Below are 84491 nucleotides of genomic sequence, written 5' to 3'. Positions count from 1 at the left end.
AACCACCTCAACCCCGCGCGGGTTTTCCGCACCCAACCAACAACCCCCAGCCCGCGCGGGGTTGATCCAGGGGCCCAACAACCCCAACCCGTCCGGGTTTGTGCACCCGACCGGCGACCTCCGGCGCGCGCTTTCCTTTCGGCCTACCGCCCGGCGGCCCGCAGCGACCTGACCGATCCCGGCTCACCACACGCGAAGGCGCACGCCTTCCTGGACCCGACAGGGAACCCCTCACACAAAAGCCCCCGAACGAGTCGGGGGCTCTTGCCGGGGTGGGTCACTTCGAGAGGTCGAGCGCCCCTACCCGGATGCTTTTGCACAGGTCCGCCCATGTCGTCCGCTGAAGACGAAGCGATGGGCCGCCCGGGTCAGTGCTGTCCCGAACTCCGATGGACCTGGTGAGATCGGCCAGCTCGACACAGCTTCCGTTCTCGTTGCTGTGACTGCTCTTCCGCCACCTGGCGCGGGATAGTTCCGACTGCGGCACCCCGCACCTCCTTCTGCGTTACGTCAGTTGCTCTGCCGTCTCCACGAGTAGGGCACGCGACTCGTCCGGGTCGAGTGACTTCGCGATGAGATGGTTGAACATCAGTGTATAGCGTTCGACCTCGGCGTCGGTTTCCAGGTAGAGAGCGCTGGTCTTGCTCTCCAGGTAGACGACACCGGGGGTAGGGCTGTCCGGAAAGCTCAGCATCTCGAACGAACCGTCCATTGCCGTGTGCGCTCCGGCCCGGAACGGGAGCACTTGGACGTTGACGTTGGGCTCTTCGGCCATTTTTGCGACGTGCAGCAGTTGTTCGCGCATCACCACGGGTCCCCCGACGGCTCGCCGGATCACTGCTTCGTTCAGAACGATCCAGTAATCCGGCGGATTCTCGCCGGTCAGGCGTTGCTGGCGTTCGGCACGGAGTGCGATGGCCTGCTCGACGTGGTCCGGTGGCCCGACGACCGGAGCGGCCTGGATGAAGGCCCGGTGGTAGCCGGGCGTCTGGACAAGGCCGTGGAACAGCTCGGCCTCGTAGACCTGGATCTTGGTCGCGTCCGACTCCAGCCCCAGGTAGGTCTCGAACCACGGCGGTACGACGTCCTTGCTGAACGCCTCCCACCATCCCTTCTTCCGGGCTTCCCGGGTCAGCTTGAGCATGGCTTCGCGCTGTTCGGGCGGCACTTCGTAGATCTCTAGAAGGATCTTCAGGTCGGCCGGGCGAATGCGCCGTTCGCCGCGCTCCCATCGGCTGAGCGTGGACGGGCTCCAGTCGCCACCGGACAGCTCGATGACCTGGTCGATGGTCAGGCGGCGCTCAGCGCGCAACTTTCGCAGCGCGTAGCTCACGCGCCGTCCCCGGACGGTCGGGTTCGGACGAACAGGCATGTTTCCCACCTCTCTGGCAACTTTGCCAGCGGCAATATTGCCAGACGCCATTACCACGTGTCATGCTCGCCAACAGCATGTCATCCCATCACGGTCAGCTACGGCGGGATCGCGAATCTCGGGCGGGCAAACGACATCGGCGGTGATCTCTATGTCTCAGCAGCAGATTCCCGAACACCTTCGCCCGGCGCGGGCGCACCCGGTGGACGATCTGCGGGTGCGGTGGCGGCAGGGCGGGGACCTCTACTCGACGGGTCGGCGGCTGAGCGCGCTGATGCGGCTGATGGGCGATCTGCGGCTGGTGAGCGTGGGGTCGTCGCTGCACATCTCGGGGGCCGGGGAGGCGGTGTTGCTGGTACCGCGCCCGCCGGATAAGCCGCTGGCCGTGCTGTGCGGGGGCTGCGGAGACGGATGGGTTTTCCAGTGGGGCAGCGGGCGGACCGGGTGGGTGCAGGACTCCATGGCCGTGGCGGTCGAGATCCGGGCGGCGTTGTCGTGAGGGGCTGCGGGGGCGGCGACGTGGTGTCGGCGCGGATCGTCTACAGCACTCCGGACGGCCCGCCGGATGTGCGGGAGGCTCGGGCGTTCGTGCGTGACTGCGCCGTGGCCTGTCTGGGCGACGGATCGTCTCTGGTGGACGACGTGGCGCTGATGGCGTCCGAGGTGCTGACGAACGCGGTGCGCTACTCGGCGTCGGGACGGGCGCACGGCACGATCGGGGTGCTGGTGCGCGCCTCGGTCAAGCGGCTGCGGGTGGACGTGCGCGACGACGGTTTCGCCGCGACGGTTCCCACGGTCGGCGCGGGAGGCCTGGACGCGCAGGGCGGACGGGGCCTGCTGCTGGTGGCGGCGTTGGCGGACGACTGGGGTGTGCAGATCGGCCCTGGCTCGCAGCGCGCGGTGACGGTGTGGTTCGAGGTGGCGGCAACCTCCGGCTAGCGGACGACCGGGCGCTTCCCCTTGCGCTTGATCTTGATCTCTCGCATGTCGGTCACCGCGATCCGCAACACCTCGTGCGGGAAGCCGTACGACTCCAGCGCCGCCAGTGCCTTCAGCCCGGCGGTGTCCTCGTCGTCGTCAGGCTCGGCCGGGATCTGGACCCGGAAGCTGAAGACCGCCAGTGTGGCGTCGGCCGCGAACGCCCCGGCCTCGGTGAAGGCGATCTGGAAGGCGTCGGCGTCACCGCGCAGCGCGGCGCGCTGCGGGTCGGTGAGGTCGCCGAACTTGCCGCGGATCGTCACGCGGAAGGCGGGGGCGGGAGCAGGGGCGGGCGTGGTCATTCGAGCTCCTTGGGTGCGTAGGTGAGGACGCGTTCGCCTAGCAGGTCCTCGATCACGTCTAGCAAGGCGAGCACCGTCTCGGCGATCGAATTAGGCGCCTGCCCCGCCTGCGTGCGCGCTCCGATCTCGCTCAGCACGCGGGCGTGCAGCCAGCCGATCTGGCTCGCGACCAGGGCGGGCAGCGGGTCGTCGTCGGCCGCGCCCGTCTCCTCCCGCAGCAGCGCCGCCAAGGCGTCGTCCATCTGCCGGGCCAGGTCCTCAAGGCGGGCCGTGAGGGTGGGGGCGGCCCGCACCATCTCCAGGAAACGGCCGAAGTCCTCGGTCAGGCCCAGCGCGCGTTCGCGGCGGCGCAACTCCTCGCGCAGGCGGCGCAGCACGGCGGCGGCGGCCGGCTCCCCCGGCGCGCGCTCGCGCACGATCCCGGCCAGCCGATCCGCCGACGCCTCGTCCGGCGGCAGTACCAGGTCTTCTTTGGCCGCGAAGTAGTTGTACAGCGTGTTGACCGAGACCTCGGCCGCCGCCGCGATCTCGGCCATGGTGACCTGCTCGAAGCCGCGCGCCACGAACAGGGCGGTCGCCGTCTCCGCGATGTGCGCCCGCGTCCGGCGCTTCTTCAACTCCCGCAGTCCCTCGGCCATGCCCGTATCCTAACCGCATTCCAAAGTTGTAATGGATTGCAAGTTTGCAACGCGTTGTGGTTTCCTCTCGGCATGGCCGTCATCACCGTCCGGGGCCTGACCCGGACCTTCACCCTCAAGAGCGGTCCCGTGCACGCCGTGCGGGGCCTCGACCTGACCGTCGCCGACGGCGAGATCCTCGGCTTCCTCGGCCCGAACGGGGCCGGGAAGACCACCACTCTGCGCATGTTGACCACGCTGCTGCCGCCGTCCGGCGGCGAGGCCGAGGTCGCCGGGCACGACCTGCTCGCCGACCCGGCGGGCGTGCGCCGCCGCATCGGGTACGTCGCGCAATCCGGCGGCCTGGACCCGGCCTGCCCGGTCCGCGAGGAGTTGGTCACGCAGGGGCGGCTGCACCGGCTGTCCCCGGCCGACGCCCGGGAGCGCGCCGCCGAGCTGGCCGCCGACCTCGGCCTCACCGAGTTCCTGGACCGGCCGACCGGCGCGCTGTCGGGCGGCTGGCGGCGGCGTGTCGAGATCGCGCTCGGCCTCGTCAACCGGCCCGCCGTGCTGTTCCTGGACGAGCCCACCACCGGCCTGGACCCCGGCGGCCGCGCCGAGTTGTGGGACCTGGTGCGGCGGGTGCGCGCCGACCACGGCACCACCGTCTTCCTCACCACCCACTACCTGGACGAGGCCGAGACCCTGTCCGACCGGATCGTCGTCGTGGACGCCGGGGCGGTGGCCGCCGAGGGCACCCCCGCCGACCTGAAGGCCCGGTACGGCGGCCCCACCCTGCAGGACGCCTTCCTGGCGATCACCGGCCGCGCGCCCGTCGCGGTCTGACCGAGGAGTTCCCCTTGCCCACTCTGCTCACCGACACCGGCGTGGTCTTCGGCCGGTGCCTGCGCTCAACGTTGCGCTCCAAAACCAGCCTGCTGTTCGGGATGTTGCAACCGCTGCTGTTCCTGGGCCTGTTCGGGCCGCTGCTGACGCGGCTCGACCTGGGCTCGTCCGGGTCGTCCTGGCAGCTCTTCGTGCCGGGCGTGCTGGTCCAGCTCGCGCTGCTGGGCGGCTCGTACGTCGGGCTCGGCCTGCTGATGGAGCGCCACACCGGCGTCATCGACCGGATGCGCGCCACCCCCGTCCACCCGGCGGCGCTGCTGCTGGGCCGCACGCTGCGCGACGTGGTGCAGCTCGTCGTCCAGTCGGTGCTGCTGGTGCTGCTCGGCGTCGTGCTCGGATTGCGCGCCCCGGTCGCCGGGGTGCTGCTCGGGCTGGCCCTGGTGGCGGTGCTGGCGGCGGCGCTGTCGGCGCTGTCGTACGGGCTGGCGATGCAGGTGCGGACGACGCCGGAGTTCGCAGCGCTCGCCAACACCGCCGTCATGCCGCTGATGTTGTTGTCCGGGCTGCTGCTGCCGATGACGCTGGCCCCGGGCTGGCTGGACGGGGCCTCGCGCGTGGTGCCGTTCCGCTACACCGTGGACGCGGTGCGGCAGGTCTTCCTGGGCCACTACGCCACCGGGACGGTCGCGGTCGGCGCGGCGGTCACCGTCGCGCTCGCGGCGCTGTGCCTGTGGGCCTCGACGCGGCTTTTCCGCAGCTAGCCCCACTCTCACCTGGGGAAAAGAAATTCCTGTGCCAAAGTGTCGATCCGTACGCCCGTCGTTCGACGCGTAGGCAGAGGGGCCGGACCGACCGGCGCCCAGGCGAGAGGACCTCCCATGCGTTTCATGATGATGACCACCGGCGGCGCCGACACCCCGCTGACGCCGGTCGCGCAGGCCGAGATGGGCGCGTTCATCGAGGAGATGAGCAAGTCCGGCGTGCTGCTGGCCACCGGCGGCCTGGACCCGCGCGGCACGCACCTGCGCGCCGAGGGCGGCAAGGTCACCGTCACCGACGGCCCCTACAGCGAGGCCAAGGAGGTCGTGGTCGGGTTCGCGCTGATCGAGGTGCGGACCAAGGAGGAGGCGATCGAGGTGTCCCGGCGCTTCTGGAAGATCGTCGGCGACGGCGAGGGCGTCATCCAGCAGGTCTTCGGCCCCGAGGACATGCCCGGCCAGTGACGGGGGTTTGCGCCGCGCCCGCCTCCGGTGCTCTGATCTGCGGCATGACGAGTGCGCAGCCGGCCGACGCCGTCACCACCGCGGTCTCCACCGCGTGGCGGCTGGAGTCGGCCCGGATCATCGCGGGCGTGGCGCGGCTGGTCCGCGACGTCGGGCTGGCCGAGGAGCTGGCGCAGGACGCGCTGGTGGCGGCCCTGGAGCAATGGCCGGAGGCGGGCGTGCCGGACAACCCGGCCGCCTGGATCACCGCCGTCGCCAAGCGCCGCGCGGTGGACCGCATCCGGCGCGAGCAGAACTACGCCGGGAAGCTGGCCGAGATCGGCCACCGCATGGAGACCGCCGACGACACCGCCTTCGACGCCGTCCTGGACGACCGCATCGAGGACGACGTGTTGCGGCTGGTCTTCACCGCCTGCCACCCGGTGCTGCCCACCCCGGCGCGGGTCGCGCTGACGTTGCGGATGCTGGGCGGCCTCACCACCGACGAGATCGCGCGCGCGTTCCTGGTGCCCGAGGCGACGGTGGCGCAGCGCGTCGTGCGGGCCAAGAAGACCCTCGCCGACGCGAACGTCCCGTTCGAGGTGCCGCAGGGCGCCGATCGCGAGGCCCGGTTGTCGTCGGTGCTGGAGGTCGTCTACCTGATCTTCAACGAGGGGTACGCGGCCACCGCCGGCGACCAGTGGTTGCGCGTGGACCTGGCGCTGGAGGCGCTGCGGCTCGGCCGGTTGCTGGCGGGGCTCGCGCCGGGCGAGCCGGAGGTGCACGGCCTGGTGGCGCTGATGGAGATCCAGGCGTCCCGCTCGCGCGCCCGCGTCGGCCCGGACGGCGAGCCGATCCCGCTGCTGGAGCAGAACCGGGGCCGCTGGGACCGGCTGCTGATCGAGCGCGGCTTCGCGGCGCTGCTGCGCGCCCGCGAGCCGGGCCGCCCGCCCGGCCCCTACGTGCTCCAGGCCGCGATCGCCGCCTGCCACGCGCGGGCGGCGTCCGCCGAGGAGACCGACTGGGCACAGATCGTCGCGCTGTACGGCCTGCTGGCGCGGTGCGCGCCGTCCCCCGTCGTGGAGCTGAACCGCGCGGTCGCGGTCGGCATGGCCGAGGGCCCGGAGAAGGGCCTGGCGATCGTGGACGGGCTCGCCGGGGAGAAGGCCCTGAAGGACTACCACCTGCTGCCGGGCGTGCGCGGCGACCTGCTGGAACGGCTCGGCCGCCGGGACGAGGCGCGCGCCGAGTTCGAGCGCGCCGCGTCCCTCACCCGCAACACCGCCGAGCGGCGGGCGCTGCGCAAGAGGGCCGACAGGCTGGGGTGACGCGCCCGGAAACGTGGGTCGGGATGAGCACGGAGGCGCGCGGGGTTTTAGATTGCCGGTATGAGCTTGCGCGCGGTGACCACGATGACGCCCGCCAACTGGATCGAATCGGCGATCACGACGTTCGACTCCACGGTGACGTCGCTGGTGCCGCGCGGCTTCGACGCGTACGCGCGCGTCCTGCACCCGGCGTCCGCGCCCGACGACCGGCCGGTGCCCTGGGCGGAGATCGCGGCGTGGGCGGGCCGGGAGCTGACGCCCACCAGCCGGTTCCGTGAGGTGTCGCGGCCCGAGCCCGACACCGTGACCGGCCCCGCGCCCTGGGACGGCGACCCCTCCGGGGGCGAGCTGCCCCCGCGGACCCTGCGCGCCCTGCTGGACGTGCTGGCCGCGCACACCGCCACGACGGCGACGTGCTGGTTCTGCCTGTGGGACGGCTACGGCTGGATCGACGGCGCGGGCGTGGTGGTGTTCGCGTCGGCGAAGGCGGGGGCCCCGCCGGCGCTCCCGGCCCGGATGCCCGCCGCGTTCACCCCGGAGGTGCTGGACGGGCCGCGCGTCCGCCTGCCGCACCGCGACTACCTGCTGCTGACCGGGCCGCTGGCGGCGGCGGCCGACATCGGGCACCGGGTGTTCGGCTCGTTCTTCCCGCAGTCGCCGAACCTGTGGTGGCCCGGCGACCGGGCCTGGTGCACGGCGACCGAGATCGACCTCGACTCCACCTACGTGGGCGGCTCGTCCGCGCTGGTCGCGGCGCTGCTGGACGATCCGCGCCTGGAGGCGCTGCCCGTCGGCGCGGGCGACCCGATCGGCTGATCCGGACGGCGCACGGCCCGGGCGGGGGTGTGGGAGGAACCCGCCCGGGCCGTGTCCTTGAGGGAGGTCGGATCAGCAGTTGCCCTTGGCGGGCTTGCCCTCGAAGCGCTCGCCGAGGAAGTTGGTCACGTCACCGGCCGCGCCCCAGTCGGTCGACAGGTGCTCGGTCGGGTAGGTGTTCTTCCAGGTGGTGTTGATGCCGGCCTTGCAGTAGGCGGCGCGGGTGGCGTCCTCGGTCTCGTGCGGGATGATCTCCTCCAGCCAGCCGCGGTACTGGAAGACCGGGAAGCCGATCTTGTACTGGGCGGCGGAGGCCGGGGTGCCGATGTTCACGCCGAGCTTCTGCCGGTCCACGACCTCGCCCCACGTCACGCCGTTGGGGCCCTTGAGCGCGTAGATCTGCTCCAGGGTCAGCTTGTCCTTGGAGAAGTTCTCGACCCGCGCGCCGAGGAACACCGCGAGCGTGCCGTACAGGCAGTTGCTCCTGACGTCGGCCACGGCCTTCTTGCCCTGGTCGTTCATCAGCTCGTTGAACGGCATCTCGGGGTAGGCGGCGCTCAGGCCGACCAGCGCGTCGGCCAGGAACCCGGCGAACGCGCTGCCGTTCAGCGCCTTGGCGGTGATCTTCAGGTCGCCGGGCACGCCGCCGGCGGCCGCGCCGACCACGTTCAGCTCCGGCGCGTAGGAGGCGGCGAGCTGCGCGCCCCACAGGGAGGCCGCGCCGCCCTCGGAGTAGCCGGAGATGCCCACCTTGCCGTCGGCCTGGAGGGAGCCGCCCGGGACCTGCCGGGAGGTGCGCACGATGTCGAGCAGCGCGTGCCCGGCGTTGGCCCCGACCATGTAGGTGTGGACCTGGCCCTGGAGGTAGCCGACGCCGTCGGTGGCGGCGACCGCGTACCCGGCCTTGAGGAACAGCCCGACGTTGCCGCCCTCGTACATGTCCACGAACTGGCCCGCGAGCTGCTTGGAGAAGGCGCACTGCGGGCCGGAGCCGAGCGTGCCGGGGTTGAACGCGACGGTGGGCCGCGAGCCGCCCTTGGTCCAGGGCGCGGTGGGGATCGCGACGGTGCCGGTCACCACGTTCTTGGCGCCCTTGGCGTCGGTGGAGACGTAGCGGACCTTCCACGCCTTCATCGGGATGTCGCCGGGGACGTTGGACAGCTTGACCTCGCGGCAGCTCAGCAGCTCGCCCGGGTTCCCGGTGACGGCCGTGGGCGCGGCGTAGATGTCGCCGTCGCTGGCGGTGCACCCCTGGGGCGCCGCCGCCGACGCCTGCGGCACCGCGGCCACGGCGGGCGCGACGAGCGCGGCCCCGGCGGCCAGCGTGGAGAGCAGAGCACGAACTTTCATCGCCACTCCTGGGGTGGGGGAGAAAGTGAACGCTGACGACTTTCACCCACCTCAAGGGCGGACAGAATGCACTCCGCCCACACAAGCGCGGCCGCTTTTAGCAACTCGGTCACAAGCCGGGGACGACGCCCGTGGTGGGGCGGGGATCACCGCCGTCCCCGCCCCGCCGGCCGGATCGCCGCCCGTCTCAGCGCACTGTGCGGAAGAACGCCCGCACGTCCTCGGTCAGCAGGTCGGGCACCTCCATGGCCGCGAAGTGCCCGCCCCGGTCGAACTCGGTCCAGCGCGTGATGGTGTTGGCGTGCTCGGCGTACCGCCGGATCGCGACGTCGTCGGCGAACACCGCGACGCCCGTCGGCGTCGCCGCGCGCTCGTGCGGCCAGTCGCCGCCGTGCATGCTCTCCCAGTACAGGTGCGCCGAGGAGCCGATCGTGCCGGTGATCCAGTAGAGCATCACGTTGGTGAGCATCTGGTCGCGGTCGATCGCCTTCTCCGGCAGCTCGGCGGTCGGGAAGGTCCACTCCTTGAACTTCTCGGCGATCCAGGCGAGCTGGCCCACCGGGGAGTCGTTGAGGCCGTAGCCCAGCGTCTGCGGCCGGGTCGCCATGATCTGGAAGTAGCCGTTGCCGTCGTCCATGTAGTCGCGGAGCCGGGCCAGGCTGCCCCGCTCGAACTCGCTGAGCGACGCCGCCTCCTCCTCGCCCACCTCGCCGAACGGGATGAAGCCGACGCTCGCGGCGTTGACGTGCACGCCGACGACCTTCCCCTCGGCGACCCGGCCCATCTCGGGGGCCACGAACGCGCCGAAGTCGCCGCCCTGCACGCCGTACCGCCCGTAGCCGAGGCGGTCCATCAGCCCGGTGAACGCCCGCGCGACGCGCCCGGTCGTCCAGCCCGGCTCGGTCACCGGGCCCGAGAGGCCGAAGCCGGGCAGCGACGGGATGACGAGGTGGAAGGCGTCGGCCGGGTCCTCGGGGTCGGTCAGCGGGCCGATCATCTTGAGGAACTCGACGATCGACCCCGGCCAGCCGTGCGACAGCAGCAGGGGCAGCGCGTCCTCGTGCCGGGAGCGGACGTGCAGGAAGTGGACGTTCTGGCCGTCGATCTCGGTGACGAACTGCGGCAGTTCGTTGAGCGCGGCCTCGTGCGCGCGCCAGTCGTAGCCGGTGCGCCAGTACTCGGCCAGCTCCCGCAGGTAGTCGGCGGGGATGCCGCGCTCCCAGCCGGTGCCGGGGATCTGAGGGTTCCAGCGCGTCGCCGCGATCCGGCGGTGCAGATCGTCGAGGTCGGCCTGGGGGACGTGGAGGCGGAAGGGACGGATCTCGCTGGTCGTTCCGGTCATCGAGCACTCCTCGAAGTCGTTCCGACGTGTCTCCAGAATAGCAGAACGGAATGATTCGTTCCAGTGTTCTGGTTCAGGTAGCGGCGTGGACCGGCGGCACGCGGTGCGCCCAGGGCAGGGCCTCCTCCAGCCGGGCGGCCATGCGGAAGAGCAGGTCGTCCCGCCCGTACGGGGCGACGAACTGCACGCCCACCGGGAGGCCGTCCGCCGTCTGCCCGAGCGGGAGGCTCATCGCGGGCTGGCCCGTCGCGTTGAACAACATCGTGAACGGCCCGAACGTGAAGAGGCCCTCCAGCCACCCCGTCGCCGTCTGCTCGGAATCGTCGTAGCGGAACGTCCCATGCGGCTGGGGCGGCAGCGCGAGCGTCGGTGTGACCAGCAGGTCGTGGCCGGTGAAGAAGGCCCCGACGGCGCGTGACAGCTCGTTCTGCACGCCGAAGCCGACCACCAGGTCCAGGGCGCTGCGCCCCCGCACCTCCTCCACGACCGTCCGCGACACCGCCTCCATCCGGGACGGCGTCTCCGGCGGCCCGAACAGCAGGAACGGTGCGGCCACGTCCACCAGCTGCGTCCGGGCCGCCGCCACGATCGCCTCGCCCGAGACGTCCGGGCTCGCCTCGACCACGTGGTGCCCCATCTCCTCCAGCAGGCGCGCGACCCGCCCGACGACGGCCGCGACCTCCGCGTCCACCGGCACGCCCGACCAGGCGCGCGTGGTGACGGCGATCCGCAGAGCGCCCGGGTCGGCGGCCGGTTCGGACGCGTACGGGCGCAGCGGCGGCGGCGCGGTGTACTTGTCGCCGACGCCCGCGCCTTGCACGAGATCCAGCAGGAGCGCCGCGTCCCGGACGCTCCGGGTCAGCGCGAACTCGTAGACCATCCCGAACCCGTGCTCCCCCGCCCCTGGCCCGTACGGCACGCGCCCCCGGCTCGGCTTGAGCCCGACCAGCCCGCACGCCGACGCCGGGACGCGCAACGACCCGGCCCCATCCCCGCCGTGCGCGACCGGCACGGCCCCCGCCGCCACCAGCGTCGCCGCCCCACCGCTCGACCCGCCGGGCCCGCGCTCCAGGTCCCAGGGGTTGCGGGTGACGCCGTAGCGGGCGGACTCGGTGGCGAAGGAGATGCCCATCTCCGGCATCGTGGTGACGCCGAGGGTGGCGAGCCCGGCGGCGCGGAAGCGGCGCATCAGGTCGGTGTCGCCCGGCGCGACGACGCCCTCGATCGCGCGGCTGCCCGCGTGGAACGGCACCCCTTCGGCGACCGGCCCGCTGTCCTTGATGAGGAACGGCACCCCGCCGAGGGGCCCGTCGCCGTCATGCGCGAGCGGCTGCGGGAACGGCGGCCCGGTCAACCCGTTGAGCTGCGGGTTCACCTTCTCCAGCGCCCGCCGTGCGGCGTCCTGCGCCTCGGCGGCGGTCACCTCGCCCTTGACGATCAACCCGCGCAGGCCGGTAGCGTCGTGGTGCGCGTACTCGTGCGGTTCCATGTGCGCCCCCAGGGCGGGACCCGTGCCGAGCAGCGCCCGCCGCAGGCCGCCCTCTTCCGTCCACGGGTCGTCCGAAGCCGAGTGTCGGACGACCCCGCGCCCACGTCCACCGGATTTCGACCTGGAGACCTTGCATGAGCACCCGTTCCCACGTGGTGACCGGCGGCGGCCGGGGCATCGGCCGCGCGGTCGTCGAACGCCTCGCCCGGACCGGCCACGTCGTCGCCCTCGAACGGGACCCCGCCGCCCTGGAGTGGGCCGACGGCCACCCCGACGTGACCGCCGTGGTGGGCGACGCCACCGACGAGGCCGCCGCCGAGCACGCCGCCGACCTCGCCGAGCGGGTCGCGCCGCTGGCCGGATGGGTGAACAACGCGGCGGTGTTCCGGGACCTGTCGCTGCACACCTCCTCGGCGCAAGAGGTGCTGGCGCTGGTGGACGTGAACCTCGGCGCGCCACTCACCGGCTGTGCCACCGCCGTGCGCCGGTTCCTGGCGGCGGGCACGCCGGGCGCGATCGTGAACGTCACCTCCCACCAGGCGCAGCGGGCGGTGCCGGGCTGCACGCCGTACGTGACGGCCAAGGCCGCGATCGAGGGGCTGACGCGCGCGCTGGCCGTGGAGTACGGGCCGCGCGGCGTCCGGGTGAACGCCGTCGCGCCGGGCTCGGTCCGCACCGAGCGCTACGAGGACTTCCTGACGCGGCTGGGCCCGGTGGAGGCCGCCCGCGTCGAGGACGAGATGGGACGACTGCACCCCCTCGGCCGGGTCGCGCTGGCCGAGGAGGTCGCCGCCGCGGTCGTGCACCTGCTGTCGGACGACGCGTCGTTCATCAACGGCGCGACCGTGCCGGTGGACGGCGGCCGGTCCGTCCTGGCCCGTGACCCCGAGGCCCACGAGGGCTGACCCGCCGCCGGTGGCCACTTGCGGTCACCGTCGGTCACCTCGGCAGGCGCGCGGCGGGCCCGTATCAGGCGCGCGGCAGGTGTGCGGCGCGCTCGTGTCGGGCGCGCGGCAGGCGTGGCAGGTGCGGCAGGTGCGGCAGGTGCGCGGCGGGCCCGTGTCAGGCGCGCGTCAGGTACGCGTGCAGGCGGCGCGCTTCCGCCAGCATGTTCGCCGTCCCCTTCCGCCCCGCCAGCTCCGCCACCGCGGGTAACGCCCCGCGCGCCTCGCTCCACCGCGCCGTCCGCGCGCCGAGGGCGACGAGCCGGGCGAACGCCGCGACCGGCCGCTCCCCCGGCTCCGGCGTCAGGTCCGCCAGCATCGCCGCGACCGTCTCCCACACCTGGCCGTGCGCGCCACGGCGGGCGAGGCGTTCCAGGGCCGTCACCACGCGCGCCAGGCCGATCCCGCCGTCCCGCACGCGGCGGGCCAGCGCGTGCCCGAGCGCTCCGGCGGGCAGGTCGCCCCGCGCCGCCATGATCTCCAGCGCGTCCTGGCCGCGCTGGTCGCCGCCCAGCTCGGCGGCCGCGTACCAGGCCAGCGCCTCGTCCCACGCCCCGCGCCTGATCCCGCGCCTGGTCCCGCCCCGCTCCCCGCCTCCGGCCAGCAGGTCGCACAGCAGGACCGGATCGGTGCGGTCGGCGGGGCCGGGGTCGTCGGGGTGGGTGATCAGGTAGGCGGCGGCCACCTCCGGATGGGACGGCAGCGCGTACGGCCAGAGGTGCCGGTTGGGGCTCGGCCGCTCCGGCCGGGGCCGCTGCGGCGTGCGGAACACCTCGTCGATCAGGGTGAGGCCGGTCCGCCGGGCCCGCAGCGTGAAGCCGGGCCGCCCGCGCTTGGCGAACGACGCCTCGACGGCGACCTCCGGCGGATCGGCCAGCCACCGGGCGACGACCTGCGCCGCCGACAGGGACAGGGCCCTGGCCCGCCGGGCGGCCTGGACGTCGCCCTCGGCGGGCAGGCGCAGCAGCGCCTGTTGCAGGTCGGCGGGATAGGGCTCGACGCCCGCGTCCTGGTGCGCGGCCAGCCGTCCCATCAGGACGGTCGGGTCGAGCCGCCCGGTGGGCTCGGTCGGCGTGGCCAGCAGCACCGGCGGGACGAAGCCGGTGTCCAGCCCCCGTTGCAGCTCGGCGCACCGGTGCAGCCACAGCAGGTCGATCGGCGACGCCCGCCGCTCGCCGGGCATCCGGTCGAGGAACGTGCTGCCGGGCGGGACGTCGAAGGGCGAGACGGGCGGCCGGGCGGGCCCGATGTCGTGGCCAAGCAGCCGCCGGGACGCCGCGAGCAGCCACTCCCGCTCGGTCGGCCACACCGCCAGGTCGTCGGCCCACCAGCCCAGGCCGGTCCGGAACACCGGCTCCAGCACGGCCGCGAAACCGTCCCGGTCGTCGTGCGCCAGCCGCACGAAACCTGCCATGAGCTGCTCGGCCATCGACCACGACGGCTGCTCCAGCGTGATCAGGTGCGCGAACCCGGCGGCCGTGGCGATCGACGGGTAGAGCGGGACCGGCTCGGCGGCCACCACCCTGGGCAGGTCCGGCGCCGGCCGCTCCTCCTCGGCCACCTCGCCGCCGAACCGCTCCGCGAGCTGCGCGCCCAGCTCCGCCGGGAGCAGCGGGACGGCCTCCCGCAGCCCGCGCTCGGCCGCCGCCCCGACGTCCGGCGGCAGCTTGAGCGCGACCCGGACGGCCTGCCGCTGCACGACCGGCGAGGTGTGCCCGAACGCCCGCGCCAGGAGCACCGCGCACTCGGCGGCCCGTTCCGGGTGCCGCCTGACGGTCTGGTCCAGCCAGCTCAGCCCCGCCCTGACCAGGCCCGCTTCCCGCCGCGACAACGCCGCTTCCAGCGCCGCCACGACCTGCGCCGCCTCCAGGTCGCCGTGCCGCCGGAGCAGGTCGAGCGCGTGCGCGGCGACCTGGCCCGACGCCGAGGGGAGCATCCGCAGGTAGTCGTGCGCGTGCCGGGGCACGTCCGCGTCGGTCTCCAGCCGTTGGTGCAGCTTGAGGAAGAACCACGGCTCGGTCGCGGAACCGCCGCCCCGCAGCAGCCGCCGCACGCAGCCGTCGAGCAGCGCCGCCCGCTCGGCCGCGCCCTGCTCCACCATGTCGGACAACGCGTCCAGCCAGCCTTCCCGCAGGTAGAGCCAGTGGCCGGTGCCGCCCGCCTCGAACAGGCGCGGCAGCAGGTGCGGCAGCAGCGGGTCGTCGGCGCGCCAGGGCCCCTCCGCCGACCACGCGATGACCAGCGGATCGTGCGCGGGCGGCTCGACGCCCGTCCGCCGCAGCAGCGCCAGCGCCAGGTCCCCGTCGCGGTGGTCGGGGCCGCGCAGGTTGCGCGTGACGCGCCGCGCCAGGTCGGCGAGCCATTCGGCGGGCCGGTCCTCCCACAGGTCGAGCAGCCGCCCGGCGTCGCGGTGCCGCCTGCGGGGCGGGTTGAGGTCGCGGCGGTTGAGCCAGGACGCGACGGCCGCCGATCCCGCGATCGTCCCCGCGCCCGCCGCCCGGAACGGCTCGACGTGCCGCTCGAAGGCGTCCCAGCGCTCCCGCCGGGCGCGCACCGCGCGCAGGTGGCCGGGCAGCGCGCGGGCGACCTCGCGGCGGCCCGCCTCGTCGAGCACGCGCACGGCCTCGGCCACCGGATCCGCCGCGCCGGCGTCGACGAGTGCTCGGATCTTTCCCCACCCCATGGCCCGGCCTCCCGACGGACGTCCGCAACGACGAGATCATGGTCACACGAAGTACCGACGAACTTCAGAAAGAGCACGCAACCCCCGGGCCGCCATCGGGATAGAGGGAGCGTCAACACCTTCGACGCGGAGGTACGCCCCATGAAGGGACACACCGGCCCATGGCCCTGGCAAGAGCGGTGAGCCATCCCCTGGAGGAGCTGGACGACGCCCGCGTCGTCGCCGCCTCCCTGGACGACCCCGAGGCGTTCGGGGAGCTGTTCCGGCGGCACGCGCCCCGGCTGCACGCCTACCTCAGGCGGCGACTCGGCCCGAGCCTCGCCGACGACGTGGTGGCCGAGACGTTCTCGATCGCGTTCCGGCAGCGGGCGCGGTTCGACGGCCGGGCCGAGTTCGGCGCGTGGTTGTGGGGCATCGCCAGCAACACCGTCGCCAAGCACCACCGGAGCGAGACCCGCATGTACCGGGCGTTCGCCCGCACCGGCGTGGACCCCGCCGAGGACGGCGTCGCCGACCTGGCCAGCGGCCGGGCGACGGCGGCCGCGCTCGGGCCCCGCCTCGCCAAGGCGCTGGCGTCGCTCGGCGCGGTCGACCGCAACGTCCTGCTGCTGCTCGCGTGGGGCGAGTTGTCCCAGGCCGAGATCGCGGCGGCCCTCGACCTGCCCGTCGGCACCGTCAAGTCCAAGATCCACCGGGCCCGGACCAGGCTCCGCAAGGCCCTTCCCCAGGAGAAGCACGATGGATGAGCTGGACGCCCTGCGGCAGGTGCGCACGACCCTGGCCCAGGAGGAGCACCCCGACCACATCGCCCTGCGCACCGGCTGGCGCCCCGGCGACGACGCCGCCCCGCGCCGCGCTCCCGGCCGCGCCCCGAACCGTCGCCGGTTCGCCCTGGCAGGCGTCGCGGCCGCGACCGCCGTCGCGGCGGGCGCCGTGGCCGTGGTGGCGCTGCCCTCCGACGGGCGGGCCCCCGCCCCGAGCCGGTCCGACGCCGGGGCCGACCTGCGGATCCTCGACCGCGGCGACGTCCTGCTCGTCGCCGCCGACAACGCGCAGAAGGCCACCGCCCAGGGCAAGTACTGGCTCACCCAACGCGTCACCGGCAACGTTTTCGCGATCGGCAAGCGCCGGGCCGACCACTACAAGGTCGAGTCCCGGATGCGCTACCGGACCTGGGTCGGCGTGGACGGCTATAACGCCACCGCCCATGACGAGCTGCCCGGCCGCCCGGTGACAGCCCGGGACGAGGCCCGGTGGCGGGCGGCGGGCTCGCCCACGGCGCTGAACAACGTGCCTGACGGTCTGGGGAGGATCGTGCTGTTCATGCCGGGATCCACCTTCGGCAGGACGCCGCCGTGGGGCGGCCGCGACCGCGACTGGACCTTCCACGGCCTGTCGCTCAAGCAGGTCGGGGCGCTGCCGACCGATCCGAAGGCGTTGGAGAACGTCCTGCTGGGTCTCAAGGGCGACTGGCGCGCCGCCGCTCCCTCCGATGGCAGGGACGCGCCGATACGCGCCCTGCGCACCGCCGAACGTGTCCGGGCGCTGAGCGAGGCGGCGGGCGAGCTGCTGTCGTACGCTCCCGCCCCGCCGAAGGTGCGCGCGGCGGCGTTCCGGATGATGGCCGGACTGCCCGGCATCAAGGTCGAGGGCCGCGGCGCCGACCCGCTGGGCCGCCCCGGCTCGGTGATCACCCTGCCGGTCACCTCGACCGTCCCGCTGGGCTTCACCACCGCCAACCAGCAGCTCGGCACCTACCGTCGCCAGTGGATCGTCGATCCGTCGCGCGGCCTGCTGCTGGCGATCCGCAACGTGGTCGCCGTCCCGCCGCACGGTTCCCGGAAGATGCCCCGGGGCGACGACGGCAGGCCCCGGCGGGTGACGGTCGCCGACACGCCCGACCGGTTCCACAAGCCGGGCGAGGTGGCCTCGTACGAGGTGTTCGAGAAGACCGAATGGACGAACGCCAAGCCGTACTAGACCCTCCGTTCCGCCCGGCCGTCATGGACCGCCGGGCGGCCGTCAGGAGTCGGGGGTCAGGTACTCCAGCGGCAGCGGCTGCGCCGGGGCGTCCGCCGCCGGCGTCTCGGCGCCGCCGCACAGGCCCTGCTCGACGTGCGCGCGCAGCGCGTTGTCGATCGGGTGGGCGATCGGCCGCCCGGCCGCGTCCAGCCGCTGGTACTTGGTGAGGTTCCAGCCCACCGCGATCTGGCGGGTGCCGTCGGCGCTGGTCAGGGCGCGGGTGCCCGCGCCGAAGACCGCGCCGTCGTGGCCCCAGAACGTTCCACACGGCAGGTCCATGGAGACCAGGCCGAGGCCGTAGCGGACGCCCCGGCCGCCCGGCGCGGGGACGGTGCGGCGCATCTCGGCGAGGCTCGCGGGCGTCACCAGGCCGCCGGTGAACAGGGCGCGGTAGAAGCGCGTCACGTCGTCGGTGGTGGACACCAGCGCCCCGGCCGTCCACGCGTACGACATGTCGAAGGTGCTGTAGTCGCGCGGCGGCCGGGCGCGCCGGTGCAGCGACTCGTACATGCCCGAGTGCGGCCCCTTGATCTCGGGGCCGGTCGGGAAGGCGGTGGCGCGCAGCCCGGCGCGGCGGATGACGTTGCGGGTGATGTAGTCCTCGGCGCGCTCGCCCGAGACCTTCTCCAGCAGCAGCCCGGCGATCAGGTCGTTGGTGCCGGAGTAGGACGGGCCGCTGTCGGGCGGGGTGACCAGCGGCGAGTTGACGGCCTCGGACACCAGCGTGCGCACCGGTTGGCGGCGGAGGCGGCCCTCGTCCAGGCTGCGCGGGGACCGCTCGGCCAGCGACGGGAAGGCGGTGGTGAGGTGGTCGGCGACGCCGCTGGTGTGGTTGAGCAACATCCGCACGGTGATCTGGCGGCCGCGCTCGCCGTAGATCACGTTGGGCAGGTGGGCGGCGATCGGGTCGTCCAGCCGGAGCCTGCCCCGCTCGACCTGCTGCATCAGCGCCGTCGCGGTGAAGGTGGCGGTGACCGCGCCGACGCGGTGCAGCATGCCGGGCGTGACCGGGCGGCGGGTGCGGGGGTCGGCGACGCCGGACGCGCCGTCCCACTCCTGGTCGCCGACGCGGGCGGTCGAGTACAGCCCGTACATGCCCGCCGCCCGCGTGGCGTTCAGCGTCGCGCGCAGCCGGGCGGCGTCGAGGACGGGCACCCGCTGCGGGACGGCCTCGAACGCGGGCGCGGGCTCCGGGCCGGCCTCGGGGTTCTGCGCGGAGGCGGCGGACGGCGCGAGGGCGAGCGAGGCGAGCAGCGCCGCCGCCGTCGCGAGGCGTCTGAACCGGCCCGCGCCCATCCCGCAACTCTCCCGCCGTGTTGATCCCGTCCGACCGCGCCGGACCCGACCTTCATTGTCCACGCCGGACGCCGGACGCGGCAGTCGTTCGGGCCGCCGCGCCCTGGGACGTTGATCACGCCCGCGGACCGCCGGAAGATCGGTTTCAGGGCTCTGACCTGCGAAGACAAACCGGCCCGGCGATATCCGCCGGGCCGGCGGTCACACGATTGTGACCTTGTCGATCAGCCGCCGTCACCTGCGGCGGGCGCTCACACCAGCAGGTCGGCCAGCGCGCGGCGGCTGCCGGGGCGGCGCAGCTTGCTCATCCCCTTCGCCTCGATCTGGCGGATGCGCTCCCGGGTGACGCCGAAGGCGCGGCCCACCTCGTCCAGCGTCTTCGGCTCGCCGGTGCCCAGGCCGAACCGCAGCGCGATCACGTCGGCCTCGCGCTCGGTCAGCGCCTGGTCCATCACGCGGTCCAGCTCGCCGCGCAGCAGGCCGGAGGCGACGGCGTCGGCGGGGTCGGGGGCGTCGGTGTCCTCGATGAGGTCGCCGAACTCGCCGCCGTCCCCGCCGTCGCCGATGCGGACGTGCAGCGACACCGGCTCGCGCGACTGGCCCATCAGCCGCTCGACCTTCTGCGGCGTGAGGTCGAGCGCGGCGGCCAGCTCGGCGGTCTCCGGCTCGCGGCCGAGGTCGGCCACCAGCTGCCGCCGGACGCGGTTCATGCGGTTGACGACCTCGGCGACGTGCGCGGGCAGCCGGATCGTGCGGCCCTGGTCCGACAGCGCCCGGGTCAGCGCCTGCTTGATCCACCAGACGGCGTAGGTGGAGAACTTCAGGCCCCGGCGGTGCTCGAACTTCTCCACCGCGCGGATCAGCCCGAGGTTGCCCTCCTGCACCAGGTCGGTCAGCGGCAGGCCGCGCCCGGCGTACCGCTTGGCCTGGGAGACCACCAGCCGCAGGTTGGCGCGGACCATGTGGTCCTTGGCGGCCGCGCCGTCGGCGGCGATCTCGGCGAGGTCGGCCCGGTCCTCGGCGCTGAGGCCGGCGCGCGTGTCCAGGCGTTCCCGCGCGAACAGCCCGGCCTCGATGCGCACGGCCAGGTCCACTTCCTGCTCGGCCGTCAGCAGAGGTGTACGGCCGATCCGGGCGAGGTAGTCCTTCATGGGGTCGGCGGACGGAGCGGCGGTCGGGGCGGCGGGGGTCGCGGCGCGCAGGTTCAGGGTTCCTCCTCGGTGGTGACGCGACCTAAACTTATGACGGACCCATCGATATGTCAAGAGTATTTTTAGGTCAGTTCTATGGCACACTGTGGCCATGGGCGAGACGAAGATGGGCCTGCGGGAGCTCAAGAAGGCGCAGACCAGGGAGAACATCTCCCACCAGGCCACCCGGCTGTTCCTGGGGCGCGGTTTCGACCGGGTGACGATCGCCGAGGTCGCGGCGGCCGCCCAGGTCGCCAAGATGACGGTGACCAACTACTTCCCGCGCAAGGAGGACCTGGCCCTCGACCTGCACGAGGTGTTCACGGCCTCGCTCGCGGCGACCGTGCGCGGGCGCGCGCCGGGCGAGTCGGCGCTGGCGGCGCTGCGCCGGGCGTTCCTGGCGTCGGTGGCGGCGCACGACGCGGTGATCGGGTTCTCCGGCGAGCCGTTCGCGCGCATGATCGTCGAGAGCCCGGCGCTGGTGGCGCGGTTGCGCGAGTTCCACGAGGAGCGCGAGGACGCGCTGGCCGCCGTCCTCGCCGAGGAGACCGGGGCCGGGCCGGACGAGATGACGCCCCGGTTCGCGGCGGCCCAGCTCGGCGGCGCGCACCGGGTGTTGTTCAACGAGGCGCTGCGCCGCACGCTGGACGGCCAGAGCCACGAGGAGATCGCCGCCGCCCTCGCCGAGGACGGGGCGGCGGCGTTCGACCTGCTGGAACCCGCGCTGGGCGGCTACGCCGTCAGGGCGTGACCGCCCGGCGCGGCCGCATCGGTGCCCGGGACACGACGCCCGGCCCCGCACCGCGAGCGCGACCGAAGGTCTGCCGTGGCGGGCCGAAGCCGAAGGCGGGGCCCGATGCGGCAGATCGCGAAGCGATGCAGCGCTCGCATGCTTTCCGGTCGGTTTGCGAGCCCCGGGCGGGCAAGCCGGGCCGGAAGGCCGTCAGACACTGATCGTCAGCAGCAGGTCGCCGGCCTGCACCGGCGTCGCGGCGGGCACCGCGAGGCGCGTCACCGTCCCGGCGACCGGCGCGGTGATCGACGCCTCCATCTTCATCGCCTCGATCGTCGCGACCACGTCCCCGGCCGCCACCGTGTCGCCCTTGGCGACCCGCAGCGTCACCGAGCCGTCGAACGGCGCGGCGACGTGGCCCGGCTCGTTCGGGTCGGCGCGCTCCACCGGCGGCGCGTCCGACACCACCGACCGGTCGCGGACGCCGAGCGTGCGGAGCTGGCCGTTCACCGTGCAGATGACCTGCCGCACGCCCGCCTCGTCCACGTCGCCGACCGCCTCCAGCCCGGCCAGCACGCGCACGCCCGGCTCCAGGTCGAACGCGACCTCGTGGCCGGTGCGCAGCCCGTACAGGAACGGGCCGGTCGGCAGCACCGACAGGTCGCCGTAGGCGGCGCGGGTCTCGCGGTACTCCTTGGCCGGGCCCGGGAACAGCAGCCGGTCCAGCGTCTCGCGGGCGTCCGGCCCGGCCAGCGCCTTCTCCTCGTCGCCGGTCAGCTCGGCGCGCGGCGGCGTGTACTTGCGCGCCCCGAGCGCCCGGCCCCGGAACGGCTCGGGCCAGCCGCCGGGCGGGTCGCCCAGCTCGCCCGCGAGGAACCCGATCACGCTGTCGGGGATGTCGTAGCTTCCGGGGTCGGCGGCGAACGCCTCGGGGTCGGCCCCGGCCGCCACCAGGTGCAGCGCGAGGTCGCCGACGACCTTGCTGGACGGGGTGACCTTCACCAGGCGGCCCAGCATCCGGTCGGCCGCCGCGTACAGCCGCTCGATCTCCTCGAACCGGTCGCCCAGGCCGAGCGCGACCGCCTGCTGCCGCAGGTTGGAGAGCTGGCCGCCGGGGATCTCGTGGTCGTAGACGCGGCCGGTCGGCGCGGGCAGGCCCATCTCGAACGGCGCGTACAACCTCCGCACGGCCTCCCAGTACGGCTCCATCGCGGTGAGGGAGTCCAGGTCCAGGCCGGTGGCGCGGTCGGTGAAGTCGGTGTGCGCGACGATCGCCTGCAACGGCGGCTGGCTGGTGGTGCCCGACAGCGGCGCGGCCGCGCCGTCCACCGCGTCCACGCCCGCCTCGATCGCGGCGAGGTAGGTGGCGAGCTGGCCGCCCGCCGTGTCGTGGGTGTGCAGGTGGACGGGCAGGTCGAAGCGCTCGCGCAGCGCCGTCACCAGCGTGCGGGCGGCGGGCGCGCGCAGCAGGCCCGCCATGTCCTTGACGCACAGGACGTGCACGCCCGCCTCGACGAGCTGCTCGGCGAGGCGCAGGTAGTAGTCGAGCGTGTAGAGCTTCTCGGCGGGCGACGACAGGTCGCCGGTGTAGCAGAGCGTGCCCTCGACCACCGCGTGCGTCTGGAGGACGGCCTCGATCGCGGGCCGCATGCGCTCGACGTCGTTCAGCGCGTCGAACACCCGGAAGATGTCCACGCCGGTGCGCGCCGCCTCGGTGACGAACGCGCGCGCGACCGAGTCGGGGTAGGGCGTGTAGCCCACGGTGTTGCGGCCGCGCAGCAACATCTGGATGCACAGGTTGGGCGCGGCCTCGCGGATGGCGCCGAGCCGGTCCCACGGCGATTCCCCTAGGAAGCGCAGCGCGACGTCGTAGGTCGCGCCGCCCCACGCCTCCAGCGACAGGAGTTGCGGGGTGGTCCTGGCCAGGTGCGGCGCGGCCTTCAGCAGGTCGTACGTGCGCACGCGCGTAGCCAGCAACGACTGGTGGGCGTCGCGGAAGGTGGTGTCGGTGACGGCCAGGGCCTTCTGGGCGCGGAGCCGTTCGGCGAACGCCTTGGCCCCCAGCGCCAGCAGTTGGTCGCGCGAGCCCTCCGGGAACGGGCCCGACGCGTCCAGCTCGGGCAGCTTGGTCGCCGGGTCGAGGTCGGTGGGGGCGTCGCCGTGCGGCTTGTTGACCGTGACGTCGGCCAGGTAGCGGACCAGGCGGGTGGCCCGGTCGCCGCTGGAGCGCGCGGTGAGCAGTTCGGGGTGGTCGGCGATGTAGGAGGTGGTGACGCCGCCCGCGATGAAGTCGGGCTCGTCCAGCAGCGCTTGCAGGAACGGGATGTTGCTGGACACGCCCCGGATGCGGAACTCGGCGACCGCGCGCCGCGACCGCCGCACCGCTTCCTCGAACGTGCGGCCGCGGGTGGTCAGCTTCACCACCAGCGAGTCGAAGTGCGGGGTGACCACGGCCCCGGCGTGGGCGGTGCCGGTGTCGAGGCGGACGCCCGCGCCGCCCGGGGAGCGGTAGGCGGAGATCTTGCCGGTGTCGGGCCGGAAGCCGTTGGCGGGGTCCTCGGTGGTGATGCGGCACTGCACCGCGAAACCCGACACGGTGACGTTGTCCTGGGCGATGCCGAGGTCGGCGAGGGTCTCGCCACCGGCGATGCGGAGCTGGCTCTGCACCAGGTCGACGCCGGTGACCTCCTCGGTCACGGTGTGCTCGACCTGGATGCGCGGGTTCATCTCGATGAACACGTGGCGGCCCCGCTCGTCCACCAGGAACTCCACGGTCCCGGCGTTGACGTAGCCGATCTCGCGGGCGAACGCGACGGCGTCCGCGCACAGCCGGTCGACGACCGCGCGCTCCAGGCGCGGCGCGGGCGCGATCTCCACGACCTTCTGGTGGCGGCGCTGCACCGAGCAGTCGCGCTCGCGCAGGTGCACGGTGTAGCCGGTGGCGTCGGCGAGGACCTGCACCTCGATGTGGCGGGGCCGGTCCACCGCCTGCTCCAGGAACACCGTCGGGTCGCCGAAGGCGCTCTCGGCCTCGCGGCGCGCGGTCTCCACCGCCGCCTGCAACTCCTCACGGCGGTCCACGCGGCGCAGGCCGCGCCCGCCGCCACCCGCGGCGGCCTTCACGAACAGCGGGAAACCGATCTCGTCGGCGGCGGCCAGCTCCTCGCCCGGCTCGGGCGTCGCCGATCCCAGCACGGGCAGCCCGGCGCGGCGGGCCGCGGCGACCGCCTCGATCTTGTTCCCGGCCAGCCGGAGCACGGCGGCGGGCGGGCCGACGAAGGTCAGGCCGTTGCGCTCGCACGCCTCGGCCAGCTCCGGGCTCTCCGACAGGAACCCGTAGCCGGGGTAGACGGCGTCGGCGCCGACGCGCAGCGCGGTGGCCACGATGCCGTCCACGTCGAGGTAGGCGCGGACGGGGTGGCCGCGCTCGCCGATCTCGTAGGCCTCGTCGGCCTTCTGCCGGTGGAGGGAGAGGCGGTCCTCGTGCGCGTACACCGCCACGCTGGGGATGCCCAGCTCGTAGGCGGCGCGGAAGGCCCGGACGGCGATCTCGCCGCGGTTGGCGACGAGCAGCTTTCTGATCACGTTGTGACTCCCAGGAGACGGACGGAATCGTCAGGGGGCGGCAGGGCGTCACCGGCGACGGCCTCCCAGAGCTCAACGCTGAGCGCGCCCCAACATAACGCGGGGGATGTCGGCTTTACGAGAGGTGTCTACCCAGGCAGCGGCCCCGCGACGGCGGGCGCGCGGAAAACGCCCGCCAAGATCGCCTGGCGGTCCGGCCCCGCGCGGACGGCTCAACGGCTCGGACGACGCCATAGGCTGTTCGCCCGGCTTTACATCTGCTTGACGACCGCTCGGAGGAGGGATTACGCGGTGCGGCTGCCCGAGCACCTGGAACTGCTGATCACCGACGAACCGGTCTTCGACCTGTACGCGCACGGCCCCTGGCGGGTGCCCGACGGCCTGTACGACGACATCCGCGCCCGGATCGACAAGCTCGTCGGCGACCCGCGCGGCGCCCGGCTGACCACCGACCAGCACGCGCTGCTCACCCCGCCCGCGCCGCTGGTGATCGGCGACCTGGTCGTGCTGGTCGACTTCCTGTGCGGCGCGTCGGCGATCAATGCCGGGACGCACTCGCTGCTCCAGTTCCAGCTGTTCAACCGGTACCGGCGCGAGCCCGGCGAGCCGCTGCGGCCGCTGCTGGGCTGGGGCGTGACGACCGGCGCGTTCCGGCCGCTGGAGTGGCTGGAGGAGGCCGACGACCAGGGCGTCGCGCTCGCCCTGGCCCGCGAGGCGCTGGACGTCCTGGAGGGCCTGGAGCCGCTGGAGCGGCGGCGGCAGGCGCTGATCAAGCTGTTCGACGCCTCGCCGCCCGCCCTCGACATCAACGCGCCGCTGGAAGAGCAGCGCAAACTGTGGGTCGCGCACGCCTCCGACGAGATCCTGGCCGACCTGCCGGAGCTGGCCGGGCCCGTCGGGTACCTGGAGTGGGTGTGCGCGGGGCTGCTGCCCGTCCACGAGCGCCTCTCCCAGATCGCGCCCTACGACGAGGGCGCCGCCGACCTGCTGCTGCACCTGGTGGCGCAGAGCGGGTTGACGCAGGTCCCGGCCGAGCTGGGCGCGGTGGTGCCCGAAGAGCTGTACGGCGAGCTGCTGGAACGTTTCCCGACCGTGCGCGCCGCGTTCGAGCCGCACGCCTGGTACGAGAAGACGCGCTTCTGGCTGGCCCGCGCGATGGCCGCCGGGGAGATCGACGCGTGCCGGGCGTGGCTGGACATGGCGATGCGGCTGACCGGCGCGGTGCAGGGCTTCCCCGAGGAGGCCAAGTTCCCCGAGCCGGAGTGGATCCCGGTCGGCGACTTCCAGGCCGACCTCCGTCGGCTGTTCGCCCCGCGCCGCACCCCCGTCAACCCGCTGGCGGGCACGGCGAAGAGCACGCCGCGCAACCGGCGTCCGCGCCGTCCCGAGCCCGGGGCCGAGCTGGTCGGGCAGCCCGAGCTGACCGCCGCGCTCGCCGGAATCGCGCAGGGCTCCAGCAAGCCCGTCCGGCTGATGATCGTCGGCCCGGACGGCACCGGCAAGCGCGACGCCGCCCAGGAGGTCGCGCGCCTGCTGGAGGACCGGCTCATCGGCGGCCCGACCCTGTGGTTGTCCGACAGCTTCTTCGCGGGCAAGGACGTGTCGGCGGCGACCCTGCACCTGTACGCCGACGCGCGCGACTCGGTCGGGCACCGCCTCATGGTGATCGACGGGCTGGACGCGCTCTCGCACGACCCGCGCAGCGGCGAGGCCGTGCTGGAGGAACTGCACCGGGCCCTGGACGTGCAGGACGACCTGCACGTGGTGGCGCTGTGCGAGCCGGGCGGCGACGAGCGCGTCCGCGAGGTGAACCCGGGGCTGGCGCTGCACTTCGAGATCGCGCGCACGCACCCGTTCGCCCCGGCCGACCACGCCGAGCTGTTCGCGCGCGCCCTGCACAAGCGCGGCGCCCGCGCCCACAAGCACGCCCTGACGGCCGCGGGCCGGGTCCTGGCCGCCGCGCCGCCCGTCCGCAACCTGCGCAACGCGCGCCTGGCGCAGCGCTTCGCCGACGAGATCCTGACCGCCGTCCGCGAACGCACCGAGCCGGGCGGCGAGCTGGTGGTGAAGCGCGCCGACATCCCGGCCGCGTTCCACCCGGCCGGAACCCCCAGCGACCCGGACGCGGAGCTGGCGGCGCTGACCGGCCTGCACTCGGTCAAGCAGGAGATCGAACTGCTGACGGCGGCGGCGCAGGCGTCGGTGCAGCGCCGCGCGGCGGGCCTGCCCACCCCGTCCCGCACCCGCCACATGATCTTCACCGGCAACCCGGGCACCGGCAAGACCGAGGTGGCCCGCCTCCTGGCCCGCCTGTACAAGGACATGGGCGTCCTGTCCTCGGGCCACCTGGTGGAGGTCTCCCGGTCCCAACTCGTGGGCCAGTACCTGGGCGAAACGGCCGTCAAGACCCGCGCCGCCGTCCAGCGCGCCGTGGGCGGCGTCCTGTTCATCGACGAGGCGTACTCCCTGGCCCAGTCCGACCTGGGCGAGGACTACGGCACCGAGGCGATCTCCGAGCTGGTCAAGATGATGGAGGACCACCGCGACGATCTGGTGGTGATCGCGGCGGGCTACGAGCGCGAGATGGCCCGCTTCGTGGCGGCCGACCCGGGCCTGGCCTCCCGCTTCCCGACCACCGTGCGTTTCCCGGACTTCACCGACGTCGAACTGATCGAGATCTTCACGGGGATGTCGGCGAAGGCGGGCCTGGTCCCGGCTCCCGCGGCCCGCGCGAAGCTGGCCGACCTGCTGCGCCGGGCCCCGCGCGGCCGGGCGTTCGGCAACGCGCGCCTGATGCGGAACCTGTGCGAACGAGCGGCCGCCCTCCAGGCCCGCCGGGTGAGCGCGATCAAGCGTCCGACCCCCGACAACCTGGCCGAACTGCGCGCCGAGGACATCCCGTCGTCCCTCACGGGCGTGGGCCGGGCCCTGCCGCCCGCCGACCCGATCACGACCCTGGACGGCCTGATCGGCCTGCGCCAGGTGAAGGCCGAGGTGCACAAGCTGATCGCCGAGGCCCGGAGCGCCGAACTACGCCGAGCCGCAGGCCAACCAGCGGTCTCCCCGACCCGCCACATGGTCTTCACAGGCAGCCCCGGAACAGCGAAAACAACCGTGGCCCGCCTGATAGCAGCCGTCTACGCCCAACTGGGCCTCCTGTCCTCAGGCCACCTGGTGGAAGTCTCCCGAGCCGACCTAGTAGGCCCGTACCTGGGCCAGACAGCCCCCAAGGTCCAAGCGGTAGTGGAACAAGCCCTGGGCGGCGTCCTGTTCGTAGACGAGGCCTACGCCCTGACCGGCGACGCCTACGGCCAGGAAGCGATGGCGACCCTCGTCAAACTGATGGAGGAGTACCGAGGCGACCTCCTGGTGATCGCCGCAGGCTACGAACGCGAGATGACGGCGTTCCTGGCGGCGAACTCGGGCCTGGAATCGCGCTTCCCGAAGCGCCTGTCGTTCCCGGACTACACCGACACCGAACTGGTGGCGATCTTCGAACACCTGGCCGCGACCGAGGGCTTCACCCTGTCCCCCGACCTGCCTCCGGCACTACGCGGCGTCCTGCGAACGCTGGGCAGGGGCCCAACGTTCGGCAACGGCCGCCTGATGCGGAACCTGCTGGACACGACGATCGCAGCCCAAGCCCAGCGCCTGACGGCAGAACACACAACAGAAGAAGTACGCACCCTGCACGCGCAAGACCTCCCAACAGACCTGAAGAAATCAACCCCGACCATGGGCTTGTACCTCTAAAGGCCATCAGACTCCCCAATCCACAAGATCTGACTAAACTCGTCGCGATCACGGCTTGCTGGGGAAGCTGAGGGGAGACCGGTGTCCGGTCGGGACTGGCAGCATGAGGTTCTGCAGGAGCTCGGCGCACTGGAAACCGGCCTGGTCCCGCCGTCCCCAAGACCGGAGACCAGACCGCTGGCACGCCCGCTACGCATGCCGACAGCGACGTTCGAGACCTTCGCCAAGCCATCCGCACCCGCCGCAGAGGCGACAAGGCCGGACCGCCCCACCGTGCCACCTCCACCACTGGCCCACCCCGGCATCCCATTTCCAGCGCCCCAGCCAGCCCCCTCGGTGGACGCCACCAGACCCGACCCTCGGCATTCCGCTCCCACCGCACCACAACCCAGGCAACCTCCGGCGGAAGCCACCAGGCCCGACGCACGAACCCCCAATCCCCCGACGCGGCAGCCCGACCAACAGGTCACCCCGGACCGCAAGCCGCCCCACGGCGACAACCCGCTCAAGCGGCTGGGCCGCGGCATGCGCAGGATGAGCGGCGCATCGGCGGTCGGCGGCCTGCGAGACCAGTCGTCGCTGGCGACACGCCTGGGCCGCCCGGTGCCCTCCTGCCGCCGGATCGCGGTGACGAGCATGCGCGTCGGCACAGGCAGAAGCGTCACGGCCATGCTCCTGGCCGGGATCATCCAGCAGCAGCGCGAAGACCGGGTCATCCTGGTGGACGCCGCCCCCGGAACGAGTGCGATCCCGGCACGCCTGGAAGTGACACCACCAAGATCCCTGCACGAGCTGGCCACTGCACGCCCCCGCTCCTGGGAAGAAGCGTCCGGCTTCCTGGCCAAGCCACAGAACGGCCCGTGGGTCCTGTCCCAGACGACCATCGGCACGCCGCTGAGCTACGACACCTTCCAAGCCGCCGTAGGCCGCCTCAGCCGCTATGCCGCCGTCTCAGTGATCGACTGCCCGGCGGGCCTCACCTCGGACCTGAGCCGCGGCATCCTCACCTCGGCACACGCCCAGGTCCTCGTGGCGAACAACGCCGCCGACGTGCAAGAGGCCCTGACGTGGTGCCGAACAACCAACCACACCAGCCTGCTCTCACGCACGGTGGTCGCCCTGGCCACCCGCTCCCGCCGAGCGACCACCGAGACCAAAGAAGCCCAAGGTCTCCTAAGCAACGCAGGCATTCCCTACATCCGCCTTCCGCACGACCGGCACATAGCAGCAGGCTCGGCCCTCGACCCCGTCCGCACCGCCACCACGACCCGGGACGCCGCAGCCGCCCTGGCCGTGACCGCGTTCGACCTGTCCCTCATGGAGAAGACCTCATGAGCCGGGAACTGATCGCGCTGCTCGCCGAAGCCCCGGAAATCCACGACGCCCTCGCCAACACCCCCGACCTACAGGACAAGGCACTTTCCATCTCCGGCAACACCGGCCCGGTCCACCTGTTCGACGCCACCGGCCGCCTACTCGTACGCCTGACCGAACCGCGACGCGTGGCCGCCCCTGGAGAAGCGGAACGCCTCCTGGGAATCCCGGCCCCCTGCCCCCACTGGTGGGTAGAGGTGAGATCAGCCGCAACCATCCCGCAAGCAGAACTACTGGCCTGGCTCTGCGCCGACGCGCTGGTCGCCAAGCACGGTGGACAGGTCTGGAGCCCGACGGCCCCATGAGCGACATCACCACCACAGCCGCGGACGTACTGACCGACGACGCCGCGATATTCCTCATCGACCGCCAAGTGGTACCGCTCAGCCCAACCCTGTCCCAGGCACTCCACGCCACGGACCCACCCCGAGCCCTCCAGCTAGTCACCCCCACAACAAGCCGGCTGACCCTGCCCCTCCACGCCCTGATCACCGCAGGACGAGCCGACTGGGTGGTACGCGAAGAGAGCGGCTACTACACAGGCTTAACCGGCCAGCCACTCCAATGGACCGGCAAGGCGTTCACACCGATCCCCGACGCCCCGAACTACGCGAAGGGCTTCGCCCAACACCCCAGCGAGCCCCTGGGCACACACCTGACCCTGACCCTCCAGGCAAAGCACCCGACATCAACACTGCTGGGCGCCCTAACAGAACACCTGATGCAGGCCCTGACCGGCGGACCCCCCACAGGCTGGGGCACCACCGAACCAACCGAGCACCCCTGGAACCGAACCGACCTGACCAGAACGGCCCGAAACAGCCAGGCCCTCCAGACCATCACAACAGGAAACGCCCACCGCCCCGCCACAGCCGTCACCAGCTACACACGCACACAAGCCGAGACGACCGAATCAACAACCCTCACCATCGGCTACCACCCCGGCGAAAGACCACCCCTGGAGCGCCTACCAGAGATGGTCAGCGCGATAGCAGCCGACCAGAACCTGGCATCCATCCTGCTGCAAACACGCCTGGGCCGCCCCGACCTGACGATCGAACCCCGCTGGTCAGGAACATCATCTCCCGTGGCATTGGCCATGAAGGGCTCCTACACGGCCCCACCGGAGTTCCCCAGCACCCGCTCAGGCCCCATGACGTGGTTCACCCTGGGAACCCAAAACACCAAAGCAACCTGGCAGACGTACCGCCACCTAACCCAGACCCTCACCCCTGCCACGCCACCGAGAACTCCCAACAGCACAGACAACCGTTAAGCAGCATCAACCTCCGCGGAACTACCGCACTAAAAGGTGGCCGCAGGAACGATATTCCTGCCTCTTATATAGAAGACCGCATCGACACTCACCCTCTTGAATCAATCATATTTTGAGTCATCTATTTCCGGCCGATGCATTCGTCTCTCTATTCCTTTAGCGCGCTCGGTCGCCTCAACATCCGCCTTGGCATAAAGACCAGCTGCCTGATACAAGGCTTCTCGAAGGCTGATGAGGTCCCTATTTGCAGCATGCAACTTTGCCATGCACTCACTGTGGGCCATGCGATAGGCGGCCTCTGCAGGAGCGCCATACTTGCCAAGCGCGCCAAAAGCCAGCCAGGCGCCGTCCACTGAGTTCACCGCATCCACCCACTGGTTTACCGCCTCGTTCACGGTATCGCCAGCATCAATAATGCGCTTGGTGCCTTTTATTTCATAATAATTGGCCATCAAATGCCCCCTTTGACGCTAATTGTTATCAAATTCTTTCGACAGCAAAGCGTCCTATACTATTCGCGACTTCGGGAAGATTTTGCGACACTTTCCCCTTAATGTCCCCGCAAATTATATGAATGACCACATAACCTTTCCTCGCCACAATGGAAAATCCCTCCCCTCCTTCCTTCCAGCACGACTCATCTGCGTTTAGTTCAATTTCACGACAAGAGCCACCCGTGGCGAAAGAGTGAAAGTTTCCCTTTGCGAAGCTGAAGGGATCATTACCCTTCACTGTTTTTTTCTGAATCATTGCCGACACTCTAATGAAACCAGATGACACTTTCTCTTTTTGAGGGGGCCAGACACATTCGGAAGAACTAGGTGTCTGTTCGTCTGAGGCAAGTGCGCCAGCGGCTGACCCGACCAGACGTTTTGCCGTTTTTCCATCAACAAGTCGGCAGACGTCAGGCATCCTGGCGCCCGTGTCACTCACCTCAGATGGGATATGTTGCGAATCGCGAGACGGTTGTGCCGATGTTTCAGATGAATCAACATCACAGCCCAGAGTGGAGACGGAGAGACATGCCGCTATACACCAAGAGGAAAGAGTCTTGTTCGATAGACGAAAATATTCTTTCTCCATCACTTTTGCTTCCAATTCTTTGGAGTCTGAATTCCGTCCGGAACTGCCCCGGGAACTTTTACTGATTTAACCATTCCACCAAGTTTGGTAATTTCCCCTGTCCGCTTGTTAACTATTTCCTGAACCTCACCCCTTCTTCTTATCGAGCCAGCTATCCAAAGTTCCAGGCATGCATGAAGCGCGTGCCATACCCGCCCATTGGTGTCGCCGTTCGGAGTTTCAAGATCTTTATGATAATTAATCGCCTTCTCGACGGTCTGGCTCAGCTCTTTGTGGCCCTCGTTGTACTTCTCAACGATTTTATCGTGCGTTTCAATGAGTGCATTACCTATATCTCGAAGGGTTTTTTCATTCTCTCCTGCGACATGGATTACTTGTTCGGTCATATGTAGCTTAAATCCTTCGTATGCTTCCCCTTCCCAGTACATTCCCACTGTAATATACGCTTGTTTCAATACTTTGGTGGAGTCACTGAGCAATCCGGCAGCGGCGTACCACGCGTCTGCGGCTTTCCGAACCGCACCTGGATTAGGTTTCATCTTCTCCAGATGTTGGCATTCTTTCATCACTTCAGTCGCTAGCGCCACGGAAGCCGCAATGTCGATAAGAATGCCTGCAGTTGTAGGGCCCGATTGTACAGCGGAGCTGGGTTCGGGGGCTGGTTGCCGGCCCCGGCCGCCCCCACCATTGCGTGGAGCAGGTCTTGCATTCATGGAATTCCTCTTTTCCTACTAAATCCGTAGGCTAGATGCTGCCTTCTCTAAATCTTCCCTCATGAGCTGTCTTGCACGTTGGCGAGCTTTCGCTACAGCATCGAGCAGTCGGCCTGGAAGCATGCTTTGGTCAGAGTGCTTCAAATTATCTATATTTAGTCTAACTTCAATAATTTGACCATTTCCATTAACTGACACCGTCCCGATGCCAGCTTTAATCTTCTCCTCCACGTGCCGATTTCTGGCTACCTCTTCTGCTTTGATCAACTTCTTTGCATAGTCAGCTCCAGCCTGCTGAATCGCATCCATCCGCTTCTCTGCCTCATCAAGTGACGCCATCAGCGCCTCTGAGCGCGCTTGAGCGACGTTACGCTTACCAGCATTCACCTATGAGCCCCTTTCTGCGGGCAAGAAATATCCAACCTCTCAGGTCCCGCCTATTTTCTCTCTCGCCGATATCTCTATTTCGCGAGCTCGGGTATCGACCTCATTAATCAAGCGCACCAACTCTTCTTCCAGAGATCGAATAAAAGTAGAGTCGAACTGCAGACTTTCAAGTTTTAGAGAAATAATTTCGCCAAAACCGTCTGCTTCGATTTCCAAACCAGTTCGAGTGGAGACAAGGTTGATGGCTTGAGTAGAGATCGCCAGTTTTATTCGATCAAATCTTCTTTTATTCTCTTCGGCAATTTTACTCAATTCTATGAGTTCTTCTTCTGGCTGCCCCTTGCCCTCACCCACCGTCTTTTCAAAAGGATCTACATGAACGTCATTGAGGGCAAGCGGAGATGGCGATTGCCTTGCTGCACTTATATTTTCCAACAAAGGCATCGAATCATTCTGTATTACTTCTGCAGCTTTCTCATTATTGGCCCGCTCTGCCGCCTTAAGCAGTCTTTCGCTCGCATCTTCTGGGTCCAGGGGAGCGCGCCGAACATCCTCGTTAATCAGATCACCCAGCCTCCGCTTTTCTTTAGACATCTTCATGCCCCCCACCTTTACGCCGCATGATCTTTATGACCTCTCTTATGGACTCGAAAGCAGGCCATAGCTGTGGCAATAACCCCCGTCAGGGAGGCGGCAATCACCCATACGAGCGAAGTTTCAGAGTCAGGTGCAGGCATTACCTTGCCTCGTTCCGCTTCCGGAGTTATGGGCTGTTTAATTTTTGGTCCTGGATGCTTATAGCCCGGAACACGGTCGTAGACGGGGTTGGGGGCGTTCGAGGGGACCTTGTCGACTATGGCTCGGTACGGGCGGACCAGGCCGTAGCCCGTCATGTCGTCCCAGCCTTTCGGGCCTGTGTCCTTGGCGGTTGCCAGAAGGCGTTGGACCACCTCGCGGGCTGGCATCTTCGGGTAGCGGGAGCGGATCAGGGCGACGACGCCCGAGGTCAGGGCCGCGGCGGCGCTGGTGCCGGCGCTGCCGCTCTTGAGCTCCCCCTGATGGTTGATGTCGCTGATCTGGTCGGCTGGTGCGGCGACGGCGACGTATCGGCCTGGAGTGGTCTTCCACCACGGCTTGACCTGACCATTCAGTCCGCCGACCGCCACCACACCGGCGCAGTTGGCGGGCCAGCTCTGCCAGGCGGCGACCCTGCTCTCGTTCCCCGCGGAGGCGACCAGGACCACGTCCTTTTCCACCGCGTAATCGACCGCCTGCTGCAGTTCTTCGGGGCACGGGCGCTCGGTGGGCCATCCGATGGACATGTTGATGACCTTGGCGCCATGATCGGTCGCATAGCGGATGTCTTCGGCCGTGCCCAGGTAGGAGATATGTTGATTGACGATGGGCAGCAGCTTGGCCTTGGGCGCCACTCCCACCATTCCCGTGCCGTGCCCTTGGCCGACGATGAGAGAGGCCATGCCGTTTCCGTGGTCCGGATCGTCGTGGTAGATCTTGACGGGTTTCTTGTCACGGGCCCCTGGATTGACCACCGGGAGGATGTGCGCACCTCGGAAATCGGCCAGCGCCTTGTTCGGACCGTCGTCATCGACCAGTGCGACGGTGACCCCTCGCCCGTCAGCGAGTGGCCAGACCTTCTCTTGCAGTTCCCACCATGAGAACCAGTACAGCTCCCGGTTCGGAGGAGGAAGCGCGAAGGCCGGCGGCGTCGTCGCGCAGCTCAACAGCAGGACGGCGAAGGTACCGCCTATCCCCTGAACGGCTCTGCGCACTCTGCTCTCATCCTCCTTGTGTCCCGGAGCGGGGTGCCGGCTCCTCAGTCATCCTCGGGCTTTCCGATCACGCGGGGCGCCTGGGGCTCCTCGTCACTCCAGACGTCCTCTTCGTGGAGCCACGTCGTACGTTCGGCCTCTTCTCGGCGGCGCTTGCCGGGTCCCGCTCCGAACCGTGGACTCCCCGCAGTGGAAGGCCGCGGGTTCGCACGTGAAGCCGCACTCCTGCCGCTACCAGGTGCGGCATTGGGGCGTCCGCCGATGACGCCTCCGGGCCTGGTCGCACCGCCCACCCCGTTCCCGGCAGCCGTGGGACGGGACCCGAGGCCACCTGTTCCAGGGCGCGGCGCCCCAATGACTCCGCGGCCTCCTCCGTTCGGGCCAAGCGGCGGCGTGCCCGGCTTGAGCCCCGGTCCTCCCGGGCCCAGCCCAGGAGACCGCGGAGGACTCGTGCCTGCCGGTCCAGGTAGCGGCCCGACAGAAGGAAGGCGTGGCGATGCTGTGCCCGGTGGTCTCCCGCCGACCGGGGGGAGACGGGGGTCGGGAAGTTTAGGAAGGGAGGCTCCGGGTTTCGGGCTCGGAAGAGAAGGACGGGGCCCTGGATACGGTCCGATTCCACCAGGGGGCAATGGTCCGGTTCCCGGTGGCAGCAGACCGGGGCCCGGAGGCGGCGGAGGGCTGGTGAGTCCGGGTGGCATCGGATTCGGCCCAGGTCCTGGAGGCGGTGTCACCCCAGGATGGGCCCCTTCCAGGTCCGTTGGCCCTTTCCCCGGTGATTCCGGCTGGTTTCCTCCCGGCATATGGGGCGTTGCCGGCGGCTCCTGCGGGACGGAAGGCGGCTCCTGCGGGACGGGAGTCGGAAGTTGCGGGACGGAAGGTTGCTCCAGAGGGAGGGGCAACCTCGGATTCGGAAGCCCGCTCCCCTTGTCCCCGGTGCCCCCGCTGGGCAGGTTGACACCACCCCCGGGGCCGCTCGGGCTGGCTCCCGGACCGCCGCTTGTTCCTGGCTCTCTTCTGTCGCGGGCTTTAGGAAGATCCATGGTGACCGAAGCGGGGATCTGCGAGTAGGCGGCGTCCAGTGCCTTGTTCAGTTGAGCCAGGCGCTGGCGGGCCTCCTCGTCGAACTTCGCTTTCAGCTCGGGCTTCACCGCCAAGGCAAGCGTGGGATCGTTCGGCGACGTCGACTTGTGCTGGTCCACCGCTTCACCGGCGGCTTTCATCGCGTCCCTGAACTTCTGCGCGGCCGCCGACAGTTGCGCGGCGCTGTGCTCCAGCCGCTGGATGTCGGAGCTCGCCGCTTGCGCGGCGGAGCCGACGCTCCACGCGCTCCTGACCCTGCCCCGGTGCCCGGCGAGCCACGACTGGGCGTCGCTGAGGATGCTGGACAACGCGTTGTAGGTGTCCGACAGGCCGTGCAACTGCGTGGAGTCGGCAGCCGAGAGCATGGCGACGATCTGATGGGAGTCGTACGTCTGTGGATTGCCCTGCCCGACCGCCCCGGTTCGGACCGGCATCGTGTTCCCACGACCCATGTGCGGCTCTGCCTCCTTCAGCGTTCCTGCCGGCTAGTTCTGGCTCTCGCGGGTCGGCTCGGGCACCAGTCCGCGTCCGACTTCCTCATGCCTCTGCCGAGCGCCCGCCTCGTTGAAGCTGTAGTTCCTCGTGGCCGTGTTGAGCGCTTGGACCAGCACCTCGTAGGAACCCAGGAACGTTATGAGGCAATCGACCATGTTCTGGTGGGCATCGTCGACGCTCGTCCCCAGTGCGGTCGCCACGTCCCATCCACCGATGGTCCCGGCCGTCGACCGTCCGCCGACGTCCTTGGGGATGGCCATCAGAGCATCCAGTTCCTGGCGCATCGCCCGCGCGATGTTCCGCATCTCCGATACGTCGTACGCCGTTTCCTTCGGAGCCATCCGGCCGCCTCCCAGGGCTCGCGTCAGCCGCCGAACATGCCGGCGTTGCGGTTCTCCGTCGTCCGGTAGCCGTCGTGCGAGTCGCCCAGCGCGGTGCTCATGTTCCGCACCACCGCGGCCAGTTCGGCGCCGGCGGCCTGCCACTGCTTCTGCATGACCTTGTACGCCTCGTCGGCGTCGCCCTCCCAGTCGGCGAGGGTCGCGCGGATCTTGGCGTCCAGCTCGTCGATGGTCGCCATGTACTCGGAGTGGGCCTTGGCGAAGCTCGCCTGGGCGGCCTGCATCCCCGGGAAGTTGACCCTGGTGTAGGACATCTGCTGCTCCTTCGGATCCGGTCGGCTCAGCCGTTGATGAGGCCGTTGAGCTTCTTCACCCGCGCGACGGTCTCGCTCTCGTTCGCCGCGTAGCTGACGCGGGCGTCACCGAGCTTCTGCTGGATGGTGTTCAGGTCCGTCAGGATCTTCACGAACTGGCGGTCGAACTTCTGGAAGACCGCGACGAAGGCGCGGGACGCCTCGCCCTCCCACTGGCCGGCCAGGGTCTGCTGCTCGCTGGTCAGGGTCTGGCGGTTCCGCTTCAGGCGCGTCTCGGCGTCCTCGATAGCGTCGCCGGCCTTCCGCATGCTCTCTTGGCTGTGCGCTGACAGATTGGCCATGTCAGTCCTCCTGATCGCTCGCCTGCGGCATCACGACGATCAGCCCCGTCCCGTAGCCCAGGCCCCCCGGCATAGGCGTGGCGAAACACCCCGTGACAATGATCAACATGGATCGTAGGGACCGGCACACCGATTGTCCATATATTCACCTGACAACGGTTTTGCCACTTTCATTACAGGTGTTCTGACGGGCGGCGACGCAACCGCAGGAGCCGTTCCCAGGTCAGGAAGTGGGGACGGGACGCGCTGCGGCCGCAGATGACAGCGGTGGCCCCTCCCGGAACAGTTGCAGCAGGCCAGCGGGAACAGGCGCCGCCTTCGATACCGAATAGCCGAGTTTCTCCACGTCAGCCGTGGTCGGAACGGGATAGCGCATTCCCTGCTCGGTGATGAGCGCGAACGTCGACGGTGCCTGACCGCTTCCGGTCAGCGTGCCGACGAACGTCCCGCCACCCGGGATGAAGACCTCGTCCAGCCCGCCACCGGCTCCGGTGGCCGGGCCGCCCGGCAGGTTCCCTCCGATGGTGAACCGGGCGTCCGCCGAGAGCTTTCCGGTGTCCCGGTACACCGCGCACAGCGGCTCTTCCGGAGAGAAGGGCGCGGGGCGGGGCGGGCTCTCCGGGAGGTCGCGGCTGTAGAGCGAGGTCGGGGACGGGCGGGCTCCCGCCTGGCCGGGGGTGATGTCGCGTTGCGGGCCCGGACCGTCCGCCGCTTCGAGGAGCAGCCGGGCCTGGGTCTCGGAGATCGCGGCCAGCCCGTCGGCGAGCTGGACGTACCAGCGGTCCGCCGTCCCCGCGATCGCGGCCACGTGGAAGACCTGGCCGACCTTCGCCTCGGCGTTGTCCGGGCCGGTGGTCCTGGTCCCCCGCTTGGGGACGTCGGGCGCGGCGAAGTCGGGGCCCTGCGGCAGGCCGTTCAGCCAGCGCGGGTCGATGGGGGTCGGCGGGGACGGCGCGAGCATCCGGGCCCCCTGAGGGGAGATCCGCATCCGCTTGTTCCGCCACACCAGCCACGTCTGCTCCGCCGCCTGCACCAGAACGGCCTGGTCGTCGCGCAGCGGGCGGCCTCCGACGTCGCGGCCACCGATCAGGGAGACCGTCGAGTCGCCCGTGGTCCCGCCGGAACGGCGCACGCACACCGACCACGGGCTCTTGGTCAGCCTGCCCGGTTCGGGCAGGGACTCGGGGGCGCCCGGGATGCCGCTCAGCGGGCCGCGCGTGTACTTGGCCAGGGACCGGCTGGAGACCATCTTGCGGGTCATGGTCGTCTCCGGCATCGCCAGCCGGGCCGAGGCGTAGTTGACGAACGGGACCAGCCTGCGGTCCCGGGCGCTGAACGCGTAGGTCGCGCCCGTCTCCTTCTCGATGATGAGCAGGCCCGGCTTCTCCAGGCCGCGCGCGCCGCCCTTGAAGATCAGCCCGGTGACGCCGAAGCCCGCGGCGATCAGCACGACCACCATCACCCCGCAGAGGGCGCCGACGCCGGTGCGCCGCAGCGGTGACTCCGCCGCGCCCGGCCTGCCCTGGAGGAGCGCGAGCGCGACGCGCTGGGTCATCAGGCGGTGCGCCTGGTAGAGGTCCTTGCGGGTCTGCATGACGGGGGTCCTCCGGTCAGCCGGACAGGCCGCGCAGCTGGGTGTAGAGGTGCAGCAGGCCCATGGCCAGTGGGAACAGGCTGATGATGAGCGCCAGGTCGAGGATGTCCCCGGCCCTGCCCCAGAACGGCGACGGCTTGTGGGCGGGCAGCCGCAGGGCCAGCACGAGCGTGAGCGCCACGGTGAGCAGCAGCGGCACGATCACGATCGGGACCGTCTCGGCCGGCGGCAGGACGAGCACCTGGCGCAGGCCGAGGAGGGCGAATCCGCCCAGGCCCGCGCCGAGCATCCAGAGGCGCTGCGGGCGGCCGTGGAAGACGCGGGCACGCAGGATCAGCACCAGCCCGAGGCAGAGGCTCATCGTCACCGGCAACCATCCGCCCACGGTGGCCAGGCTGAGCTGGGCGCCCAGTCCGGCCAGTCCCACCCCGGCGACCAGGGCGGTCGTGAAGCGGTCGGCCTCCCGGGTGCGGCGGAGCAGGGACGGGCCGTCGAAGGTCTGGGAGTTGCGGAGCTCGTCGGCGTTCTCGGGGACGGGCGGCAGCGGCAGGCGCGCCAGCCGGAAGGCCAGGGACGGGATGAGCGCGGTCAGCGCCAGGCACAGTGCCGCCGTCAGGGCCGCGACGCCGTGCGGCGCGAGGCCGAAGGTCTGCACGGACAGCGCCGCCAGCGTCCCCAGCAGTGCGGTGAGGCCCACGCCCAGGAAGGCGGGCAGCCCCTCGACGATGGTGAAGGCCGCCGCCACCGCCGCCAGCGTGACCGCGCCGAACGCCGTCATCAGGTGCAGTGCGCCCAGATCCAGCAGGCTGACTGAGCGGGCCGGAACGAGCAGCCCGCCGAGGAACGCGTACGGCAGCGCGCTGAAGCCCAGGACGGCCCCGGCCTGCGAGTCCCCCACCGCCCGCGACAGGACGACCCCGGCGACGAGCAGCGCGAGGGCCACCGTCCCGGCGGTGATCGCGATGAGCCCCCACGCGGGCCCCGACAGTGCCAGTCCGGCCACTCCCGCGGCGAGCAGCGCGGCGCTCGCCTGCAAGCCGAAGCGCCGGGTCGTCTCCGGGCGCCAGCGGTCGGAGTGCTCGTTGACGCCGGTCGCCACGACGTCGGCCACGTCGTCGAAGACGATCTCGGGCAGCTGGGCGAGGCCGGGGCGGAAGTAGAGCAGCTCGCCGTCGCGGACGTCCAGTTGCGCCAGCGTCTTCGACTCGTCGAGCGGCGGCTCGTCCAGCCGTTGCAGCACCCACCCCGAGTGGGCGAGCCCGGCGTCGGCCATGTTCGGCCCGATCACCTGGAGCAGGGTGGGGAGCACGTGGGCCAGGGGAACGTCCGCCGGAAGGGAGAGGTCGATGCGGCGGTGCGGCGCGACGACGCTCACGCGGCACAGGTCGGCCTCGGTACTCGTGTTCACACAGCCTCCGGGTCTCCAGGGCCGCCCAGGCCGTTGACCGGCGTTTTCCCGCCGCGGCACGTCGCGCGCAAAAGGTCGATCTTGGTTCCGGCGGACGATGATACTTTGACCCGCGTTGCTAATGAACAGTTAAGTAGGTGCCGGTAAGGGCGGGATGGGACGGTTCACTGTTTCCGCCGGTGCGCAACTCCTGCTTTGACATCTGAAAGAACGCAGGTCAGTAGCGCTTTTCGCAAACGGGGTCAGGATGTCGGGGGCGCGTGCCGCCCGCGGGCCGAGAGGGAATTTCAGTGGGCGTTGTCCTCCTGCGGCGACCGGAGCGGCGGCCCCCGCCGCGGCTCCCCGAGGGCGAGATCATGCTGGAGCCGCCGCCCGAGATCCCCGAGACGGTCGGCCAGGGCTTCGCGAACGCCCTGATGTACCTGCCGATGGCCGCCAGCGGCGGGGCCATGGGGCTGATGTTCATGGGCGGGGCCGGCGGCGCGGGCGGCGGGAACCCCATCATGTGGGTGGCCAGCGGCCTGTTCGTCCTGTCGATGGTCGGCATGGGGTTCGGGCACATGGGGCACGGCGCCGGCGAGCGCAAGCAGCAGCTCAACAGCGCCCGCCGGGACTACTACCGCTACCTCGACCAGATCCGGGCGCGGGTGCGCCGGGCCGCCCGGCAGCAGCGCGAGGCGCTGGAGTGGGCGGGCCCCGACCCGCGGACGCTCTGGTCGCTGGCGATGAGCCACCGCCTGTGGGAGCGGCGCCCCGGCGACGAGGACTTCGGGCAGGTCCGGATCGGGCGGGGGCGGCAGCGGCTCGCCGTCGACCTCATCGTTCCGGAGACCAGGCCGATCGAGGACCTGGAGCCGATGTGCGCGGGGGCGCTGCGACGGTTCCTGCGGGCCCACTCCACCGTGCCGGACCTGCCGGTCGCGGTGTCGCTGCCCGCGTTCGCGCGGATCGTGCCGACCGGCGACGCCGACTCGGTGCGGTCGATGGTGCGGGCGCTGGTCGCCCAGCTCGTCACCTTCCACTCCCCCGACGACGTGCGCGTGTCGGTCTGCGCGTCGCCCGAGCGCGCGGCGGAGTGGCAGTGGGCCAAGTGGCTGCCGCACTGCCTGCACCCGGCCGAGCAGGACGCGGCCGGGCCGGTCCGGCTGGTCGCCGGCTCGCTCGGCGACCTCGAACGGCTGCTCGCCGAGGAGCTGAAGGACCGGCCGCGCTTCACGCCCGGGACCGGCGCCGACCACCTGCCGCTGCACGTGGTGGTCGTGGACGGCGGGAGCGTCACGCCCGACGCGCAACTCGGCGCGGACGGCATCAAGGGCGTGTGCGTCATCGACCTCGACGGGGCGGTCGCGCCGACGTCCGAGGCCACCATGTTGCGGCTGCACGTCACCCCGGACGGCCTGGAGATGCTGGAGCGCGACCGCACCGGCAAGGACGTCGCCGGTCCGCTGGGCCGCGCCGACCGGTTCAGCACCGTCCAGGCGGAGGGGCTGGCGCTGCGGCTGGCGCCGCTGCGGGCCGGGGCGCCCGACGAGCCGGAGGGCAACCTGCTGGCCGGGAACCTCACGCTGACCTCGCTGCTCGGCCTGCCCGGGGCGCACGGCATCGACCTGACCGACACCTGGCGGCCCCGGGCGCCGCGCAACCGGCTGCGCGTCCCGATCGGCCTGGACGCCGAGGGCCGGCCGGTGGAGCTGGACATCAAGGAGTCGGCGCAGGGCGGCATGGGCCCGCACGGCCTGCTCATCGGCGCGACCGGCTCCGGCAAGTCGGAGCTGTTGCGCACGCTGGTGCTGGCGCTGGCGATCACCCACTCGTCGGAGACGCTCAACTTCGTGCTCGTCGACTTCAAGGGCGGCGCGACGTTCCTCGGGCTGGAGCACCTGCGGCACGTGTCGGCGGTCATCACCAACCTCGAAGAGGAGCTGCCGCTGGTGGACCGCATGTACGACGCGCTGCACGGCGAGATGGTGCGGCGTCAGGAGTGGCTGCGGGCCGCAGGGAACTATGCCTCGCTGCGCGACTACGAGAAGGCGCGCGAGCAGGGCGCGGCGCTCAAGCCGATGCCGACGCTGTTCGTGGTGCTGGACGAGTTCTCCGAGCTGCTGTCGGCCAAGCCCGAGTTCGCCGACCTGTTCGTGATGATCGGACGGCTGGGCCGCTCGCTGGGCGTCCACCTGCTGCTGGCCTCCCAGCGCCTGGAGGAGAGCAAGCTGCGGGGGCTCGACTCGCACCTGTCGTACCGGATCGGCCTGCGGACGTTCTCGGCGATGGAGTCGCGCGTGGTGCTGGGCGTCCCCGACGCCTACGAGCTCCCGCCCCAGCCCGGCAACGGCTACCTCAAGGTCGACGTCAGCGACATGACGCGGTTCAAGGCCGCGTACGTGTCCGGCCCGGCGAGCGAGGAGCCGCAGGCGAGGGCCCGGTCGGCGGGCGGGGGCGGGCAGCGCCGCATCCTGCCCTACGGCATCCGGCGCATCGCCCTCCCGGCCGCTCCGCCGCAGCCCGCCGGGCGGCCGGAGGAGAAGGAGTCCGGGGACAGCCTGTTCAAGGCCGTCACCGGCCAGCTCACCGGCCAGGGGCCCGAGGCGCACCGGATCTGGCTGCCGCCGCTCGACGTCCCGCCCACGGTGGACGGGCTGCTCCCCCCGCTGGCCGCGACGCCCGAGCACGGCCTGACCACCGCCGGATGGGACGGCCGGGGCCGGTTGGCCGCCGTGGTCGGCGTCATCGACCGGCCCTTCGAGCAGCGCCGCGACCCCTTCTGGGTCGACCTGTCGGCCGCCGCCGGGCACGTCGGCATCGCGGGCGCGCCGCAGACCGGCAAGTCGACCATGCTCCGCTCGCTGATCGCCTCGCTGGCGCTGCTGCACACCCCCGAACAGGTGCAGTTCTACTGCCTGGACTTCGGCGGCGGCACGCTGAGCGCGCTGGCCGGGCTGCCGCACATGGGCGGCGTCACCAACCGGCTGGACGCCGACCGCGTGCGCCGGACCGTCGCCGAGGTCTCCACCCTGCTGGAGCAGCGCGAGCAGCGGTTCACCGACCTCGGCATCGACGGGATCGCCACCTACCGGCGGCTGCGCGCCGCCGGGGAGATCCCCGGCGACGGCTTCGGCGACGTGTTCCTGGTGGTGGACGGCTGGACGACGCTCCGCCAGGAGTACGAGCAGCTGGAGGACACCGTCACCGAGCTGGCGCAGCGCGGGCTCGGCTTCGGCGTGCACGTGGTGGCCACCGCCGGGAAGTGGTCGGAGTTCCGGATGGGCGTCCGGGACGTGTTCGGCACCCGGCTGGAGCTCAAGCTCGGCGACTCCTACGAGTCGGAGATCGACCGGCGGCTGGCCGAGAACGTGCCCGAGGGACGTCCCGGCCGCGGCCTCACCCGCGACGGCCTGCACTTCCTGGCGGCGCTGCCCCGGCTGGACGGCCGGGGCGAGACCGGCGACCTGGCCGACGGCGTCACCAAGCTGGTCGAGGCGGTCGGCGGGGCCTGGCAGGGCCCGAAGGCCCCGCCGGTGCGGCTGCTGCCCGCCGTGCTGCCCGCCTCGGCCCTGGCGGAGGTGCCGGCGGCCAGGTGGCGCGTGCCGGTCGGCATCGACGAGGACGCCCTGGCGCCGGTGCAGCTCGACTTCACCGCCGACCCGCACTTCGTGGTGATCGGCGACACCGAGTGCGGCAAGAGCAACCTGCTGCGCCTGCTGGCCGAGGGCGTCGTCGCCCGGCACACCCCGGCCGAGGCGCGGCTGCTGTTCGTCGACTACCGGCGGGCGCTGCTCGACACCGCCGACACCGAGCACCGCGTCGGGTACGCCGCCTCGCCCGCGGCGGCGGCGGAGCTGGTGCTCGACCTGGTGGACGCCCTGAACGAGCGGCTGCCGCCCGCCGACCTCACCGCCGAGCAGCTGCGCGACCGGTCGTGGTGGAAGGGCGCGGACGTCTTCCTGTTCGTCGACGACTACGACCTGGTCGCGACGGCGAACAACCCGCTGCTGCCGCTGCTGGACCTGCTGCCCCAGGCCCGCGACATCGGCGTCCACCTGATCGTGGCGCGGGCGATGGGCGGCATGGGCCGGGCCCTGTACGACCCGGTGCTCGTGCAGCTCAAGGACACCGCCACGCCCGCGCTGACCATGTCGGGGAGCAAGGAGGAGGGGGCGCTGTTCGGCGAGGTCCGCCCCATGCCGCTGCCGCCGGGGCGCGGGACGCTCAGCGACCGGCGGTCCGGGGCGCGGCTGATCCAGACGGCCCTCCGCGAGGGCTGAGGGCCGGTCCCGGGGTCAGCGGCGCGCGCCGATCGTGCCTCCCTCGGTGCCGATGGCGACCGGTTCGTCCTCGGCGCGGCGGGCGGCGGGGTCGGCGCGGCCGGGACGCCAGCCGCGGCGGCGTCCCATCGGCAGGACGAGCCCGGCGACGGCCACGAGCGCGGCACCGGCGAGGGCGGCGCCGGTCGCGGCGGTCGCGATCGTGCGCGTCCGGCCGTCCTCGGGCGCGGGGGCGGCCAGTTCCGCGGACGCCGCCCGCCGACCGGCGGGACCGCTCCCGTCCTCTCCCGGGACGACGGCGGTCACGGCCTGCACCGGGTTGACCATGCCGCGGCCCGTGGCGTCGCCGGTGTTGCCGTCGGCCGTCGCCAGGATGCGCCGCACGACCTGCGGCGCGCCGAGGCCGGGCCGGTGGGAGCGGACGAGGGCGGCCACGCCGGAGACGTAGGCGGCGGCGTAGCTGGTGCCCTCGGCCTGCGGGTTGTATCCGCCGTCCGGCCAGGGGACGGTGATCCCCTTTCCGGGGGCGGCGACGTCCACCCGGGACCGCGTGCTGGACGACTCCGCGCGTCCCCCTTCGGGCCCGAGGGCGGCCACCGAGAGCACGCCCGGATAGCTCGCCGGGTAGGCGGGGCCGTCGTCCCCGTCCGCGCGCTGCGTGTTGCCCGCCGCCGCCACGATCACCACGTCCTGGGCCAGCGCGTCCTTGACGGCCTGTTCGAGGTCGGCCGAGTGGCGGGCCCGGATGGAGAGGTTGACCACCTTGGCGCCACCGGCCACGGCCGCGCGGATCGCCCGGGGCAGCCGGTCGCCGCCGGACTCGTCGCTCTGGGCGTTCTGCTGCTTGACGACCAGGAGCTTCGCCTCGGGCGCGACGCCGCTCAGCGGGACCTTCCGGTCGCTGAGATCGCGTCCGGCGATCAGCCCGGCGACGCCGGTGCCGTGCCCGGCGCAGTCCTTGCGGCCGGTACCGGTCAGATCGACGACGCCGGCGACGCGCCCGGACAACATCGGATGGTCGTCACCGACGCCGCTGTCGACAACCGCGACGGTCACGCCTTCGCCCCTGGTCAGGTGCCAGACCCGTTCGTAGCCGAGCCGCTTGCGCGCCCATGACTCACCGATCGTTCCCCGGTAGCCGCGTGGCAGGTCGCAACGCGCCGGTGGCGGCGGGGGCGGAGTCGCCTTCTGCGTGGTGGACGGCTTGGGCGTAGGGCTCGGGGCGGCGGACGTGGGAACGACCGGCCAGGCCAGCGTGAGGAACACGCCCGCCGCTACGACTCCTGCTGCGCGCATCGCCGTCTCCATCGGGGATCGGGAGGATCGGCGCACGACTGTAGACGATCTCTTCCAGGGGCGGGCGGCCTGTTCCGGGGCCCGATCGTGTCGGTGGTGGCGGCTAGCGTGGGTGATCACTCATGGACTACAGGGAACTGGACGCCGGGCTGCTGGAGCCTGTGCGTACTCATGTCGGGCAGGTTCGGCGGGCGCTTGAGGCGGGGTCCCCTGCTGACGCGTGGGCATCGTTGATGGGGGACGATCCGCGGCGCGCATTCCGGCATACCGTCGCCTGCTCCAAATGCCGGGGCAAGGGGCGCACCGGCGGTTACAGCGGTGATCCCGACGAGTGGGAAGAGGACGCCTGGTCGTGTCCTGCTTGCCGGAGCACTGGTGACGCTCCTGAATCGCCCGTGGTCGCGGAGCCGTTGGAGGCGCACGTCTTGGCCGTCGCCACCGCGCCGGAGGCCGCCGTCCGGGCCGAGGCGCTGGGGCGGGAGGTCGCCGCGCTCGTGGTGCCGTGGGGTGTTCCGGCCGCTGAACGGGTCGTGTGGCGGGTCGCCTCGCCTGCGGCGCATCGGCTGGGGGCCGTCCTGGAGGGGCTGCCCGATCCGGCCGGGGAGTTGTTGTCGCTGCTGTTCAGCGTGCACTGGCGCGAGGAACTGGCCGACGTGCGGGCGGGCGTCGTCTCCGCGCATCGGCCTGGCACGATGCCGATTCCCTACACCACGGCCTGGAGTCAGGCCGCCGAGCACGCGGCCTGGCTCGCGGCGGCCGAGCGCGGATACACCGTGCCGCACGAGATCAGGACCTACCTGCGAAGCCGGACACTGACCGGACACGCGCAGGCCGGGATGCCGCTGGCCGACCTGCCCAACCCCTACGGACCGCTGCTGGGGCTGTGGCGCACCGGCTTCGCCCTCGACCGCATCGACGACGGTGACATCACGCTCTACGCCGCGCCCTTCCCTTGATCAGGGGGTGCGTTTGCGGATCTCGTTGATGAGTTTCTGCATCGGCTTCTTCTGGTCGGGTGGGCCGGTGAGCTGGACGGCGACCGCCGTGTCCGGGGCGCCGCCCTTCTTTGCGGCGAACACGTGGCTCATCGCCACGCGCACCACGCGCTCGTCGTCCTCGTCGCGGCCCTGCACCTCGGCGTACATCGTCGTGGAGTCGGTGCGCCGCCAGTCCTCCTCGTCCACGGCGATGTTCCTGCGCAGCGCCTTGCGTTCGGTCTCGCCGCACGGGGTGGGGCACTTCTGCACCGCCACCATGCCTCCCGCGCCGCTGCCCTGCGCCGGGAACGTGCCGCCCTCGTCCACGCAGAGCCAGCGGCCGTCGAACGGTTTCTTGTCGCCGCGCAGGCAGCCCCAGTCGCCCGGCGCGTCGAACTCGAACGGGAGGCCGTCCAGCTTCATGTGGTAGGTCTCCTCGCCCTTGCCGTAGGTCGGTCCGGCGACCGGGCCGGGCGGGCCGTCCTTGGGCGACGGCGTCGCCGAGGGGCGGCGGGACGGCGTCTCGATGTCCGGGGGCAGCTCGCGCGTGGTCGGGGCGGGCAGGGAGATCGACGGCACCCTTTCTTCGGGGTCTGGCCACAGGACCAGTAACGCGATCAGCGCGGACGCCAGGACCAGCGCGCCCAGGCCCACGGCCGTCGCGACCCCTGTCGGGCGGGACGGCTCCGGCTGCCAGTCCGCTTGCGAGGGCGGGGCCGTCCAGACGGGCGCGGGCTGGGCCGTCCAGTGCGGCGCGAAGGCCGGGCCTTCGCCGGGCGGCTCGGGCGCTGCGGTCAGCGCCGCGTCGTCGAGCAGGCCCAGCGCGGCGTCGGCCGGTCCGCCCGGCTCGTGCGGCACCGCCGCCCACGCCACCGGGCCGTGCGACGCGGCGTCCAGCACGCCGGGCAACGCGCCGCACGCGGCCGCCAGGCGTTCGCGGACGGCCGGGTCACCGGCGGCCGCCGGATGCAGGACGGCGATCGCCGCCGGTTCGCCGTGCGACCCGGCCCCGGCGAAGACCGCCCCGGCGGTGTGGTCGGCCAGCCGGGCGCGCAGCCGGAACGGGCCGACCTGCTCCGGATCGCCGGGCCGCAGCGGTTCCTCGCGCAAAGTCACAAGACTCCTCTTCTGCCGCAGGGGCGGACGAACGGGAGACCATCGTCCCCTACCGACGAACAGCCGCGAATCATCACTTGCATCCTGTACCGGGGTACAGGCTTACCGTCGAGACATGGAGCTCAAGCAGACGGATCAGGACGACGGGTGGGCGCCGCAGGCGTGCACGCTGCCGACGGCCGAGCGGCCGTTGCGGATCGGGGAGTTCGACGCGCTGTTCGCCGAGGCCGTCACCGAAGTGCGCCGGGTTGCGCCGGGACGGGTCCGGATGCGGTTGCGCGCCGAGCCGGAGTTCGCCGGGCGGGCGGCCGAGCTGGCGGCGCGCGAGACCGGGTGCTGCTCGTTCTTCACCTTCACTCTGACCGCCACCGGCGGCGGGCTGGAGCTGGAGATCAGTGCCGCCGACCAGCACGCCCAGGTCGTGGCGGCGCTGGCCGAGCGTGCCGCCGAGGTCGTCGCGTGACCGGCCTGCGCAGCGGGCAGGTCGCGGCGGCGGCCGGGGTGAATCCGCAGACGTTGCGCTACTACGAGCGGCGAGGCCTGCTGGCCGAGCCCGGCCGGTCGCCGGGCGGGCACCGGCTGTACCCGGCCGAGGCGGTGACGCTGCTGCGGGTGATCAAGACCGCGCAGCGGCTGGGGTTCACCCTGGAGGAGGTCGCCGACCTGCTGGAGGCCGGAACGCACCGGCACCGCGACGCCGGGCTCCGGGAGCGGGCCCGGGAGAAGCTGGCCGAGGTCGAGCGGCGCATGGCCGACCTGGAGGTCATCCGCGCCACGCTGCGCCAGGCCGTCGACGCCGGTTGCGACGACCTGCTGACCTGCGCGGACGAGCCGCACTGCCCGCTGCCGTTCACCGACCTCGTCCGGCCCTGAGTACGCTCCCGATCATGACGGTCCTCCGCTCCCTGGCACTGTTCCTGCTGGCCGCCCTCGCCGAGATCGGCGGGGCCTGGCTGGTGTGGCAGGGCGTGCGCGAGCACCGGGGACTGTTGTGGATCGGCGCCGGGGTGGCCGCGTTGGGCGTCTACGGGTTCGTGGCCACCTTGCAGCCCGACGCCAACTTCGGCCGCATCCTGGCCGCGTACGGCGGGGTGTTCGTCGCCGGATCGCTGGCCTGGGGCATGGTCGTAGACGGCTTCCGCCCCGACCGCTGGGACGTGCTCGGCGCGCTGGTGTGCCTGGTCGGCGTCGCCGTCATCATGTACGCCCCACGCGGTTGACGCACTTTGAAGCCGAGCGCACTCTTCTCCCCATGACCGATCTGCGCGACAGCATCGCCACCGTGCCTCCTTGGGCCTATTTCCTCGGCACGGCCGTGCTGACGACGTTGCTCGCGGCCCAGCTCACCGCCCTGTTGCAGCCGGACCCGTCGCTCCGTGCCGTCTTCGCCACCGGTGCCGCGTTCGGGGTGCTGTTCGCCGCCGCGATGACCGCCGTGCTCGTCCTGATGCGCCGCCGTGAGCAGGCCAGAATCGGCCACCTCAGCCGCGGCCAGCTCATCGACGTCACCCGCGCCCTCCGCACCGGCGAGCCCGCCGCCGACCCGGGCCTGGACACCGCCACGCTCGCCCAGGCCCGGCACCGACGCGACCAGCTCCATGTCGCGCGCCGCCGCAATCCGTGGCTCTACGGCGCGCTGGCGGCGCTGGGCGTCCTGAACGCCGTGCTCAACGACGCCCCCGGCTGGTACCTGGAGACCGCGCTCTTCCTGGTGCTGATCGTGCTGACCTTCGTGAGCACTCCCCGTGCCCTCGCCCGCCTGGACGCCCTGGAGACCGCCGTCCAGGCCCGCTCTCCGGCGGCCTGAACAGGCGGGTCAGCGGGAGTTGCGCCGGATGCGGACCATCAGGACGCCCGCCGCCAGCAGCGCGATGCCCGCGCCCGTCGCCAGGCCCGCCAGGAAGCCGTGCATCGAGTCGCCCCACAGCACCGACGCGACGATCAGCGCGACCAGGAACGCCACGTAGCAGCCGAGGAACGCATACAGCCGCCGGCTCCAGAACAGGCGGCGCGACGGCGTCTCCGGCACGTCGGCCAGGGTGCCCGCCGGGCCCTCGGAGGCCGCCTTCGGACGCTTGAAGTACTCGAAGTACATCCACGTCCCGCACGGTTCCCAGCCGTCGGGGGCCAGGCGTTCGGTCAGGGCGCGGCGGCCGACGCCCAGGACCGTCTCGCGCCGGTACTCCCAGCGCAGCGGGCCGTCGGCGGCGCGGCGGCTCACGAAGCGGCCCAGGTGGTCGATGCGCTCGACCTCCCAGCCCTGGTCGCCGTACCGGTCGAGGAGGGCGCGGTCCTGGAACGCGTCGGCGGTCCACACCCACGTCTGCGCGGCCGGGCCGTCCTCGGGGGCGGGGGCCTCGGCGCGGCCCGGGGACAGCTGGGCGGCGAAGATCTCGGCGGGGCCGAACTCCTCCTCGGGGTCGGCGTCCGACTCGGCGGCGTAGGCGGCCAGGTCGTCGACCGTGCCCGCCGCCTCGTCGGCCGGGACGCCGCGCTCGCGCAGGTGGGCGGCCAGTTCGTCGAAGTAGGCGGCGGTCATCGGATTCCCCCCTCGGCCAGCAGCGTGCGGACCGACTCGTCGAACGCCAGCCACAGGCCGCCCTGCTCGGCGAGCGTCTCGCGGCCCTGCGGCGTCAGCGTGTAGTAGCGGCGGCCCGGTCCCCGGTCGGCGGCCCGGAACTCGGCCGCCACCAGCCCGGCCTCCTCCAGCCGGTTCAGCACCGGGTAGAGGGTGCCGCCCTTGATCTGGCCGAGCCCGGCCGCGCCGAGCGACTTGGCGATCTCATAGCCGTAGCTCTCGCCCTCGGTGAGGCTGGCGAGCACGAGCAGGTCCAGCACGCCCTTGAGCCAGCTCGCGCGGCGGTCGGTGGCCATGGTCCTCGTTCCTGGTGACGGCACGGGCAGGGACGCAATCTAGCCGTTCCGGACGGCCGGACGGGGCGCGGGAGCCAGCGCCAGGCTCCGGACGTCGATGGCGATGTGCACCAGGATCGGCACCAGCAGGCTGCCGGTGGACAGGTACATCATGGTCAGCGCGTAGCCGGGCAGCGCGACCACCAGCACGTTCCGCCAGCCCTGGTACAGGTGCCCCACCGCGAAGACCACCAGCGCCAGGACGGCCGCCCCCTTGAGCGGCAGGCCGAGCACGCCGACGCCGAGGGCGATCAGCATCCCCCGGTAGACGACCTCCTCGCAGACGCCCGCGGTGATCGCCATGCCCAGCCCGGCCCAGCGCTCGCGGGGGGTGCGCGGCAGCAGCGCCTCGAAGCCCGCGGACTGGCGCTCGGTCAGCCTGCGCAGCCCCGGCAGGCGCCCGGACCGGCCCGCCCACCAGAGCAGCAGGCCCAGGACGACCATGACGGTGACCATCCCGGTGACGGTCCCGGCGACCTCGCCGGGGTCGCCCGCCACGGCCAGGCCGACGTCCGCCAGCCCGACGCCCGGCGAGACCGCCACGATCACCATCGCCAGCCCGGCCAGCGTCCAGGAGGAGGCCATCCAGAGCCGCAACGTGCGGATCAGGGCGCGGGGGTCGCGGTCGCGGCGGCGGGCCAGCCGGTCGTAGCTGATCTTGCCCAGCAGCGGCTCGCCGACCAGCACGCAGGCGGCCAGCAGGACGGCCAGGACCAGGCCCGGCGTCGAGAAGTCGGGGGAGATCGACATGGTGGCGCTCCAAGCGGGGGGTAGTTGCCCGAACGATCTAAACGTTAGAGCAAGCTAGGTAGAAATACAACCTAGGTTGGAGCGCCTCACCATCAGCGGGCCCGGTGCCGCTCGTAGTGGCGGCTCACCCGCGCCCGGTTGCCGCAGCCCGGCGAGCACCACGCGCGGCGCGGATGCCGCCGCACGAAGAACAGGACGCACCCGGGGCCGCCGCACGCGCGCAGCGCCGACCGTTGCGGCCCGCCGAGCACGTGGACGGCCGACGCGGCGATCACCGACAGCGCCGCGTCGGGCGGCGGCGCGGCGGTCACCTCCTGCACCAGGGGGACGGCCGCCCAGGAGAGGCGCGGCCAGCTCGGCGCGGTGGCCGCGGCCTCGTTCAGCGTCGCCAGGGGGATCGCGGGCGGCGGCGCGTCGTTCACCAGCGCGCGGGCCAGCGCGCGGACGGCGTCGCGCAGCCGCACGAACCGGAACAGGTCGCCGTCCCCCAGCGCGCGGGCGGCGGAGAAGGCCAGCTCGCCGGGGAAGTCCCCCGCGTGCGCGCGCAGCCAGGCGGCCAGCATGGCGGTCGTGGCCAACCCCTCGCGCAGGTCGCCGCGCACGGTGTGGCGGGTGTTGCCGAACTCGACGGCGAGGGGCTCACCGAGCGCCGGGGCCACCCCGATCTCGATGCGGTCGGGACTCACGGCGGTCATGATGTCACCAACCGTGAGCGTCCGTCCGGCCGATCGTGAGCCCGGGGAACGGGCGCCCCCGCGGAATAAAGGTAGATCGTTTGCCGTTGCAACTACCGCACGCACCACCCGCCCCATCCTTCCCACGCCCCGGAGGCAGCCCATGCGCAGCAGCATCCCCAGGCCACGGCCGACCCAGGACCATTCCGGCGTGCGAACCCGCTCCCTGCGGGCCCTCGCCGTCGCCGCCCGGCTGGAACGCCACCACGCCCCGGAGGGCCCGCCGGGCCACCGGGACGGGCACCGCCCCGCGCGGCGGACCCCCGACCCGGCCTGACCTGACCTGCCCGCGGCGGCGGCCCCTGGACCCGATGTCCGGCGGCCGCCGCCGCGGCTTTTTCGCCGACGGTCGACGGTCCGGTTTGCGAAGGGCATACCCTCTGCTGGCTAATAGTCTTGGAAATTCCGGGACCAGGGCGACGGAAGGCAGCGGTGTGAGCGACAGGACGATGCCGGACGCTCACCCGCTGCGATCAGGTGATCCGACGCGGCTGGGCGGCTACGAGATCCTGGGCCGGCTCGGCGAGGGCGGCCAGGGCGCGGTGTTCCTGGGACGGCCGGTGGCCGACGGCGGCTCGCGCTCCTCGGCGCACGTCGCCATCAAGCTGCTGCACGCGGGCCTGACCGAGGACGACTCGGCGCGGGCGCGCTTCGTGCGGGAGCTGGAGGTGGCCAAGCGGGTCGCCCGGTTCTGCACCGCGCAGGTCCTGGACGCCGACGTCGAGGGCGACCAGCCCTACATCGTCGGCGAGTACGTGCCGGGGCGGTCGCTGCACCGGCTGGTCCAGGCCGAGGGGCCGCGCGCGGCCGGGGCGCTGGAGCGGCTGGCGATCAGCACGCTGACCGCGCTGACCGCGATCCACCAGGCCGGGATCGTGCACCGCGACTTCAAGCCGCACAACGTCATGATGGGCCCGGACGGCCCGCGCGTGATCGACTTCGGGGTGGCGCGGGCGCTGAACGCGGCCGGCGAGACCCAGAACGTCGGCACCCCCGCCTACATGGCGCCCGAGCACTTCACCGGCGGCGAGGTGGGCCCGGCCGCCGACATGTTCGCCTGGGGCACCACGATGGTGTTCGCGGCGAACGGGCGGCCCGCCTTCGGCAACGACGACATGGCCGCGGTCATGCACCGCATCCTCACCGGCGAGCCCGACCTCGGCGACCTCACCGACCCGCTGCGCGGGCTGGTGCTGGCGTGCCTGGCCAAGGAGCCGCGCCTGCGGCCCTCGGCGCGCCAGGCGCAGGAACGGCTGGTGAACGCGGCGACCGGCATCACCCCCGCCGCGCCCGCGTCGGCGCCCGGCCCGCCGCCCCCGTTCCCGGGAACGTTCCCACCCGCGCCCCTTCCGGAGGCGTCCGCCCAGGCGTCCGGGGCCGCTCCGCCGCACGGCGCGACCACACCGCACGGGACCACCCCGCCGCACGGGTCGACGCACCCGCACGGGGCCGTCCCCCCGTACGCTTCCGCGCCCCCGCACGGGATCGCCGTGCCGCCGCCTCCCCAGATGCACGGCCACACCGCCCCGCAACCGCCCGCACCGGCGTCCTCCCGGCGCGGCCGTCTCGTCCCGGTGGCCGCGGCGGTCGCGGTGCTGTCGGTGCTGGGCGGCGGCGCGGTGTGGGCGGCCACGGCGCGTTCGGGTGACGACAAGGCCGACCAGCGCGAGAGCGCCGCCACCGCCGGGCAGGCGGCCTCCGGGGAGTCCCAGAACGGCCAGGCGGGCGGCTCCAAGGAATCCAAGGACCCCAAGAAACGGCAGCAACAGCAACAGCAGCAGCCGCCGAACAAGCAGAAGCAGCAGCAGAAGGACCAGAACGGCAAGGACACCAAGGGCGACACCAAGGAGTCGAACAAGGACCAGGCCGGCGGAACCCCGTCCAACGACACCGGCGGGAACAACGGCACCACGCCGACCGCCCCGGAACCGGCCAACAAGTACACGCCGCAGGCCGCCTGCAACACCGCGGGCAAGGGCTCGGGCTACTACGTGCAGCGCTCGGTCGCCGGATCCGGCGGAACGGCGTACCTGCTCTACAACGGCACCTACAACTGCGCCGTCACCATGAAGACGGTGAACGTGGGCAAGCGCTCGTCGGTGTCGGTGTGGATCCAGAAGCAGGGCGGCGGCCGGATCGCCGACGGCGGTTCGTTCGAGTGGTACGCCGGGCCGGTCTTCGTGTCGGCGCGCAAGACGTGCGTGCGGTTCGGCGGGAACGGGGCCGCGGCCCCCTACGGCAACTGCGGCTGAGCGCCGCCCGGCCGGGAGCCGCCCCCGCCCCGGAGGGCGGGGGCCGCGGTCAGTTGTTGGTCGAGGCGATCAGGTGGTCGAAGTCGCCGTCCTTGGCGCCCAGGATCAGCGCCTCGATCTCGTGGCGGGTGTAGATGAGGGCGGGGCCCTCGGGGTGGCGGGAGTTGCGCATGGCGAACCGGTCGCCGGGCAGTTGCGCGATCTCGACGCAGTTGCCCTGGGAGTTGCTGCGGGCGGACTTCAGCCACCGCGCCCCGTGGAGCTTGGTCGCGGGCATCCCGTTGTAGGTGCTGTCGGTCTGGAGCATCATGTCTCTCTGAGGAAATCACCGAGAAGCTCGACGGTGCGCTCGGGCGTCTCGCTGTCCACGCACAGGCGTTCCATCGCCTGCAGGTAGGTGTCGACGTCGTCGCGCTTGTCGAGGTACATCGCGCCGGTGAGGTTCTCGACGTAAACCACGTCCGGCAGGTCCTGCTCGGGAAAGCGCAGGATCGAGAACGCGCCGCCCTCGGCGGCGTGGCCGCCGAACCGGAACGGCATGATCTGAATGGTCACGTTGGGGAGTTTGGACATCTCGATGAGGTGCTCGAACTGGCCGCGCATCACCTCCGGCCCGCCGATGGGACGCCGCAGCGCCCCCTCGTCCAGGACCGCCCACAGGCGCGGGGCGTCGGGCGCGCTCAGCCGCTCGCACCGCTGCATCCGCAGCTCGACCCGCTGGTCGATCTCGTGGTCGGCCGCGCCGGAGTTGCCCAGCCGGATCACCGACCGCGCGTAGCCCTCCGACTGGAGCAGGCCGGGGACGAACTGGAGCTCGTAGGTACGGATCATCGCCGCCGACTCCTCCAGGCCCACATAGGTCTGGAACCAGTTCGGCAGCACGTCGTTGTACCGGTGCCACCAGCCCGGCGTGTTGGCGTCGCGGGCCAGTTGCAGCAGCGCCTCGCGCTCGGTCTCGTCGCTCACCCCGTACAGGGTGAGCAGGTCGTCGACGTCGCGTTCCTTGAAGCTCACCCGGCCCAGTTCCAGGCGGCTGATCTTGGACTCCGACGCGCGGATGGTGTAGCCGGCGGCCTGCCGGGTCACGCCCCGCTGCTCGCGCAGACGGCGCAGTTGTGATCCGAGCAGGATCCGGCGCACCGTGGATCCGCTTCCCGGCGTCTCTGGAGTCACGCCCAACCTCCCGGCTTCCTGGCGGACAGCGACCTTAGTGTGCCACCGCCCCTGGGTGTCCCGCCGCCACCTCCGATCATCCGCCACCGCCGTCCGTGGGCTCTGCTCATCTGTGGAAAACTGGATGCACGTGCATTGGGCCTTGCATTCGCACGCTACGATGCGCAGGATAACGCACGAGACTTCCGAGCCATGGCTGCACAACGAGATCACTCTGCGGGGTCGCGGGAATGACGTCACGCCACGCGTACGACGACACGCGGTGGAGCACCACGCGATGGAGCGCCCCGGCTCCGGCGGAGGCACAGGACCTGAGCGTGCACTCGACCCCCGTACCCGAATCCTCCGGCCTGCCGGCGCGGCTGGACGGCGCGCTGCGCTCGCTGGCGGACCTGACCGGCCCCACGGTCTCCTTCGACGTCCACCCCGACCCCGAGTCGGTCACCGAGGCGCGGCACTTCGCGCTGTCGCGGCTGGCCGACTGGGGGCTGGCGGGCCTGGTGGACGATGTCGGCCTGGTGGTCTCCGAGCTGGTCACCAACGCGCTGCGGCACAGCTCCTCCTCCCCCTGCCGCCGGCTGGACGACTACGCGGGCCACACCTACGCCGCCGACCCGCTGTCGTCGGCCCCCGCCGCGATCCGGCTGCGCATGGTCCACGAGTCGCGCTGGTTGTTGTGCGGGATCATGGACACCAGCCCCGCCGCGCCGCGCCGCAAGGAGCCGGACTACATCGCCGAGACCGGCCGCGGGCTGCACCTGGTGGACTCCTTCAGCGTCCGCTGGGGCTGGCGCGCGCTGCCCTACGGCAAGATCGTCTGGGCGCTCTTCCGCGCCCCGGCCTGACGCCTTTCACCGCCCGGACGACCCCGAACGCCCTGCCCGCTTTGCCCGGCTCACCGGGATTCCCGTCCCGGCCGCCGCGTAGGGCGTTGTCCGTCCCGGCCGCCCCACCAGGCACAACTAAATGGGACCAATGCGTATAACCCCCTCTCCGCGGGGTATACGGCACTTCCACCACGAGCAGCGGACTGGGAGCACCTGTGGAATTCTCCGTCGAGCACCGGACCGAGCAAGATCTCACGGTCGTCACGATCAGCGGGGAGATCGACGTCTTCACCAGTCCCCGGCTGCGCGAACTGCTGCTGGACATCATCGACAACGGCGGCGTGCACCTGGTGGTGGACCTCAGCGAGGTCACCTTCCTGGACTCCACCGGCCTCGGCGTGCTGGTCGGCATCTACCACCGGCTGCGCGCCCGCGACGGCTCCATGTCGTTCATGGGGGTCAACGACCGGGTCCGCCGGGTCTTCCACGTCACCCAGCTCACCAAGATCTTCGTCCTGCACGACTCGCTGGCCGACGCCCAGGCCGCGCACCGGGCCGCCTCCCAGCCGGCGTCCTAGCGCCCGCCGCTCCCGTAGTCCCCGCCGGCCCGGCGCAGCCGGGCTGGAGGACCGGCCGGTAACGGTACGGTTGAGGAACAGATCAAGCCCGCCGCATGGGCTTTTCGCCAAGGCGCGCGGGGCTGTCCGTCAACCGATCCACCGACCGGACGGGAGCGCTCCGTGGCAGAACAGCCGCTGCATGAGCACACGCTCGGCAATGGGCTGCGCGTGGTGGTCTGCGAGGACCACGTCGTACCGCTGGCCGCCGTCAACATCTGGTACGGCGTGGGCTCGCGGCACGAGGTCGCCGGCCGCACCGGGCTGGCCCACCTGTTCGAGCACCTGATGTTCCAGGGCTCGGGCAACGTCGCCGAGGGCGAGCACGCCGCCCTCCTGGAGAGCGCCGGCGCCACCTTCAACGCCAGCACCTCTTTTGAACGCACCAACTACTACGAGACCCTGCCGGTCAGCCATCTGGAGCTCGCGCTCTGGCTGGAGGCCGACCGCATGGGCGCCCTGCCCGCCGCGCTCACCCAGGCCAACCTGGACAACCAGCGCGACGTGGTGAAGAACGAGCGCCGCCAGCGCTACGACAACCAGCCCTACGGCACCGCGTTCGAGCGGCTGTGCCGCCTGACGTTCCCGCCGGGGCACCCCTACGCGCACACCCCCATCGGCTCGATGGAGGACCTGGACGCCACCACGCTGGAGGACTGCGCCGACTTCTTCCGCACCTGGTACGCGCCGGGCAACGCGGTGTTGTCGATCGTCGGCGACGTCGACCCGGAGGCGACCATCGCCGCCGTCGAGCGCTACTTCGGCGGCCTGCCCGTCGGCCCCACCCCGCCGCCCGCGCGCCCCGGCGACCTCGGACCGCTGACGGAGGTGCGGGTGGAGAAGGTGGCCGAGGACGTGCCCTCCCCCGCCTACTTCGCGATGTTCCCGCTGCCCACCGACGGCGGCGCCGACATCGAGGCCGCCGAGCTGGCGGTGGAGATCCTGGGCGGCGGCTCCGGCTCGCGCCTGTACGACCGCATGGTGCGCCGCGACCAGATCGCCACCGAGGTCTGGGCGGGCGTGACGCGGCTGGCCGGCGGCCCGTCGCTGGCGATCGTGGACGCGATCGGCCCGGACGCCGAGAAGATCGCGGCGGTGCTGGACGAGGAGATCGCCCGCTTCGCCGAGGACGGCCCCGACGCCGACGAGACCGCGCGCGCCACCGCGCAGGCCGAGCGCAGCTTCCTGGAGCAGACCGAGACCGTCACCGGCCTCGCCAACGGCCTGTCCCAGAACGCCACCCAGTTCGGCGACCCGGCCCGGGTGTTCACCGCGCCGGGCCGCGCCGCCGCCGTCACCGGCGACCAGATCAAGGACATGGCGCGCCACTGGATCAAGCCGGGCGCCCGGACCGCGCTGACCTACGGAGGTGCTTCGTGACCGAGCCGACCGGCCAGGCCCTGACGTTGCAGCCGCGGCCCGTCCCGGGTCCGGTCCCGGCCTGGGCGTTCCCGACCGGCGAGCCCGGCCGGGTTCCCGGCGGCCCGGCGACGCTCCGCTGCGACCTGCCCGGACGCCGCCTGGCGTCGGTGCGGCTGGTGCTGAACGCGGGCGCGGGCCGCGAGCCGGTGGGGCGCGAGGGCGTCGCCACGCTGGCGGCGCGGGCGCTGCTGGAGGGCACCGAGCCCGGCGGCGGCACCGCGCTGACCGCCGCGTTCGAGCGGATCGGCGCGAGCCTGTACGCCTCGGCCGACCTGACCGCGCTGCGCATCGCGCTGGACGTGCCGGTCACCCGGCTCGGCCCGGCGCTGGAGCTGTTCGCCACCGTGCTGCGCGACGCGGCGCTCGCCGACTCCGACGTCACGCGGCTGGTCCGCGAGCGCCTGGAGGAGATCGCGCAGGAGGACGCCGACCCGGGCACCCGCGCGATGCGCGAGCTGCGCGCCACGATGTTCCCCGAGCAGGCGCGCGCGCACCGCCCCACCGGCGGCACCCGCGAGTCGATCGAGGCGATCAGCGGGGCCGACGTGCGGGCGTTCTTCCGCTCGGCGGTGCCCGCCGAGGCGACCGCCGTGGTGGCGGGCGACCTCACCGGCACCGACGCCGACGCGGCCCTCACCGCCGCGCTCGCCGGCTGGACCGGCGACGGCGAGGCGCTGCGCGCGCCCGACACCGTCCCGCCGACCGCCGGGCCGCGCATCGTCGTGGTGGACCGGCCCGGCTCGGTGCAGACCTACCTCAGCCTCGGGCACGGCGTGCCGGACCGGTCGCACCCGGACTGGCCGCTGCTGACCGTGGTGTCGCACGTGCTGGGCGGCGGCCTCACCTCGCGGCTGAACGCGGTGCTGCGCGAGGAGAAGGGCTACACCTACGGGGTGCGGGCCGGGCTGCTGCGGATGCGGCACTGCGGGCTGTTCATCACCCAGGGCTCGGTGCACACCGAGGTCACCGGCGACGCGGTGGCCGACGCGCTGACCGAGCTGCGCAGCGTGCTGGTCCGCCCGATCAGCGACGACGAGTGCGGCTCGTCGGTGCGGGCGCTGGCCGACCGCGCCCCGGCCGAGTACGAGACGGCGCGCTCGGTCGCGGCCGAGCTGGCCGACACCGCCGCCACCGGTCTCGGCGCCGACTACACGCGCCGCTACCTGGCGGCCGTCCGCGCGGCGACGCCCGAGAGCGTCACCCGCGCCTACCGCGAGCACGTCGACCCCGAGGCCCTGACGGTCATCGCGGTCGGCGACGCCGCGCAGATCCGCGAGCCGCTGGAGAAGCTGGGGTACGCGCCCGTCGTGGTCGTGCCCGCCGAGTGACACCTGCGTGACCTCGCCGCCGTGACCGGGGGTCGTCCCCCGGTCACGGCGGCGCGGCCGCTCCCCCGCCGAGGGGTTTTTCACGCCGGATGTCCCGTGTCGGGCGAACCGTGGCATGGTGGTGTCCGTCTGACTTGCGAGCGGGGAACGGCCCCGTCCGGGCGAGAGGGGTACGGCCGGTGTCCTACGGGCAGATGGCGGGCGGATACGGGGGCGGCCCCACCGTCGAGACGATCCTCTCGGAGCCGCACTGTCGGCCGGGCGGCGTCGTCGCCGGGAAGGTCCACCTGCGGGGCGGCGCGCAGGCCGCCGAGATCCGGCACGTCACGCTGGCGCTGATGCCGCGGATGCGCGACGCGCGCGGCGGCCCCGAGACCGCCGGGCCGGAGGTCTACCGGGGCGCGCTGACGCGGGCGTTCCGGCTGGAGGCGGGGCAGCGGCGCGAGCTGCCGTTCTCGATCCCGCTGCCGTACGAGCTGCCGTTCACCACCGTGCTGGGGCGCGAGCTGCCCGGCTTCACCATCGGGCTGTGCACCGAGGTCGACGTGATGGGCTCGCCCGACCCGGGCGACATCGACCCCATCTCGGTGGAGCCGCTCCAGTCGCAGCAGTGGGTGCTGGCGGCCATCGCGCGCCTCGGCTTCAAGATCCAGAACGTGACGTTCCAGCGCTCCAAGCTGCGCGGCATCCCGCAGCAGCTGCCGTTCCACCAGGAGATCCACCTGAAGCCGCCGCCCCAGTTCCAGGGGCGGCTGGACCGGGTGGGGCTGACGTTCGCGGCCACGCCGCGCACGATGGCGTTCAAGCTGCGCGCCGAGGACCGCGCCGACGACGACCCGTCGTTCGGCGCCTTCCAGGTCGGCCACCCCGAGACCGCCGAGACCGACTGGACCGCCAAGATCGGCCACTGGCTGGAGGCGGCCGCGCTGCTGCCGCGCGGCGGCTCGCCCTACGCGTCGGGCGGCTCGCCGCTGCCCCCACCGGGCGGCGCTCCCCTTCCCCCGCCCGGCGGCGCGCCGCTGCCGCCGCCCGGGTCGCAGACCCCGCAGCCTCCGCCCGGCCACGGCGCGTACCCGCCGCCGCCCGGACAGCACAACACCCCGATGGCCCCGGCGGCCTACGGCGGCGGCCAGTTCCCGCCGCCCGCGCCCGCCCCGGGCCAGCAGGCGCCGATGCCCGGCCAGGGCACCGTGCCGCCGCCGGGCGTCCCGACGCCGTACGGGCACGCGGCCCCGCCGCCCCCGTCCTACCCGCCGCCACCGAGCCACCAGGCGCCGAGCTACCCGCCGCCGCCGAGCCACGGGGCACCGGCCTACCCGCCGCCGAGCCATGGCGCGCCGTCCTATCCGCCGCCTCCGGGCCACGGGCAGCACCACGCGCCGCCGCCCGGTTACAACGTGCACCATCACCCGGGCGGCCACCACGGTCCCGGCTGGGGCGGGGCCGCCGCTGCGGCGGGCATCGTCGGTGGCGCTGCCGCGGCGGGCATCGCGGGCGGCATGGCCATCCACGGCGCGGCCGACGCGGTCGGCGCGGTCGGCGGCGCGGCCGTCAACGCGGCCGGGTTCGCGCAGAACGTGGCGGGCTACCCGGCGGCGCAGTTCGGCGACCAGGTCGTCAACCAGGTCGGGCAGGCCGCGATGGGCTTCGCGGGCGACCAGGTGCGCGGCTACGTCGGCGAGCAGGCCGGGCAGTGGGCCGCCGACGGCTTCGGCGAGGCCGCCGGGGACGTGGCGGGCGAGGTGGCCGGCGGTATCGCCGAGGCGCTGGGCGGGTTGCTGGGCGGTCTGTTCGGCTGACCGCACGGCTGCGACCCTTGGGGCTTTTCGGACGAGATCCGCGGCACGCTCGGCCAATCCGCCCCCCGGTGGTTAGGGTCGGAGGCGCAGCCGCCCCCCGGAGGAGCAACGTTGACGACCGTCGTGCTGGTCCTGCTGTGTCTGGCGATCGCCGGACGTGAGCTCTACCTGGCCTCCGACAAACGTCTACCCCGCGCGCAGGAGGAGTTGCGCGAACTGCGCGCCCAACTCGCCGACCTGACCAAACGCCACGAGTCGCTCCAGGCCGAGGTCACCGGCCCCGCCATCGAGCCCGCGCAGCCCGCGGTGCGGCCCGCCGCGCCGCCCGACGACCTGCTCGACCGCGTCGGGGCACTGGACGACCGGGTGGAGCGCCTGGAGGAGGACTTCGCCGCGCTGTCGGGCGAGTTCACCGGCCTGGAACTGGACCGCGACGCGCAGCGCGCCCTGGCGCGTTCCCTGGACGCCGCCGAGCAGGACGTCGCCGAACTCCAGCACGAGATGCTGGACCGGCTCGCCCGGCAGGAGGGCGTGGTGCCGGGCCTGCTGCTCAGCGAGGAGGGCGAGGCCGAGGCGCTGCTCGCCGACGCGTACGAGCGGTGCGCCGCCGAGTACGGCCTGCACGTCCGCGTGCGCGACCAGCGCACCGCGCAGGCCGCCAACGGCGGGTACTGGGGCACCGCCTATCAGATGTCGGGGCGGCGCGCGGACGCGCTGTCAGAGGAGCTGTTCGCCTACGTGCGCGGCCTGTACGACCCGCAGGACCCGTCCGCTCTGGCGGCCCTGCTGACGGAGCTGGCGCACCTGCGCGGCGGCGGGATCGCGCGGCTGGGCCCGTTCACGGTGGTGCGCACCCCGAACACGCTGCTGTGCGGGCTGCTGCCCGACTCCGACGAGCCGGCCGAGCCGTGGGAGCTGGCGTCGCGGCTGCGCGACCTGCCCGAGGACGTGCAGTGCGACCTGACCTGGCTGCGCACCGACGACTGACGGGCTGAAGCCTGTCTCAAAGACCTCAGGCGTCGCGCGAGTGACTAACTGGCCCGGCGGGGCGATGCCGGAGGCGAGTCCCGCCGGGCCAGATCGCGAAGCGATGTGGCACTCGCCAAGGCACGGTCAGCGGGCGAGCCGCCAGGCGAGCCCGCTGGGCCGGGACTTTGAAACACGGGCTAGAGCCGCACGAAGCGCGGCTCGGCCACCTCCGTCCGGTCCACGCCGAACGCCAGCAGGCAGCGCGGCGTGCGGGCGACGTCGATCTGGAGGCACAGGCCGAGCCCGAGACCCGGATCGACGAGCACGACGCGGCGCAGCGCGCGCAGGGCGCGGCGGGCGCGCACGCGGGTCTCGGGGCGCAGCGGGTCGTGCAGCGTCCGCGTGACGACGCGTCCCGCGAAGCGCCACAGGGCGACCGAGTCCAGCACGCGGCCCCCGGCGGCGGTGAGGTCGGCGACGATCACGACGCCGGTGTCGTCCTCCTCCGGCGCGCGGACCTCGCGCGGCGTCTCCCCCGGGCCCTGCGGGCCGCCGCGCGCCCGGTGGTAGCGCAGCGGGTCGAGGGTGTCGATGACGAACGCGCCCGCGTAGGGCCGCGTGGCGCGCGGCCGCGCGGCCCGGGGCGGGACGCCGAGGCCGCGGTGGGCGCTGAGGTCGAAGACCATGCCCGCCGGGTCGGCCCAGACGGGCAGCCCGAGCTTCTGGGCCCCGGCGCGGTCGAGCCCGCCGATGGCCTGCCAGACGTCGCCGGTGCGCCCCGACAGGGCCGCCATGCCGAGCCCGGGGAAGGCCCCTTCGAGGACGGCGAGGGTGGCCTGCCACGTGGCGCTGCCGACGAACTCGGCGATGAAGGCGTCCACCTGGGCCTTCTGCCGGACGGGCCCGTCGGTGTCCCGGGGCGGCTCCATGGCGAGCCCGTGCCGGGGCAGCCGGACGGGAGGGGGCGTCCCGTCCTGAGCAGGCTCGTCAAAGCGCGGCCGGACCTCGCTGGGCGGAGTGACCGCCCAGGACGCGGCAGGCGCATCCGCCGAATCAGGCCGCGTCTCCGAAAGCGCACTGGCCCCGACGTCCAGGGGCCCAGGCTCCGCCTCCGTCCAGGGAGAGAACGCCCCGGCATCCGGCTGCTCAGCCGGTGCGCCCGACTCCACGCTCCGCCAGCCGTAGGAAGACTCCGGCACCCCATCCGCCCGGGTCTCCGAAGCCTCAGAGGGCAGCTGCGACGACGCATCCACGTCCGACCAGGTATCCGCTGGCCCGGACGACGGCTGCGACGACGCGCCTGAGCCTGCTTCCCGCCAGGTGTGCGACGACTCCGGGTGCGTCCCCGGCCCAGAACCCGACGGCCCGGACGGCGGCTGCGGCGTACCCGCACCCGCGTCCGACCACGTGTACGACGACTCTGGCGATACACCGGTCCCGGAGTCCGACGGCCCGGACGGCGGCTGCGACGCGCTCACGCCTGCGTCCGACCACGTATACGACGGCTCCGGCGACACGCCTGCCCCGGATTCCGACGGCTGCGACGGCGTGCCCGAGCCTGCCTCCCGCCAGGTGTACGACGGATCCGAAGGCGTCTCCATCCCGGAGTCCGGCGGCTCTGCGTGTGTTCTTGGTCCAGCGGCCAGCGGGTCGGATGGGGGTTGCGGGGGTGTGTACGGCTGGGGTGGGGGTGGTGTTGCTCTTGACCAGTCGTCCTGGTCGGCCGGGGCGCTCGGGGGCTGCACCGGGATGTCCGGGCGGGTGTCCGACGGGCGTTGGGGAGGCTGGTCCGCCGACGCCTCGGGGGCGGGCGTCGTCCTCGGGTCCGGTGGTTGTACCGGCGTCCAGTCGGACTGGTCCCTGGGCGGCTCGAAGCGGCCCGCCACGCGCACGTCGCCCGGTTCCGGGACCGGGCGCTCCGGCGGCGCGGGGCGCGGCTCGTCGGGTTCCTCGTCGGGGCGGGGCCTGTCGCGGCGTCCGAATCTCACGGGTTCGATCCTGCGTCGGCGAGGGCGCCCACGGCAAGGCGCCGGCGATCTCCGCGCGTCACACCGCGTCCTGCGCGCCGAACAGCGCCGTGCACAACGACTCCAGCCGGTCGGGCCCGTCCTCGGCGGCCAGCACGGTCAGCACCGGCTCGCCGTCCACGGTGTCCTGGCGCAGCCGCACCGACACCTCGCGGCGCATCGGCTCGGCGACGCCCTGGGCCGCGGCGACGTCCTGGAGCCCCACCGAGACCAGCTCCGGCAGGTCGACGACCAGCGGTTGTTCCCCGGCGGGCAGCTCGTCCAGCCACAGGTCCAGCACGCGGCGCGCCAGGCCGTTCAGCAGGCGGCCCCACGGCTCGACCAGCGCGGGCGGGACATGCTCGGTCTGGAGTTCGGGAAGGCCGAATCTGGCCAGGCCCTTGGTCGTGAACCAGAAGCCGTGCGGCCCCGCCGTGTGCGGCAACAACATCCAGTCGGTGAGACGGATCTCACCGTCCGGACCGGGCAGCGACTCGGCCAGCCGCGCCGGGGCGAGCACCTGCGGGGTGAACACGTCCACGACGGGCGCGCCGGTCTCCGCGCCGACCGCGCCCGCCACCGCGCGGGCCGCCCACTCGTGCGCGGGCGGCCAGCCCGGACGGTAGGCGGCGCGCACCGCCAGCAGGTGCGTCGCCGACGCCACGGCCGCCAGGTCGGCGGCGGTCGCGCCGTACAGGCCCAGCAGGTCCGACGGCAGCGGCGGGAACGCGCCGGTCGCGCGCAGGTCCAGCGTCAACATCGGGCTGGCGAGCATGCCCAGCACCAGGTCGCGCAGCGGCGGCGCGACCCGCCGCGCGACCTGCTCCCGGGCCAGCTCCCGCGGGTCGGCGGGAGGCTCGGCCAACGCGACGGCGTAGATGCCGTGCAGCGTCTCGGGAACCGGCAGCGTCAGACTCTCACCCAACTGGACACCCCCGCCCGGCGCGGGTTCGGCGAACCCGCTCGACACTACCGATCAGATCGGAAGTCGACCTTGGAAAGAATCTGTCGGGGAAGCGACAATTTCCTACCAACCGGGGCAGGCGGGCCTTGGGCACCGGGCGGTCAGTCCGGCAGCGCGTGCTCGAACCAGACCACCTTGCCCCGCTCGGTGCGGTGGGTGCCCCAGCGCGCGGCCAGGTAGCTGACCAGCTGGAGACCGCGCCCGGACTCGTCGGTGCTGGTGGCCCGGCAGAGCACCGGCAGCTCGTCGCCGTCGTCGGACACCTCGCACAGCAGCGCCCCGCCCCGGATCATCCGCATCCCGATCTCGCCCGCGCCGTGCACCAGCGCGTTGGTGACCAGCTCGCTGACCAGCAGCTCGACGGTGTCGGTCAGCTCGTCCAGCCCCCAGGCGGCGAGCCGCTCGGCGGCCTGGGCGCGGGCGCGCGGCACCATGCTGGGCTCGGCGGGCAGCCGCCAGGTCGCCACGTCGGCGGCCGGGATGCCGTCGCAGCCGACCGCCACCAGCGCGATGTCGTCGGCGGGCACGGCCTGGCCGAGCGCCTCCAGCACCGCGTCGCAGGTGGCGGCGAGGTCGGTGGACGCGCCCGCGAGCTGGCCGCGCAACGCCTCCATGCCCTGCTCGACGTCGCGGTCGCGGCGCTCGACCAGCCCGTCGGTGCACCAGACGAGCCGGGACCCGTCGGGGATGTCCAGCTCGACGGTCTCGAACGGCTCGCCGCCCACCCCGATCGGCAGCCCCGCCGGGATCGGCAACACCCGGCTCTCGCCCGCCGGGTCCACCAGCACCGGCGGCAGGTGCCCGGCGTTGGCGAACTCGACGCGCCGCGCGACCGGGTCGTACACCGCGTAGGCGCAGGTGGCCACGCAGTCGTCGCCGAGCCGCCGGGCCAGGCCGTCGAGCTGCTGCAGGAGCTGGTCGGGGCGCAGGTCCTGGGCGGCCAGGGTGCGCACGGCGGTGCGGAGCTGGCCCATGACGGCCGCCGAGGTGAGGCCGTCGCCCATGACGTCGCCGACCACCACTCCCAGGCGGCAGCCCGGCAGCGGGATCGCGTCGAACCAGTCGCCGCCGACCTGCGCGGCCTGCCCGGCGGGCCGGTAGCGGAAGCACACCCGCGCGCCGGGCACCTCGGGCGGGCCCGCGGGCAGCAGGCTGCGCTGGAGTTGCTGGACGAGTTCGACCTCGCGGCGGTACAGGCGGCCGTTGTCCACGCAGAGCGCGGCGCGGCGGACCAGCTCGCCGATGGTGGCGAGGTCGTCCTCGTCGAAGCCGGGACGGCCCGGCCGCCGGGTCAGCGCGCACAACCCCAGCACCTCGCCGCGCGCGACCAGCGGCAGGATCAGCAGCGCGCGGCCGGTCAGCAGCGGCCGCAGGTCGCGGCCGGTGTACAGCAGGCTGATCTGCTCGGCGCGCTCGGCGCTGATCAGCGGGATGTGCAGGCCCCGGCCGCTGGTCAGCGCCGTGGTGCACGGGCTGTCGGGCGGCGGGGCGGCGATCTCGTCCTCGGGCAGGGTGTCGTCCCAGCGGCCGGGGCCGTCGTCGTGGACGACGGCGACGCGGCGCAGCCGGGCGGCGCCGTCCACGGCGGGCCGGTCGCCGGCGGCGGCGACGCGGTCCAGCAGGGAGACGTCGGCGAAGTCGGCCAGCGCCGGCACCAGCACCTCCGCCAGGACGCGGGCGGCCTTGAGGTGGTCGGCCGCACCGCCGATCCGTTCCCCGGCCTCGCCGAGGAAAGCCAGACGCTCGCGCACGGCCATCGCCTCCGATCTCTCCGGGCGGCGCGGGTGGGGCGGGATCGGGCCCAGGGCGCCGCCGGCGGCCCGGGGTCTGATGCGCAGGGCGCGCGGCATGCCGCCCCAGTACGGGACGATCGGCAGCCGCGCGACGACGCTGAGGTCGATCGCCGGGTACCCGGCGGCCAGCACGCTCGCGGTGACGCGGGCGGCCGTCGCGGACCCCATCGGGGGCAGCAGCCCGGCGAGCCGCCGCCCGAACCGGGCGGCGTCGCCGTCGCCGACCCGCGCCAGCGCGGGTTCGACGTGCAGGACGTGCAGCCCGGTGCTGGCGGGCAGCGGCCCGTCGCCGGGGTCGGCCACGAGCACGTCGCCCATGCCGAGGCCGGGCCCGTCCTCGCGGAGCCGCCGCAGGTCGGCGGCCACCGCCAGCAGGCGCACGTCCGCGCCGGCCTCGCCCGCCTCCCCGGGGCGGTCGACCGGGTAGACCCACCAGGCGACCTCGGCGGGCTCGCCGTCGTCGACGCGCGGCACCGCGTACGCGCCGCACCAGGCCCGCGCGGACGGGCCGGGCTCGAACGCGGCCCGGTGCTCCGGCGGCAGCCGCAGCAGCGCGGCCAGGGGACGCCCGGCGGCCTGGTCGCCGGTGACGCCGAACAGGTCGGCGGCGGCGCGGTTCCAGTGCCCGACGCGGCCGTGGCCGTCGACGGTGATCACGGCCATGCTCGTGACGCCGAGCAGGTGTTGTTCCAGGAGGCGGGGGGCGTGCTGCTGGGCCCGCCCGCCGTCCGGCTCGTCGGCTTCGGCCGCTTCGGCGGCCTCGTCCGGTGTCGTTACGGATGTTCCGGTGCCTGCGGCCGACGCCGTCGGCCGCCCTTGAGCGATAACCACGCGGACCCCTCCCTGGGCGGCGGTGAAGTTAATGCCCCCGACAACCCGCGGTAAAGAGGACGTTACCTCGCGTGAGGGCGCTGCGCTGGCGGTCTGACGAACTGGCCGCACTCGGGATTCCCGCCGCACGGAACGCCTTGCCGAGCGCACGTGCTGCCGCACGTGCACCCGCGGAAACCCCTGCGTTGAGCAGGCACGGCCGGTCGGCGCATAATCGGGTGAGCGCTCACTCAAGGGGTACGAAAAAATCATCTGTCCGGCGTGCCGACGTTCCGGCCGCACGGCGGCGGGAGCGGGGAGGGGACGCCCATGGCGGCGGTGGCGGAGCCGATGCGCGAGCGCATCCTGACGGCCGCGATCACGGTGATCGGGCGGCGCGGCGTCACCGCGGCGACCACCAAGGAGATCGCGCGCGCCGCCGGGGTCTCCGAGGGCAGCCTCTACAACCACTTCGCCAGCAAGACGGCGCTGTTCGCCGCCGCGCTGGCCGAGGTGACCGGGACCGCCCGGACGGCGATGGCCGAGCTGCTGGGCGCGGTCGGCCGCGACACCGTCGAGGCCAACCTGACCCGGCTGGCCGCCCGCATGGTGCGCTTCTACGGTGAGCTGCTGCCGATGACCGGGCCCGTCCTGGCCGACCCCGACCTGATCGCCTGGCTGCGCGCGGACGGCCCGGCCAAGAGCGGCGCGCCCGACCGTCCCACCGGCCCGAACGTGCCAGGTGGCCCGCCCGCCAGGACGCTCGGCGGCACAACCGACCGTCCCACCGGCCCGGACGCGCCGGGCGGCCCGCCCGCCGGGACGCCCGGCGGCGCGCTGGCGGGGCCGGTCCTGGGCCACGCCGCGCTGATCGGCTACCTGGAGGCCGAGCAGCGCGCAGGCCGGATCTCCGCCGACGCGCCCGCGCCGCTGCTCGCCGCCGCGCTGCTCGGCGCCTGCCAGCAGCACGCCTTCCTCGTCCGGCTCGCGGGCCCGGAGGCGGTGGCGTCCGGGGCGCGGCTGCCCGCCGATCCCGAGGAGTACGCGGCGGATCTGGTGCGTGCGCTGCTCGACGGCCGCGCGATGTGATCATCATCGAGACGTCCCGGCGCCGATTCCGGAGCACACGTCCCGCGAAGTGACCGGATGCGGCTATCGGACCCGATGCCGCATTGACACCCCTCCGTCCCCGGCAGACGATCACGCCGCCCCCGTTGTGATCCACGCCAGGGAGGCGCGATGACGCGCAGTCTTTTCCGGCGAAGAGCCACCACCGTCGTGGCCGCCGCAACCCTCCTCCTCGGGACGCTGTCGGCGGTCCCGGCGCAGGCGAAACCCCCGCTGCCCGCCCCCGGGGCCGCGGTGGACGTCTACACCGGCGACCTCGGCGCCGACCAGATCGCCCTGCTCAACGCCTCCGGCGTCGACCGCGAGGACGTCACCTTCGCCAAGTCGGCCGCCAAGGGCAAGGCCCGGGTGGAGGCCGTGCTGAACAGCACGCAGGCCGCCAACCTGATCAAGAAGGGCCTCGGCCTCCAGGTCAAGAAGCCCGGCGGCAAGGACCTGACGGCCCGCGCGAAGGCCGCGCAGAAGGTGTTCCGGCCCTACAGCGGCGCCGGGAACATCCGCGAGGAGATCCTCAAGGTCGCCGCCGACCACCCCGGCATCGCGACGGCGGTGGACATCGGCACCTCCGTCCAGGGCAAGCCGATCACCGCCATCCGGGTCAGCAAGGACGTGGCCGGGCTCAAGGACGGCCAGCGGCCCGCGGTCGTCTACCAGGCCGACCAGCACGCCCGCGAGTGGATCACCCCGGAGATGGTGCGGCGGCTGCTGCACCACTACGTCGAGGGCTACGGCAAGGACGCCGACCTGACCAAGATCGTGGACACCACGGACCTGTGGTTCGTCCCGGTGGTCAACGTGGACGGCTACGACCTGACCTTCCAGCCCGGCTTCCGGCTGTGGCGCAAGAACGCCCGCGACAACAACGGCGACGGCCGCATCACCACCGGCGACGGCGTCGACCTGAACCGCAACTTCCCCTACAAGTGGGGCTACGACAACGAGGGCTCCGACCCCTCGCCCATCGGCGAGACCTACCGGGGCAAGGGCCCGGCCTCCGAGCCCGAGACCCGCGCGCAGACCGGCCTCTACGCGCGGCTGAAGCCGAAGTTCCTGGTCAACTGGCACTCGGCCGCCGAACTGCTGCTGTACGGCGTGGGCTGGCAGGCGCTCACCCCCAGCCCCGACGACCTGATCCACAAGGCGATCGTCGGCGACGTGGACCGGCCCGCCGTGCCGAACTACACCCCGCAGCTCGCCGCCCAGCTCTACACCACCAACGGCGACACCGACGGCGAGGCCGACAACCGCCACGGCGCGCTGTCGATCACCCCGGAGATGGCCACCTGCGTCACCGCCGCCGGGTACGACCCCGACGACGCCTACACGCCGCAGAACTGCGGCAGCATCTTCGAGTTCCCCGACGACGAGGCGCTGATCTCGCAGGAGTTCCGCAACAACCTGCCGTTCGCGATCGCGGTCGGCAAGTCGGCGCACACCCCCGACAACCCCGTGTCGCCGGTGGGCAAGACCGTGCCCGACTACGACGTGGACAAGTTCGCCACCTCCTACGGCTCCACCCAGGAGGTCGCCTCCGTCGTCCGCCGGTCGCTGGCCAACAAGGACCTCAACTACCGCATCAACGGCGGCCCGGTCCGGCACGACGGCGCGCGCGAATGGCGCGGCGGCGAGCGCTTCGGCGACGAGAACGACCACTACTTCGCCGAGTATCGAGGCAAGGTCAGCGGCCAGAAGGCCGGGGACAGGGTCGAGGTGTGGTTCTCGGGCAACAAGGACGGCAAGCGCGTCGAGAGCGAGCACTTCACCTACACCGTCCGCGACCAGGCCGACGCCGACGTGCTGGTGATCGCCGACGAGGACTACAAGGGCGTCAACCCCACCTACCCGGCGGGCACCAACGCGCCCAAGTACGCCCAGCAGTACGCCGACCTGGTGAAGTCGGCCAAGCACAAGCCGCAGGTCTGGGACATCGACAAGGACGGCGTCCCGCACGACCTCGGCGTCCTCAAGCACTTCAAGGCCGTGGTCTGGTACCTGGGCGACAACCGGCTCACCCAGGACGCCGCCGACGACCCGGTGCAGACCTACGAGGGCCCGGCGCACGACGCCCAGGTGGCCGACCGCGCCAAGGACCTGCTGCTGTCGGTGCGCTCCTACCTCAACGAGGGCGGCAAGCTGCTGCACACCGGCGAGACCACCGGCTACACCGGGCCGATCAGCGGCAAGGCGGGCGGCGGCATCTACTACGGCCTGAAGGGGCACCCCGAACGGCCGTGTGTGGTCCGCTCCAACTACCGCGACGACTGCGAGCTGCTGTCGGACGACTTCGTCCAGTACTACCTGGGCGGCTACGACCGGCAGGTCGTGGGCAAGCCGACCGACTTCACCGGCGCCGGACGCCCGTTCGAGGGGGCCAAGGCGGGCCTCGCGGGCACCGCGTCCAACCCGCTGAACGAGGCGGGCGGCTTCCAGGTGACCTCCACCGTGCTGCCGCCCGACCAGTTCCCGCAGTTCAGGAGCTGGAAGGCGGGCGACTACCTCGGCGCGGCCGCGCCGTTCGAGCCGATCGAGGGCCAGTGGTACATCGCGGGCCCGCACCAGAACGGCCTGTACCGGCGGCTCACCCGCACCGTCGACCTGACCTCGGTCACCGCCGCGCAGGCCCCGGCGTTGCAGGCGCAACTCTCCTACGCGACCGAGGGCGGCTACGACCACGTGCTGCTGGAGGCCCGGACGGCGGGCGGCGACGACTGGACGACGCTGCCCGACAAGAACGGCCACACCAGCAACCGCGTCCCGACCGAGTGCGAGGGCGCCTACTTCATCAACCAGCACCCGCACCTGAAGCACTACCTCACCCAGGGCAACCCCTGCGGCAACACCGGGACCACCGGCCAGTGGAACTCCATGACCGGTGACTCCAACGGCTGGGTGCCGGTCGCCTTCGACCTGTCGGCCTACGCGGGCAAGAAGGTGGAGGTCTCCTTCGCCTACGTGAGCGACCCCGGCTCGGGCGAGCCCGGCCTGTTCATCGACGCGACCAAGGTCACCACGACCGGCGGCCAGCTCGACGCCGAGGGCTTCGAGTCCGGCCTCGGCCCGTGGACGATCGCGGGCGCGCCCGAGGGCAGCCCCGGCAACCCGACGGAGTTCGTGCGCACGCAGGCCCTGCTCGACTCGACCTCGGCCGTGGCGACGCGCGACAGCGTGCTGCTCGGCTTCGGCATCGAGCAGGCTCGCACGCCCGCCGAGCAGCGGGACCTGATGGCCAGGGCCCTGCGCCACCTGCTGGGCTGACGCCCGGCAACACCCCCTGAGCCCAACTCCCTGACCCCGACCCCTCTGACCTCCGATCCCGATCCCCGTCCCCGAAGGCCCCCGGCCGCCTCCACCGGTCCGGGGGCCTTCGGCTTGGGCGGTTTGCGGCAAAAGAGGGGTTTTATACCGGTCAACGGCAGCAAACGCGACAGAAGTTCATGTTTTGTGACCGACGTCACGCAACCCCGGGCCCCCTCCCGCGCGTCTTACCTAACGAGAACAACCCACCGACCACAGTGACGCGCCCGATCGCGCCGAGCCCGCGACGTCCCGGACCGACGGGGTCGCCCTGGCAGCAGCCGTCCCGCGCGCACGCCCGGCCCACCCTCCATGCGCGGCCGGGACCCCCGACTCCGGAAGACCCCATCTCCGTTCGCGCCGCCTTTCCGGCCGAACCCGTCGGGATCGGTGGAACGTACCTCTGCACGGGGGGCGGCACGTCCGCCCGACCCGCGCGCGCCCCCGGCGCGCGCGGGCGCACACCGGCTCCCGAGGGAGCCATGATCCACGGGGGGAACGACGATGTCGGCTGTCACCATGCCCGGCGAGACCCGCTCCGAGAAGAAGATCCGCATCTCCGAGACCGAGCGCTCCGAGCGGTACGAGCGCGACGTGCTGCCGCTCGCCGACCCGCTGTACGCCAGCGCCGTCCGGATGACCCGCAACAGCGCCGACGCCGAGGACCTGGTGCAGGAGACGCTGATCAAGGCGTACTCCAACTTCCACCAGTTCCAGGAGGGCACCAACCTCAAGGCGTGGCTGCACCGCATCCTCACCAACAACTTCATCAACACCTACCGCAAGAAGCAGCGCGAGCCGCAGCGGGCGGGCTCGGAGGAGCTGGAGGAGTGGCAGATCGCCCAGGCCGAGGCGCACTCGGCCGGGTTCCGGTCGGCCGAGTCCGAGGCGCTGGACCGCATCCCCGACCAGCGGATCGCCGGGGCGCTGCGGGCCCTGCCCAAGGACTTCCGCGACGCGGTCTACCTGGCCGACGTGGAGGGCTACCCCTACAAGGAGATCGCCGCGATGATGGGCACCCCCATCGGCACGGTGATGTCGCGCCTGCACCGGGGCCGCAAGCAGCTCCGGGAGGCGCTGGCCGCGCACGTCCTGGCGGCCTGAGGGCGCTCCTCCACCACTTTCGGTGCCGGACTGGCTACATTGGGCGACGATCTGGCCGTGATCTCCGGGAGTCCCCATGCCGCACCTGGTCGCCACCGCCCTCACCGGCGCCGCGCTCGCCCTGTCCCCCGTCCTCGCGCCCGTCGCGCCCGCGGCGGCCGACCCCGTCCCGGCCACCGAACTGCGGCTGACCCTCACCTACCCCGGCGCCACCACCTCCGGGACGCGGACGGTGACGCTGACCTGCGGCCCCGCGGGCGGCAAGCACCCGAAGGCCGCCGAGGCGTGCGCGGAGCTGGCCCGGTCCGGCGGGCGGTTCGAGCACGCCCACGGCGACGGGTTCTGCACGCTGGAGTACGCGCCGGTGATCGCCGAGGCGGAGGGCCGCTGGGCGGGCCGCCCGGTGCGGTTCCGGCGCGAGTACTCCAACGGCTGCGTCATGCGCGCCTACACGGGCACCATCTTCGCGTTTTGACCCTCTCTTGGGCATAGGGTCACGCGCCCGGGGTAGAGCGCCGCTGATGCGGCGGGTGACGGACGGGCGCGGAACGGGAAGGGTGTGCGGGACATGGCACGGAGAGTCAGCGACGTCATGACCGCCGATCCCCGGGCCCTCCCGCTCGACGCGACGTTGTTCGAGGCCGCGCGGGTGATGCGCGACGCGGGCATCGGCGACGTGCTGGTGACCTTCGCCGGGCGGCTCTGCGGCATGGTGACCGACCGCGACATCGTGGTGCGCGCGGTCGCCGAGAGCCGCAACACCGCGCTCACGCCGCTCGGCGACGTCTGCACCGCCGACCTGATCACCGTGGGACCCGACGACGACACCGACACCGCCGTCCGGCTGATGCGCGAGCGCGCGGTGCGGCGGCTGCCGGTGGTCGACGAGGCGCACCGGCCCGTGGGCATCGTCACGGTCGGGGACCTGGCGCTGGCCGGGGTCGGGATGGACGGCGACGGCCCCCTGCCCGACATCAGCAAGGCCCCGCCGAACCTGTAATCCGCCGCGCCGCCGACGCCGCCCACCGTGCGCCCGCCGCACGCGCCCGGCGCACCTTCCCTCCCGGACACCCTCCCCGCCGCCACCGCTCTGTACCGACGGGTACGGGAACGCTCCGGGCGAGGTACCGTCAAGTCGTGCCGACAACCGACGCCGTCCTGACCGATCAGCTCGCCCTGGAGATCGCCCGCCTGGGCGTGGTGGGCGTGTCGTCCGACGTGGGCACGCTGCACCGGGTCACCGAGCTGGCCGCCCGCGCCGTGCCCGGCTGCGCCGGGGCCTCCAGCGTGCGCTGGGCGCTGGCCGACGACCAGCGGCCCGACCCCCTGGCCTCGGCCGCCAGCCACCCCGACCTCGCCGAGGTCGTCGACCGCCAGCTCGCCCGCGGCTCCGGCCCCGTCTTCGACGTGGTGCTGCACCGCCGCGCGGTCAGCAGCGACGACATCCTGGCCGAGACCCGCTGGCCCGAGACCATGCCCGACATGTTGCGGCGCGGCGTGCGCTGCTTCGCCACCTCTCCCCATCTGAACGGCCAGGTCATGGTGACGCTGACGCTGTACGGGGTGGCGCCCCGGTCGCTGGCCCCCGACCAGCAGGCCCTGGCGGCGCTGCTGGTGGCGCAGGGCAGCGCCGCGGTGTCCAACTCGCTCCAGTACGACCGGGTGCAGCGCACCGCCACCCAGCTCCAGGAGGCGGTGGAGGCGCGCGCGGTCGTCGACCAGGCCAAGGGCATCCTGATGCACGCGCTGGGCTGCGACGCCGAGCAGGCGTTCGCCGAGATGCGCCGCGTCTCCCAGACCCGGCACGTGAAGCTGACCGCGCTGGCCCAGCGGATCGTCGGCGACCAGGGGCTGCTCTGAGGACCAACGGGCGGGATGACCAGCGCCTCTTTGGTACTGAACTAGGCCGTATGCGCGCAACGGGAATAGGCTGCGCACGGCGGTCCACCGGAGACCGGCGGCGTGCGGTCCACCCCTGGGGAGAGGTTTGATGCCCGAGCAGCTCGAACCCGAGACCATCATGCGCGAGATCACCGATCTCGAAGGGCGCATCGGGGAGCTCCGCCAGGCCGCCGACCTGCCGCAACCCGACCTGCGCGCCACGCTGGACGCCGCGCTGCTGGAGCTGGAGCTGGCCCTGACGGCGCTGCGCGCGATGGGCGCCGAGCAGGGCGGCGCGGCCGGGGCGGGAGCCGCCGCCGAGACCGAGCGCCGGGTGCTGCGCACGGTGTTCCAGGACGCGCCGGTGCCGCTGTTCCTGCTGGACCGCGACAACAGCGTCCGCCGCGCCAACCGGCAGGCCGCGGGCCTGCTGGGCACCTCCTCGGGCTACGTGTCGGGCAAGCAGTTCACCGCCTTCTGCGACCTGGCGACCCGCGCCGCGCTGCGCTCCCAGCTCGCCGCCGTCGTGCGGACCGGGCGGCGGCTGCGCGTGCCGGTGCGGTTCCTGGGCCGCGAGCACCCGGTCGACGCGGTGGTGACGCTGGCGCGGGTGTGGATCCGCGGCGAGCCCGACCCGATGGTGATCGCGGCCGCCGGGCCCACCACCACGCCCACCGACGACCCGGCCGCCCCGGCCCCCGCCGTCAAGGCCGAGCCGGCCGACGACGAGGCCGTGGCGACCATCGTGCACCGGATGGACGTGCTGGCCACCGCCAGCGAGCTGCTGCTGGACGAGCCGGTCTTCAACGAGACCGTCGCGGTGCGCCGCTGCGCCCGGCTGCTGGCCGCCGAGCTGGCCGACTGGGCGTTCATCGACCTGACCGGCGTGGAGTCGGGCCCGGCGGTCGGCGGCCCGTCCCAGCAGGCCGAGCGCCGCCTGAACAGCGCCGACCCGCCGCGCCGCCAGGTCGTGATGGGCCCGGCCGACGACGAGCGCGCGCACGAGGCCGCGCGCATGCTGGAGGAGCTGGACCCGGCCCCCGACACCCTGCCGCACACGGTGTGGCGCACCCGGCAGAGCGCGCTGCGCCCGCACCTGGAGGACCTGAACCAGCTCGGCACCGGCCCGGACGGGCAGCCGGTCTGCGCCAAGATCGGCGCGACCTCGGTGCTCTGCGTGCCGGTGGAGGACGGCGACCGCTGCATCGGCACGATCACGCTGGCCAGCCGGGGCGAGCACGGCCCGTTCGACCTGACCGACCTCGGCGTGGTGCAGCGGCTCGGCCGCTACCTGGCGCTGGTGATCCGCGCGGCGCGGCTGTACCGGCGGCGCGCGGAGGTCGCCGACTCGCTCCAGGCGAGCCTGCTGCCCAAGACGCTGCCCGCGATCCCCGGCGTGGAGCTGGACGCCCGCTACATGGCGGCCTCGCACGGCGGCGAGGTCGGCGGCGACTTCTACGACGTGTTCCGCACCCCCGGCGGCTGGGGCCTGGTGCTGGGCGACGTGTGCGGCAAGGGCGAGGACGCGGCGGCGGTCACCGCGACCGCCCGGCACGGCGTGCGGCTGGTGTCGCGGTGGAAGAGCGACCCGACCGAGGTGCTGGCCATGGTCAACGAGACGCTGCTGGAGGAGGACCGCTTCGTCACCGCCGTGCTGGCGGCGCTCACCCCCACCGAGTCCGGCGTCACCGCCGCGCTCGGCCTGGCCGGGCACCCGCCCGCGGTCGTGGTCCGCGGCGACGGGGTGATCCGCTCGGCCTCGCGCGGCGGCGTGCCGCTCGGGCTGTTCGAGGACTTCGAGGCCGGGCTCGACACCATCGAGCTGGTGCCCGGCGACACGCTGTTCCTGCACTCGGACGGGGTGCTGGAGGCGTGCGACCTGATGCGGCAGGAGTTCGGCCAGGAACGGCTGCTGGACACGCTGGCCGCGCACGCCGCCGGTTCGGTGCAGTCGATGCTGGACGCGGTGCAGCGCACGCTGCTGGAGTACTGCGACGGCGACCTGCGCGACGACGTGTCGATGCTGGCGCTGCGGGTGTTGCCGCCGACGCTCGGCTGACGGCCCGCCGCCCGACACCCCACCCGTCGCCGGAATAACCCTGTTTCGCCTGGGTATCGAGCGGGCATGGCCACCGCCCCGAACCCCCGAAACGAGACCGAGCACGAGCGTCTCGACCGCCAGCTGATGGAGTTGTTGCAGGGCTTCCGCGTAGCGGTCACCGGCGTGCAGGTGCTGTTCGCGTTCCTGCTGACGGTGCCGTTCGCGACCCGCTTCGGCATCGTGGACGGCCCCGGCGAGGTGTTGTTCTACGTCGCGCTGTTCGGCGCGGCGCTGGCGTCGATCTGCTTCATCGCGCCGGTGATCCAGCACCGGGTGTTGTTCCAGGCCGGGCAGAAGCCGCTGCTGATCCGGCGCGCCAACCGGTTCGGGATCGCGGCGGCCATCGCGCTGGCGGTGTCGATCACCGCCTCCACCACGCTGATGATCGAGACGCTGCTGGGCGGCTGGCAGGCGGTCGTCACGGCCGCGGCGGTCGGGCTGCTGGCGTCGTGGACCTGGTTCGTGCAGCCGCTGCTCACCCGGCGCGCCGCCGCCGAGGACGAGCCGCACAGCAACGGCGACGCCGACCGGCAGGACGCGCGCGACACCGCCGAGGAGGCCGAGCGCCAGGACGAGGCCGCCGACGAGCTGGAGGCCGCCGAGCACGTCCTCAAGCCGGGCGGCGCGGGCGGCTCCGGCAGCACGACCGCCCGCTGACCCCTCCCCCGGAAAGCCGGAAGCCCGCGAGACCTTAAGGTCTCGCGGGCTTCACGATGTCCGGATCAGTACGCCTTGCCGAAGATCACGCGCTTGCCGTAGGCGGACGGCTGCCCGCACTTCACGCACGCGCCGGTCTCCTCCGGGGCCTCGGCCGGGATGACCCGGGGCGTGGCGGCGGTGTCGGCCTTGATCTCGTCCTCGCACTCGGCGCGCCCGCAGTGGAAGGCGCGCGCCCAGCCGGTCTGCACCTGCTCGGCGAAGGCGTCCCAGGAGTCGACCGTGGCGGTGCGCTCCTCGCGGAACGCCTCGGCGCGGGCCAGCAGGAACGACTGGAACTCCGCCAGGATGCCAGGTAGCAGCTCGGGCACCTTCTCCAGCGGGATCTGCTCCTTGCCCTGCCCCTCCACGACCGGCAGCCGCCGCGCGAGCGTGGCGACGCCGTTCTCGATGTCGCGCATGCCCAGCTCGATGCGGACCGGGACGCCGCGCATCTCCCACTCGTTGAACTTGTAGCCCGGCGACAGGTTGCCGCGCTTGTCGTCCACGTGCACGCGGATGCCCATGGCCTTGATCGCCGCGCCCAGCCGCCGGGCCTCGGCGGCGGCCTGCTCGCCCTGCTCCTTGCGGCCGATCGGCACGATCACGACCTGGTAGGGGGCCAGCCGGGGCGGCAGCACCAGGCCCTTGTCGTCGCCGTGCGTCATGATCACGCCGCCGATCATGCGGGTGCTCATGCCCCAGGAGGTGGTGTGGGCCAGCTGGAGCTTGCCCGCCTCGTCCTGGTACTGGATCTCGAACGCCTTGGCGAAGTTGGTGCCGAGGTAGTGCGAGGTGCCGGCCTGGAGGGCGCGGCCGTCGCGCATCATGCCCTCGATCGTGTAGGTGCGGACCGCGCCGGCGAACCGCTCGCCGGGGGTCTTCTCGCCCGGCACGACCGGGATGGCGGCGAGGTCGCGGGCGACGGCCGCGTAGGCGTCCAGCGCCCACATGGTCTCGCGCATCGCGTCGTCCTCGTCGCTGTGCGCGGTGTGCCCCTCCTGCCAGTAGAACTCGGTGGTGCGCAGGAACATGCGGGGCCGCATCTCCCAGCGGACCACGTTGGCCCACTGGTTGAGCAGCAGCGGCAGGTCGCGGTGGGAGTCGATCCACTTGGCCATGTACTCGCCGATGACCGTCTCGGAGGTCGGCCGCACCACCAGCGGCTCCTCCAGCTCCTTGCCCCCGGCGACGGTGACCACGGCGAGCTCGGGCGAGAAGCCCTCGACGTGCTCGGCCTCGCGCTTGAGGTAGGACTCGGGGATGAACATCGGGAAGGCCGCGTTCTCGTGCCCGGCGTCCTTGATCCGGCGGTCCAGGTCGGCCTGGAGCAGCTCCCAGATCCGGTACCCGTACGGTCGGATGACCATCGTCCCCCGCACCGGGCCACGGTCGACGAGCTGGGCCTGCACGACCAGCTCGTTGTACCAGGCGGAGAAATCTTCGCTCTGCGGCGTCACACCTTCACGACTCACGCCCCCGAGGGTACTAACGAACGCCGCCCGCCAATAACGCAATGGGCCGATGCCCCGCCCACTATCATCCGCGAATGCGCTGGTCCCAGATCTTCGTGCCCACGCTCCGCGACGACCCGGCCGAGGCGGAGGCCCCGAGCCACCGGCTGCTGCTGCGCGCCGGATATGTGCGCCAGCTCACCTCCGGCCACTACTCGTTGCTGCCGCTGGCGGTACGCGTGCGCGCCAAGATCGTCCAGATCGTGCGCGAGGAGATGGACGGCATCGGCGGCCAGGAGATGTCGCTCCCGGCGCTGCACCCGGCCGAGATCTGGCAGCGCACCGGGCGCTGGGACACGATGGGCGCGGAGATGTTCCGGCTGCGCGACCGGCGCGGCGCGGACCTGGCGCTGGGCATGACGCACGAGGAGATCTTCGCGACGGTGGCGCGCGAGCTGGGCTCCTACAAGCGGCTGCCGCAGCAGTGGTACCAGTTCCAGACCAAGTTCCGAGACGAGCCGCGCCCCAAGGGCGGGCTGCTGCGCACCCGCGAGTTCACGATGAAGGACGCCTACAGCTTCGACCTCGACCGGGAGGGCCTGGACGCCTCGTTCGAGCGCTACCGGGCCGCCTACCTGCGGATCTTCGCGCGGCTGGGGCTGCCCGCGCTGCCGGTGGAGGCGTCCAGCGGGTCGATGGGCGGGGCCGACTCCACCGAGTTCATGTGCCCGGCCGAGACCGGCGAGGACGTGATCCTGCACTCCCCCGAGTGCGGCTACGCGGCCAACGTCGAGAAGGCCGTCGCCCGGCTCCCCGAGATCACCGACGGCCCCGGCCTCCCCGCGCCCGAGCGGTTCGACACGCCCGGCGCGCGCACGATCGACGACCTGGTCACCGGATACGACGCGGCGGCCGACCGGCAGATCAAGACGCTGGTCCACGTGCTGGACGGCCGCCTCACGCTGGTGCTGCTGCGCGGCGACCACGCGCTGAACGAGCAGAAGCTGGCCGACGCGACGGGCGCGGCGGCGATCCGGCCCGCCGAGGCCGAGGAGATCCGCGCGGCGCTGGGCGCGCTGCCGGGCAGCCTGGGCGCGGTCGGCGTCACCGAGCTGCCGATCCTGGCCGACGAGGCGCTGCGGGGCCGTCGCGACATGTTCACCGGGGCCAACACCGACGACGTGCACCTGCGCGGCGTGGATGTCGGGCGCGACATCGCCGTGGACACCTGGGCCGACCTGCGCGAGGTCGCGGCGGGCGAGCCGTGCGTGCGCTGCGGCGCGCCGCTGGAGGCGCTGCGGGCGATCGAGATCGGGCACATCTTCAAGCTGGGCGACAGGTACGCGCGGGCGCTCGGCGTCGAGGTGCTGGCCCCCGGCGGCGTCCGCGTCCCGGTGATCATGGGGAGCTACGGGATCGGGATCGAGCGGGCGCTCGCGGCGATCGTGGAGACCCACCACGACGAGCGCGGGATCGTGTGGCCGCTCGCCGTCGCGCCGTTCCGGGTCGCGGTGGTGGCGGCCCAGAGCGACGACGCCGAGGTCGCGGAGGCGGCCGAGTCGATCTACACGGCGCTGGCCGCCGCCGGGGTCGACACGATCATCGACGACCGGGCGGAGCGGGCCGGGGTGAAGTTCCGCGACGCCGAACTGACCGGCATCCCGTTCCGCGTCACGGTCGGCCGCCGGGGCTTGGCCGAGGGCGTCGTGGAGATCACCGAGCGCGCGTCCGGCGAGACGGCAAAGGTGGCGCTGTCCGAGGCGGTCCCGCACCTGCTTACCCTGGTCACCGCCTGACCGGCGGAAAACCGCTTGCCCGCCGGGGCCTGGCCTGCCGACACTCGAAGGTCGGAACGTTCGAGGGGGAACACCGTGGGGCACGTCGAGGTCGGCCACGTCAGCCATGTGCTGCCGGACGGGCGCATACTGCTGAACGACGTGTCGTTCCGCGTCGGCGAGGGCGTGACGGCCGCGCTGGTCGGCCCGAACGGCGCGGGCAAGACGGTTACGGGATTGTGACACTCCTTCGGGGCAGCGTTAGCCCTGGTCAAGGCGGTGACGGTTGGGGCGGACGGATGCGGGCTTGGTCGGGGCGGTGGGCTGCTAGCCTCGCCCGGCTCCGGGCTGCGCCTCGCTGCCCGCTCTAGGCCCGGTGCAGCCCGCCGGAGGGGTCCCCGACCAAGAACGCATCCGGCCGTCCGCGCGCACGCTGTACCACTGGGGGTGGTACTTGACGTTCTAGCCGTTGTCCCGCCTACCTGGTTTGGCGGGGCGGCGGCTTCGTGCGCTGGCCGGGTCGCACAGCTCTTATGGGCACAGCTAGACGCCGGAGGCGGCATCCGTATAAGGGGCGGGGGTCGGGGTTGGTTGGGAATCCCTAAAGCGGAACGATGCGCGCCGACTGGGGCGTTGAGCGGGGGGTTGATGGCGCATGGCGGAACGGGCCGGGCGACGCCCCCGGAGGGACGCCGCCCGGTGCTGGGCTACTGGCTGAGCTGCTGCCAGTAGGTGAGAAGCTGCTGACGCTCGGTGGGGTCGGTCACGCGCGCTACGAGTTCGGTGGCGAGGGTGATCAGGTCCGCGTCGCTCATGTCGGGGTCGGCGAGGTCGCGCTGGTCACGGGGGCGCATCGCGTCGTAGAGGCACAGTGCGGCGGTGCGGGCTTCGGGGCTGGCGTTCCAGAACATTGCGGCTCCTCCGGGCTCGTCGGTGTGCCCGCAGGGCTGCCGGGCGGCGGCGCGCCGGTCACGGTGGAGCGCCCCGCTGGACGTACGACCGTGACCGGCGCGCCGCCGTCTGGTAGGGCTTGTTCCGCACCGACGCGCACGGAGGGGCCGTCATGTGAAGGTCAGCACCGACGTCCGTACCGCCGTGCCTTTGAGATGCGATGCGGCCCCGTGACCAGCGCGACCGGGAGGGGCGGCGCGGACCTGATCACCCTTACCGGTGGCCGGAGGTGGCTATGGCGCGTGGTGGTGCTGGTGCGGGGGTATCACCGGGGTCCGGTGCGGCGGAAGGGTACGCATATGGCGATGCGTGTTCAGTTCACCTCTCCCCAGACGTGGGGCGGGATCACCGATACGACGTTGACCGTGGACGCGGCCCGCTTGGTGCTGCTGGACGGCAACGATCAGGTGGTGCTGGACGTCCCGGCGGACGTGGTGCGGCAGATCGATCGGGGGGCGACGGCGCGGACGAACCGTTTGCGGGACGCGCATCGCAATCACGGGCGGGCATGGCGCGATGACGAGCGGGCAGAGCTGCGGCGGCTGTGGGCTGAGCCGGTGCCGCGTGAGGATCTGATCTCTACCTTCGGCCGGTCCTGGAACTCGATCGCCTCAGAAGCGCGGCGCTTGCGCCTGGGTGAGCGGCCGACGCCGGAGAGCTGAGCGCATCGGGCAACGCGCGCGCGGCGGGCGAGCGCGGGCGGCGTCGAGCGGGTGAGGGCGGCAAGCGGCGGAGGACGCCCCGACGCCGTTGGGAGGCGCGGCGAACGCGGCCGACCGCGACGGGCGCGCGGGCGTGCCCGCGCGGCCCGGAGGCGGGTCGGTGCGCAGTGCAGCCGCGCCGATCCGGCGGGGACGGAGGGGGCGGACCGCTGGCGCGCGATGGCCGATCCCGCGAACGGCGGCCGACTGCGGGAGCGGCGGCGCGCGCGGCGGCAGTGGTGAGCGGCGGCGTCCCGGCGGAGGTGCCCGAAGGGTGACGCGGGGGTCTGCCTAGGGTCCTGGCACTGGGGTCAGGACCGGACGACCCCGCGCGGCGGAGCGTCCGGACGGCGGACGGGGAGGGCGCTTGCGCCCGACCCGGCCAAGCCGGATCGGGCGCAACGTCGCGCGCTTGACCTGGTAGGGAAACTTCTCACACATCAGGTGAGATGATGGCTGCCCGCCTTGATTCTGTGGATCAAAGCGTCCCACGCCTGAGGATCAAGGCTTAGGGAAGGCCCGGACGGGTGCTTGCTGTCTCGGATGGCGATGCCGGGGCGCACGTTGGCAACTTCCACGCACTCACCTCCGGCTCCGTTGCTGCGGCTGCTCTTGCGCCATACGGCGGTCGTCAGCTCTGGCGCGGACATGCCGTGGTCTCCTCTGATAGGTCAGCCCAAGCTGTCAGCGGTGCGCCCGATGAAGTCGATGGACGCCTCAGGGGGCAGCGCGGACGCGCGTAGGTGGTCGATTACCAGCGTATACCTCTCGATATCGGCTGGATCTTCCAAGTACTGGCTGCTTGTCAGGTCTTCGATGTAGATGATGCCTGCGTCGTTCGGTTCGGGGAACTGCAAACGGATGAACGACGTCCCCATGGACGCATGTGCTCCATGTCCGAACGGCAAAATCTGCAAGGTGACGCTTGGAAGGGTCGCAACTTCCTGGAGATGGCGCAACTGAGCACCCATGACGGCGGATCCGCCGACCATGCGGCGCAAAACGGCCTCATCCAGGATGGCCCAGACTTCCAGCGGGGCGGACCCTGTCAGCAAGGCTCGCCGCGTGGCGCGTGCCCCAAGCTGACGCTCGACCTCTTCGGTTTCGACGTTGGGGCGATGCGCACGGATAACGGCAGTGGCGTACTCGTCGGTCTGCATCAGGCCGGGAACTAGCTGGTTGTGGTAGATCGTGAGGGATTTTGCTCCATCCTCAAGCCCTACGTAACTCTGGAACCACTGGGGAAGCGCATCGCCGTACGTCTTCCACCAGCCTTTGTGGCTCGCCTGGCGGCTGAGAGTTTGCAGCGCGCGGCGCATCTCGTCGTCCACCTCGTAGGTATCTAAGAGTCGAT

At 72.3% G+C, this 84491-nt stretch carries 77 protein-coding genes; 40 read left to right on the top strand and 37 right to left on the bottom strand.

Going from position 1 to position 84491, the window contains the following annotated elements:
• Window positions 1-277: 277 nt before the first annotated feature.
• Window positions 278-487, bottom strand: a complete 210-nt coding sequence (locus AH6_RS42850) for a DUF397 domain-containing protein (protein WP_083983531.1) — start codon at window positions 485-487, stop codon at window positions 278-280.
• A gap of 18 nt (window positions 488-505) precedes the next feature.
• The gene (locus AH6_RS28050) at window positions 506-1333 is read right to left on the bottom strand and encodes a helix-turn-helix domain-containing protein (RefSeq protein WP_169807932.1); all 828 of its coding nucleotides are present in this window, start codon (window positions 1331-1333) and stop codon (window positions 506-508) included.
• 190 nt (window positions 1334-1523) lie between these two features.
• Here AH6_RS28050 and AH6_RS28045 point away from each other — a divergent pair, with 190 nt between their 5' ends.
• Both AH6_RS28045 and AH6_RS42845 read left to right on the top strand, forming a co-directional pair.
• On the top strand, window positions 1524-1871 hold the full coding sequence (locus AH6_RS28045) for a hypothetical protein (protein ID WP_157431773.1): 348 nt from the start codon (window positions 1524-1526) through the stop codon (window positions 1869-1871).
• A complete protein-coding gene (locus tag AH6_RS42845) occupies window positions 1868-2311 on the top strand; it encodes an ATP-binding protein (RefSeq protein ID WP_169807931.1) in 444 nt (147 codons plus the stop codon). The genes AH6_RS28045 and AH6_RS42845 overlap by 4 nt, the downstream gene beginning before the upstream one ends.
• Here AH6_RS42845 and AH6_RS28035 read toward each other — a convergent pair.
• Window positions 2308-2652, bottom strand: coding sequence for a DUF6204 family protein (locus AH6_RS28035; RefSeq protein ID WP_067485775.1), 345 nt, complete (start codon window positions 2650-2652; stop codon window positions 2308-2310). The two genes, AH6_RS42845 and AH6_RS28035, sit on opposite strands and share 4 nt — an antisense overlap.
• Entirely contained in the window at window positions 2649-3290 is a 642-nt protein-coding gene (locus tag AH6_RS28030; RefSeq protein WP_067485773.1) for a TetR/AcrR family transcriptional regulator, read from the bottom strand. The genes AH6_RS28035 and AH6_RS28030 overlap by 4 nt, the downstream gene beginning before the upstream one ends.
• Before the next feature lie 72 nt (window positions 3291-3362).
• Between AH6_RS28030 and AH6_RS28025 the strand changes: the two genes are divergently transcribed.
• From AH6_RS28025 to AH6_RS28005, 5 genes are all read left to right on the top strand, one after another.
• A complete protein-coding gene (locus AH6_RS28025; protein ID WP_067485771.1) occupies window positions 3363-4115 on the top strand; it encodes an ABC transporter ATP-binding protein in 753 nt (250 codons plus the stop codon).
• A 14-nt stretch (window positions 4116-4129) separates the two neighbouring features.
• Entirely contained in the window at window positions 4130-4876 is a 747-nt protein-coding gene (locus tag AH6_RS28020) for an ABC transporter permease (protein WP_067485769.1), read from the top strand.
• Between the two features lie 117 nt (window positions 4877-4993).
• Window positions 4994-5338, top strand: a complete 345-nt coding sequence (locus tag AH6_RS28015; protein WP_067485767.1) for a YciI family protein — start codon at window positions 4994-4996, stop codon at window positions 5336-5338.
• Window positions 5339-5382: 44 nt separating this feature from the next.
• Window positions 5383-6645 carry an RNA polymerase sigma factor gene (locus tag AH6_RS28010; RefSeq protein ID WP_067485765.1) on the top strand — a complete coding sequence of 421 codons (1263 nt, stop codon included), beginning with the start codon at window positions 5383-5385 and terminating at the stop codon, window positions 6643-6645.
• Window positions 6646-6705: 60 nt separating this feature from the next.
• Entirely contained in the window at window positions 6706-7461 is a 756-nt protein-coding gene (locus AH6_RS28005) for a hypothetical protein (RefSeq protein WP_083983528.1), read from the top strand.
• 72 nt (window positions 7462-7533) lie between these two features.
• Here the strand turns inward: AH6_RS28005 and AH6_RS28000 are convergent, their stop codons facing one another.
• The 3 genes from AH6_RS28000 to AH6_RS27990 form a co-directional block, all read right to left on the bottom strand.
• The gene (locus AH6_RS28000) at window positions 7534-8811 is read right to left on the bottom strand and encodes a lipase family protein (protein WP_067485761.1); all 1278 of its coding nucleotides are present in this window, start codon (window positions 8809-8811) and stop codon (window positions 7534-7536) included.
• A gap of 187 nt (window positions 8812-8998) precedes the next feature.
• Window positions 8999-10153 (bottom strand): epoxide hydrolase family protein, encoded by a 1155-nt coding sequence (locus tag AH6_RS27995; RefSeq protein ID WP_067485759.1) that lies wholly within the window; start codon window positions 10151-10153, stop codon window positions 8999-9001.
• A gap of 73 nt (window positions 10154-10226) precedes the next feature.
• A complete protein-coding gene (locus AH6_RS27990) occupies window positions 10227-11642 on the bottom strand; it encodes an amidase (RefSeq protein WP_067485757.1) in 1416 nt (471 codons plus the stop codon).
• Between the two features lie 134 nt (window positions 11643-11776).
• Between AH6_RS27990 and AH6_RS27985 the strand changes: the two genes are divergently transcribed.
• The gene (locus tag AH6_RS27985; RefSeq protein WP_067485755.1) at window positions 11777-12547 is read left to right on the top strand and encodes an SDR family NAD(P)-dependent oxidoreductase; all 771 of its coding nucleotides are present in this window, start codon (window positions 11777-11779) and stop codon (window positions 12545-12547) included.
• 157 nt (window positions 12548-12704) lie between these two features.
• On the opposite strand, the gene AH6_RS27980 is transcribed toward AH6_RS27985, so the two are convergent.
• Window positions 12705-15269: a DUF7824 domain-containing protein gene (locus AH6_RS27980; protein WP_067485753.1), complete on the bottom strand. Its 2565-nt coding sequence runs from the start codon at window positions 15267-15269 to the stop codon at window positions 12705-12707.
• A 161-nt stretch (window positions 15270-15430) separates the two neighbouring features.
• Between AH6_RS27980 and AH6_RS27975 the strand changes: the two genes are divergently transcribed.
• Together AH6_RS27975 and AH6_RS27970 are read left to right on the top strand one after the other, a co-directional pair.
• Entirely contained in the window at window positions 15431-16015 is a 585-nt protein-coding gene (locus tag AH6_RS27975) for an RNA polymerase sigma factor (RefSeq protein WP_067485751.1), read from the top strand.
• Entirely contained in the window at window positions 16008-17249 is a 1242-nt protein-coding gene (locus AH6_RS27970) for a CU044_5270 family protein (RefSeq protein WP_067485749.1), read from the top strand. The genes AH6_RS27975 and AH6_RS27970 overlap by 8 nt, the downstream gene beginning before the upstream one ends.
• Window positions 17250-17291: 42 nt before the next feature.
• On the opposite strand, the gene AH6_RS27965 is transcribed toward AH6_RS27970, so the two are convergent.
• The gene (locus tag AH6_RS27965; protein ID WP_067485747.1) at window positions 17292-18587 is read right to left on the bottom strand and encodes a serine hydrolase domain-containing protein; all 1296 of its coding nucleotides are present in this window, start codon (window positions 18585-18587) and stop codon (window positions 17292-17294) included.
• Between the two features lie 251 nt (window positions 18588-18838).
• Window positions 18839-19738, bottom strand: a complete 900-nt coding sequence (locus AH6_RS27960; RefSeq protein ID WP_067485745.1) for a sigma-70 family RNA polymerase sigma factor — start codon at window positions 19736-19738, stop codon at window positions 18839-18841.
• Between the two features lie 151 nt (window positions 19739-19889).
• On the opposite strand from AH6_RS27960, the gene AH6_RS27955 reads away from it, so the two are divergent.
• Window positions 19890-20528, top strand: coding sequence for a TetR/AcrR family transcriptional regulator (locus AH6_RS27955; RefSeq protein WP_067485743.1), 639 nt, complete (start codon window positions 19890-19892; stop codon window positions 20526-20528).
• 192 nt (window positions 20529-20720) lie between these two features.
• Here the strand turns inward: AH6_RS27955 and AH6_RS27950 are convergent, their stop codons facing one another.
• Window positions 20721-24095: a pyruvate carboxylase gene (locus AH6_RS27950; RefSeq protein WP_067485741.1), complete on the bottom strand. Its 3375-nt coding sequence runs from the start codon at window positions 24093-24095 to the stop codon at window positions 20721-20723.
• Window positions 24096-24386: 291 nt separating this feature from the next.
• Here AH6_RS27950 and AH6_RS27945 point away from each other — a divergent pair, with 291 nt between their 5' ends.
• The 4 genes from AH6_RS27945 (at window position 24387) to AH6_RS44205 (ending at window position 30498) form a co-directional block, all read left to right on the top strand.
• The gene (locus AH6_RS27945; RefSeq protein WP_067485739.1) at window positions 24387-27848 is read left to right on the top strand and encodes an AAA family ATPase; all 3462 of its coding nucleotides are present in this window, start codon (window positions 24387-24389) and stop codon (window positions 27846-27848) included.
• Window positions 27849-28382: 534 nt separating this feature from the next.
• Window positions 28383-29183, top strand: coding sequence for a CpaE/TadZ family protein (locus AH6_RS27940; protein ID WP_157431772.1), 801 nt, complete (start codon window positions 28383-28385; stop codon window positions 29181-29183).
• Window positions 29180-29527, top strand: a complete 348-nt coding sequence (locus AH6_RS27935) for a hypothetical protein (RefSeq protein ID WP_067485735.1) — start codon at window positions 29180-29182, stop codon at window positions 29525-29527. Before AH6_RS27940 ends, AH6_RS27935 begins: the two co-directional genes overlap by 4 nt.
• On the top strand, window positions 29524-30498 hold the full coding sequence (locus tag AH6_RS44205; RefSeq protein ID WP_157431771.1) for a DUF6177 family protein: 975 nt from the start codon (window positions 29524-29526) through the stop codon (window positions 30496-30498). The genes AH6_RS27935 and AH6_RS44205 overlap by 4 nt, the downstream gene beginning before the upstream one ends.
• Before the next feature lie 101 nt (window positions 30499-30599).
• Here AH6_RS44205 and AH6_RS42840 read toward each other — a convergent pair whose 3' ends face one another.
• From AH6_RS42840 to eccD, 11 genes are all read right to left on the bottom strand, one after another.
• Window positions 30600-30950, bottom strand: a complete 351-nt coding sequence (locus tag AH6_RS42840; protein ID WP_083983527.1) for a type VII secretion target — start codon at window positions 30948-30950, stop codon at window positions 30600-30602.
• A 28-nt stretch (window positions 30951-30978) separates the two neighbouring features.
• Window positions 30979-31431, bottom strand: coding sequence for a hypothetical protein (locus AH6_RS44200; RefSeq protein ID WP_157431770.1), 453 nt, complete (start codon window positions 31429-31431; stop codon window positions 30979-30981).
• Window positions 31432-31580: 149 nt separating this feature from the next.
• A complete protein-coding gene (locus AH6_RS44195) occupies window positions 31581-32168 on the bottom strand; it encodes a hypothetical protein (protein ID WP_157431769.1) in 588 nt (195 codons plus the stop codon).
• A 144-nt stretch (window positions 32169-32312) separates the two neighbouring features.
• The gene (locus tag AH6_RS42835) at window positions 32313-32681 is read right to left on the bottom strand and encodes a YbaB/EbfC family nucleoid-associated protein (protein ID WP_157431768.1); all 369 of its coding nucleotides are present in this window, start codon (window positions 32679-32681) and stop codon (window positions 32313-32315) included.
• 39 nt (window positions 32682-32720) lie between these two features.
• Window positions 32721-33281 carry a hypothetical protein gene (locus tag AH6_RS44190; RefSeq protein ID WP_157431767.1) on the bottom strand — a complete coding sequence of 187 codons (561 nt, stop codon included), beginning with the start codon at window positions 33279-33281 and terminating at the stop codon, window positions 32721-32723.
• A gap of 11 nt (window positions 33282-33292) precedes the next feature.
• Window positions 33293-34471, bottom strand: a complete 1179-nt coding sequence (locus AH6_RS27925) for a S8 family serine peptidase (RefSeq protein ID WP_169807929.1) — start codon at window positions 34469-34471, stop codon at window positions 33293-33295.
• Window positions 34472-36036: 1565 nt separating this feature from the next.
• The gene (locus AH6_RS27910) at window positions 36037-36387 is read right to left on the bottom strand and encodes a hypothetical protein (protein WP_067485725.1); all 351 of its coding nucleotides are present in this window, start codon (window positions 36385-36387) and stop codon (window positions 36037-36039) included.
• A 23-nt stretch (window positions 36388-36410) separates the two neighbouring features.
• The gene (locus tag AH6_RS27905) at window positions 36411-36701 is read right to left on the bottom strand and encodes a WXG100 family type VII secretion target (protein WP_067485723.1); all 291 of its coding nucleotides are present in this window, start codon (window positions 36699-36701) and stop codon (window positions 36411-36413) included.
• Window positions 36702-36727: 26 nt separating this feature from the next.
• Window positions 36728-37042 carry a WXG100 family type VII secretion target gene (locus tag AH6_RS27900; RefSeq protein WP_067485721.1) on the bottom strand — a complete coding sequence of 105 codons (315 nt, stop codon included), beginning with the start codon at window positions 37040-37042 and terminating at the stop codon, window positions 36728-36730.
• A 223-nt stretch (window positions 37043-37265) separates the two neighbouring features.
• Entirely contained in the window at window positions 37266-38636 is a 1371-nt protein-coding gene (gene eccB, locus AH6_RS27895; protein WP_067485719.1) for a type VII secretion protein EccB, read from the bottom strand.
• Window positions 38637-38652: 16 nt separating this feature from the next.
• Entirely contained in the window at window positions 38653-40044 is a 1392-nt protein-coding gene (gene eccD / locus AH6_RS27890) for a type VII secretion integral membrane protein EccD (protein WP_067485717.1), read from the bottom strand.
• A gap of 290 nt (window positions 40045-40334) precedes the next feature.
• Between eccD and eccCa the strand changes: the two genes are divergently transcribed.
• Complete coding sequence (gene eccCa, locus AH6_RS27885) at window positions 40335-44306, top strand: type VII secretion protein EccCa (RefSeq protein WP_067485715.1); 3972 nt, start codon at window positions 40335-40337, stop codon at window positions 44304-44306.
• A gap of 15 nt (window positions 44307-44321) precedes the next feature.
• On the opposite strand, the gene AH6_RS27880 is transcribed toward eccCa, so the two are convergent.
• Complete coding sequence (locus AH6_RS27880) at window positions 44322-45602, bottom strand: S8 family serine peptidase (protein ID WP_169807928.1); 1281 nt, start codon at window positions 45600-45602, stop codon at window positions 44322-44324.
• A 425-nt stretch (window positions 45603-46027) separates the two neighbouring features.
• Between AH6_RS27880 and AH6_RS27875 the strand changes: the two genes are divergently transcribed.
• Window positions 46028-46558, top strand: coding sequence for a hypothetical protein (locus AH6_RS27875; protein WP_169807927.1), 531 nt, complete (start codon window positions 46028-46030; stop codon window positions 46556-46558).
• On the opposite strand, the gene AH6_RS27870 is transcribed toward AH6_RS27875, so the two are convergent.
• A complete protein-coding gene (locus tag AH6_RS27870; protein ID WP_157431765.1) occupies window positions 46559-47695 on the bottom strand; it encodes a hypothetical protein in 1137 nt (378 codons plus the stop codon).
• 115 nt (window positions 47696-47810) lie between these two features.
• Here AH6_RS27870 and AH6_RS44185 point away from each other — a divergent pair, with 115 nt between their 5' ends.
• The 4 genes from AH6_RS44185 to AH6_RS27850 are packed head-to-tail and all read left to right on the top strand — an operon-like array spanning window position 47811 to window position 49502.
• Window positions 47811-48158, top strand: coding sequence for a hypothetical protein (locus tag AH6_RS44185; RefSeq protein WP_067485706.1), 348 nt, complete (start codon window positions 47811-47813; stop codon window positions 48156-48158).
• Complete coding sequence (locus AH6_RS44180; RefSeq protein WP_067485704.1) at window positions 48155-48568, top strand: MerR family transcriptional regulator; 414 nt, start codon at window positions 48155-48157, stop codon at window positions 48566-48568. Before AH6_RS44185 ends, AH6_RS44180 begins: the two co-directional genes overlap by 4 nt.
• 14 nt (window positions 48569-48582) lie before the next feature.
• A complete protein-coding gene (locus AH6_RS27855) occupies window positions 48583-48915 on the top strand; it encodes a YnfA family protein (RefSeq protein WP_067485702.1) in 333 nt (110 codons plus the stop codon).
• Window positions 48916-48947: 32 nt separating this feature from the next.
• A complete protein-coding gene (locus AH6_RS27850) occupies window positions 48948-49502 on the top strand; it encodes a hypothetical protein (protein WP_067485700.1) in 555 nt (184 codons plus the stop codon).
• Window positions 49503-49511: 9 nt separating this feature from the next.
• Here the strand turns inward: AH6_RS27850 and AH6_RS27845 are convergent, their stop codons facing one another.
• From AH6_RS27845 to AH6_RS46105, 4 genes are all read right to left on the bottom strand, one after another.
• Window positions 49512-50234, bottom strand: coding sequence for a hypothetical protein (locus AH6_RS27845; RefSeq protein WP_067485698.1), 723 nt, complete (start codon window positions 50232-50234; stop codon window positions 49512-49514).
• On the bottom strand, window positions 50231-50569 hold the full coding sequence (locus AH6_RS27840) for a PadR family transcriptional regulator (RefSeq protein WP_067485696.1): 339 nt from the start codon (window positions 50567-50569) through the stop codon (window positions 50231-50233). The genes AH6_RS27845 and AH6_RS27840 overlap by 4 nt, the downstream gene beginning before the upstream one ends.
• A 39-nt stretch (window positions 50570-50608) precedes the next feature.
• Entirely contained in the window at window positions 50609-51358 is a 750-nt protein-coding gene (locus tag AH6_RS27835) for a CPBP family intramembrane glutamic endopeptidase (RefSeq protein ID WP_067485694.1), read from the bottom strand.
• Window positions 51359-51450: 92 nt separating this feature from the next.
• Entirely contained in the window at window positions 51451-52053 is a 603-nt protein-coding gene (locus tag AH6_RS46105; RefSeq protein ID WP_067485692.1) for a CGNR zinc finger domain-containing protein, read from the bottom strand.
• A 190-nt stretch (window positions 52054-52243) separates the two neighbouring features.
• Between AH6_RS46105 and AH6_RS46770 the strand changes: the two genes are divergently transcribed.
• Together AH6_RS46770 and AH6_RS27825 are read left to right on the top strand one after the other, a co-directional pair.
• Window positions 52244-52369 carry a hypothetical protein gene (locus AH6_RS46770; protein WP_281180287.1) on the top strand — a complete coding sequence of 42 codons (126 nt, stop codon included), beginning with the start codon at window positions 52244-52246 and terminating at the stop codon, window positions 52367-52369.
• A gap of 157 nt (window positions 52370-52526) precedes the next feature.
• Window positions 52527-54344, top strand: coding sequence for a serine/threonine protein kinase (locus AH6_RS27825; RefSeq protein WP_245679501.1), 1818 nt, complete (start codon window positions 52527-52529; stop codon window positions 54342-54344).
• Between the two features lie 49 nt (window positions 54345-54393).
• Here AH6_RS27825 and AH6_RS27820 read toward each other — a convergent pair whose 3' ends face one another.
• Window positions 54394-54654, bottom strand: a complete 261-nt coding sequence (locus tag AH6_RS27820; protein ID WP_083983519.1) for a DUF397 domain-containing protein — start codon at window positions 54652-54654, stop codon at window positions 54394-54396.
• Entirely contained in the window at window positions 54651-55484 is an 834-nt protein-coding gene (locus AH6_RS27815) for a Sco1979 family transcriptional regulator (RefSeq protein WP_245679500.1), read from the bottom strand. The genes AH6_RS27820 and AH6_RS27815 overlap by 4 nt, the downstream gene beginning before the upstream one ends.
• Window positions 55485-55834: 350 nt before the next feature.
• Here AH6_RS27815 and AH6_RS27810 point away from each other — a divergent pair, with 350 nt between their 5' ends.
• From AH6_RS27810 to AH6_RS27785, 6 genes are all read left to right on the top strand, one after another.
• Window positions 55835-56362: an ATP-binding protein gene (locus AH6_RS27810; protein WP_245679499.1), complete on the top strand. Its 528-nt coding sequence runs from the start codon at window positions 55835-55837 to the stop codon at window positions 56360-56362.
• Between the two features lie 197 nt (window positions 56363-56559).
• Window positions 56560-56922 carry an STAS domain-containing protein gene (locus AH6_RS27805; protein ID WP_067485688.1) on the top strand — a complete coding sequence of 121 codons (363 nt, stop codon included), beginning with the start codon at window positions 56560-56562 and terminating at the stop codon, window positions 56920-56922.
• Between the two features lie 162 nt (window positions 56923-57084).
• Complete coding sequence (locus AH6_RS27800) at window positions 57085-58341, top strand: M16 family metallopeptidase (protein ID WP_067485686.1); 1257 nt, start codon at window positions 57085-57087, stop codon at window positions 58339-58341.
• A complete protein-coding gene (locus tag AH6_RS27795; RefSeq protein WP_067485684.1) occupies window positions 58338-59711 on the top strand; it encodes a M16 family metallopeptidase in 1374 nt (457 codons plus the stop codon). Before AH6_RS27800 ends, AH6_RS27795 begins: the two co-directional genes overlap by 4 nt.
• Before the next feature lie 179 nt (window positions 59712-59890).
• On the top strand, window positions 59891-61510 hold the full coding sequence (locus AH6_RS46765) for a sporulation protein (RefSeq protein WP_067485682.1): 1620 nt from the start codon (window positions 59891-59893) through the stop codon (window positions 61508-61510).
• A gap of 111 nt (window positions 61511-61621) precedes the next feature.
• Window positions 61622-62497: a hypothetical protein gene (locus AH6_RS27785; RefSeq protein ID WP_067485680.1), complete on the top strand. Its 876-nt coding sequence runs from the start codon at window positions 61622-61624 to the stop codon at window positions 62495-62497.
• A 179-nt stretch (window positions 62498-62676) separates the two neighbouring features.
• Here the strand turns inward: AH6_RS27785 and AH6_RS27780 are convergent, their stop codons facing one another.
• From AH6_RS27780 to AH6_RS27770, 3 genes are all read right to left on the bottom strand, one after another.
• Window positions 62677-63408, bottom strand: a complete 732-nt coding sequence (locus AH6_RS27780) for a hypothetical protein (RefSeq protein ID WP_067485678.1) — start codon at window positions 63406-63408, stop codon at window positions 62677-62679.
• Between the two features lie 1117 nt (window positions 63409-64525).
• Window positions 64526-65410 (bottom strand): hypothetical protein, encoded by an 885-nt coding sequence (locus tag AH6_RS27775; RefSeq protein ID WP_245679498.1) that lies wholly within the window; start codon window positions 65408-65410, stop codon window positions 64526-64528.
• Between the two features lie 140 nt (window positions 65411-65550).
• Window positions 65551-68073: an ATP-binding SpoIIE family protein phosphatase gene (locus tag AH6_RS27770; RefSeq protein WP_169807925.1), complete on the bottom strand. Its 2523-nt coding sequence runs from the start codon at window positions 68071-68073 to the stop codon at window positions 65551-65553.
• A gap of 309 nt (window positions 68074-68382) precedes the next feature.
• Here AH6_RS27770 and AH6_RS46760 point away from each other — a divergent pair, with 309 nt between their 5' ends.
• The 8 genes from AH6_RS46760 to AH6_RS27730 all read left to right on the top strand — a co-directional run bounded on the left by AH6_RS46760 (window position 68383) and on the right by AH6_RS27730 (window position 78217).
• Entirely contained in the window at window positions 68383-69141 is a 759-nt protein-coding gene (locus tag AH6_RS46760; RefSeq protein ID WP_067485674.1) for a TetR/AcrR family transcriptional regulator, read from the top strand.
• Between the two features lie 150 nt (window positions 69142-69291).
• Window positions 69292-72435 carry a M14 family metallopeptidase gene (locus AH6_RS27760; protein WP_067485671.1) on the top strand — a complete coding sequence of 1048 codons (3144 nt, stop codon included), beginning with the start codon at window positions 69292-69294 and terminating at the stop codon, window positions 72433-72435.
• A gap of 558 nt (window positions 72436-72993) precedes the next feature.
• Complete coding sequence (locus tag AH6_RS27755; RefSeq protein ID WP_067485781.1) at window positions 72994-73578, top strand: sigma-70 family RNA polymerase sigma factor; 585 nt, start codon at window positions 72994-72996, stop codon at window positions 73576-73578.
• Between the two features lie 76 nt (window positions 73579-73654).
• A complete protein-coding gene (locus AH6_RS27750) occupies window positions 73655-74053 on the top strand; it encodes an SSI family serine proteinase inhibitor (protein WP_067485669.1) in 399 nt (132 codons plus the stop codon).
• A 93-nt stretch (window positions 74054-74146) separates the two neighbouring features.
• Entirely contained in the window at window positions 74147-74578 is a 432-nt protein-coding gene (locus AH6_RS27745) for a CBS domain-containing protein (RefSeq protein ID WP_067485667.1), read from the top strand.
• 137 nt (window positions 74579-74715) lie between these two features.
• Window positions 74716-75438, top strand: coding sequence for a GAF and ANTAR domain-containing protein (locus AH6_RS27740; protein WP_067485665.1), 723 nt, complete (start codon window positions 74716-74718; stop codon window positions 75436-75438).
• Between the two features lie 130 nt (window positions 75439-75568).
• On the top strand, window positions 75569-77518 hold the full coding sequence (locus AH6_RS27735; RefSeq protein WP_067485663.1) for a SpoIIE family protein phosphatase: 1950 nt from the start codon (window positions 75569-75571) through the stop codon (window positions 77516-77518).
• A 66-nt stretch (window positions 77519-77584) separates the two neighbouring features.
• Window positions 77585-78217, top strand: coding sequence for a DUF6328 family protein (locus AH6_RS27730; protein ID WP_067485661.1), 633 nt, complete (start codon window positions 77585-77587; stop codon window positions 78215-78217).
• A 65-nt stretch (window positions 78218-78282) separates the two neighbouring features.
• On the opposite strand, the gene proS is transcribed toward AH6_RS27730, so the two are convergent.
• A complete protein-coding gene (gene proS, locus AH6_RS27725; RefSeq protein ID WP_174555128.1) occupies window positions 78283-79731 on the bottom strand; it encodes a proline--tRNA ligase in 1449 nt (482 codons plus the stop codon).
• A 74-nt stretch (window positions 79732-79805) separates the two neighbouring features.
• Between proS and AH6_RS27720 the strand changes: the two genes are divergently transcribed.
• A complete protein-coding gene (locus AH6_RS27720; RefSeq protein WP_067485657.1) occupies window positions 79806-81506 on the top strand; it encodes a proline--tRNA ligase in 1701 nt (566 codons plus the stop codon).
• 75 nt (window positions 81507-81581) lie between these two features.
• A complete protein-coding gene (locus AH6_RS44170) occupies window positions 81582-81728 on the top strand; it encodes an ATP-binding cassette domain-containing protein (protein WP_169807924.1) in 147 nt (48 codons plus the stop codon).
• 464 nt (window positions 81729-82192) lie between these two features.
• Here the strand turns inward: AH6_RS44170 and AH6_RS27715 are convergent, their stop codons facing one another.
• A complete protein-coding gene (locus AH6_RS27715) occupies window positions 82193-82396 on the bottom strand; it encodes a hypothetical protein (protein ID WP_067485656.1) in 204 nt (67 codons plus the stop codon).
• 282 nt (window positions 82397-82678) lie between these two features.
• Here AH6_RS27715 and AH6_RS27710 point away from each other — a divergent pair, with 282 nt between their 5' ends.
• Window positions 82679-83098 carry a hypothetical protein gene (locus AH6_RS27710; protein ID WP_157431763.1) on the top strand — a complete coding sequence of 140 codons (420 nt, stop codon included), beginning with the start codon at window positions 82679-82681 and terminating at the stop codon, window positions 83096-83098.
• Window positions 83099-83577: 479 nt separating this feature from the next.
• Here the strand turns inward: AH6_RS27710 and AH6_RS42825 are convergent, their stop codons facing one another.
• Together AH6_RS42825 and AH6_RS27705 are read right to left on the bottom strand one after the other, a co-directional pair.
• On the bottom strand, window positions 83578-83787 hold the full coding sequence (locus AH6_RS42825; protein ID WP_083983515.1) for a DUF397 domain-containing protein: 210 nt from the start codon (window positions 83785-83787) through the stop codon (window positions 83578-83580).
• 21 nt (window positions 83788-83808) lie between these two features.
• Window positions 83809-84491: DUF5753 domain-containing protein (locus tag AH6_RS27705; RefSeq protein WP_067485652.1), on the bottom strand; the 683-nt coding region annotated here is incomplete at its 5' end.

The organism is Actinomadura hibisca NBRC 15177, assembly GCF_001552635.1.
Taxonomy (GTDB): Bacteria; Actinomycetota; Actinomycetes; order Streptosporangiales; family Streptosporangiaceae; genus Spirillospora; species Spirillospora hibisca.
Note: the sequence above shows the minus strand (reverse complement) of the source record. Positions and strands in the feature narration are given on the sequence as shown.

Excerpts from the sequence above, each read along its gene's own strand:
- AH6_RS28045 (WP_157431773.1), top strand. The coding sequence starts at position 1,524 with ATGTCTCAGCAGCAGATTCCCGAACACCTTCGCCCGGCGCGGGCGCAC.
- AH6_RS28035 (WP_067485775.1), bottom strand. The coding sequence starts at position 2,652 with ATGACCACGCCCGCCCCTGCTCCCGCCCCCGCCTTCCGCGTGACGATC.
- AH6_RS28030 (WP_067485773.1), bottom strand. The coding sequence starts at position 3,290 with ATGGCCGAGGGACTGCGGGAGTTGAAGAAGCGCCGGACGCGGGCGCAC.
- AH6_RS28025 (WP_067485771.1), top strand. The coding sequence starts at position 3,363 with ATGGCCGTCATCACCGTCCGGGGCCTGACCCGGACCTTCACCCTCAAG.
- AH6_RS28015 (WP_067485767.1), top strand. The coding sequence starts at position 4,994 with ATGCGTTTCATGATGATGACCACCGGCGGCGCCGACACCCCGCTGACG.
- AH6_RS28010 (WP_067485765.1), top strand. The coding sequence starts at position 5,383 with ATGACGAGTGCGCAGCCGGCCGACGCCGTCACCACCGCGGTCTCCACC.
- AH6_RS28005 (WP_083983528.1), top strand. The coding sequence starts at position 6,706 with ATGAGCTTGCGCGCGGTGACCACGATGACGCCCGCCAACTGGATCGAA.
- AH6_RS28000 (WP_067485761.1), bottom strand. The coding sequence starts at position 8,811 with ATGAAAGTTCGTGCTCTGCTCTCCACGCTGGCCGCCGGGGCCGCGCTC.
- AH6_RS27995 (WP_067485759.1), bottom strand. The coding sequence starts at position 10,153 with ATGACCGGAACGACCAGCGAGATCCGTCCCTTCCGCCTCCACGTCCCC.
- AH6_RS27990 (WP_067485757.1), bottom strand. The coding sequence starts at position 11,642 with ATGGAACCGCACGAGTACGCGCACCACGACGCTACCGGCCTGCGCGGG.
- AH6_RS27985 (WP_067485755.1), top strand. The coding sequence starts at position 11,777 with ATGAGCACCCGTTCCCACGTGGTGACCGGCGGCGGCCGGGGCATCGGC.
- AH6_RS27980 (WP_067485753.1), bottom strand. The coding sequence starts at position 15,269 with ATGGGGTGGGGAAAGATCCGAGCACTCGTCGACGCCGGCGCGGCGGAT.
- AH6_RS27975 (WP_067485751.1), top strand. The coding sequence starts at position 15,431 with ATGGCCCTGGCAAGAGCGGTGAGCCATCCCCTGGAGGAGCTGGACGAC.
- AH6_RS27970 (WP_067485749.1), top strand. The coding sequence starts at position 16,008 with ATGGATGAGCTGGACGCCCTGCGGCAGGTGCGCACGACCCTGGCCCAG.
- AH6_RS27965 (WP_067485747.1), bottom strand. The coding sequence starts at position 18,587 with ATGGGCGCGGGCCGGTTCAGACGCCTCGCGACGGCGGCGGCGCTGCTC.
- AH6_RS27960 (WP_067485745.1), bottom strand. The coding sequence starts at position 19,738 with ATGAAGGACTACCTCGCCCGGATCGGCCGTACACCTCTGCTGACGGCC.
- AH6_RS27955 (WP_067485743.1), top strand. The coding sequence starts at position 19,890 with ATGGGCGAGACGAAGATGGGCCTGCGGGAGCTCAAGAAGGCGCAGACC.
- AH6_RS27940 (WP_157431772.1), top strand. The coding sequence starts at position 28,383 with ATGAGCGGCGCATCGGCGGTCGGCGGCCTGCGAGACCAGTCGTCGCTG.
- AH6_RS27935 (WP_067485735.1), top strand. The coding sequence starts at position 29,180 with ATGAGCCGGGAACTGATCGCGCTGCTCGCCGAAGCCCCGGAAATCCAC.
- AH6_RS44205 (WP_157431771.1), top strand. The coding sequence starts at position 29,524 with ATGAGCGACATCACCACCACAGCCGCGGACGTACTGACCGACGACGCC.
- AH6_RS42840 (WP_083983527.1), bottom strand. The coding sequence starts at position 30,950 with ATGGCCAATTATTATGAAATAAAAGGCACCAAGCGCATTATTGATGCT.
- AH6_RS44190 (WP_157431767.1), bottom strand. The coding sequence starts at position 33,281 with ATGAAGATGTCTAAAGAAAAGCGGAGGCTGGGTGATCTGATTAACGAG.
- AH6_RS27910 (WP_067485725.1), bottom strand. The coding sequence starts at position 36,387 with ATGGCTCCGAAGGAAACGGCGTACGACGTATCGGAGATGCGGAACATC.
- AH6_RS27905 (WP_067485723.1), bottom strand. The coding sequence starts at position 36,701 with ATGTCCTACACCAGGGTCAACTTCCCGGGGATGCAGGCCGCCCAGGCG.
- AH6_RS27900 (WP_067485721.1), bottom strand. The coding sequence starts at position 37,042 with ATGGCCAATCTGTCAGCGCACAGCCAAGAGAGCATGCGGAAGGCCGGC.
- eccB (WP_067485719.1), bottom strand. The coding sequence starts at position 38,636 with ATGCAGACCCGCAAGGACCTCTACCAGGCGCACCGCCTGATGACCCAG.
- AH6_RS27880 (WP_169807928.1), bottom strand. The coding sequence starts at position 45,602 with ATGCGCGCAGCAGGAGTCGTAGCGGCGGGCGTGTTCCTCACGCTGGCC.
- AH6_RS44185 (WP_067485706.1), top strand. The coding sequence starts at position 47,811 with ATGGAGCTCAAGCAGACGGATCAGGACGACGGGTGGGCGCCGCAGGCG.
- AH6_RS27855 (WP_067485702.1), top strand. The coding sequence starts at position 48,583 with ATGACGGTCCTCCGCTCCCTGGCACTGTTCCTGCTGGCCGCCCTCGCC.
- AH6_RS27850 (WP_067485700.1), top strand. The coding sequence starts at position 48,948 with ATGACCGATCTGCGCGACAGCATCGCCACCGTGCCTCCTTGGGCCTAT.
- AH6_RS27845 (WP_067485698.1), bottom strand. The coding sequence starts at position 50,234 with ATGACCGCCGCCTACTTCGACGAACTGGCCGCCCACCTGCGCGAGCGC.
- AH6_RS27840 (WP_067485696.1), bottom strand. The coding sequence starts at position 50,569 with ATGGCCACCGACCGCCGCGCGAGCTGGCTCAAGGGCGTGCTGGACCTG.
- AH6_RS27835 (WP_067485694.1), bottom strand. The coding sequence starts at position 51,358 with ATGTCGATCTCCCCCGACTTCTCGACGCCGGGCCTGGTCCTGGCCGTC.
- AH6_RS46105 (WP_067485692.1), bottom strand. The coding sequence starts at position 52,053 with ATGACCGCCGTGAGTCCCGACCGCATCGAGATCGGGGTGGCCCCGGCG.
- AH6_RS27820 (WP_083983519.1), bottom strand. The coding sequence starts at position 54,654 with ATGATGCTCCAGACCGACAGCACCTACAACGGGATGCCCGCGACCAAG.
- AH6_RS27780 (WP_067485678.1), bottom strand. The coding sequence starts at position 63,408 with ATGGAGCCGCCCCGGGACACCGACGGGCCCGTCCGGCAGAAGGCCCAG.
- AH6_RS46760 (WP_067485674.1), top strand. The coding sequence starts at position 68,383 with ATGGCGGCGGTGGCGGAGCCGATGCGCGAGCGCATCCTGACGGCCGCG.
- AH6_RS27760 (WP_067485671.1), top strand. The coding sequence starts at position 69,292 with ATGACGCGCAGTCTTTTCCGGCGAAGAGCCACCACCGTCGTGGCCGCC.
- AH6_RS27755 (WP_067485781.1), top strand. The coding sequence starts at position 72,994 with ATGCCCGGCGAGACCCGCTCCGAGAAGAAGATCCGCATCTCCGAGACC.
- AH6_RS27750 (WP_067485669.1), top strand. The coding sequence starts at position 73,655 with ATGCCGCACCTGGTCGCCACCGCCCTCACCGGCGCCGCGCTCGCCCTG.
- AH6_RS27745 (WP_067485667.1), top strand. The coding sequence starts at position 74,147 with ATGGCACGGAGAGTCAGCGACGTCATGACCGCCGATCCCCGGGCCCTC.
- AH6_RS27735 (WP_067485663.1), top strand. The coding sequence starts at position 75,569 with ATGCCCGAGCAGCTCGAACCCGAGACCATCATGCGCGAGATCACCGAT.
- AH6_RS27730 (WP_067485661.1), top strand. The coding sequence starts at position 77,585 with ATGGCCACCGCCCCGAACCCCCGAAACGAGACCGAGCACGAGCGTCTC.
- AH6_RS27720 (WP_067485657.1), top strand. The coding sequence starts at position 79,806 with ATGCGCTGGTCCCAGATCTTCGTGCCCACGCTCCGCGACGACCCGGCC.
- AH6_RS27715 (WP_067485656.1), bottom strand. The coding sequence starts at position 82,396 with ATGTTCTGGAACGCCAGCCCCGAAGCCCGCACCGCCGCACTGTGCCTC.
- AH6_RS42825 (WP_083983515.1), bottom strand. The coding sequence starts at position 83,787 with ATGTCCGCGCCAGAGCTGACGACCGCCGTATGGCGCAAGAGCAGCCGC.